Raw genomic sequence first — 100,278 nt, forward strand, 5'->3', positions numbered from 1 at the left:
CGCCGTGCGCAGCTGGGCCTCGGGCTTCATCTTCACCACCAGCCTGCCGCCGGCCCTGACGGCGGGCGCCCTGGCCTCGGTGCGCTGGCTAAAGGCCCATCCCGAGGTGCGCGAGGCCCACCAGGAACGCGCCGCCGCCCTCAAGGCCCGCTTCCGCGCCGCCGGCATTCCGGTGATGGAGTCGGTCAGCCACATCGTCCCCGTGTTCGTGGGCGATCCGGTCCACGCCAAGATGATCTCGGACATGCTGCTGGAAGAGCACGGCGTCTACGTCCAGCCGATCAACTATCCGACCGTGCCCAAGGGCACCGAGCGGCTGCGCTTCACCCCCTCGCCCAACCACTCCGACGCCATGATGGACGACCTCGTCAAGGCGATGGACCGCCTCTGGACCCACTGCAACGTGGCGCGTCTNTTCACCCCCTCGCCCAACCACTCCGACGCCATGATGGACGACCTCGTCAAGGCGATGGACCGCCTCTGGACCCACTGCAACGTGGCGCGTCTGCCTGCGGTGGCGTGAGGACGTCCTGCGTCGGACAGCGGCCGACGCCATCGGCCATGTGGCGCCGTCAGCTCGCCGGGCCCGGCGCCCGCGACGACCAGTGAATGTGGTGGAGGCGCCAGCCGTCGTTGTGCCGCTTCAGCACCATGGTTTCGGTCGTGAGCCGGTTCACGGCGCGGCCGTTGAACTGACCCATGGTGCGGCCTTCGCTGGTGATCCAGGCGACGTCGCCCTCGGCCCAGCCCGATCTGCGCGTCACCGTCGCCTCCGAGGCTGCGGCGAAGGCGGCGTCCGAGCCCAAGTGGTGGGACGCATATTCGTCCCGCGATCGCTCCGCGCCGCCTTCCTCGAAGATCATCACCTCCGGCGCCATCAGGGCCAGCGCCGCGGCCGTGTCGCCGGCCTTGAGGGCCGCGTGGAAGGCGTCGACGACCATGGCCGCCTCCGCGGCTTCCGCGGCGACGGACCCGGCGGCGTGGTCGTGGCCGTGGGCGGGATCCTGGGCGAAGGCGGGCGGTGCGGCCAGAACGGCGATCGCCAGCGCCATGGCAAGAGAGGTGCGGGACATTGGAGGCTCCGGATTATCGTTGGCGCGAGCAGATCGAACCGTCTGCTTCAGGCCGGTTGGTTGTGGCGAGCGAACACGCGGGAGGCGCCCGATCGGAGCACCAGAAGCGTGGCGTAGGGTTCCTTGCGCCCTTCGGGCGTCTCCATGCCGGGAGAGCCGAGCGGCATGGCGGGTACGGCGAGACCGACCGCGGTCGGTCTTTCTGCCAGCAGACGTATAACGTCTTCAGCCGGCACATGCCCCTCTATCAGATAGCCGTCTATCAGCCCGGTGTGACAGGAGGCGAGCGCGTCGGGCATTCCTCGGCTGCGTCGGACCGACTCGAGACTCTCCAGGACCGTGATGGCGGTGGTGAACCCCGCCGCGCGCATGTGCGAGATCCATCCGTCGCAACAGGCGCAGGACGGCGTCTTGAAGACCGTCAGATTTCTCGAGCGGGCGGTCTGGGCGCAGGCGGTTCCCGCCATGCTCATGATCAGGCCGACGCCGAGCAGCAGACGGCGGTTCGGGGTCGATTGCATCAATCTGCGCTCCATGGCGCCGAGTGGACCGGTCCGATGGCCACACGTCAACCACTCAGCCCGGATAATCCCGTCCCGTCCCGGCGTATCGCAGGCAGACGGGTGCGACGGACGGGGCGTGAGCCCCTTGCACAACGATGGATGACACGCGCCCTTTCTTGTACGGGGGGCCAAGGGCCGCGATCTCGATGGCTGTGGCGACCTGTCGCAAGGACTACGCCGCCGGGATGCGTATCTGAACAAGGGGCTGGACAGCCGGCCAAGGGACCCTCGCCTATGACCATGTCACGCCTCGATCGCCGAATGCTTCTCCGGGGCGCCGCCGCCGGAGGCGGTCTGCTGGGATTGCAGGGTCTGCTGCCCGCCTGGGCGCAGACCGGATCGGCCGGTTTGCGAGCGGACATGCCGACGCTGACGGGACCGAACGTTGATCTGACAGTCGGCCACTCGCCCTTCACCGTGGGGGGCCGAACGGGTCACGCGGTGACGATCAACGGGGTTCTGCCGGCCCCGTTGCTGCGCCTGCGCGAGGGCCAGAATGTTCGGCTGTCGGTGACCAACCATCTGGACGAGGAGACCTCCATCCACTGGCATGGATTGCTCGTGCCGTTCCAGATGGACGGCGTGCCGGGCGTCAGCTTCCCCGGCATCGGGGCGCACCAGACCTTCGTCTATGAGTTTCCGATCAAACAGGCGGGCACCTTCTGGTACCACAGCCACTCCAACCTCCAGGAGGCGATGGGCCACTACGGTCCGATCGTCATCGACCCGGCGGGCGCGGACCCGATCGGCTACGACCGCGAGCATGTGCTGGTCCTGTCGGACTGGAGTTTCATGCATCCGCACGAGATCCTGACGAAGCTCAAGAAGAGCCCGGGCTATTTCAACCGGCAGCGCACCACCCTCGCGGGCCTCATGGACGGCGGCGACCGCATGAGTCTGGAGGAGCGGCGCATGTGGGGCGCCATGCGCATGGACCCGCGTGACATCCTCGACGTCAACGGCTCGACCTACACCTATCTGATCAACGGCCACGGACCGCAGGAAAACTGGACGGGTCTGTTCCGACCCGGCGAACGGGTGCGGCTGCGCATCATCAACGCCTCGGCCATGTCGATCTTCAACGTCCGCATTCCCGGCCTGCCGATGACGGTGGTCCAGGCCGACGGCGAGAACGTGCGTCCGGTCGAGACCGACGAGTTCCAGATTTCGGTCGCCGAGACCTATGACGTCATCGTCCGGCCGACCGAGGACCGCGCCTACACCATCGTCTCCGAGGCGATCGACCGTTCGGGCATGGGGCGGGCCACCCTGGCCCCGCGCCCGGGCATGACCGCCGAAGTCCCGCCGCTGCGGGAGGTCCCCAACCTGAGCATGCGCGACATGGGCATGGGTGGAATGGACCACGGCTCAACGGGCGGCATGTCCGGGATGGATCACGGCGCAATGCCCGGCAGGGACCACGGAGCCCCGGCCGAGGGCGCGGCTCCGGCGGGCGAAATGGCGGGGATGTCCATGGCCGGCATGAACATGCGCGATCCGGAGAACGCTCCGCCGGACATGGCGGTGGGCGTCGGCGTCGACATGATCTCCATGGATCCGCAGAACCGTCTGGGCGAGCGGCCCACCGGCCTGACGGACGTCGATCACCGGGTGCTCGTCTACACCGACCTGGTGTCGCTACAGCCCAACAAGGACCAGCGCCCCCCCTCGCGGACCATGGAAATCCACCTGACCGGCAATATGGAACGGTTCATGTGGGGCTTTGACGGCCGAAAGTTCAGCGAATTGGTCGAGCCGATCCGCTTCGAGCGCAACGAGCGCGTGCGGGTGACCCTGGTCAACGACACCATGATGGCCCACCCGATCCACCTGCACGGCCACTTCTTCGAACTGGTGACCGGCGGACCGGCCGGCCATCAGCCGCTCAAGCACACCGTCAACGTCGCCCCGGGGTCGAAGGTGACCTTCGACCTGACCGCCGACGCGCCCGGCGACTGGGCCTTCCACTGCCATCTGCTGATGCACATGCACGCCGGCATGTTCAATGTCGTGACGGTGCGGCCCATCGACGGAGCCGCGTCATGAACCGCCTCGCCGTCGCCCTCGCGCCGCTGATCCTCGCCGCCGGCGCCCTCAGCGCCCAGGCCCAGGCACAGGCACAGGACCCGCACGCGGGCCACACCATGCCTCCGCCGGCGAGGACTCAGCCGGCCACGCCGGTTCCCGACCCCCACGACGGCCACCGCATGCCGGCCCCGGCCGCCGCCCCGGACCCGCACGCCGGGCACGTCAGGCCGCCTGCCTCGCCTCCCGCAGCCGATCCTCACGCCGGCCATCAGATGCCGGCTCGGCCCGCGCCCGTCGATCCGCACGCGGGTCATGACATGGCGACCCCGGCGCCCGCCCAACCTGATCCACACGCCGGCCATGACATGTCCGCCATGGCTCCTGCGCAGGTCGATCCCCACGCGGGCCATGACATGTCGACCATGAGCATGGGACCGCCGGACGTGCCGACCAGCGCCGACAATCCCGGCCGTCCTGCCGAAGACCCGATTCCGGCCGCCGCTCTGAGCGGTCCGACCCATGCCGCGGACCTCATCTTCGGGGCCGAGGCGATGGCCGCGTCACGCCGGATCCTGCTGCGCGAAAACGGCGACGTCCGCACCACGGCCGTCGTGATCGACCGGATCGAAGCCGGCTTCGGCGACGACGGCGAGACCTGGCTCTGGGACGCCCAGGGCTGGAGCGGAGGCGATATCCATCGCTTCTGGTGGAAGTCCGAGGGCGAGGGCGACCTCGGCGGCGATGTGGAGAAAGCCGAGCTCCAGGCTCTCTACAGCCGCGCTGTTGCGCCCTTCTGGGACGTGCAGGCCGGCCTGCGTCAGGACGTCAGGCCCGACGGCGAGGATACGACCCATCTGGTCCTCGGCTTCCAGGGCCTCGCGCCCCACTGGTGGGAAGTCGACGCCGCCGCCTTCCTGTCGACCGAGGGCGACCTGACCGCCCGCGTCGAGGCCGAATACGACCAGCGCATCACCCAGCGGCTGATCCTCCAGCCGCGCCTCGAAATCGACGCTTCGGCCAGCGACATCCCGGAGCTGGAGATCGGCCGGGGCCTGTCGTCCGTCGAGGCCGGCCTGAGACTGCGCTACGAGTTCCGCAAGGAGTTCGCGCCCTATGCCGGAGTCGAGTGGAGCCGCGCGCTCGGCGACACGGCCGACTATATCGAAGCGCGGGGCGGCGAGGCTGAAGACACCCGTTTCGTCATCGGCCTCAGGGCCTTTTTCTAGGCCCGGCGACCTCCCCGGGGGCCGCGCCCTCCCCGCACCTCGCCGGAAGGACGCCGGCTCCCGGCCGGGGCCATCAGGCCGCGACGGTCAGCACCGCCGCCATGCCCGGGTGGAAGCGGCAGACGTAGGGAATTCGCCCCGCCGTCCGCAGCACGGTCCGGCCGCTGGCTCCCGGGGCCAGATCGATGTTGAAAGCACGATTGCGCGCCGTGGCCGTGTGCCGGAACAGGTCGCGGTTGACCCAGACGAAGGGGTCTCCGGTACGGCAGGCAGGTCGGTTCTCCGGCGGCTTCGGCATCGGCGACGCTCGGGTTGATTGCCGGCGCCGCGGGTTCCCTCTCTGTGTCTGCCTCACCCCCCTTGATGCATCCGGGTCCACCTGGGGTCCCTGCAGCAGATATGGCGGCGTCCGGCGTCGCGTCCGGCCGGCCGGCCGGACGTTGACTCGCACTGCCGCCAACCCGACAACCAACCGCATGGAGATCCGGATTCTGTTTCTGGGCGAACTCGGCGCCCGTTTCGGTCGCGAGCATGTGCTGGAGTCCACGGAAGTCCTGACCGTCCAGGAGGTCCGTCGACGGCTCGGCGACCAGGTGGAGGGCTCCGCCGCCGTCCTGACGCGACCGGACGTTCGCCTGGCGGTCGATCAGACCGTGGTCCCAGACACCGCGCTGGTCCGTCCCGACCAGGAAGTCGCGGTCCTGCCGATCTACTCCGGCGGCTGACATGGCGATAACCGCGCTCCTGTCCCGTGATCCGCCCCGCGCAGAGGCCGAGCTTCAAGCCTTCCTCAACGGCCGCACCGGGGACGGAGCCGTGGTCGCCTTTGTCGGCCTGGCCCGCGACAGCGCCGGCGGCGGGCCCGTCACCGGCCTCCATCTGGACCACTACGCCGGCTTCACCGAACGGTCGCTGGAGACCATCGCCGCAGACGCCGGGGGGCGCTTCCCCGTTAGCGACATCCGCGTGATCCATCGTTGTGGCGACGTGGCGCCCGGCGAGGTGATCGTCTTCGTGGCGGTCGCCGCGCCACACCGCCGGGCGGCCTTCGAAGCTGCGGACTACCTCATGGATCGCTTGAAGACCGAGGCGGCGTTCTGGAAGCGGGAGGACGGCCCCGACGGCTCGCGCTGGATCGAGCCGACCGACCAGGACCGCGAAGACCTCAGGAGATGGAGCGACTGATGCCCGGGATCGACGAGAGCTTCGACTTCCACCCGCTGAACATCGCCGTGCTGACGGTCTCGGACACCCGGACGATGGAGACGGACACGTCCGGCGGTCTGCTCCTGGAGCGACTGAACGCCGCCGGGCACCGGCTGGCCGCCCGCGCCCTGGTCCGTGACGACGTGGAGGCGATCCGGGCTCAGGTCCAGGCCTGGGTCGATGAGCCGGACGTGGACGTGATCATCACCACGGGCGGCACCGGGTTCGCCCCCCGCGACGTCACCCCGGAGGCGGTTAGGCCGCTGTTCCAGCGCGAGATGGACGGCTTCGCCGTGGTCTTCCATCAGGCCAGCCTGGGCACGGTCGGGCTGTCCACCCTCCAGTCGCGCGCCTTCGCCGGCCAGGCCGGGGACAGCTTCGTCTTCTGCCTGCCGGGATCGACCGGGGCCTGCCGCGACGCCTGGGATCTGGTGCTGGGCCTGGAGCTGGACAGCCGTTATCGCCCCTGCTCGCTGGCGGGGCAGATTCCCCGCCTGCGAGAGGTCTGCGCATGAACGACCTGAGCCATCTCGACGCCGCCGGCCGCGCCCGCATGGTCGATGTGTCGGACAAACCCTTCAGCGACCGGACGGCGGTCGCCGAGGGAACCCTGACCTGCGCGGGCTCGACCGTCGAACGGGCCCTCGCCGGCGACACCCCCAAGGGGGCCGTGGTGTCCACGGCCGAACTCGCCGGGGTCATGGGCGCCAAGCGTACCGCGGACCTGATCCCGCTCTGCCACCCCCTGCCCCTCACCCACGTCGCGGTGACGGTGACGCCCGAGCCCGCCCTGCCCGGCTTCCACATTCGAGCCGAGGTGCGCACCCACGGCCCGACGGGCGTGGAGATGGAGGCCCTGACGGCCGTCGCTGTCGCCGGCCTGACGCTGTTCGACATGCTGAAGGCGATCGACCGCACCATGGTCATCGGCGCGGTTCGGGTGACGGCCAAGAGCGGCGGCCGCGGCGGCGATTGGGGCGAAGGCGCCGGGGAATGATCGGTTTCGACGAGGCGGCGGCGTTGATCGAGGCGGCGGCGACGCCGCTCGGTCGCGAGACCGTCGCCATGGCCGAGGCCTGTGGCCGGGTGCTGGCCGCGCCGGTCGTCGCCGGTCTCGACTCGCCGGCCTCGGACACCTCGGCCATGGACGGCTATGCGGTGCGCGCGGCCGAGGTCGCCGAACTGCCCGTGCGGTTGCGGGTCATCGGCGAATCCTTCGCCGGGCGCGGCTTTGACGGGCGGATGGGACCCGGCGAGTGCGTGCGCATCTTTACCGGCGCGCCCATGCCTGCGGGCGCGGACCGGGTAATCATCCAGGAGATCGTGCGCCGCGACGGCGACGAGGCCCTGTTCAGCCCCGCCCTGGGCGGGGGCCGTCATGTGCGGGCCATGGGCTCGGACTTCCGCGCCGGTGACACGCTGCTGCAGCCCGGACGCCGGCTCGACGCCCGGGCCATGGTCGCCGCCGCCGCCGCCGACCGGGCGACGGTCGAAGTCTGGCGCCGCCCCCGGGTGGTCGTGCTGGGCACCGGCGACGAACTCGCGGAGCCGGGATCGGCGGCCGGGACCCCGGGCTCGATTCCGGAGAGCGTCTCGTTCGGCGTCGCCGCCCTGATCGCGCAGTACGGCGGCGAAGTGATCGGGCGCCGGCGCCTGAAGGACGATCCCGCGAGCCTTGAGGCGGCCGCCGCCGCCGCGCTGGATGAGGCTGATCTGGTGGTCGTCACCGGCGGCGCCTCGGTGGGCGAGAAGGACTACGCCCGGGCGATGTTCGGGCCTGCAGGCCTGGCGCTGATCATCGACAAGGTGGCGATCAAGCCGGGCAAGCCGGTGTGGCTGGGCCGGGCCCGGGACCGGCTGGTGCTGGGGCTGCCCGGAAATCCGACCTCCGCCATGGTCACCGGGCGACTGTTCCTGGCCCCGCTGGTCGCCGGCCTCTCGGGCGCGAAGGCCGGCTCGGCGCTGGACTGGCGCCCCGCGCGGCTGGGCGGGGCCCTGGGCGCGTGCGGCGATCGCGAGACCTTCCATCGGGCGGCGTGGCGCGACGGCCGGGTCCATCCTCTCACCGACCAGGACTCCAGCGCCCAGAAGGCGCTGGCGGCGGCGGACCTGTTGATCCGCAGACGTCCGGGCGAGCCGGACGCAGCGGCGGGCGACGAGGTCGAGACTCTCGACTTCTGATCAACCCAGCCGGGCTTCGGCTTCCGCCAGTCCGCGGCTGTGTTGACGTTGAAGAAGGGGTCGACGGGCCCGATCGGCCAGTCGACGGCGGTGAACCCGACGGCTTGGGCGAAACCCCTCAGTGAACGCTGTCCCGAGGCGGCGTAGGCCGGGAGCTGCTCGAGCGCGGTGACCCGCCACAGCCCGCAGACCGGATGCAGCCGACCCCCGCTGGCGGCGATGGCGGCGGCGTGGCCGTCAAGCGCCGCGCCGAGCCTCATGGCCAGATCCAGCGGCGCGAACGGCATGTCGCACGGCAGGGTCAGCACCGCCGCCCGACCCTGCTCACGGCCGTACGCGAGCGCGGCGGCGAGACCGCCGAGCGGACCCTCGATCGGCATGTCGGAAATCACCGCCACCCCCTCCGGGGACCCGACCTGCCCCGGGTCGCGGACGGCGAGCGCCACCCGGTCGGAGAGGACCGCCGCCTGGGCGAGGGCGCGGGCGAGCAGGGTTTCGCCAGCGAGCACGCGCAGCGGCTTGCCCCCGCCGATGCGGCGCCCCTCCCCTCCGGCCAGCACCACGACGGCGATGTCGTCCATGATCGTCATGTGAAGATCAGCTTGGCGCCGGCCAGCAGCAGGACAACCCCGAGCACGACAAGCAGCCCGGGCCGGGGCAGGCGGTGCAGGCCCAGCCAGGTCCCGGCGACGGCGCCCACGGCCACGGCGGCGACGAACACGGGAAGCGCCGGCGGCAGGGTCGGCAGCACGCTGACATTGCCCGCAAGGCCGGCGGCGGAATTGACGACAATGAAGACCGCCGCGACCCCCGCTGTCCGCCGCGGCTCCTCCCATCCGAACAGCAGGATCAGGGGGCTGAGGAAGATGCCGCCGCCGGTGCCGGTCAGGCCCGCCAGCAAGCCGAGCCCCGCCCCGGCGGGCAGGGCGATCAAGGCCTTGGGAGGCCGCACGGTCCGGGCCGCGGTCCACGCGGGCCGCCACAGCATCCGCGCCGCCGCGAACCACAGCACCGCCCCCAGCAGGGGCCGGTATACCTCGGGCGACACCTCGATGCGTCCGCCCAGCCACGCCATGGGCACCGCCGTGATGGCGAAGATGAGGAAGAGGCGCGGGTTGAACTGGCCGGCGCGCAGGTACGACACCGCTGCGTATCCGGCGACCACGAGGTTCAGCGCCAGGGCGGTGGGGCGCATCACCTCCATGGGGACGGCGAAGAGGGCCATCAGGCCGAGGTAGGCGGACGCGCCGCCATGGCCGACCGAAGAATAGAGCGCCGCCGCGCCGCCCATCAGCAGGGCGAGCAGGATCACCGTCGAGAGGTCCACGCGCGCCCTCTTCGTCAGCCGCCGACGTCGGCCATGCGGCGCAGGTCGCCGGACTGCGCCAGCATCAGACTGTGGCCCCGGGCCTTGGTCGGCAGCGCTTCGAGAATCCGGGCCTCCAGCCGGCCCGGCGCGATCTCCTCACCCAGCAGGTCGCGCAGATCCACTCCGCCCTCGCCGAACAGGCACAGCCGCAGCTTGCCGCGCGCCGTGACCCGCAGGCGGTTGCAGCCGTCGCAGAAATGGTCGGCGTAGGGCGCGATCAGACCGAAACGGCCCAGATAGTCGGGGTGGCTGTATTCCACGGCGGGCCCGTCCTCGGGTCGGCGCGGCAGCGGGGTCCAGCCGCGTTCGCTCAGCCAGTGCTGGACCGCGGCGCCGCCCAGGTGCTGGCGTTCGAAGACGTCGACATTGTCGAGGGTCCGCATCAGCTCGATGAAGCGCACGGTCGCCGGCCGATCGCGCAGCCAGACGGCGAACCGCTCAACGGCCGTCTCGAAGGTGTCGCGCAGCAGGACCGCATTCAGCTTCACCCCGAGATCGAGATCGAACGCCCGGTCGATCCCCGAAAGGATATCGGGAAGCCGGTCGTGACCGGTCAACCGGGCGAAGGTGTCGCGATCCAGCGAGTCGACGCTGACGTTCAGGTGCGTCAGGCCGGCGTCGCGCCAGGCGTCGACGCGCTCGGTCAGCCTCCAGCCGTTGGTGGTCATCGCGACCCCGGCGATTCCCGGCGTGTTCGCCACGCTGGCGATGACGGCCGGCAGGTCCGTGCGCACCGAGGGTTCCCCCCCGGTCAGCCGCACCTTGGTCACCCCGAGGGCGGCGAAACCGGCGACAAGGCGGCGAACCTCGGCGACCGAAAGAAACCGCGCCTCCGGACCGCGGGCGTAGCCGTTCGGCAGGCAGTAGACGCAGCGGAAATTGCACACTTCCGTGATCGAAAGGCGAAGGTAGCGAAAGCGCCGGCCGAAACTGTCGGTCAGCGCCTCCCGGTCCCGCTCCGCCTCGTCCAGGCCCACCGTTCACGCCTCGTCACGCCCGGCCCCGCGCGACGCGACCGCCCTCTTGCCGGTCACCCTACCGCCGTCCCGGGCGTCGACACCAAGCATATTGTGCCAGCGCCGAATTTGTTCTCGGACAAAGACGGCGATCACCCTCTTCCTGGTGTTCGCCTGATCGCCCTACTCCAGTCGCAGGATGTCGATCACCACGCCCTGTTCCGAACGATGACGATAGGCGATCTCGAAGGTCTCGCCGTAGCGGTCGGTGATCTGTCGCAGGAGCGGCAGGGGGTCGTGGTCGTTGAGGAAGCGCATCGCCTCTCCCGGAGTCAGCGTCTCCAGGGCGCCGAAGATCGCGGCGTGCCGAAAGCGCCGCGCCACGCCCCTTGCATCGAACGGGTGGACGGCCTCGGGGGCCGGTTGAGCGGGCGCGATGCGATCGTCGGCGTCGGTCGAACTCATGACGAAATCTCCTTTGCCCTTCACCTTCGCGCATCGATCCGGCCGGAACCTTGTCGGGGCGCAAGACGGCGGCCGCTTCCTCGGGCAGGTTGAGATCGATGACCCACGATGCGCATTTCCGGCAGCTCGTCGCCGCCGCCCTCGACCAGCCCGAGCCCCACCGCCTGCTGTTCGTTTTCGCCGCGGCCGAGCTGTCCGGGGACGCCACGCCCGCGGAGCGTGAGCGGTTCCTCGCCGGCCAGGGCGGCGCCCTCGCCCCGGTGATGTGCGTGGACAAGGCTCCGGGGGACCTGTCCGACTTCGCCATGCTGGCGGACGAGTCCCGCCGCGCCGGTCCGCCGTGGAGCCTGATGTTCGCCGCCGGTCTCGCCGGCCGCAACGGACGTCCGCCCGAACAGGCCGAAATCGACCAGGCGTTGCAGATGATGGTCGAGACGGTCCGCGACGGCGGTTTCGGACGGTTCGCCGCCTATGACGCCGAGGGCGCGGCGGTCACTTTCGAATGACGGGAGGGACTCACTCCCACTCGATGGTGCCCGGCGGCTTGGACGTGACGTCATAGACGACGCGGTTCACGCCGCGGACCTCGTTGACGATGCGGGTCGCCGTCTTGCCGAGGACGTCCCACGGAAACTCGAAGAAGTCCGCGGTCATGCCGTCGGTCGAGGTGACGGCGCGCAGGGCCAGCACCTTCTCATAGGTGCGGGCGTCGCCCATGACGCCGACGGTCCTGACCGGCAGCAGGACGGCGAAGGCCTGCCATATCTGGTCGTAAAGCCCGGCCTTGCGGATTTCCTCGAGATAGATGGCGTCGGCCTGCTGCAGGGTCTCGACCGCCTCGGGCGTGATCTCGCCGGGGATGCGGATGGCCAGACCCGGCCCCGGGAAGGGGTGGCGTCCCACGAACGCGTCCGTAAGCCCCAGTTCGCGGCCCAGGGCGCGGACCTCGTCCTTGAACAGTTCGCGCAGCGGCTCGACGAGCTTCAGCTTCATGAAGTCCGGCAGGCCGCCGACATTGTGGTGGCTCTTGATCACGGCGGACGGACCGCCCGAGGCCGAGACGCTCTCGATCACGTCCGGATAGAGCGTGCCCTGGGCGAGGAATTCGGCGCCCTCGACCTTGTGGGCCTCGCGGTCGAAGATCTCGATGAACACCCGGCCAATGATCTTGCGCTTGGTCTCGGGGTCCGAGACGCCGGCCAGTTCGCCGAGGAATTCCTTCGACGCATCAACGTGCACCAGCGGGATATTATAGTGCTCCCGGAACAGGGTCGTAACCTGCTCGGCCTCGTCCTTGCGCAGCAGGCCGGTGTCGACGAAGACGCAGGTCAGCTGGTCGCCGATGGCCTCGTGGATCAGCACGGCGGCGACCGAGGAGTCGACTCCGCCCGACAGGCCGCAGATGACCCTGGCGTCGCCGACCTGTTCGCGGATCTGCGCGATCTTCTCGTCGCGATAGGCGGCCATGGTCCAGTCGCCCTTCAGCCCGGCGATGCCGAACAGGAAGTTGCGATAGATTTCGGTGCCGCGCGGCGTGTGGTGGACCTCGGGGTGGAATTGGACGGCGTAGATCTTCCGCGCCTCGTCCGCGATGGCGGCGAACGGCGCCCCGGCCGAGGTGGCGACGACCTTGAAGCCCTCGGGGATGGCGGCGACGCGGTCGCCGTGGCTCATCCACACCGGCTCGCGGTGGTCGACGGCGCCAATGCCCGCGAACAGCGGCGTCTCGTCGGCGATGACGATCTCGGCGCGGCCGAACTCACGGTGATGGCCGCCCTCGACCTTGCCGCCCAGCACGTCGCACAGCAGCTGCTGGCCGTAGCAGATGGCCAGCATCGGCAGGCCGAGGTCGAACAGCTTGCGGCCGATGCGGGGGCTGTCGGGCTCCAGCACGCTGGCCGGGCCGCCGGACAGGATGATGGCCTGGGGCTTCATCGCGTCGACCACCGCCTCGGCCTTGTCGAACGGATGGATCTCGCAATAGACGTTGGCCTCGCGCAGGCGCCGCGCGATCAGCTGCGTCACCTGGCTGCCGAAGTCGACGATCAGGACCTTCTGGTGATCAGCGGGGGCGGTCATGCGGGCTCCGTGGCGGCAGGCGTGAAATGGTCATGCAACAGGTCGAGCGCCTCGGCCAGCCGCTGGTCGATCTCGGCCAGGGCGTCCGTCCAGTGCTCGAGGCGGGACAGGTCCGAGCGGCCGTCCGAGACGCCGCGCAGGCCGATCACCGGCACGCCGAAGCGGGCGGCGGCGCGGACCACGGCGAACGTCTCCATGTCGACCATGTCGGCGTCAACGGCGTCATAGGCGGCGCCGGAGACGACGCTGGCCCCGGTGGCGAGCCGCGCCCCCGGCAGGCCGGCTGGCCCCTCGGCCAGCGGCAGGACGGCGGGCAGGCGCGGATAAGGCGTCTCCCCCTTGGGGAAGCCCAGCACGCTGGCGTCCATGTCGCGGTAGCTGACCTCGGTCACCCGGTAGACGCGGGCGTGGTCGAGCGTGCGCGACCCGGCCGAGCCGAGCGACACCACCACGTCCGGCAGGCCGGGTCCGGCCCTCAGACTCTCGAGCGCATGGGCCACGCCCACCGCGGCCTCGATCGGGCCGACGCCGGTGATCAGCGGGCGGATGTGGTCGCGCAGGGCCGGGCCGTATTCGGGCGCAGCGGCCATGACGCAGAGGGCGGTCTTCGGACCGAAGCTGGAAAGGATCCAGTCCCGGCTCACGCCCGCCGCTCGTAGAGGGCGACGAAGAAGCCGTCGGTGCCGGTCGAGGCCGGCGAAAGCCGCAGCCGCCCGCCGGTCGCCGCCTCGATCAGCCGCGTGCGCGCGGCGTCGGTCAGCGTCTCGGCGGCCAGCACATCGGCCACCGGCAGCGGGCGGAAGCCGCTGTTCGCGGCCTCGAAGGCGTCGGCCACGGCCTCGTTCTCGCGGCTCAGGATCGAACAGGTGACATAGGCCAGCCGCCCGCCGGGCTTCACCAGCGCCGCGGCCTGGGCGAGGATGCGCAACTGCAGGGCGTGGAGCCGCTCGATCTCGTCGGCCTTGAGCCGCCAGGCGTCCTCGGGCCGGCGACGCCAGGCGCCCGAGCCGCTGCAGGGCGCGTCGACGAACACCAGATCGGCCTTGCCGTTGAATTCCTCGACCCCGCCGCCGTTCTGGCCGATCAGCCGCAGGTCGGCCGCGACGCCGGCCCGGGCGAGGCGCGGGCGGATGTTGTCGAGCCGCTTCTGCACCACGTCGCAGGCGATCAGCCGCATCGGCGCGGCCGCCGGTGTCGCCTTGGCCGCCGCCAGCTCGTCGGCGCCGGTCGGCGACCAGCCGGCCCGGCTTGGGGCGGCGACCCGGGCCGGATCGGCGGCGGGCAGGCCCTGCACCGCCAGCGCCAGCGTCTTGCCGCCGCCGCCCGCGCAATAGTCGACCACGATGCTGTCCGGCGTGAACGACAGGCCGGCCCCGGCCACCCAGGCGGTCAGCTGGCTGCCCTCGTCCTGGATCTCGACGCGGCCGGCGTTGAAGGCGTCCAAGCCCTGGACGTTCGGCGCCGGCTCGGACGGCAGGCGCAGACCGACGGCCGACCACGGCGTCCGCTCCGGCGTCAGGCCCACGGCCTTCAGCTCGGCCCGGGCGGCCTCGACCGTGGTTTTGGCCGTATTGACCCGCAGATCGACCGGCGCCCGAGCCATGAGCCCGGCGGCCTCCTCGCTCCAGCGCTGGCCGAAGGTCGCCTTCAGATCCTCGACCACGAAGGCCGGCAGGTCGGTGGCGGTCTCGGGCAGGTCGCCCTCCCCCGCCGCGATCCGGGCGCGCTCCTGTTTCGACAGCGGCCGCGGGCCGTAACCCTCGCCCGAATGCAGCGCCTCGATCTCTTCCAGAGACAGCTTGTCAAGGAAGGCCAGGGCGCCGACCACCAGCGCCCGTCCGTCCTCGCGGCCGCCCATGGCCGCGACCAGCCGGCCGCGCGCGCGCAGCACCTGATAGACCCGCTCGGCCACGGCGCGGCGATCGCCGGAGCCCGCATAGCGGTTGGCGGCGCCCCAGGCCTTGATCACCACCTCGGCGGGGGCGCGGCCCTGGGCGATGCTGTCCAGGACGGAGGCGGCGGCGGCGAGGCGGGCGGCTGGGGTCAATGCGGGCTTTCAGACGAAAAGGGCGACCAGCACCATGACCAGACCGACGAAGGCGACGAGCCAGGCGAGGGTGCGGACATAGGGCGTGCCGAAGGCGTAGAGCGGCAGATAGATCAGCCGCCCGAACAGATAGAGGTGGGCGCCGACCAGGGTCAGCGTCTGGCCGTCCTTACCGGCGATATGCGCCATGATCACGGCGGCGGCGAAGATCGGCAGGGTTTCGAACAGATTGGCCTGGGCGCGGATCAAACGGCCCGCCAGCCTGCCCGGCGCCGGGACCTCGCCGTCGCGCGGCCCGGCGTTCCACTTCAGCCCCAGCTCGGCCGTGCGCGCCGAGGCTGCCCAGCCGATCTGGACGATCGCCAGCACCAGGGTGAAGGCCAGCGCGATGAATTCCGGCGTCATATCCATGACGTGAGCCTCCCCGCTCATCCCTGACGATAGTTCGGCGCTTCCCGCGTGATCATCACGTCATGGACGTGACTCTCGCGCAGGCCGGCGCCGGTGATGCGCACGAACCGCGCGCGGTCCTGAAGTTCGGCGATATTGGCGGCGCCGACATAGCCCATGGCGGCGCGCAGGCCGCCGACCATCTGGTGCAGCACCGGGGCGATCGGCCCCTTGTAGGGCGTCTGGCCCTCGATGCCCTCGGGCACCAGCTTCTGGGTGTCTTCCACTTCCTTCTGGAAATAGCGGTCGGCCGAGCCGGCGCCCATGGCCCCGACCGAGCCCATGCCGCGGTACGACTTGTAGGACCGGCCCTGGTACAGGAAGACCTCGCCGGGACTTTCGTCCGTGCCGGCGAACATCGAACCCATCATGGCGCAGGACGCCCCGGCGGCGATAGCCTTGGCCAGGTCGCCCGAATATTTGATGCCGCCGTCGGCGATGACCGGCGCGCCGGACTCCTTCGCCGCCCGGACGGCCTCCATGATGGCGGTCAGCTGCGGCACGCCGACGCCCGCGACGATGCGGGTGGTGCAGATGCTGCCCGGACCGATGCCGACCTTCACCGCGTCGGCGCCCGCGTCGATCAGGGCCCGCGCCGCGTCATAGGTGGCGACATTGCCGGCGATGATCTGGATGCGGTTGGATTCGCGCTTGATGCGCTCGACCACGCGGCTGACCTGGATCGAGTGGCCGTGGGCGGTGTCGATAACGACCACGTCCACGCCCGCTTCCGCCAGCGCCATGGCCCGTTCGTAGCCGGCGTCGCCGACGGTCGAGGCGGCCCCGACCAGCAGCCGGCCCTGGTCGTCCTTGGCCGCGTGCGGGTGGGCCTGGGCCTTCTCGATGTCCTTCATCGTGATCAGGCCGGTGGCGCGATAGTCCTCGTCGACGACGATGACGCGCTCGATCTTGCGGTCGCGCAGCAGCGCCCTCGCCTCGTCGCGTCCGGCGCCCTCGCGCACCGTAACCAGGTCGCCCGTGGTCATCAGCTCGATGGCCTTGCGGTTCGGATCGGTGTCGAAGCGCATGTCGCGGTTGGTCAGGATGCCGACCAGCTTGCCGCTGACGGGATCGACCACCGGGAAGCCGGATATCTTCTTCTTGGCCACGATGGCGCGGATCTCGCCCAGCGTGGTCTGCGGCGTGATGGTCACCGGATTGATGACCATGCCGCTTTCGTAGCGCTTCACCTCGCGCACCTGATCAGCCTGTTCCTCGACCGTCATGTTGCGGTGGAGCACGCCCAGACCGCCGGCCTGGGCCATGGCGATCGCCAGCCGGCTTTCGGTGACCGTGTCCATCGCCGACGAGGTCAGCGGGATGTTCAGCCTGATGTCGCGGGTGAGCTTCGTCGAGACGTCCGCATCCGCGGGCATGATCTCTGACGGGCCGGGTTCCAGCAAAACATCGTCGAAGGTGAGCCCTTCGCGTATCTCCATGAGGAGTCTCCGTTTTGCGGGCCGCGTATAGCGGTGACGGGCGGGGAACCGCAAGGGCTGGCCGCTCNACCAGCACGCCGACGGCGACCATGGCGGCCTTCTCGACCATCGGATGGATGCGGGCCAGCACGCATGATCTCTGACGGGCCGGGTTCCAGCAAAACATCGTCGAAGGTGAGCCCTTCGCGTATCTCCATGAGGAGTCTCCGTTTTGCGGGCCGCGTATAGCGGTGAGCGGCAGGGAACCGCAAGGCCTGCCCGCCCTTATCGTCGCGATAAGAACAATTGGCTTGCCGGATGCGGCGCCCACCCCACATCTGGGAAACCCATGGTCCGCACGCTCATCAGCACCGCCCGCCGCCTCGCACTCAAGATCGCGAGCTATGGCGTGATGCACCTGGTGGTCGCCGTCCTGGTGGCCTTCGCCATCACGCGCGACTGGCGGCTGGCGCTGGCCGTCGGGGTKGTSGAGCCCTTCTTCCAGACCATCGCCTATTCGATCCACGACCGCGTCTGGCACCGGATCGAGCGGCGGCGGATGCTCTCGGGCCTTGAGGAGGCGTCGGAGGCCTTCACCGCCCGCCTGCAGATCATGGCCCCCGAGGAGCAGACCCGCGCCCACGGCCACCACGGCCACAGCCACGCCCTGCCCCGCTCGCTCAAGCAGATCGCGCTGAAGTCGGTCACCTACGGGGTGATGCATTTCGTCGTGGCGGTGACGGTGGCCTTCGCCCTGACCCGCGACTGGCGGGTGTCGCTCGCCATCGGCATCATCGAGCCGCTGGTGCAGACCGTGTTCTTCACGGTCCACGACCGCGTCTGGACGCGGATCGAGGCGCGGAAGGCCAGGCGGGCGGCGGAGATGGCGGCCGTCTAGGGGCTGAAATACCCGGTGTTGGAACAGCCCGGACGCACCGCTCCGGCCGTGCCGCGATCATCAACGCACAGCGCCGAAGTCAGACCCAGTCCGGCCGCGGCTCCTCCATCCGCCGTCCAGACGATCCTGTCGGCCAGAACCCCGATCAGGGCGGCGCCGTTCATTCGCGCGAGGTTATTGTTGGCCTCGGCGCCCAGATTGATGACCAGCACGGAATAGGCCGGGTCTTCTTCGTCGTCATATCTGCGAACCCCGGGATGAGCCGACAGGAAGGCGTTCAACCCGCCCGGAAGCGAATCGCCCGGCCGTAAAGTGGCGAACAGGGCCGCGCCCTCAAGGCGATTGGCCTCCCGTTCAGCGTTCAGGCCCCGCAGCCGCCAGGCGAACGGCAGCAGGGACAGACCCTGAAGCAAGCCGGCGTCATCGCGGGCGGCCGGGGCGGGAAACTGGACGATGAGAGCGGGCTCGCACAGGTGGGCCAGAATTGCGCCGTCCGGAGCTTTCAGATCGACGCGCCGGTCCAGGAAGGCGTCGCCGTCCGACAGAGGCAGCCGACCGGGCGCCGCCGACAGCCACGGGTCCCGGTTCTCCTGCATGACCCGCCTGAGGCGGTCGCGACCGGTTTCGTCCGGCCGCGCCGGCGCGGCCTCGATCACCGGCGGGTTGAGGACTGAGACGACGACGCCGTCGCGCGCCACGACATAGACGGCGGCGACACGGCGATAGCGCGCCGCGCTACGGCTGCTGGCGAACAGCGGGACGCGGCTGTTCCCCAGTTCGGTCAGCAGCTCAGGCGGCACGAGGCTGACGTCGCATCTCAGCGGATGAGGCGCGGGCGGGGTCAGTTCGTCGGCCGGATAGATATCCAGCCGGCTTCCGCCCCGCATGATCGTGATTGCGGGTGCGGGGTCACGGGTCGCGCCCAGCCGGGACGCCACCTGCGCCACGGGCCGACCGATCAGCTCGGCGACCGGCGCGGCGGCCGCCACGCCCGGGCTCTGGACGGCCGATAACCCGAGCAGGAGCGCCGCCAGACTCATCGCCGGTTCATCGCCACCAGGAAGACCTCGGCGCTGTCCTTCCGGCTCGACTCGGGCTTGACGTATTTGACCGTCTCGAACTCCGCCCGCAGCCGGGCCAGCACCCCGCCGGCGTCGCCGCCCTGGAAATTCTTCGACACGAAATGCCCGCCGGGCTTCAGCGTGCGGATGGCGAAGTCGGCGGCGATCTCGATCAGGGCGATGATCTTCAGGTGGTCGGTCTGGCGATGGCCGACGGTGTTGTGGGCCATGTCGGACAGGACCAGATCGGGCGGCCCGCCCAGCAGATCGATCATCTGCTGATCGACGCCCGGATGGGTGAAGTCGGCCTGGATCATGATGGCGCCGGGCACCGGCTCGACCGGCAGCAGGTCGACGCCGACCACCGCGACCGCGCCGCGCTTGACCGCCACCTGGGCCCAGCCGCCCGGCGCGGCGCCCAGGTCGATGACCCGGCTGCCGTGTTTGATCAGGTGGAAGCGGTCGTCGATCTCCAGCAGCTTGAAGGCCGCGCGGCTGCGCCAGCCCTCGGCGCGGGCGCGCTCGGACCATTTGTCGGACAGCTGACGCTTGATCCACTGCTGGCTGGACATCGACTTGGTGTCCGCCGTCTTCATCTTGGTGCCCATGCCGCGCCCGGCGGCGGTCCCGCCCGAGGGCGGACGCACCATCCGTCTGCGTTCTGCGGGCTTTTCTTCGTCAGTCATCGCATCCACATAGCCCCCGACGGGTTTGCGGGCTATGCACCCGCGATAATTCACAAGGAGCGCGCCGATGGCCGACGAAACCCTCACCTTCACCCTCGACACCGGCGACGGCGTCGACCGCGACGTGGTCATCAAGCTGCGCCCCGACCTGGCCCCCGGCCACGTGGCCCGCATCACCGAACTGGCAAAGGAAGGCTTCTACGACGGCGTCGTCTTCCACCGCGTCATCGCCGGCTTCATGGCCCAGGGCGGCGATCCGACCGGCACCGGCACCTCGGGCTCGAAGAAGCCGAACCTGAAGGCCGAATTCTCGAAACAGCGCCACGCCCGTGGTGTCTGCTCGATGGCCCGCACCTCGGACCCCAACAGCGCCAACAGCCAGTTCTTCATCTGCCTCGACGACGCCTCCTTCCTCGACGGCCAGTACACCGTCTGGGGCGAGGTCATCGAAGGCATGGAGCACGTCGACGCCCTGCCCAAGGGCGAACCGCCGCGTTCGCCGGGCAAGATCGTCAAGGCGACGGTGGGCTGAACAAAAGGGCCGCTCCGGATAGGGGCGGCCCTTTTTGCATTATCACCCGTCCGTCACCCTCGGGCTTGACCCGAGGGCCAGACCGTCCGGTGCTCCGTAGAGGGTGGGAGGGATACGGCCGGCGTGCGATCCCGAACGCACAGCCTGCCTCAACCTCTGATCCTCGGGTCAAGCCCGAGGATGACGGTTGGGGGTGTCGCTACTCGATCTCCACCACCTCGACCCGCGCCCCGTTCAGCACCAGCGCGATCTCGCCGCGCTTGAGCTTCAGCGCGTCCTCGCCGAACAGCTGGCGCCGCCAGCCCTTGAGGGCGTCGACGTCGGCCTCGTCGTCGAGGGCGATCTTCTCGAGGTCGGCGACATTGGCCAGCAGCTTGGTCGCCACSCCGGCGTTGTCGCTCTTGGCCTTCAGCAGCACCTTCAGCAGTTCGACCACCGACGGCGGGGCCGGCTGGTTGTGGGCCGGGCGCTCCAGCTTGGGCGCATGGGCCTCCGGATCGGCCAGCACGCGCTTCAGTTCGGCCGACAGCTCCACGCCCAGACGCGAGGCGCCGAAACCCTTGGGCACGGACCGCAGGCGGTTGAACGCGTCGGGATCGGTCGGGCCCTGGGCCGCGATCTCGTCGATGGCCTCGTCCTTCAGGATGCGCCCGCGGGGCTGGTCGCGCTCCTGCGCCGTGCGCTCGCGCCAGACGGCGGTGGCGACGAAGGCCGACAGGTATTTGGCCGAGAATTTCTTGGGCTTCAGRCGCTTCCACGCCTTTTCCGGRTCGGTGTCGTAGACAGGGCCGGATCGGTCAGATCCTCCATCTCGGCCATGACCCAKTCCAGACGACCTTCCTTCTGCAGCCGGTCGCGCAGCTTGGGATACAGGGCCGCGAGGTGGGTCACGTCGCCGAGGGCATAGATCAGCTGGGCGTCCGACAGCGGGCGGCGGGCCCAGTCGGTGAAGCGGCTGCCCTTGTCGACTTCCTGACGCAGCATCTGGCGCACCAGCGCCTCGTACGACACCTGGTCGCCGAAGCCTGCGGCCATGGCGGCCACCTGGGTGTCGAACATCGGCTTGGGCATGGCGCCRAGCTTGACGAAGATTTCCGTRTCCTGACGCGCGGCGTGGAAGACCTTGATGATCTTCGGATCGCGCAGCAGGTCCAGGAACGGCTCCAGGTCCAGCCCGTCGGCCATCGGGTCGATGATGGCGGCGTCCGTGGCCGACGCCGCCTGGATCAGGCACAGGCGCGGCCAATAGGTCGTCTCCCGCATGAACTCGGTGTCGACGGTGATGAAGGGCTGGTCGGCCAGGAGCTTGCAGAAATCGCGAAGCGCCTCGGTGGTGGTGATCGGCGTCATTCGGATGCTATAGCCCCGCGCGACAGGGTTGTGGCAAGAGCCGCCGCAGAAAACCTCCCACTGATTCAGGCCCGTGACCGATGAGCGACACCTCCGATTCCCGGAACGACGGCCTCAGGAACGGTCTGACCTACGCCGACGCGGGCGTGGACATCGACGCCGGCGAGATGCTGGTGGACGCCATCAAGCCGCTGGCGAAGTCGACACGCCGTCCGGGCGCCGAGGCGTCGCTGGGGGGATTCGGGGCCCTGTTCGACCTCAAGGCGGCCGGGTTCGAGGATCCGCTGATCGTCGCCACCACCGATGGCGTCGGCACCAAGCTGAAGATCGCCATCGAGACGGGCCGCCATGACGGCGTCGGCATCGACCTGGTCGCCATGTGCGTCAACGACCTGCTGGCCCAGGGCGCCGAGCCGCTGCTGTTCCTCGACTACTACGCCACCGGCAAGCTCGAGATCGACGCCGCCCGGCGCGTCGTCGCCGGAATCGCGGAGGGCTGCCGCCAGGCCGGCTGCGCCCTCGTCGGCGGCGAAACGGCCGAGATGCCCGGCATGTACCAGGGCGGCGACTACGACCTGGCCGGCTTCTCGCTCGGCGCGGTCGAGCGCGGCCACGCCCTGCCGTATCTGGACCGGCAGGCGGCCGGCGACGTCATCATCGGCCTCGCCTCCTCGGGCCCGCACTCGAACGGCTATTCCCTGATCCGAAAGGTGGTCGAGAAGTCCGGCCTGGCCTGGGGCGACGACGCTCCGTTCGCCCGGGACCGCACCCTGGCCCAGGCCCTGATGGAGCCGACCCGCATCTATGTGAAGCCGGTGCTGCCGCTGATGAAGGCCGGCCTGATCAAGGGCGCGGCCCACATCACCGGCGGCGGCCTGATCGAGAACCCGCCGCGCTGCATCGCCGAGGGTCTGCAGGCCAGCTTCGACTGGGACGCCTGGCCGATGCCGCACGTGTTCCAGTGGCTGGGCGAGGCCGGCGGGATTTCGGATCATGAGCTGCACCGCACCTTCAACTGCGGCGTCGGCTTCATCCTCGTGGTCGCCCCCGAGAACGTCGAGCCGGTGCTGGCGGGGCTGCTCACCGCCGGCGAAGTCGCCTTCGTCTGCGGCCAGCTGGAAGCCGCCTAGGTCCCCCCGGCGTCGAGGCTGCTGAAGGTCACCCGCACGACGGCCGCCGCGCCGGGGTTCTGCCGCAGCGACACGGTCACCCCGCCCCTGGTCCAGATCGGCCGCTCGGCCGGCAGGCCCGCCTCGGCGGTGAAGCCCTGTTCGCGCATGACCGGCGTGACCGACGCCCGCGCGCCGTCCAGGCCGCCGCGTCGCGCCTGAATGACGCAGACCCGGTTCAGATTGCCGTCCTGGCGGCTGCCTTCGGTCGTCAGCCGCAGCAGATGGGCCTCGTCGCCGCTGCGGAAGGTGCGCGTGTCGTCATCCGGCGCGGGGGTCTCGACGAAGCCGAGGAACTCCAGCCCCGCCGTGTCGCTGGTCTCGCCGGTGACATAGGGCAGGCAGACGTCGACCAGAACGCTGCGGGTCAGGTCGGTCGGCGGAGCGGGCGCGGCGACAAGGGCGGCGGCGAGGACGAGGGCAAGCATGGATCGAGACTCCGGAGCGGTCCGTCCACTGTTTCCGAGGCCATGACCAAGCGCAAGCGTCGCGGCCGCGGCCGTTGACCGGGGCCGGCGCGACCGGCAAGGTCCGCGCCTTCCCCGTTTTCGTGAGGTCGCCGATGCGTGCGCTGTCTATCGCCCTGGCCGGGCTGATGCTCGTCTCCGCATCCGGCGCCTCGGCGCAGACCGCGGCCGGGCAGGAGCAGGCCCTGCTGCATCAGCTGGCCGGCGAAATCCGGCCCGAACGGATGCGCGCCGACATCGAGGCCTTGGTCGGATTCGGCACCCGCCACACCATGTCGGAGACCCGGTCCGATACGCGCGGCATCGGCGCGGCGCGGCGCTGGGCGCAGGGGCAGTTCGAGGCGATCAGCCGCGACTGCGGCGGCTGCCTGACCGTGGTCACGCCCTCCGACACCGTCACCGGCCCCCGCGTGCCCACCCCGACCGAGGTGGTGAACATCGTCGCCATCCAGCGCGGCGCCGGCGACCCCAACCGGGTCATCATCATCTCGGGCCACATCGACTCGCGCGTCACCGACGTGATGAATTTCACCGCCGACGCCCCCGGAGCCAATGACGACGCCTCGGGCGTGGCCGCCGTTCTGGAGGCGGCGCGGGTGCTGTCGAAGCACCGCTTCGACGCGACCCTGGTGTTCGCCGCCCTGTCCGGTGAGGAACAGGGCCTGCTGGGCGGCAAGATCCTGGCCGACTACGCCCAGGCCCAGGGCTGGCGCGTAGAGGCCAATCTGAACAACGACATCGTCGGCAATTCCGAGGGCCAGTCGGGCGTGCGCGACACCACCCGCGTCCGGGTCTTCTCGGAAGGGACGAAGACTGTTGAAACCGAGGCCCAGGAGGAGCGCCGGCGCTACAACGGCGGCGAGGTCGATTCCTCCTCGCGCAACCTGGCGCGGTTCGTGGACGGCATGGCCGACCGCTACCTCGCCAATTTCGACGTCGATCTCATCTACCGGACGGACCGCTACGGCCGCGGCGGCGACCAGGTCGAGATGCTGCGCCACGGCTTCCCGGCGGTGCGCATTTCCGAGGGCGCAGAAAACTACGACCGCCAGCACCAGGATCTGCGGGTCGAGGACGGCGTCCACTACGGCGACACCCTCGACGGCGTGGACTTCGCCTATCTGGGCCAGGTCGCGCGGCTGAACATCGTCGCCATGGCCGCCCTGGCCAACGCCCCGGCCAGCCCGCTGGGCGTGACCATCGAGGGCGCGGTCAAGCCGGACACCACGATCAAGTGGCAGGCCGTGCCCGGCGCGGCCGGCTACCGCGTCTGGTGGCGCTCGACCACCGCGCCGCAGTGGACCCACAGCCGCTGGGCCGGATCGGCGACCGAGCTGGTCCTGCGCAACATCGTCATCGACGACTGGTTCTTCGGCGTCTCGGCCGTGTCCGAGGACGGCTACGAAAGCCCTGTCGTCTTCCCCGGCCCCGCAGGTTCGTTCGTCTCGGTCGGCGACCCCGCCCCCCGCCCGGCCAACTGATGCCCGCCGGCAGTCCCGGCCGCGTACGCGTGGCCGTCCTGATCTCGGGCGCCGGCTCGAACATGGCGGCCCTGATCGACGCCGGCCGCGAGGCCGCCGCGCCCTTCGAGGTGGTCCTGGTCCTGTCCAACCGGGCGGACGCGGGCGGCCTTGCGGTCGCCTCGGCCAAGGGCGTGGCGGTCGCCGTGGTCGACCACGCCCCCTTCGGCAAGGACCGCGCGGCGCACGAACAGGCGATCCAGACCGCGCTGGAGACCCACGCCGTCGAGGTCGTGGCCCTGGCTGGCTACATGCGCCTGCTGACGCCCTGGCTGGTCGGACGCTGGACCGGACGGATGCTCAACATCCACCCCAGCCTGCTGCCGAAATACCCGGGACTGGACACCCATGCCCGCGCCATCGCCGCGGGCGACGCCGAGGCCGGCTGCTCGGTGCATCTGGTCACCGAGGGCGTGGACGAAGGCCCGGTCCTGGCCCGGGCAGCGGTTCCTGTGCTGGCCGACGACACGTCGGCCTCGCTGGCGCAGCGGGTCCTGGCGGCCGAACACGCCCTCTATCCGCGGGCGCTGGGCGATTTCTGCCGGCGCGGTTGACCTCAGGCCCGTTCGGCCCGGACCTCGGCCCGGCGCACCGCCAGCGTCAGCCCCGCCACCACGGCGAAGGCCGGCCACAGCGCCAACACGTCAAGGCGCAGGAAACTGATCGCCCCGATGGCCCCGCCCACGGCCAGGCCCACCCACAGCATCAGGAACGGAGTCCACTCCCAGCAGGCGCCGCCGTGCAGGGCGCTGGCGATCCGCTGGCCCATCCGCACCAGGGTCCCGGTCATATAGGTCAGGCCGACTCCGACGTCGCCTTGGCGCTGGAACACCGCATTCTCGACCCCCATGGCCATCACCACGGCCACCATGCCCGCCTCCCGCCAGCCCATGGCGCAAAGCCCCGCACCGGCCAGCAGCAGGACCGACTCGACGGCCAGAACCGCCGATCGCCGCCCCTCGCCGAAACGCCGGGCCACGGTGGCGCCGATCACCACCCCGACCACGAACAGGGCGATGAGGCCGAAGGCGACCCCGGCCTGCTCCCATTGGCCCATGGCGAGGCCGACGCCCAGCCGGGTCGAATTGCCGCTCATGAAGGAGACGAAGAACCCGCCCAGGGTCATGAAGCCGACGGCGTCGACATAGCCGGCCAGGGCCGACAGGGTCGCGGCGAGCATCACCCCCCTGCGGCTGTAGTCCTTCATGACGAATCCCCCGGCGCGCCGGCAGGCTGACACGAAAACGGCCGGATCGTCACCGATCCGGCCGCTGGCGGTCTGTGTGGCGTGACCCGGATCAGCCGACGATCTGGTCGTCGGTGAAGAACTGGGCGATCTCGATCCCGGCGTTCTCGATCGAGTCCGAACCGTGGACCGAGTTCTCGCCGATCGACAGGGCGAACTGCTTGCGAATTGTGCCGTCGGCGGCGTCCTTCGGATTGGTGGCGCCCATGACTTCGCGGTACTTGGCCACGGCGTTGTCGCCTTCCAGCACCTGCACCACGACCGGCTCGGCGGTCATCTGGCCGACCAGCTCGCCGTAGAACGGGCGCTCGGCGTGGACTTCGTAGAATTTCTTGGCCTGGGCCTCGGTCAGCTTRACGCGGCGCTGGGCCACGATGCGCAGGCCSGCGSCCTCGATCACGGCGTTGATGGCGCCCGTCAGGTTGCGGCGCGTGGCGTCGGGCTTGAKGATCGAGAAGGTGCGTTCGGTCATGGAGGTGACTTCTTGTTGGGAGANTCACGGCGTTGATGGCGCCCGTCAGGTTGCGGCGCGTGGCGTCGGGCTTGAKGATCGAGAAGGTGCGTTCGGTCATGGAGGTGACTTCTTGTTGGGAGATTGAGGGTCGCGGGCTTATAGCGGCGCCCTCCCCGGTTTCCAACCGCCACACAATTTTGCCCTTTTCGCGCGCCGCAAGGCCGTTCGATGCGTCAGGGGTCGCCCGAGATCACGACCGACCATGCTCCAGATCACCGACCTGACCTTCAACGCCTGGGGCCGCAAATTCCTCGAGGATGCCTCCGTCTCCCTGCCGCCCGGCTCCAAGGTCGGGCTGGTGGGCCGCAACGGCATCGGCAAATCGACCCTGTTCAAGCTGATCCTCGGCGAACTGGCCGCCGGCGGCGACGAGATCAGCCTGCCCAAGACCGCCCGCATCGGCTCGGTCGACCAGGAGCACCCCGCCACGCCCGTCAGCGTGCTCGAGACCATCCTCGAGGCCGATGTGGAACGCCACAGCCTGCTCGGCCGCCTCGAAACCGCCGAGCCGGAGGAGATGGGCGAGATCTGGACCCGGCTGATCGAGATCGACGCCGACGCCGCCCCGGCCCGCGCCGCCGAAATCCTCGTCGGCCTCGGCTTCGACCAGGAGAACCAGCAGCGGCCGATGTCCGAGTTCTCCGGCGGCTGGCGCATGCGCGTCGCCCTGGCCGCCGCCCTGTTCGCCGAGCCGGACATGCTGCTGCTCGACGAACCGACCAACTATCTCGATCTGGAAGGCGCCCTGTGGCTCGAGGCGCGGCTGAAGAAATACCCGCACACGGCCCTGATCATCTCCCACGACCGCGAGATGCTGAACGAGGTCTGCACCCACATCCTGCACCTCGCGAACCGGACGCTGGAGCTCTACACGGGCAACTACGACCAGTCGGCTGCAGATGTCGGCCAAGGCCAAGCAGGACGCCGARCGCGCCCACCTCCAGGCCTTCGTCGACCGCTTCAAGGCCAAGGCCTCCAAGGCCGCCCARGCCCAGTCGCGSATGAAGCGTCTGGCCAAGATGCAGCCGGTGGCCACCACCATCGAGGAACGCGTCGCCCCCTTCATCCTGCCCTCGCCGCCGCGCCCCCTGGCCCCGCCGCTGATCCGGCTGGAGCGCGCCAATGTCGGCTACGAGCCCGGCAAGCCGATCCTGCGCAATCTCAACCTGCGCATGGATCTGGACGACCGCATCGGCCTGCTGGGCGTCAACGGGGCCGGCAAGTCGACCTTCGCCAAGATGATCGCCGGGGCCCTGAACGTCTCCGAGGGCGAACTGCACCGCGACCGCAAGATGCGCGTGGGCTGGTTCCACCAGCACCAGATCGAGGCCATGGACCCGACGGACACGCCGCTGGAGATCATCCGCCGCGCCATGCCCGNAGGCGGCCCGACTGGTCATGCCCGGCGGGCGGCTGTTGATCGTGGACTTCGCCCCCCACGCGCTTGAGCGCCCGCCGCTCCAAGCTCGCGCAATGGGGCCTGGGCTATGAGAAGCAGGAAACCACCGTCGCCAGCCTGTCGGGCGGCGAGCGCGCCCGCCTGCTGCTCAACCAGGTGGCCATGGACGCGCCGCACATCCTGATCCTCGACGAACCGACCAACCACCTCGACATCGACAGCCGCCGCGCCCTGCTCGACGCCCTCAACGACTACTCCGGCGCCGTCATCCTGATCACCCACGACCGTTCGCTGATGGAGATGGTCGCCGACCGCCTGTGGCTGGCCGCCGACGGCACGGTCAAGCCGTGGGACGGCGACATGGACGACTACGCCAAATTCGTCCTCGACCGCGCCAAACAGGCGGCGGTGAAGCCGACTCAGATCAAGGACGAGACGGCCGCCGTCGCCGCGCCGGCTTCCAGCAACAAGGGCAAGAAGAACGACAAGAAATCAGGCCCTTCACCCTCGACCCTGCGTCACGCGGTGAAGAAGGCCGAGGAGCGGATGAGCCAGCTCACCGCCGAGATCGCCCGCATCGACGACGACATGGCCAACGCCTCGGTCAGCAACCCCAAGGCCCTCGAAGGCCTGACCCGCGCCCGGGCGAAGACGCAGACCGATCTGGACAGCGCCGAACAGGCCTGGGTCGCGGCGGAAGAGGCGTTGGCCGAGGTAAGCTGAATCCCACCTCCTCTCCCGATGGGAGAGGGCTTGAGCATACGGCGGCGTAGCCGTCGTCCTGGCGCGAAAGGGTCAGGGTCGCCTGTCGCCGCGGCTTCGCCGCTTCCATCACCGGCCCCTCATCCGGCCCTACGGGCCACCTTCTCCCATTGGGAGAAGGATCGGGGACTGTGCGAGCAATCCGTCGCCAGCCAGACGACTTCCCGCAGCTAGCCCTTTGATCTCACTGCGCCACTTCAAAGGGGCAGCGTCATTTCCCCGCCATAGGACCACCTCGCACTAAACTCCTTCCCGTCCATCGCAGGGCACGCCCAGAGTCCGCCAAGTCCGAATTGTCCGCCTGTTTTCGAGCGGACTCCCGGCGAAACCACCCGAGTCCGCTGTGTCCGAAGAGTCCGCCGTTTCTCTACTTCCGGATGACGGAAAGCGGCATACTTCCGAATCCATGCTCATCCGCCGCCTCCCCCCTGAAACGGTCAACCGCATCGCCGCCGGCGAGGTGGTCGAACGCCCGGCCAGCGCCATCAAGGAGCTGGTCGAGAACGCGCTCGACGCCGGCGCCACGCGCATCGAGGTCCAGGCCGACGGCGGCGGCCTGACCCGCATCCTGATCGCCGACGACGGGCACGGCATGGCGGCCGACCAGCTGGCCCTGGCGGTCGAACGCCACGCCACCTCAAAGCTCGAGCCCGACGACGCCGGCGACGTCGACCTGCTGCGCATCCACACCCTCGGCTTCCGCGGCGAGGCCCTGCCCTCGATCGGTTCGGTGGCGCGGCTGACTATCACCAGCCGCCCGCGAGAGGGCGGCGACGCCCATCAGATCACCGTCGAGGGCGGCGACCAGCGACCCGTCGCCCCCGCCGGCTTTCCCGGCCCCCACGGCGCCCGCGTCGAGGTCCGCGACCTGTTCTACGCCACCCCCGCCCGCCTCAAATTCATGAAGTCCGAGCGGTCCGAGGCGATGGCCATCTCGGAAGAGATCAAGCGTCAGGCCATGGCCCATGAAGGCGTCGCCTTCACCCTCGACCTCGATGGCAGGACGACCCTGCGCCTGCCCGCCGAACACCCCGGCGACGCCGGCCGGCTGAAGCGCCTCGCCGCCCTGCTCGGTCGCGACTTCGAGGCCAACGCCCTGCTGATCGACCAGTCTCGGGACAACGTCCGCCTCACCGGCTACGCGGGCCTGCCGACCTACAGCCGCGGCAACGCCGGCCACCAGTATCTGTTCGTCAACGGCCGCCCCGTGAAGGACCGCCTGCTGCAAGGCGCCCTGCGCGGCGCCTACGCCGACTTCCTCGCCCGCGACCGCCATCCGGCGGCGGTGCTGTTCCTCGAGATCGACCCGCTCTACGTCGACGTCAACGTCCACCCGGCCAAGGCCGAGGTGCGCTTCCGCGATCCGGCGCTGGTGCGGGGCCTGATCGTCGGCGCCCTGCGCCACGCCTTGGCCGCCGCCGGCCACCGCGCCTCGACCACGGTCGCCGCCGACGCCCTGGCCGGCTTCCGGCCCCATGCCGGGGTCGGCTCCGGCCCCGCCTGGAGCCCCTCCGCCCCCTCCGCCCAAGGCTGGAGCGGCTGGCAGGGCTGGGCCGCCCCGGCCGGCGCGAACGCCCAGATCATCCCCGGCCTGAACGAGCGTTCGGCGCGCGTTGAAGCGGCGCCGGGCGATCATGGTCAATCATTGATTCACCATGAATCCCGCGGTGCCGTCGACCCGCTCGACTTCCCGCTGGGGGCCGCCAGAGCCCAGCTGCACGGCACCTATATCGTCGCCCAGACCCGCGACGGCCTCGTCGTCGTCGACCAGCACGCGGCCCACGAACGCCTCGTCTATGAGCGGATGAAGGTGCAGATGGCGCGCGGCTCGGTGACGCGTCAGGCCCTGCTGACCCCCGAAGTGGTCGAGCTCGATCCCGCCGAGGCCGAACGCGTCTCGGCCCGCGTCGACGAGCTCGCCGAACTCGGCCTGATCGTCGAGCCGTTCGGCGTCGGGGCGGTGCTGGTGCGCGAGACCCCCGCCCTGCTGGGCGACACGGACGTCCAGGGCCTGATCCGCGACATCGCCGACGACCTCGCTGAACACGGCGCCGCCCTGGCGCTCAGCGAGCGGCTGGGCGCGGTCTGCGGCACCATGGCCTGCCACGGCTCGGTCCGCGCCGGCCGCGTCCTCTCGGCCCCCGAGATGAACGCCCTGCTGCGCGAGATGGAGGCCACGCCCCACTCCGGCCAGTGCAACCATGGCCGCCCGACCTATGTCGAACTCAAGCTGGCCGACCTCGAAAAGCTGTTCGGGCGGCGCTGATGTCGGTCCTGTTCGTCTGCCTCGGCAACATCTGTCGCTCGCCCCTCGCCGAGGGCGCGCTGCGGGCGGAGGCGGCCCGGCTCGGGCTCGAGCTGATCGTGGACTCGGCGGGCACCGGCGACTGGCATGCGGGCGAGCCGCCCGATGAACGCGCGCAGAGGACAGCCCTCCGCCACGGCGTCGACATCTCCGGCCTGCGCGCCCGTCAGGTCCGCGCCTCCGACTTCCGGCGTTTCCGGCATGTCATCGCCCTCGACCACGACAACCTGTCCCATCTCCGGAAACTGGCGCCGCCCGACGCGACCGCCGAGCTCAGCCTGCTGCTTGACCATGTCGAGGGCCGCGAGGGCCAGCCGGTGGCCGATCCCTGGTTCGGAGACGAAGCCGGCTTTGAAATCACCTGGGCCGAGGTGACCGCCGCCGCCCGCGCCCTGGCGGCCCGGCTTCACCCCGCCTGAGGCGTGGCCCTGAGAAACAGCACGGAGGCGGCGCCGTAGTCGCGCTTGTCCAGCCGCTCATAGCCGGGCGTGGCGATCTCGGCCTCGTCCGAGCCGCGCTCGAACACCACGACCGCGCCGGGCTTGAGCCAGTTGCCGTTCAGCAGCCGGGCCAGCGTCTGCTCCCCCAGCCCCTTGCGATAGGGCGGGTCGAGGAAGGCCAGGTCGAAAGCCTCGCCGTCCGAGCCGGGGCGGACGCCCAGGTCCGTCGCGCTGCGCCGGTGCACCCGGGTGCGGCCCATCAGGCGCAAGGCGTCGGCGTTCTCGCGGATAGCCCCCCGGGCGTCCTCATCGGTCTCGACGAACAGGGCGAAGGCCGCGCCCCGGCTGATGGCTTCAAAGCCCAGGGCGCCCGAGCCGGCGTAGAGGTCCATGACCCGCATGCCCTCGAGCGGCTCGGCCCAAGCGGCGTGTTCCAGCACATTGAAGATGGCCTGACGCGCGCGATCCGAGGTCGGGCGCGTGCCCTCCCCCTCCGGCGCGACGATGGATCGGCCCTTCAGCGTTCCCGCGACGATCCGCACGGATCAGCCCTTCGAGCGGGGACCGCGCGGGCTGCCGCGCCCGCCGGCGGGGCCGGCGCCGGGGCGGGGACTGCCTGGCTTCGAAAAGCCGCCCGGACGCGATCCGCCGGGCTTGCCCGCGAACGGCGGCTTGCCGTCGGGCTTGCGGTCGAAGGGGCGCTTGTCGCCGGGGCGGTCGTCGGAGCGGGCCGCCGGACGGGCGCCGGTGCGGGCGTCGCCGCGCGGCCGGTCGATGAACTGGTCCTCACGCGGCTTGAAGACCCGCTTGGGCCGCTCGCCCGCCGCCTCAGCGCCCTCGGGCCGGGCCCGCGGCGTGAACGACTTCTTCGGATGCTCGAACTTCGGCCCCGCCTTGGCCCAGCCGGCCTTTTTCGGCGGACGGGCGGCGCGTTCGGCGGCGGCGTCAGCGGCGGCTCCGGCGGCGCGGGTGCGGCTGGGCTTGCGCGACGGATCCGACATGGCCGAGCCCGAGGCGCCCTTGACGATCGGGGCCGAGGTGCGGCGGCCCGGGATCGGCGCCGGCGTGGCGACCGTATTGCCCTGGGGCAGGTTCTCGGGCCGGATATGCTGGGCCAGCATCTCGCGGATCACACGGGGGCCGACCTCCTCGACCGACCCCGTCGGCAGGGTGCCGAGCTGGAACGGGCCATAGGCCAGGCGGATCAGCCGGTTCACCGTCAGGCCGAGGTGTTCGAGAACCTTGCGGACCTCGCGATTCTTGCCCTCGGTGATGGAGACGCTGATCCACAGGTTGGCGGGAGCATTGCCCTCGCTCTCCTTGGCCTTGTCCAGGGTGGCCTCGATCGGACCGTAGCGGATGCCGTCGACGGTGACGCCGTCCTTGAGCGAGTCGAGTTGCAACTGGCTGACGCGCCCCCGGGCCCGGGCCCGGTACTGGCGCACCAGCTCGGTCGTCGGCAGCTCCAGGGCGCGGCTCAACTCGCCGTCATTGGTCAACAGCAGCAGGCCCTCGGTGTTCAGATCGAGACGACCGACCGAGATCACGCGCGGCAGGCCGCTGGGCAGGGCGTCGAACACCGTCGGCCGCCCCTGCGGGTCGTTGTGCGAGGTCATCAGGCCGGCGGGCTTGTTGTAGCGCCAGACGCGGGTGGCCTGGGCCGAGCCGATCGGCTTGCCGTCGACGGTGATGACATCGTCGCGCGTGACCAGCACGGCGGGCGTGTCGAGGATCTTGCCGTTCACGGCCACCTTGCCGAGGCCGATCAGCCGTTCGACCTCGCGGCGCGAGGCGATGCCCGCGCGGGCCATGGCCTTGGCGATCCGCTCGCTGCGCTTGGGCGCCTCATCCGCCTTCGGACCCGGCTTTCCGTCCTTCGAGAATGGCTTGCCGCCCGGCTTGCCGAAGGATTTGCCGCCCTTGGGCGGTCCGCGATCGTCGCCGCCCTCGGCGCGCTTGACGTAAGGTTTGCGGGGACCGTCGCGGCTGTCGTCTTGACGCGGGCGCGGCTTCTTGTCGTTGTCTCGGGGATGGCTGGCCATGATGAGCGGTTCATGCACATGGCCTTGGCGTGTNCCGAAGGATTTCCCGCCCTTGGGCGGACCGCGGTCGTCGCCGCTCTCGACGCGCTTGACGTAGGGTTTGCGGGGGCCGTCGCGGCTGTCGTCTTGACGCGGGCGCGGCTTCTTGTCGTTGTCTCGGGGATGGCTGGCCATGATGAGCGGTTCATGCACATGGCCTTGGCGTGTGCGCAAGCGGCGGCGGACGCGGGAGAGACTCCCGTGGGCTGCGTGATCGTCGATGAATCCACCGGCGAAGTGGTCTCCGAGGGTCGAAACGGCCCCATCGGCGCGCATGATCCGACCGCCCACGCAGAGATCGTCGCGATGCGTGCGGCCGCCGCGAAGCTGGGAAATTATCGCCTGACGGACCTGACTCTCTACGTGACGCTGGAGCCCTGCGCCATGTGCGCCGGGGCCATCAGCCACGCCCGCATCGGCCGGGTGGTCTGGGGCGCCGACGATCCCAAGGGGGGCGCCGTGGCGCATGGACCGCGCTTCTTCGAACAGCCGACCTGCCACTGGAAACCCGCCGTCGAGGGCGGGGTGCTGGCCGCGGAGGGCGGCGACCTGTTACGGAGTTTCTTCCGCGCCCGGCGCAAAGGAACGGCGGCGCCCGACGCACGTTAGTCCGCCGGGCCCTACGGCTCCGCTTGTTCGAGAGTCCGCATGAAGCCCCTGGCCGTCCTCGCCGTCGCCTGTCTCGCCCTGACCGCCTGCGGCCAGAAACCGAAGGACGCGCCGACCGACGGGGACGCCGTCCGCGAACGGGCCCAGCAGGCCCAGACCGCACGCCGTCGCACGGGAGCCGAGGCCCAGGACCGGGCCCTTAATCGCGTCATCCGCACCGTCTATCTGTGCAACAACAGCGAGCGCCTGTCGGTCGACTTCGACAATCCGCGCCAGATGGCGACGGTCCGCAACTCCAGCGGCGAGGCGGTCGACCTGTTCCAGGAGCGGGCCGAGGACGGCATCTGGTATCGTGCCTCGGGCTATGAGCTGCGCGGCAGGGGCGTCATGGCGACCTGGACATCCGACGGCCGCGAGCCCACCGACTGCCGGGCGGTCGACTAGCCAAACGAAGCCAGCCGTGTGTCGAGGCGCGCCCTGATCCCCGGCCAGTCGTCATCGAGAATGGCGAACTGGGCCGTGTCGCGGATACGGCCCTTCCAGGTGATCTTGTGCTTGCGCAGCACGCCCTCGTCGCGCGCCCCCAGTTTGCGGATGGCGGCCTGGCTGGTGGGGTTTATGGCGTCGGTGATGATTTCCACACGCACCGCGCCGGCGTCGAAGGCGTGACCGAGCAGGAGGCGCTTGCACGACGGGTTGACCGGTCCGCCCCGGACCTCCGGCCGATAGAAGGTCGAGCCGATCTCGCAGCGACGATAGTCCGGTTTGATCTCATAGAGGCTGGTTGTGCCCACGATCGCGCCGTCAGAGGCGCGGCGGACGGCCCAGGCGATGCGCGTCCCCTGCTCCATCGCGGTCAGGGCGCCCAGCCACCAGCCGTCGAAATGCGCGCCATAGGCGGCGCCCACCATGATGTCCCAGGATGCGGCGTCGCAATCCAGCGCCGCGCGAACCTCGACCTCCAGGCCCGGGCTGAAGGGTTCGAGCCGGACGAACCGGTTCTCCAGCGAAACGACCGCCAGCGTCATGCGAGGGGGCTTCAAGCGGCGCCCTCGGCCTTCAGAAAGGCCATCACGGCGGCGCGGTCCACCGCCTTGTCGACGAAGGCGTCGCCGATGGCCCGGGCCAGGATCAGGGTGAGCCCTCCGCCCTCGGCCTTCTTGTCGCCGGCCATGCGCGCGAGGAGCCGGTCGGCGCGGAAGACGCCCGCATGCTCCAGCCGCGTGGGCAGTCCGGCGGCGTCGATAACGGCTTCGACCCGTCGGGCATCGGCGTCGGAGGCCCGGCCAAGGGCGGCGGACAGGCGGAAGGCCATGGCGCAACCCAGGGCCACCGCTTCTCCGTGGGTCAGCACGTACTCGTCAAAGCCCAGCTCGGCCTCGATCGCATGGCCGAAGGTATGGCCGAGGTTCAGCAGGGCGCGGCGGCCCGCCTCTTTTTCGTCCTCGCCGACGATGGCGCTCTTGATCTCGACCGAACGGACGACGGCCCTGGTCAGGGCGGCAGGATCGCCCTTGGCACCGACGGCCCCCTCGCCCGCCAGCCAGTCGAAAAAGTCTGCATCGCAGATCAGGCCGTGTTTCAGCACCTCGGCCCAGCCCGAGCGCAACTGACGGTCCGGCAGGGTGGCCAGCAGGTCGATGTCGGCCACCACCATGCGCGGCTGGTGGAAGGCCCCGACCAGATTCTTGCCGCGAGGCGTGTCGATGGCCGTCTTGCCGCCCACGGAGGAGTCGACCTGGGCCAGCAGTGTGGTCGGCGCCTGGACGACGTCGATGCCGCGCATGTACAGGGCCGCAGCCAGACCCGCGAGGTCGCCCACGACGCCGCCGCCCAGGGCGATGATCAGGTCGCGCCGGTCCAGGCCAAACGCCAGCAGGCGATCGATGACCCGCTCCAGCTCGGCGAACGACTTGGAATTCTCGCCTGGCGGAATGGTCAGCAGCCGGCCGCGGATGCCCGCCGCCCGCAGCGAGGCCAAGGCGGCGGGACCGTGCAGACCGGCCACGGTCTCGTCCGTGATGATCACCGTCCGGCCCCGGACCAAAGGCGCGACGCGGGTCCCCAGTTCGGCCAGCAGACCCCGGCCGACGACCACGTCATAGGGTTCGAACCGGCCGCCGCTGACGGGAACGATGACGGTCATGCCGCCCGCTCCGCCGCGAAGGCGTCCAGCGCTTGGACGATGGCTTCCACCGCCTCGGCGTGGGCGCCGGTGGCGACGTCAACGGTCAGGTCGGCCAGGCCGTAGTAGGGATAGCGGACCTCGGCCATGGCCGTCAGCGTCTCGAGGGGATCGCGGCCGCGGAGCAGGGGGCGGGTGTCGCGGCGCTGGACGCGTTCGGCCACGGTCTCCAGGTCGGCCCGCATCCAGACGGTGACGGCGCGGGCGTGCAGGGCCTCGCGGGTTTCCGCGTTCAGGATGGCGCCGCCGCCGGTCGCCAGCACCATGCGCGGGCCGTGCAGCAGCCGCTTCATCACCCGCGCCTCCCCCGCCCGGAACTCGGCCTCGCCCAGCCGGGCGAAGATGTCGGAAACAGTCATGCCCGCCGCGGCCTCGATCTCCACATCGCCGTCGGCGAACGGCAGACCCAGTCGTTTGGCCAGGCGCCGACCCACCGTCGATTTACCCACGCCCATCAGCCCGACCAGAGCTATGGTGCGTTCATGGACGGGAATCGCCACGTCATGGCTCACGCGCGGCCTCGCGGGAGGTGGCGGCTCGGCGACGGAAGGGGCGTGGGGAGGCACGGCATGACAGGCTCATCCTCTACACCAAGCGCCGCGATCAGGAAGCGCCGCGACGCATGAGCACGCCCCAGATCGAAGCCTTTCTGGAGATGATGGCCGTCGAACGCGACGCCTCGCCCCATACCCTTTCCGCCTACGGCCGCGATCTGGCCGACGCCGAGGCGAGCGTTGAGGGCGGGCTGATGAAGGGCGACGAGGCGGGGGTCGAAGGCTGGTACGCCGGGCTGGCGCGCCAAGGCCTGTCGCCGGCCACCCAGGCCCGGCGGCGGTCGGCGGTGCGCCAATTCTACCGGTTCGCATTGGGCGAAGGCTGGCGCAGCGACGATCCTTCGCGGCGACTGGATGCTCCGAAACAGGGCCGCAGCCTGCCCCGGACCCTGTCGGGCGAGGAGATCCAGCGATTGCTCGCCGCGTCGGCGCACGAGGGCGCCGCCGGCTTGCGGCTCGTGGCCTTGGTCGAGCTGGCCTATGCGTCGGGTCTTCGGGTGTCCGAACTGCTGGGCCTGAGGCTGGAGGCGGTGCGCCGCGATCCGGCCTGGCTGATCGTCCGCGGCAAGGGCGGCAAGGAGCGCCTGGCCCCTCTGAACACGTCGGCGCGCGAGGCCGTGAAAGCCTGGCTGATCGCCCGCGACGCCGCACGGCCGGACAAGGCCCCCGACAGCCCGTGGCTGTTCCCGTCCTCCTCGGCGAAGGGCCATCTGACCCCGCGCAGGTTCGCCCAGCTGCTGGACCAGGCCGCCATTGATGCCGGGATCGACCCGGCCCGTGTCAGCCCGCACGTCCTGCGCCACGCCTTCGCCACCCACCTGCTGGACGGCGGGGCCGACCTGCGCGTGGTCCAGACGCTGCTGGGCCATGCGGACATCGCCACCACCCAGATCTACACTCATGTCGCCACCGACCGGCTGGCGCAGGTGGTGCGCTCCAAGCACCCCTTGGCGCGTGAGGACTAGCAGCGCATATTCCCGACCATGAGCCAGTCATTCTACGTCAAGGCGATCTGGGACCCGGAGGCTGAGGTCTGGTGCAGCGAGTCCGATATCCCGGGCCTGGTGCTGGAGACCACGACCTTGGCCGAGTTTGAGTCGCTGGCACGTCATTTCGCGCCGGAACTGCTGGCCGAGAACCTGGGCATTCATGGCCCGGTGCCGATCCGATTTGAAGCTGCCGGCGGCTTCGATGTCGTTGCCGCCTGAGGCTCCCTTGTCGAAATGACCCTCAGGATACCGGGTGCATTGTTGAACTCCGGTCGTGACGTGACGCTCGTCCATCGATTTTGAACGAGCTGGATATGCCAAAGGACTTCTATTCCGAACTCACTGCCCTCCTGCTCGCTGCCGGTTGGCGGCGGGTGGCCAACGCCAAGGGCAGTCACGAAAAGTGGCGGCATCCGGATCAAGCTCATGCCGTCATTGTCGCTCGCTCGAAAAGCCGCCACACCGCCAATGAAACGCTCAAACAAGCCGGCCTGCCCAAGGCCTTCTGAACCGTCGCTTGCTCCCCGGCGTTGACCTGACTAGGTTCCGCCGCCTTCCGATGCGCCGCATGGCGCGCCTGTTCCGGACGCCTTATGGCCGTGCACTACCTCGAGTTCGAAAAGCCGATCGCCGATCTGGAGGCCAAGATCGAGGAGCTGAATCTGCTCTCCTCGACCTCCGGGTCCTTCGACGCCGAGGTGGACGGCCTGCGCCAGAAGGCCGAGCAGCTGCGCCGGAAGACCTACGCCGGCCTCGACCCATGGATGAAGACCCAGGTCGCGCGCCATCCGCAGCGTCCGCATTTTGTCGACTATGTCGAGGGCCTGTTCACCGACTTTGTCGAACTGAAGGGCGACCGCCAATTCGGCGACGACCAGGCCATCCTGGGCGGCCTGGCTCGCTTCCGCGGCGAGCCGGTCGTGCTGATGGGCCACGAGAAGGGCTATGACACCCAGACGCGGGTGGTGCACAATTTCGGCATGGCGCGGCCGGAAGGCTATCGCAAGGCCGTTCGCCTGATGGACCTGGCGGAACAGTACGGCCTGCCGGTGCTGACCTTTGTCGACACCGCCGGCGCCTATCCGGGCCTGGGCGCCGAGGAGCGCGGCCAGGCCGAGGCGATCGCGCGGTCGACCGAGCGTTGCCTGACCCTGGGCGTTCCCTCGATCGCGACCATCACCGGCGAAGGCGGCTCGGGCGGGGCGATCGCCATCGCCGCGGCCGGCCGCGTGCTGATGCTGGAGCATTCGATCTATTCGGTGATTTCGCCCGAAGGCGCGGCGGGCATCCTGTGGCGCGACGGGGCAAGGGCCCGCGACGCGGCCATGGCCATGAAGATCACGGCGCCCGATCTGCTGGAACTCAGGATCATCGACCGGATCATCCCGGAACCGGTTGGCGGAGCCCATGCCAACCGCGAGGCGGCGATCGCCACCGTCGGCGAGGTGTTGGCCGAGGAACTGAAAGCCCTGTCCGGCATGACCCCGGATCAGCTGCGCAAGGCGCGCGCCGACCGCTTCTACGCCATTGGCCGCGCAAGCTGAGCGTTAACCAGTCGTTCTACTCTGGCGTGCCATTCGTCACAGCCTGGTAAGCGATTGGTTCGCGTGCTGTTTGCGGGGTCCGTATGGGTGGCGTCGGAGAGTCCCTTCGTGAAAGCGCGGTCATTAACCTGACCTCGGCGACGACGATGGTCGTCGACGATTCGGCCTTCGGACTCGATCTGACGTGCCAGGCCCTGAGGGGGTTCGGCATCCGGACCAGCTACACCTGCCAGAGCGCCGCGGAGGCCATGGAAATCCTGGTCGATCACCCCATCGACCTGCTGGTGGTCGACTGCGAGATGCCCAGCGTCGACGGTTACGAACTGGTGCGCTGGCTGCGGCGTTCGACCAAGACCAACGCCCTCGCGCCCGTCATCATGACCGCCGCCCACATGCGCCGCTCCAAGATCACGGAGGCTCGCGATTGCGGAGCGAATTTCGTGGTCACCAAACCGTTCAGCGCCTCGACCCTGCTTGAACGAATCGTCTGGGTGGCCCGCGATACACGCCCGTTCCTCGAGGTCGGGGACTATTTCGGCCCGGACCGCCGCATTCGCGACGAGAGCCCGCCCTCGGACGAACGGCGCGCCGCGGTGATCCGCAAGGCGGCGTTTGAGGCAGACCAGGCCGCGCGGGCGGCCGCAACAACCGACGCGCAATGACAGTCATCACCCACGCCCGGCTCCGGTCCAACCTCTCGAAGATGATCGACTCGCCCGGCGGCGTCAGCGTCGGCGCGGCGCTGTCCCAGGCGCGCGCCAACATCGAGGCCAGGCGCGCCGAGGCGATGGCCATGGTCGAGGTCCAGATCGCGGCCCTTGAGGCCGTGGCTCCCCCGGCCAGCCTCGAGGACCAGGTCTTCCGCCTGAACGAGGCCTATCGCGCGGCCAACGCCGTCATCGACGCGGCCAGTCCGTTCGAGCTGCTGGACCTGTGCAGCGCGGCCAGCGGCCTGTGCGACCTGATCGACGGCGCGCCGACCGACCGGACCTTCGACTGGCGCATCGTCACCGTCCATGCCCGCTCTTTGCGCCTGCTGCAGACCCTGCCGCTGGAAGAGACTGCGGCGCGGGCCACGGTGCTGGACAGCCTGAAGATGGTCTCTGACCGCAAGCTGCCGCCCAAGGCCACCTAGGCCGGCGTACGCTCGGTCCTGGCGCCGCGCGTCTGCTTGCGCCACAGCGCCGCATATTCCCCGCCCTGACGCGCCACCAGTTCGTGATGCGCGCCCCGCTCGACGATCCGGCCTGCCTTGAGCACCAGGATCTGGTCGGCGTCGGCGATGGTCGACAGCCGGTGCGCCACGACCAGGGTGGTTCGGCCGGTGCGGGCCCGGCGCAGGGTCTTCTGGATCGCGGCCTCGGTTCGGCTGTCCAGCGCGCTGGTCGCCTCGTCGAGAATGAGGACGCAGGGGTCGGCCAGCAGGGCGCGGGCGATGCCGACGCGCTGGCGCTCGCCGCCCGACAGTTTCAGGCCGCGCTCGCCCACCCTTGTGTCCATGCCGTCGGGCAGCTCGCGGATGAAGTTGGACAGCTCGGCCGCCTCGGCCGCGGCCCAGATCGCCGCCTCGTCGGCGTCGGGCCGGGCGAAGCCGATGTTGGCGCGGATGGTGTCGTTGAACAGGGCCACGTCCTGCGGCACCAGGGCCACGGCCGCCCGCAGGGATTCCTGGGTCACCTGACGGGCGTCCAGCCCCTCGATCAGCACCCTGCCCTCCTGGGGATCCAGCAGCCGCAACGCCAGTTTGACGATGGTCGATTTTCCCGAGCCCGAGGGGCCGACAAGAGCCGTCGTCGTGCCCGGCGGTGCGAGGAAGCTGACATCCTCCAGACCATTGGCCCGGGCGTCGTGGCGGAAACCGACCCGTTCGAAGGCCAGCGACGCGCCCCTGGCGTCCAGCGGACGCGGCAGGGGGACGGCGGCGGGGGCGTCGGCGACCTGCGGCGTCTGTCGCGTCACCTTCAGCATCTCCTCCATGTCGATGAAGGACTGGCGGACTTCCCGATAGGCGAAACCGAGGATGTTCAGCGGCGCATAGAGGGAGATCATGATGAGCACGGCGGCGGTGACATCGCCGGGACCCATGCGACCGGCGGCGGCTTCGAAGCCCGCCATGACGGCCATGACGCCGAGGCCGACGTTCATGATCACCGCCTGCATGACGTTGAGCAGGGCCAGCGAACTGTTGGCCTTCAGGGCGGCGCGCGTGTAGTCGCCCAGGGCGTTGTCATAGGTCCGGGCCGCGCGCGCCTCGGCCCCGAACGACTTGACGGTCTCGTAGTTCAGCAGGGCGTCGACCGAGACCCCGGCGGCCTCGGTGTCGGCCGCGTTCATCTCGCGCCGATGCTCCAGTCGCCAGTTGGACAGGGCGAAGGTCGAGGCGGCGTAGACGGCGACCACGCCCACGGCCACCGCGCCGAAGCGCCAGTCGTATTTGCCGGCCAGGACGCCGGCGGCCAGCACCAGCTCGACGCCGGTCGGCACGAGGTTGAAGGCGAGGATGCGCATCAGGAAGTCGACCGAGCGCGCGCCCCGGTCCATGGTCCGCGACAGCGAGCCCGAGCGCTTGGTCTGGTGGAAGTCCAGCGACAGGCTGAGGGCATGGGCGAAGGTCTCGGTCGCGGCCGTGCGCTGGGCCGCCGAGCGGACCGGGGCGAAGACGACGTCGGCGGCGTTCGGCGCGATGGCGGACAGCAGGCGCACGAAGGCCCAGCCCAGGGCGAAGGCGGCGAAGCCCAGACCCACGGCGACGCCCGCCCCCTGACCCGCCGCCAGATGATTGACCGCCGCGCCCAGCACCAGCGGCGCCAGCACGCCCAGGGCCTTGCCGCCCAGCGTCATGGCGATGGCCGCGACCAGACGCAGATGAAGCTGCGGGGCGTTGGAGCGGCCGACGAGTCTTATCAGGTCGCCGAGCGCCCGCCATGTCGGGGGGCCGTCCGCAGGAGGAACGACCCCGACCTGCCCCGCCTTCGCTACTGAATCACCCCGTCGTCCCGACCGTTCACCGTGCATCGCCATGGCGGACATATGGACCGCGAGAGCCGCTGCGCAAAGAGCGCCATGACCGCAGCAGGGCCGGCTGCATGAACCGCAAAGGGCGAACGGCGGAACACGCCGTCACGGCTATCCCCGCCGACCCCCGTGTTTCGCATACTCCAGCCGGGCCACGGTGCGATTGTGGACCTCGTCGGGGCCGTCGGCGATGCGCAGGGTGCGGACCATGGCGTACATCTCGGCCAGGGGAGTGTCGGCCGAGACGCCGGCGCCGCCGAAGGCCTGGATGGCGTCGTCGATGACCTGCAGCGCCATGCGCGGGGCCGCGACCTTGATCTGGGCGATCTCGGACTTGGCGTTTTTCGCCCCCGCCTCGTCCATCATCCACGCCGCCTTGAGCACCAGCAGGCGGCACATCTCGATATTGGTGCGGGCCTCGCCGACGCGCTGTTCCCAGACCGAATGCTCGGCCAGGGTCTTGCGGAAGGCGGTGCGCGACAGCAGGCGCTGGACCATCAGCTCCAGCGACCGTTCGGCGATGCCGATGACGCGCATGCAGTGGTGGATGCGGCCGGGCCCGAGACGGCCCTGGGCGATCTCGAAGCCCCTGCCCTCGCCCGCGATCAGGTTCTCGACCGGGACGCGGACGTTCTCCAGCACCACCTCGGCGTGGCCGATCGGAGCCTCGTCATAGCCGAACACCGACAGCATCCGCTCGACGCGGAAGCCGGGCGTGTCGACGGGGACGATGATCTGGGACTGCTGGGTGTGGACCGAGGCGTCGGGGTCGGTCTTGCCCATGACGATGGTCACCGCGACGTTCGGGTGGGCCATGTTGGTCGACCACCATTTGCGGCCGTTGATGACATAGTGGTCGCCGTCGCGCTCGATCCGGGTCTGGATGTTGGTGGCGTCCGAAGAGGCGACCTCGGGCTCTGTCATCAGGAAGGCCGAGCGGATTTCGCCGGCCATCAGGGGCTTGAGCCATTTGGCCTGCTGCTCCTCATTCCCGTACATATGGAGCACTTCCATATTGCCGGTGTCGGGGGCGTTGCAGTTGAACGCCTCGGCCGACCACAGATGGCGACCCATCAGCTCGGCCAGCGGCGCGTATTCGAGGTTGGTCAGGCCGGCCCCGTGATCGCCCGGCAGGAACATGTTCCACAGACCGGCCTCGCGCGCCTTCGCCTTCATCTCCTCCATGGCCGGCGGCTGGCGCCGGGGATCCGCTCGGACCTGGGCGCGGTACTCTTCCTCGCGCGGCAGGACGTGGTCGTCGAGGAAACGCTTCACCCGCTCCTGCCAGTGCAGGGCCCTGTCGCTGTGCCGGAAGTCCATGGGGAGGTCTCCTTCTCCCTCTCCTTCATGGGGAGGGACGATTGGCCAAGCCAATCGGGGTGGGGCTGTGTGAAGCATCCGCCGATGGAGACCGGGCTGAAGTTCCCCACCCTGTCGTCGCTTCGCGCCGACATCCCTCCCCATGAAGGGGAGGGAGAGGTCGTTGAAATCAGCGCTTCAGCAGCGGGGCCAGCTTCTGGGCGATCATCATGTCGCCGGCGATCTTCAGCTTGCCCTGCATGAAGGCCATCATCGGGTCCAGCTGGCCGCTGGACAGGGCCATGAAGTCGTCCCAGCCGATCGAGACGGTGGCGTCCGCGGGCTTGTCCTCATTGGTCACGGTGTTCGGAGACGAGGCCCCGTCGATGTAGATCTTGCCGACATCGCCCAGATCGATCTTCACGGTCTTGCCCAGACCGGAGTTGTCGCCCACGGCGCCGCGGATGTGTTCGGTGACTTGAGCCAGATCGGCCATGGGGCATCTCCCTGAAGGACGTTGAGCCATGGACCTAGACCGCGCGGGAGGCGGCGCCAAGATCACCCGAGGTCAAGTTGGCGCGACGGCGGGCCCTCAGCCGACCTCGGGCCCCCACGGGCCGTCCGACGGCGCCTCTGCCGGCCGTTCGTCGCGCGGCGGATCGTAGGAAGGCCGGTCGTCGCGGCGCTCTTCGTAACGCGGCGGTTCGGAGGAATAGCGTCGCCGTACGGCGCGATCCTCGAATTCCGCCCGGCGCTGGTCTTCAAGAGCATCCAGACGCGCCTGACGCGCACGGCGTTCGGCGCTGAAGTCCGGCAGGGGATTGTCGAAGCCGAACCAGCGCCTTTCCCGCTCGCGCCGGGGCGGCTCCGGCTCGGAGGGCCGGACGTCGGCGTCGGACGATGCGTAGCGCCGCACGCTCGCGGGCCGTGACGGCGGCGTATAGGGCGCGACATCCTCGACCTCCACCCAGGCCACGTCATAAAGGGGCGGGCGCTCCGCGGAGCGGGGCGGCACATAGCGGAAACCGTCGACCAGTTCGCCGACCTCCATCACCGATCCGGGAACCGGCTTGGGCTCCACGGGCGTCACGACCTCGATCTTCAGGGCGTCGCCCGGCTCCACGGGGGCCGCATCCGGCAGGTTGACGAATTTGAGGCCCATCAAGCCCAGGGCCGCGACGCTCACGGCGGCGATCGCCGCCAGATGCGCGGGGCGGACCCGGCGCGGCGGGCGCGGCGCGGATTCCAACGGAGAGTGCGGAGTACGGGGATCGGGATACATGAAAGCACCAGGACTGAGCGGCGCTCCTGCAACCCGTCAGAACGGGTCCGGTTCAAATAAAGCAGGACGGATATCCCGCCGGCCTGCGATCGCGGCGCGGGAAGGTCTGGCGGAGACGCAGGGATTCGAACCCTGGGTACCCCTTACAGGGTACGACGATTTAGCAAACCGTTGCCTTCAGCCACTCGGCCACGTCTCCGGCAGGCCGACGGCACGGTCTATATCGCTGGCCGGGCCAAATCGGCGATCNGCCCCGAAAGGGGTTTGCGTGATTTGCTGTGGATGGCTGCGGACCCGTACGGACGGGTATCTGGCGGAGACGCAGGGATTCGAACCCTGGGTACCCCTTACAGGGTACGACGATTTAGCAAACCGTTGCCTTCAGCCACTCGGCCACGTCTCCGGCAGGCGGCGTGATTAGCCGAGCACGCGGGCGGACGCAACGGGTTGCGCAAGCACCTGTGCGTTAACGGGACAGTGAGGGCGGGCGTGCATGGTGGCCGGGAACTCCCCGCGCGAGCCCCATGACCGACGTCGCCAGCCGCCACCCGTCGTTCGACGCCGACCTGTCCGGTCCGGAAGGCCGCGACGCGTCCGGCCTGCAGGCGCTGGCCGCCGCCTCGCTGGCGGGCGAGGCCGGGATCGACGGAGCCGCCCGTCGCGGACCCTTCCGGCCGGATGTGTGGCGCAACGCCCGCCAGCGCCACGCCTCGCGGCTGGCCGCCCACTATTTCCGCGGGATCGACGTCCTGGCGGTGGCCGGCGTCACCCTGCTGTGCGCCCGGGCGGCGGCGCCCGGCCCTCTGCTGCACGCCGAACTGTCCCGGATCCTGCCTTTCGCGCTCGGGGCGCTGACCATTCTCGGCCTGCTGCGGTCCCTCGGACGCTACCGGTTCGCCCGAGGCCAGAAGACAGCGCTGCATCTGGCCTCTGTGGTGGCGATCGTCGCGGTGGGCTCGCTGGTCGCCATGGCCTCCGGCTGGGCCTTGCGGGGCGCCGCCGCCCCGTGGACCGCGTATCTGGTGTGGACAGGACTGGTGCTGGTCACGCTGAACGCCCTGCATATGGGCTGGAGCGACATCGTCGGCCGCTGGCGAGCCTCCGGCGCCCTGACGCCCAACGTCGTTCTTGTCGGAGCGACCCGGCACGCCGAGGCACTGATCCGCGAGGCCCTGAAGCGGCGCGACCTGAACGTGCTGGGCATTTTCGACGACCGGCTGGCGCGCAGCCCGCGGGCCATCGAGGGCGTGCCCGTGCTGGGGACGGCGGACGATCTGCTGACCCACAGGATGACGCCCTATGTCGACCGCATCGTGGTGGCGATCGACCCCAGGGCCGAGGCGCGGGTGCGCGACCTGACCGCCCGGCTCGGGATCCTGCCCAACGAAGTGACCCTGCTGGTCGAGCCCAAGGATGCGGCCGAGACGCGCTCGGCGCTGAACCGGCTGGCGGCTGCGCCGCTGGCGGATGTGCAGGGGCCCGTCGACGACGACCGCCGCGCCTTCAACAAGCGGATGCAGGACATGATCTTCGGCCTGACCGCCCTGGTCCTGCTGACTCCGGTGATGGCCGGGGTCGCTCTCGCCATCCGTCTGGACAGTCCGGGTCCGATCTTCTTCCGCCAGCGCCGTCACGGCTTCAACCACGAGGAAATCGTGGTGTGGAAATTCCGCTCGATGAAGCAGGAGGCCGCCGACGCGACCGCCAGCCGCCAGGTCACCCACGATGACGATCGCGTCACCGCCGTCGGCCGGTTCATCCGCAAGACCAGCCTCGACGAACTGCCCCAGCTGCTGAATGTGATCACGGGCGAGATGTCGCTGGTCGGTCCCCGTCCGCACGCCATCGGCATGAAAACCGGCCACATCGAATCCGCGCGGCTGGTCGCGGAATACGCCCATCGCCACCGCATCAAGCCGGGGATGACCGGCTGGGCCGCCGTCAACGGCTCGCGCGGCCCGCTCAACACCGCCCAGGACGTGCGCCGTCGGGTGCAGCTGGACATCGACTATGTCGAGCGCCAGTCGTTCTGGCTCGACCTGTGGATCATGGTGGTGACCCTGCCGGTGCTGCTGGGCGACCGCGCGGCGGTACGCTGATGTTCTGGCGCGGCGTCTGGGGCTATCTGCCGGCCAATATCGTGCAGGGCGTGGTCGGGTTTCTGGCCATCGTCCTGTTCACCCGCATGCTCAGCGCCGAGGAGTTCGGCCGCTACGCCCTCGCCTTCTCGGTCATGACCCTCGCCCATGTGGCGGTGTTCAGCTGGCTGGAAGCCGCCATGGCCCGCTTCTGGGCGGCCCAGTCTCCGGGCGCCGAGACCTGGGGCCATTTCGCCAGCCTGTACCGCACGGCCTTCGCGCTCAGCGCCGGATTCCTGGTCGTGGCCGGAGTGGCGGTGTGGCTGTTTCCGGTGGACCCCCTGTTCAGGCTGGCGCTGGCGGCGGGCCTCGCGGGCGCGCCGGCGCGCTGTCTGGTCAAGCTGGGGCAGGAGCGGTTCCGCGCCGCCGGCGAGGTGGGCAAGGCGGCGTGGCTGGACATGGCGGTGGCGGTCGGCGGCCTGGCTATCGGCGTGGGCTTCGCCATGATCGGCGCGGGCGGCGCGGCGCCCCTGCTGGGCCTCGGCCTTGCGCCGCTGGCCGCCCTGCCCTTCGTCCTGCCGGGCGAACTGAGACAGGCGCGCGGCGGGGCGTTCGAGCCGGCGCGGGTGCGCGACTACGCCCTCTACGGCTATCCGATCGCGGCCTCGCTGGCCCTGACGGTGGTGCTGTCCTCGACCGACCGCTTCCTGCTGGCCCTGTTCATGGACGAGGCGGCGGTCGGCGCCTATCACGCCAGCTATTCGATCGCGAACCGCACGCTGGACGTGCTGTTCCTGTGGCTGGGCTCGGCGGGCCAGCCGGCGCTGGTCATGGCGCTGGAGCGCGGCGGGCTGGAGCGGCTGAGGGAGGCCGCGCGCGAGCAGCTGTCGACCTTCCTGCTGATCGGCCTGCCGGCGGCGGCGGGGGTGGCGCTGGTGGCCCGGCCGCTGGCCGAGCTGCTGATCGGCGAGGATCTGCGCGCAGCGGCGGCGGGCGTCACGCCGTGGATCGCCCTGTCGGCCCTGCTGTTCGGGCTGACGGCCTATTATTTCGGCCAGGCCTTCACCCTGGGCAAGAAAACGAAGCGGCTGCTGATCGCCATGGCCATACCGGCGGGGGCCAACGTCGTTCTGAACCTGATCCTCGTGCCCCGTTTCGGCCTCATGGGCGCGGCCTGGGCGACAGCGGCCAGTTTCGGCCTCGGGCTGATCGCGACGATGCTGATCGGCCGCCGCGTCGTGGCCCTGCCGATCCCGTGGGAAAGCCTTGTCCGGTGCGGCGTCGCCACCGGCGTGATGGCCCTGGTCGTTTCGCGGCTGCCCGCCCTCGGCGGCTTCCCCGAACTGATGCTGGACGCTTCGGTCGGCGGCCTGGTCTATGCGGCGGCGGCCCTGACGCTGAACGCGGCCGGCGTCCGCGACGTCGCCGCGCGCCTGCTCGCCCAGGCCCGGGCGCGGAGGGCGACGGCATGACCGCCCGCGCGCTCGTCCACGACAACGCCGCATGGATCCCCGCCCGGCCCGCCCTGTCCGTGTTGGTCCCCTTCCTGCGCGACGATCCGACCGACCTGCTGGACCGGCTCGACGCCGAAGCCGCCGCGCTGACCGGCGCGGTCGAGGTCATCGTGCTGGACGACGGCACCGCCGACGCGGCCCTGACGCGCCGGCTGACGGCGCAGATCGACGCCATGGCCCTGCCCGTGCGCCTGATCACCCTGCCCGCCAACGAGGGGCGGGCCATCGGCCGCAACCGGCTGGCGGCGGCGGCGCGCGGCGGCAGCCTGCTGTTCCTCGACAGCGACATGCGGCCCGACCATGCGCACTTCCTGCGCGACTGGGCGGCGCTGGTCGCGGCCGGCGATCCCGCCGTGGCCTTCGGCGGCTTCTCCCTGCTGCAGGCCCCGACCGACGCCCGCTTCGCGGTCCACCGGGCCATGGCGGCGAAGTCGGAGTGCGTGCCCTGCGCCGAGCGGGCGAAACAGCCCGAGAAATACGTCTACACCTCCAACCTGCTGGTCCGCCGCGACGTGTTCGAGACCGAGGCCTTCGACCCCGGCTTCACCGGCTGGGGCTGGGAAGATGTGGAGTGGGCCATGCGGGTGGCGCGCCGCTTCGAGGTCGTCCACATCGACAATCCAGCGACCCACATGGGGCTGGACACCGTGACGGCCCTGGCCGGCAAGTATGAGCAGTCGGCCCCCAATTTCGGGCGCATGGTCCAGCGCCACCCCGGGGTTGTCGCGGCCTACCCCAGCTACAGGGCGGCGAAGCTGCTGAAACGTCTGCCCGGCCTGCCGCTGCTGCGCCGCGCGATGCGACGCGGGGCCGAGGCGGACTGGCTGCCCGTGGCCACGCGGGCCTTCTCCCTGCGCCTGTACCGGGCGGCCCTCTATGCGGAGGCGGTGTGATGGCTGACGTCGCCGTGATCGTTCCGACCCTGCGCCGGCCCGAAAGCCTGGAACGGGCCCTCCGATCCCTGTTCGGTCAGACCGGCGTGGCCGACCGGGTCGCGGAAATCGTGGTCGTCGACAACGATCCGCTCGGCTCGGCGGCGGCGCTGACCGAAAGCCTGCGCGCCATCTCGCCCTGGGCCCTCGTCTATCGCCATGCGCCGGCGCCGGGCGTGGCCACAGCGCGCAATGCGGGCCTGTCCGCGACCGCCGCCCCGCTGATCGCCTTCCTCGACGACGACGAGGCGGCGGAGCCGGGGTGGCTGGCCGCCCTGCTCAAGGCGCAGCAGGAGACCGGGGCGGACGCCGTCTTCGGTCCGATCACCGGACGGGCGCCGGGGGCCGAGCCGTGGCTGGAGGCCTATCTGGAGCGCTTCTTCGGCCGCGCCGGGCCCGAACGGACGGGGTTGATCGCCGAGCCCCATGGCTGCGGCAACTCCCTGATGCTGCGGGCCACCGCCCTGCCCGGCCCGGAGCCGTTCGATGTGGCCGCGGATCAGGCCGGCGGCGAGGACGACGCCCTGTTCGCGGCCCTGGCGGCGCGCGGGGGCCGCTTCGGCTGGGCGGCGGACGCCCGGGTCGAGGAGTTCGCGCCGGCGCATCGGGCCACGCTGAAATATGCGCTCGCCCGCGCCTTCGCCTATGGCCAGGGCCCCAGCCAGACGGCGGCGGCGGCGAAGAACTGGCCGGGGGTGGCGCGATGGATGCTGATCGGCGCGGCCCAGGCGGCGGTCTGGGGCGTCGGCGCGGCAGCCCTGACACTGATCGCCAGCCCCCGGCGCGCCGAGCTGTATGACCGGACGGCGCGCGGCGTGGGCAAGATGTTCTGGATGAAGGGGCTGGAGCCGCACTTCTACGGCAGCCGCGAACTGGACCGGCTGAACCGCGCGGCCGGCTAGGTCGTGGGGCGACGCCCGACAAGCGTGCGGTCGATCGCGCGGTTCGTCGTGGACCGGACCTGTCCGTTGCCGAAGACCCGCACCCGAACACCCGTGCACCTGTGGTCGCGCCGGGCCTCGCCCGTTTGCCGGCCGGTCGGGTTCAAATGCCCCCCGCGGGACTCGCAGCGTTCGGTCAGTTCGGCGAGGGTGAGGTTGCTGGGCTGTCCCAGGGTGCTGCAGGCGCCGAGGGCCAGCAGGCTCCCGGCCAGAAGCACCGAAACGATCGAAACGCGCATGGGCCGTCTCCGACAGGAGGCCGCCGGGCGCGACGGCCGATCGAGACAAGACACCCGCTAACTCCGCTCGTCAAGGTTGACGGCTGCACCTTTTGGTTGCGCTTCCGCCCTAGCCGGTCAGACGCTTCAGGAAGGCCGGCGGCCTGTAGGTCGAGCGATTGACCACGACGCCGGCGATCTTGCCGCCCACCGCCTCGATCTCGTCGCGAAGCATCAGCGGTTCGTTGGCGGCCGTGCTCTCGGCGGCGACGACCAGCACGGTGGAATCGACGAAGGGCGCCAGGGTGATGGCCATCTCGTTGCGGTCCGCGGCCGGTGCGTCGATGACCACCGTGTCGGCGTGTTTTCTCAGGGCGTCCCAGTACCGCGCATCGCCGACGGCTTCGGCCCGCTGGCCGGACCGCAGGTGTTCGGCGGCGAACCGCGTGACCCACAGCCGGCCGCCGAGGCAGGGACGCGCCGTCATCAGCCGGGCCGGGTGCACCGGCTTTCCCGCACGGTCCATCAGGCGCGGCGTGACGGCGAAGAAGATCGATCCGTCGGGCGTGGCGATGGCGGCCTTGCCGAGGGCGCCGAACCGGTCGGGCTCGGCGGCGACGGCCTCCATCTGCCCCTGCTGCGACAGGTCGGCGTCGATCAGCCAGACCGGGCGGCGCGCGCGGACGGCGGCGAGGCGGGCGTATTCGCGAGCGACGGTCGAGACGCCCTCGCCCGAGTTGGCGGCGGCGATCTGCACCACGCGGCCACGGTGGCCGGGCGCCGGGCCCAGCGCGGCCCAGAGAGCCGCCATTTCGGTTGTCAGATCGACCATCGAATCGCTACGCGCCCGGCTACAGGCCCCTACGCTACCACGGGTTGGAACTTCAGCGGGCGGCCTTCATCGGCGCGACGGCCAGCACCGGCATTTCCAGCGTCCGGCCGGTCGAGGCCGGGGTGACATAGCCCTTGCGGGTGAAGATCCGCAGCAGGCCCACGCACAGGGCGGTGAAGGCGGCGAACAGGAAGACGAGGGCCAGCAGCGGCGCCTTCAGGCTGGTCCCCCGGGTCGGGGCCTCGGCGCGTTCGATGACCGTGACGTTGTCGGCCCCGGCGGCGACCAGGGCGCTGTCGGCGCGGGCGGCGCTCTCGCGCTGCTGGAAGTCGCGGATGTTGGCGGTCAGGACCTCGCGGTTTCCGGCCAGATTGGCGTTGGTCGATTCCAGCCGGGTCAGTTCGGCCTGGCGCGAGCGGATCTGGGCCAGTTGACTGTTCGCCACCGCCAGCCGCGCGGCCAGGCCGTCGCGGTCGGCGGCGGCGGTGATCCGCGCCGTTTCGATCTCGGTGAAGATGACGCTGGGGCCCGTGCGGACCTCCTTGGCCCCCACCGTCGTCCCGGTGGCGACATAGGCCTGAAGGTCGGCGATCTGCTGTTCGACGTCCTTCACCGGCTGGGCGTCGGGCGTATAGCGCGACAGCAGGGCCTCGCGCTGGGTGCGCAGCTGCAGGATCTGGTCCTGGGCCGAGACGTTCAGGTCCTGCTGCAGAACCACCTCGGCGGGCTGCTGCGCCAGCTGGGCCTCCAGCGTCGCCAGCCGCTGGCTGGCCTGGTTCAGCTGCGCCCGCAGCGACAGGGCCTCGGCGTAGGTGGTCTGATAGGTCGCCGCCAGGGTCGCCTTGGCTGTGGCGAAGTCGCCGATGTCGTTGGACCGGATGAAGGCGTTGTAGGCGTCGTCCGCCCGGCTAAGATCGGTCTCGAACGCCTCGCGTTGGCGGGCGAGGGCGGGCGTGGTCCGGTCGCGGAACACCACACGGCGCTGGACCAGATACTGGTCCACCACGGCGTTTAGAACCTGGGCCGCGCGCACCGGATCGTCCGACTTGTAGGACACCGAGATGATGGCGCTGCCGGCCGTGGTGCCGACGCCGAGGCTGGAGTCGATGACCTTCAGCGCCGCCGCTTCCTTCTCGGCCGCCGTGCCCGACGCGTCCGGCCCCAGAACCGTGCCGGCGCCGACCGCGCGGACGGCGCGGCGCTTGACTTCGAGACTGCCCAGGATCTGGGCCTCCGAGCCGGCGATCGCATCGGCCTCCAGCGGCTGGCTGCGCTCCGAGGCGCCCACGCGCGGCTGATAGACATATTCCGACCCGGCGCCGGCGTAGACGCTGGCGGTCGCGGTGTAGGACTTCTTCAGTGTCAGGATCAGCGCCGTGCCGATGGCGAACACGAGCAGGAAGATCACGACCATCAGCAGCAGTTCGCGGAACAGCAGACCGACGACGTCGAAGAAGCCGTAGCGCGGGCGGACTGTGGTGTAGGCCGTCGTACGCATGCGGGCGGACTGATTCCATGGAACAGGACTGACCTGACAAGCCTTGGGCTACCGGCGTTAACCCATGGTTACCCATAAGCGGCGACCCTGCCCTCAACGTCGCTTCCAGGAACGAGTCCGCCATGTCCATCGACCGCCGCCTGATGCTGCTGGGCCTTGCCGGGGTCGCGGCGACGGCGGGCGGCTGCGGCGGCGTCGCCAACGGGCTGACCGGGGGCGGCGACTACGCCTCGCGCATGCCCCTGCCGCGGGGTTCGGGCGGCGACCGCGTGCAGAACCTGGGCCGGACCTCCTTCCCCGAGATCGGTTTCGCCGACTGGACCGAGGCCGAGCCGGAATACGTCCTCTATCCGGGCGACGAGATCGAGATCGCGACCCCGACGGCGGTCGAGCTGACCCGGACGCAGAAGATCGGGCCGGACGGGCGGATATCCCTGCCTCTCGTGGGCCAGATCATGGCCGCGGACCGCACCATCGCCGAGGTGGAGGCAGACGCCTCCGCCGCCTACGCCAGCCAGTTGCGCCGGCCTGTGGTGGAGGTGACGCTGAAGACCGCGGGACCGATCCGCGTCTGGGTGGACGGCGAGGTCCGCACGCCGGGCGTCTATGAAATGACTGGCGACCTCGACGCCTATCAGGCCGTCATCCAGGCCGGCGGCTTCCTGCCCACGGCGCGCCAGGGCGAGGTGGCGCTGATCCGGCGCGGGCCGCGCGGGGTGCGAATGATGCGGGCGGTGGATTTGCGGCCCCGGCGGGGAGAGGTCGTGGCCCTGCGGCGGGGAGACATCATCTTCGTGCCGCGCTCGACGCTGGGAGAGGTGGCGAATTTCGTCACCCTGTTCCGCAACGCCCTGCCCGTCGGCTTCAGCTACGCCATCGGCGGGCAGTATCAGAATTTCTGAGTGGCTGGTGGCTAGTGGCTGGTGGCCACCTTCTCACGCCGCCAGCGACACCACGCCCGCGTCGATCCAGCGGCGGGCCGCCTTCTGGGCCTCGGCGATCTCGTCCTGCTCCATCTCCTGGCTCATCTCGCGGCGATAGACGCGCGCTTCGATCGAGCCCTTCATGGCGGCGAGGTTGAAGATCATATGAGCAGAGACGCGGTCCATCGGACAACCGCCCTGGCCGCTCGAATACATCATGCCCAGCCGGAACAGATCATCGCCGTTCATTTCGGCGGTGGGCAGGGGAAGCCCCTGCTCCTGATCGACTTCCGGCGCCATTTCTTGCGCGTTCATCACCGTATCTCCCGGGTTGGTGGCCGTTCTGGCCCTGCCCTCTGACGGAGATCAAATACCCGCGGTTTGAAGTTAAAGTTAACAGCGAAACGGCCCGCCAGACTTTTCAGTAAAGCAGCAATGAATACTGGATCAGAGATTCAGATTTCTGAAATCTCTCGTAAATCTCCCGGTCACACCGGCTAACGAAGAGTCACCGGGCCCGTTGGCCGAACAGGACCCTGCGCGCCGCCTCGGCCGACCTGCCGGACGAGGCCAGATTGGCCCGCAGGGCCTCGCCCAGCGCCCGGCCGGCGATGACGCCGGGGCGTTCGCCGACGCGCTTCATCCAGGCCGCCAGATGCGGAAACTCGTCCAGGTTCTGACCCTGGAGCTCGGGAAGGATCCACGGCCAGCTGGCCATGTCGGCGATAGAATAATCACCGGCCAGAAAGTCACGGTCGGCCAGTCTTCGGTCCAGCACGCCGTAAAGACGGTGCGTTTCGTCGGTGTAGCGGCGGACGCCATAGGCGAGCTGGCGCTGATCCTTGATCAGGGCGGGGGCGTACTGGCGGAAATGATGCGTCTGGCCGGCCATGGGCCCCAGGCCCCCGACCTGCCAGAACAGCCACTGGTCGACCTCGGCCTTGCCGCGCGGGTCCTGCGGGTAGAAGCGGCCGGACTTGACGCCGAGATACTGAAGGATGGCCCCGGATTCGAAGATCGACAGCGGCCTACCATCCGGACCGTCCGGATCGACGATGGCCGGCATCCGGCCGTTGGGACTGATGGCCTGGAAGGCCGGCGCGAACTGGTCGCCCGCGCCGATGTTCACCGGCTTCATCTCGTACCGCAGGCCCATCTCCTCCAGGGCGATGGAGATCTTCCACCCATTGGGCGTGGGCCAGTACCAGAGTTCGATCGGACGGGTCACTCGGCGCTCCTGAAACGGCAGCACCTCAGGTGGGCGCCCCAGCCGTCTCGCACAACAGCGAACCTGACAGAGACGTTCAGGACGCGTTCATGCGCGCGGGATGAGCGTCAAACATGATTAACGGGCGGCAGGCAGTTCCGCCCAACCGGAGGGACGACCATGAACCGCTTCACCAGGGCCGCCGTGCTCGGGCTGGTGCTGGCCACCGCCGCCCCGCTCGCCGCCGAGGCCCAGAGCCTCAGCGACCGCCGCGAGTATCGCCAGGATCGCCGCGACGACCGGCAGGATTATCGCCGGGAACGCCGCGACGACCGTCGCGACTGGCGCAACGGCGAATACGACAGCCGCCGCGAATATCGCCGGGACCGGCGCGACGACCGACGCGACTTCCGGGCCGAGCGCCGTGATGACCGGCAGGACTTCCGCCGCGACCAGCGCTGGGACCGCAACGATCGCGACTGGTGGCGCGGCCGGGACGACTTCCGCGACTATCGCGGCGCGCGCAGCGGCTACTGGTACGCGCCCAGCTACGGCTACTACCGGGTCGAGCCGCGCTATTACGGTCAGCGCTGGCAGCGCGGCGGCTATCTGCCTCCGGCCTACCGCGGCTACTATGTGCGCGATCCGTACGCCTACGGCCTGGGCCCGGCGCCGCGCGGCTATCGCTACGTCCACGCCGGCAATGACATCGTCATGATCGCGATCGCCACCGGCCTGATCGCCAGCGTCCTGTCCGGCGCCTTCTAGACTTCGGCCATCGCATGAGGAGCGCCCCGTTGACGCTGGTCAGCGGGGCGTTTTTCTGTCCAATAGTTAACCTTACGACGCCGTTCGTTCAGTCACGGTTCATCGACCAGGCGCGACCTTTGGATCAAGCCGTCTGACAGGGACGTGCGGGGAAAGACCAAGACCATGAAACGTTCTCTGATGATGGCCGCGGCGGTGGCGGCCTTCGCCGTGCCCGCGGCCGCGCCGCTGGCTGTCCTGGCCCAGGACGGCGAACAGGACGGCGGCCGCCGCGGGGCTGCCCGCCAGAACGGCGACGACGAACGCGCCCTGGCGCGGGCGGACGCCCTGGCGCAAGCGCCGCAGCAAAACCGCGAACAGCGCCAGGAGAATCGCCAGGAACGCCGCGAAGAGCGGCAGGAGGCCCGTGCCCAGCCGCCCGAAAACCGTGAGCAGCGGCAGGAAAACCGGCAGGAGCGGCGGGAGAACCGCCAGGGGGCCCGGGCGCAGCAGCCCGAGACGCCCCGTGATCCGAACCAGCCGCTGTTCCGCAATCACCAGGACATCCGCGACGCGCTCGCCCGCGACATCCGGGAACGGAACCGTCAGGAGCGCCGGGAAGACCGCCCCAACGACCCGCCCCAGAACCGTGAGGAGCGTCGCGAGAACCGTCAGGATCGCCGCGAGGACCGTCGGGAGAACCGCCAGGACCGGCGCGAGGACCGCCGCGAATACCGTCAGGACCGGCGCGAATACCGGGAATTCCGCCAGCGCTTCAACAGCGATGCATGGCGGCGCGACTGGAACCGGAGCCACCGGTCCGACTGGTGGCGCAACGACCGGCGCTTCCGCGGCTACAACGGCCTGCGCATCGGTTTCTATTTCGCGCCGGGGTACGGCTACTACCAGGTGCCCCGCAACTACTGGGGCCAGCGCTACTACGAGGGCCAGTACCTGCCCTCGATCTTCTGGCGCTACCAGCTGAACGACTGGCGCACCTACGGCCTCGGCTATCCGCCCGAGGGCACGCGCTGGGTGCTGGTGGACAACCACATCTATCTGATCGACGCCTACGACGGCTATNCCACCGGTCCGACTGGTGGCGTAACGACCGGCGTTTCCGCGGCTACAATGGCCTTCGCATCGGCTTCTATTTCGCGCCGGGCTACGGCTACTACCAGGTGCCGCGCAACTACTGGGGCCAGCGGTACTATGAAGGCCAGTACCTGCCGTCGATCTTCTGGCGCTACCAGCTGAACGACTGGCGCACCTACGGCCTCGGCTATCCGCCCGAGGGCACGCGCTGGGTGCTGGTGGACAACCACATCTATCTGATCGACGCCTACGACGGCTACATCATCGACGTCGTCTACGACGCCTGGCGCTGGTAGTTCGTCAGTCCACGGAAGAAGCGCCGCCCGGTCTCGCGATCGGGCGGCGTTTCCGTATCCGGAACGGAGGTTGCGGCGGCGCGCTGGACACGCCAGAACCGGGGCATGACCGACGCGGCGATCAGCGACACGACCCGGGGCGAAGAGGTCCCGTCTTCGCGCGCGCCCCAACTGCATCTGTCCGAAGAGCTGATGGCCTCGCCCACGCGGTTCTTCAACCGCGAGATCTCCTGGCTGGCGTTCAACGGCCGGGTGCTGGAAGAGGCCGCCAATCCGGCCCATCCCCTGCTGGAGCGCCTGCGCTTCCTGTCCATCTCGGCCAATAACCTCGACGAGTTCTTCATGACCCGCGTGGCCGGGCTGAAGGGCCAGGTCCGCGAGCGGGTGCGGGTCCTGTCCTCCGACGGCCTGACGCCGGCGGAACAGCTGGACAAGGTCAATGTCGCCGCCGGCGCCCTGATGGCAGAGCAGCAGCGGCGCTGGCGCAAGCTGCGCAAGGAACTCAGGACCGTCGGCATCGACGTCGTCGACGCCGACCGGATCAGCAAGACAGAGCGGGACCGTCTGGAGCCCGAATTCCTGAACCAGCTGTTCGCCGTGCTGACGCCGATGGCGATCGACCCGGCCCACCCCTTCCCCTTCCTGCCCAACCTCGGCTTCTCGCTGGCGCTGAAGCTGAAGCGGCGGTCGGACAACCGCATGCTCTATGCGCTGGTGCCGGTGCCGACCCAGGTGAAGCGGTTCTGGCCGCTGGCCACCGACGGCCGCTCCACCCCGGGCAGGAAGCGCTACGTCAGCCTGGAAAGCCTGCTGACCCTGTTCATCGACCACCTGTTCCCGGGCTGCGACGTGCTGGAGCGCGGCGTCTTCCGCCTGATCCGCGACTCGGACATCGAGATCGAGGAAGAGGCCGAGGACCTGGTCATGGAGTTCGAGGAGGCGCTGAAGCAGCGCCGCCTGGGCTCGGTCGTGCGCATCAAGATCGAGGCGTCCATGCCCGACGACCTGCGCACCTTCATCACCAACGAGCTGGACGCCGCGCCGCAGGACATCGTCCTGGTCGCCGGCATGCTGGGTCTGGCCCAGGTCGCCGACCTGATCCCGTCCGGCCATCCCGACCTCAAGTTCAAGGGCTACGAGCCGCGCTATCCCGAGCGGGTGCGCGACAATGGCGGCGACATCTTCGCGGCGGTCCGCGAGAAGGACATGCTGATCCACCACCCGTTCGAGAGTTTCGACGTGGTGGTCCAGTTCCTGCGCCAGGCCGCGCGCGATCCCAACGTCATCGCCATCAAGCAGACGCTGTACCGGACGTCCAAGGACAGTCCCATCGTCGCCGCCCTGATCGAGGCGGCCGAGAACGGCAAGAACGTCACCGCCCTGGTCGAGATCAAGGCGCGCTTCGACGAGGAGGCCAACCTGCGCTGGGCCCGGGCCATGGAGCGGGCCGGCGTCCACGTCGTCTTCGGCTTCGTCGAATGGAAGACCCACGCCAAGCTCAGCGTCGTCGTGCGGCGCGAGGGCGAGGCCCTGCGGACCTATTGCCACTTCGGCACCGGCAACTATCACCCGGTGACGGCGCGGGTTTACACCGACCTGAGCCTGTTCAGCTGCGACCCCATGCTGGGGCGGGACGCATCGCGGGTGTTCAACTACATCACCGGCTACGCCCAGCCGGACGAGCTGGAGGCGCTGGTCGTCTCGCCGCTGAACATGAAGACCACCCTGATCGACCTGATCGGCAAGGAGATGACGGCGGCGGCCCAGGGCAAGCCGGCCGCCATCTGGGCCAAGATGAACTCCCTGGTCGATCCGGAGGTCATCGACGCCCTCTACCGCGCCAGCCAGTGGGGGGTGCGCATCGAACTGGTCATTCGCGGCATCTGCTGCCTGCGGCCCGGCGTGCCGGGGCTCAGCGACAACATCCGGGTCAAGTCGATCGTCGGCCGCTTCCTCGAGCACAGCCGCATCGTCGCCTTCGCCAACGGCCGCGACCTGCCGCACAACAAGGCCAAGGTGTTCATCTCCTCGGCCGACTGGATGAACCGGAACCTGGACCGGCGGGTCGAGCTTATGACCCCCGTGCTCAACGCCACCGTTCATGACCAGGTGCTGGACCAGATCATGGTCGCCAATCTGAAGGACGACGCCCAGAGCTGGGTGCTCGATCCGGACGGCGCCTATCGGCGGGTCGCGCCCGCCGACCCAGAGCGTCCGTTCTCCGCCCACAAATACTTCATGACCAATCCCAGCCTGTCGGGCCGCGGCCGCAAGGTGAAGACCCTGCCCGGGCAGCTCAGCTACGAGCCGTCACGGAAGAAGCGCTGATGCCCGAGGCCCTGCTGTCGGCCATCGGCGAGCCCCGCGACGTCGCGGCGATCGACATCGGCTCCAACTCCGTCCGTCTGGTCCTGTACCGGCTGGAAGGGCGGGCGATCTGGACCGTGTTCAACGAAAAGGTCCTGGCCGGCCTCGGTCGGGACCTGGCCGCCACGGGCCAGCTGTCGGTCGAGGGCGCGGCCCAGGCTCTGACGGCGCTGAAACGGTTCGCCGCCGTCATCGAGGGCGTGCGTCCGGCCCTGGTCTTCGTCGCGGCCACGGCCGCGGTGCGCGAGGCCGCCGATGGCCGGACCTTCTGCGAAAAGGTCGCCGCCGAGACCGGGCTGCAGATCCGCGTCCTGTCGGGCGAGGAGGAAGCCCGCTACGCCGCCCTCGGGGTTATGGCGGGCATTCCCGACGCCGAGGGCGTGGCGGGCGATCTGGGCGGTTCAAGTCTTGAACTGGTGCGTATCACCGGCGGCGAGGTCGGGCGCGGCGTGACCCTGCCGCTGGGGCCGTTCGCCTTCGCCGACGAGGGCTCCTTCGACGCCGACCGCCTGCGCGAGGCGATCGGCAAACGGCTGAAGCCGGCCGCCGACTTCAAGGCCGACACCCTCTACGCTGTCGGCGGGGCGTGGCGGACCCTGGCCCAGGTGCATATGGAGATGAACGGCTATCCGCTGCGCATCGTCCACCAGTATGCGATGAGCGCCGACGAAGTGCTGGCCACCGCCGGACTGGTCGCCCGGGCGTCGAAAGCCTCGCTGGAGAAATGGCCGGGCGTGTCGAAAAAGCGGTCCGAGACCCTGCCCCACGCCGCCCTGGTGATGGAGGGTCTGGTCCAGCGGCTCGGGCTGAAACGGGTGGTCGTCTGTGCATGGGGCGTCCGCGAGGGCCTGCTGTACGAGGCGCTGGAGCCCGACATCGCGGCCGCCGACCCCCTGCTGGCCGGTTCATCGGCTCTCGGCGCGCGTCAGGGCATTTCGCCGACGCTGCCCGGCGCCCTGAAGGGCTGGATCGCGCCCCTGCTGGCGGCCATGCCCGTGATCTTCGACAAGGGCCGCGACGACGCCCTGGCCGACGCCGCCTGCCGCCTGGCCGACCTCGGCGCCCGGCTGCACCCGGACCACCGCGTCGAGCTGGCCTTTGACCAGGTGCTGCGCGCCCCGGTGCCGGGCCAGACCCACGCCGAGCGGGCCTATCTGGCGACGGCGGTCAACGCCCGTTACGGCGGACCCGTGGCGACGCCCGAGCCGAACACGGTCTCGCGCCTGCTGACCGAGGAACAGCGTCAGGGCGCCCGGGCGCTGGGTCTGGCGATCCGGCTGGCCTGCGACCTGTCGGGTCGCGCCCCGCAGCTGCTGGCCAACGCCCGGGCGACCGTGAAGGACGGCGCCCTGGTGCTGACAGCCTCCGGCGGCTACGCCGACGTCCTGCTGGGCGAACAGACCCGGCGGCGCGGCAAGGCCCTGGCCGAGGCCATGGGGCTCAAGCTGGATATCCGCAACGGCGGCTGAACCGCTGTCAGTCGCCCATCCACCAGCGCAGGCGCACGTCGCGCACAGTCTGGCCGGCGGCGGTCAGGGCGCCGGTCACGACCACGCCCTCGTCGCCCAGATTGCGCCGCGACGTCGCGAGGGCGCCCTGGTCGATCCGCCCTTCGAACCGCACGACGCCGAGTTCGGCCGAGGTCCCCTCGAAGACGAGCCGGTCCTCGGCCACGGCATAGCGCGTCGGCAGGACCCGGGCGGTGACGCTGCGCGCCTCGCCGAGTTCGGTCTGGACCATGGGGCTGGTGGCGTCGTCGAACTGAAGCATCACGGGGGCGAAGGTCGTCCCGGACTCCACGCCCTTCCAGGCCTCGAACTCAAACGCCTGGCCGACGAAAATGTGATCGAAGACCCACTTGCCGATCCGCACCTCGCTGACGGGCATGTAGTAGCCCGACAGGTCGGACGTCGCGGTATGGCTGAAGGCGCCGGCGGTGGGAGCCGGGGCCGCGGGCGCGTCCCCGGGGGCGACGGAGCGGTCGCAACCCGTGAGGATCAGCAGACCCGCAGCCAGGCCGATCAGATGTCGCATGACGATCCTTCCCCGCACGTCCGACCGCGACCGGACCACGGCCGCGCGCGCCTGTCCACCGTCAGGGCAGGCGGGCGACAACATGCAGCCAGTGGGCTGCCTGTCCGGCGTCGATAAGTTCGAACACCGGGATGGCCGCCAGGAACATCAGCCCGTCGCGAATCGTCGTCACGAACAGGGCCGGACGGATGGTCAGCTGCTCCTCGTCCCGCCACAGCGAGAAACGGGGCCAGAAGCGCGGGGTGCGGGCCGTGTAGGCGGTGTAGACGGCCCCGAACTCCCGCTCCAGGAAGGCCTCTTCGCGCCGCACCGTCAGATAGAACACGGCCATCGCCGCCAGAACGAAGCCCAGGCCGATGGTGACGCTGCCGCTCTGGGCCCCGATTCCGAAGGCGCCGATGTAGCTGAAGACATAGAGCGGGTTGCGCGAGATCGAATAGGGACCGCGGTCGACGATCTCGGATTTCTTGCGCCCGCCGATGTAGAGCGAACACCAGGCCCGGCCCACGATCGCCAGGATGATGGCCGCGAATCCCGCGGCCTCGACATGCTCGTGCCATTCGCCGTCGACGCCGCCGATCGACTGGGTGACCAGCGCGAGGCCGACGAGGCTCAAAAGGGCCGTGAGCACGGCGGCCTTGCGGATTTTCTGGACCATGGAGAGGTCGAGGGTCGGCCGATGTGCTGCGGTCATGAGGTCGTCTCCGGTCGCCGGACCAAACGACCTCGGCGCGGTCATTTCAAGCCCGATCTTTGCGACCGAAACGCGCTCGCGACTAGCGATCCAGCGCCGCGTCCAGCGCCCGGAACGAGGCGATCGAGAGCTCGGTCGCGCTGATGAACACCGAAGGCGTGATGCGCTCGAAATCATCCGAGGGGCGGTGATAGTCGGGATGGTAGTTCACGCCCAGGTACAGGAAGGGCACCTGGGCCCTGTAGAAGGCGCCGTGGTCCGAGGCCTCGACCCAGTTGTCCTCGCCCGTGTCCTGCGGCGTGTCCTTGCCAAAGGCCAGGGCGACGGCGCCGTTGGCCGGCACCGCTTCCAGGATCGGGCGGAAATTCGGGTGCTGGTACGTGCCGGTGACCCACAGCTTGCCGTCCGTTTCGGCGCGGGCGGTCATGTCGAAATTCAGGTTCATGGCGATGGAAGCCAGCGGCACGGGCGGCGCCTCGACGAAATGTTTCGCCCCCAGCAGGCCGTGCTCCTCGCCGTCCAGGGCCACGATCAGCACGCTATGGTCAGGAGCCCGGCGCTTCAGGTCCGCCGCCAGGGCCAGCATGGTGGCGACGCCCGAGGCGTTGTCGTCCGCGCCGTTGAAGACCTGGCCCTCGGCGTTCGTTCCGACGTGGTCGTAGTGGGCGGTGACGACGATGTAGCGGTCGGTGACCCGCGTCCCCGGGATCAGGCCGATGACGTTGACGCCGTTGAAGGTCTTCGGACCCGCCCGGGTGCGCCCCTGCATCTCCCAGGGCTGCAACCGGCCCATCGGCGGCGGCGCCACGCCCAGGGCCTCCAGCCGCCCGACGATGTAGGCGCGCGCCCTCTCGCCGCCCGGAGCGCCCGTGTCGCGGCCCTGCATGTCGTCGGCGGACAGGATGCGCACGTCGTCCAGCAGCCGGACGTGCATGGCCGACGGAGCGGGGGGCGACACGACGACGGGCGTCGGAGCCGCGCTGGCGCAGGCCGACAGGAACAGGGCCGCCGCGATCGGCGACAGGGCGGGAAGGCGGGCGGGACGCATGACGACTCCTGATGGACGGGCGACGCTAGCGGTCGGCGGCGCGGGTGTCAGATTAACTCCCTGTCATACCCGTCGATGCACCGTCAGGGCCTCGAAAGCCGCGCCGGCGATGCTAGAACGACACAAGAATCCTTCTGGCGAGCCGCGTATGTCCGAAACTCCCGTCGATCAGCTGACCGAGTCCGCCGCCCGCGAGGAACTCGACCGGCTGGCCGCCGAACTGGCCCGCCACGACGCCCTCTATCACCGCCAGGACGCGCCCGAGATTTCAGACGCCGAGTACGACGCGCTCAAGCGCCGGGCGCTGGAGATCGAGGACCGGTTCCCCGACCTGACCGGGCCGGCCTCGCCCTCGCAGGTGGTCGGGGCGGCCGCCTCGAGCCAGTTCGCGCCGGTCCGCCACGGCGTGCCCATGCTGTCGCTGGACAATGCCTTCTCCCCGGAGGAGGTGACCGACTTCGTCGCCCGCATCCGCCGCTTCCTCAAACTGCCGGCGGACGAACCGGTGGCATTCGTCGCCGAGCCCAAGATCGACGGCCTCTCCGCCAACCTCCGCTACGAGAACGGCGTGCTGGTCACGGGGGCCACGCGCGGCGACGGGCGCACGGGCGAGGACGTCACCGCCAATCTGCGCACCATCGCCGACATCCCGCAGACCCTGGCCGGCGAGGGCTGGCCCGAGATCATCGAGGTCCGGGGCGAGGTCTATGCCTCCAACGACGGGTTCGACGCCTTCAACGCCGCCGCAGAGGCGGAGGGCGCGCGCACCTACGCCAACCCGCGCAATTTCGCCGCCGGTTCGCTGCGCCAGAAGGATCCGGCGATCACCGCCAAACGGCCGCTGCGCTTCTTCGCCTACGCCTGGGGCGAGGTCTCGGCGCCGTTGGCGGCGACCCAGGCGGGCGCCCTGGAGGCGCTGACGGGCTGGGGATTCCAGGTCAACGACCGCTCGCGCCGGGTCGAGGACGAGACGGGCCTGCTGGCGCTGTACGACGGGCTGCAACGCGATCGGGCGACCCTCGGCTATGACATCGACGGCGTGGTCTACAAGGTCGACCGGCTGGACTGGCAGGCCCGGCTCGGCTTCGTGGCCCGCACCCCGCGCTGGGCCATCGCCCACAAATTCCCGGCCCAGCAGGCGACCACCGTGCTGGAAGGCATCGACATCCAGGTCGGCAGGACCGGCTCGCACACCCCGGTGGCGCGGCTGCATCCGGTCACCGTCGGCGGCGTGGTCGTCCGCAACGCCACCCTGCACAACGCCGACGAGATCGCCCGGCTGGACGTCCGCCTCGGCGACACCGTCACCCTGCAGCGGGCGGGCGACGTCATTCCCCAGATCCTCGGCGTGGTCGATCCCGACCGGCCGGGCCGGGGCGAGCCGTGGGTCTTTCCCCACATCTGCATCTGCCCGCTGAAGACGGCGCTGGTGAAGGAGACCAACGCCTCGGGCGTCGAGAGCGTCGTCCGCCGCTGCACCGGCGAACTGGCCTGCCCCTTCCAGCGCATCGAACACCTCAAGCATTTCTGCAGCCGCCGCGCCTTCGACATTGAAGGTCTTGGAGAAAAGCAGATCATCGCCTTCCACGAGCGCGGCTGGATCAACCAGCCCGCCGACATCTTCCGCCTCGCCCGCGACGCCGAAAAGCTGGACGCCCTGCGCGCCGAGGACGGCTATGGCGAGACCAGCGTGCGCAACCTCGTCGCCGGCATCGACGCGCGCCGCACCATCGCCCTGGACCGCTTCATCTATGGCCTCGGCGTGCGCGACATCGGCGAACAGACCTCCATCGTCCTGGCCCGCGCCTTCGAGACCTGGCCCGCCTTCGAGGCCGCCTGCCTCGCCGCCGCCGAGGGCATCCCCAGCGAGGACTGGGTCCGTCTGAACGAGGCCCACGCCGTCTCGCCGCGCGTCGTCGCTGCGCTGGCCGAGGCCGCGCCGCCCGCCGCCGATCCCTGGCCCGAGGCGCCGATCGACCAGAAGATCGCCCTCGCCTTCCCCGGCCTCGCCGCCCCCGCCCGGCGCGGCCTCGCGACCCTCGCCGACGATTGGGCCGATCTGGTGCGGCTGGCCGCCGTGGCCCGCGACGAAGGCCCGTCTGAAGGCCTCGGCCAGATCGCGGGCGTTTCGGGCGTCGGTCCGGTCGCGGCCCGCGCCCTGGCCCTGTTCTTCCGCGAGCCCCACAACCGCGCCATGGTCGACGCCCTCGTGGCCGAGATGACGCGGATCGAGGATGCGGAGAAGCCGAAATCCGACACCCCCGTCGCCGGCAAGACCGTGGTCTTCACCGGCGCCCTCGAACGTTTCACCCGCGACGAGGCCAAGGCCCGCGCCGAATCCCTCGGGGCCAAGGTCTCGGGCTCGGTGTCGAAGAAGACCGACTACCTCGTCGCCGGCCCCGGCGCCGGCTCCAAGATGGCCGACGCGCTGAAGCACGGCGTCACGGTGCTGACCGAGGACGAATGGCTGGCCCTGATCGGCTGACGGACGGGCTACGGGAATGCAACAAAAACGTGTTCCGGCGCGACGGCCGGATCGATAGTCAACCCAAAGGCGTTCACCGGAGTCATGGCAAACGCTCCTCTCGACCCTGCTCCGGACGTCCGTCCGCCGGTCGAGCGCTTTTCGAGCGAGGACCTCGGGTCCCTGCTCGAACGCTTCCATGCGTCGGGCATGCTCGACGAGGGCCGGATCAATCTGATCGGGTTGGACGCGATCGCCGACCGCCTCGGCGACCGTTGGGAGGGTCGGCGCGAGCAGATCTATCAGCACGTCGAACGGTCCCTGGCCAAGCACCTCGAAAGCGGAGGCTTCTTCCAGCGCGTCTCGCCGACCGACTATCTCGTGGTCCAGCCGGAGCTGGGCAAGTTCGGCGGCCAGGCCTCGTGCATGCTCTATCTGCGCGACCTGCTGGCGCATTTTCTGGGCGGCGCCGCCCCCGAGGCTCTGGACGTGCTGGAGGTGACCAGCCTCAGCGGCGGCCGGATTTTCGCGGTCGAGATCGACGCCGCCTACGCCCTCGAGGCGGCCCGCACCGAACCCCGTGTCGCCCCGCTCGAGCCCGCGGCCCCGCCGGACGCCTGGAACCCCTTTGTCGCCGCGGACGGGCGGACCCTGCGGGTCTCGTGCACGCTGGAACCCGTCTTCGAACTGAAGGGCGTCACCCAGATCGGCTTCCGCATCGCGCGGCGCGTCCTGTCCGTTCCCGACGGGGCAGAACTGGGCGTCCAGGAGCTTCGAAACCTGACCACGGCCGATGTCGAACGGGTCGATCTCGCCACCATCGCCCGGGGCGTCAGCCGCCTGCGCTCGGAGCAAGGCAACGCCAAACAACCCACCCTCTTTCTGCCCGTCTCCTACACGACCCTGGCCAGCCAGCGCGGGCGGGCCCCCCTGATCGCCCGCTTCCAGGAAGCCACAGCGGGCGTCGAGAAGGGCCTCGTCTGCGAAATCTGCGACATCGAGGGCGTGCCGGGAAGCGCCCTCGCCGCCGCCGCGGTGCTGATCAAGCCGTTCTGCCTGATCGTTGTCGGCAAGCTGCGCGCCGCCCCGGGGCGCACGCCGGAAGATCTGCGCGGCGTGCGCCTCCAGGGGGTCGCCTTCGAGAGCGGCGCCCACCCGCTGGACCAGCAGGAATTCCTGACCTGGGCCGGCCGGGCCGTGGCCAATGCCAAAAGCGTCACGCGGTCGGTGATCATCCACGGCCTGGCGGGACCCGAATATCTGGCGTTGGCCGGTCTGGCGGGCGCGTCCCACGCCAGTCTCGGCGCGGGTCGCGCCGGGACCGGGTGAGCCTCGATCAGCGGTTCAGCGCCGCCCGCGCCGCCTCGGCGTAACGGTGGCCCGAGGCCGCGCCCTTGGGGAAGACCGCCTCGATCCGGGCCAGATCGTCCGCGGTCAGCACAAGGTCGCCCGCCGCCGCATTCTCTTCCAGAGTCCGGATGCGCCGGGTGCCGGGGATCGGGACCAGATGCTCCCCCTGCGCCAGCACCCAGGCCAGGGCCAGCTGCGCCGCCGTCACGCCCCTGTCCGCCGCGATCGCCGCCACGGCCTTCACCAGGTCGATGTTCTTCTGGAAATTCTCGCCCTGGAAGCGGGGGTTCGAGCGGCGGAAATCGTCCTCGGCCAGGTCATCGACCGAYTTGATCTCACCCGACAGGAAGCCCCGGCCCAGCGGACTGTAGGGCACGAAGCCGATGCCCAGTTCCTCGCAGGTCGCCAGCAGTTCGTCCTCGGGCTCGCGGCTCCACAGCGAATATTCGGTCTGCAGGGCGGTGATCGGGTGTTCCGCATGCCCCTTGCGCAGGGTCGCGGGCGAGGCTTCGGACAGGCCGAGGAAGCGGACCTTCCCCTCCTTCACCAGCTCGCCCATCGCCCCGACCGTCTCCTCGATCGNGGCACGAAGCCGATGCCCAGTTCCTCGCAGGTCGCCAGCAGTTCGTCCTCGGGCTCGCGGCTCCACAGCGAATATTCGGTCTGCAGGGCGGTGATCGGATGCTCCGCATGCCCCCGCCGCAGCGTCTCGGGCGAGGCCTCCGACAGGCCGAGGAAACGCACCTTCCCTTCGGTCACCAGTTCGCCCATCGCCCCGACCGTCTCCTCGATCGGTACGGTCGGGTCGACGCGGTGCAGATAGTAGAGGTCGACATGGTCCATCCCCAGCCGCTTGAGGCTGCCCTCGATGGCACGCCGCACGTTCCGGGGCGATCCGTCGACCGTCAGGGCCGTGCGTTCGGCGTTGTAGCCGATGCCGAATTTGGTGGCGACGAAGGCGCGGTCGCGCCGGTCCGCCAGCGCCTTGCCGACCTGGATCTCGTTGGTGTGCGGGCCGTACATCTCGGCCGTGTCGAGGAAGGTCACGCCGAGCTCGAGCGCGCGGTGGATCACCGCCGTCGCCTGCCCCTCGTCGGACGGCTGGCCGTAGAAGGCGGCCATGCCCATGCAGCCCAGGCCGATGGCCGAAACTTCGGGACCGGCCTTGCCGAGGCGACGGGTTTTCATGGGGCGCTCCTTCGATGTGCAGCGCCTCAGGTCGGCGCCCCGCCGTCGTTTCGCAAGGTCAGAGCGGCGCGGCCTGCGCCTTCAGCCAGTCCAGCGCCGCCCCGTCGAGCAACGGCCCGACCTTCGTCAGCACCTCCGCGTGATAGGCGTCGACATAGGCGCGCTCGTCCGGCGTCAGCAGGGCGACGTCGATCAGCTTGCGGTCCAGCGGCGCGAGGGTGAGCTGTTCGAACCCGTGCATCGGCCGTTCGCCGCCGGCGATCGGTTCCGGCGGCGTGACCACCTGCAGCGTCTCGATGCGGATGCCCCAGTGACCCTCGCGGTAATAGCCGGGCTCGTTGGACAGGATCATGCCGGTCAGCAGCGGCTGGGTGTTGACCGCCTTGGCGATCCGCTGCGGCCCCTCGTGGACGCCCAGATACGAGCCGACCCCGTGGCCGGTGCCGTGGTCGTAGTCAAAGCCCTGCATCCACATCGGAAGGCGCGCCAGGGCGTCCAGCTGGTGCCCCGTCGTCCCGGCGGGGAAGCGCACCACGGCCATGGCGATATGGCCCTTGAGCACCAGGGTGAACATCCGCCGCTGGTCGTCGGTCGGCTCGCCCACGGCCACCGTGCGCGTCACGTCCGTGGTGCCGTCCAGATACTGGCCGCCGCCGTCCACCAGCAGCAGACTGCCCTTCTCCATCCGGCGCAGGGTGCGGGTCACGGGCTTGTAGTGCGGCAGGGCGCCGTTGGGCCCGGCCCCGGCGATGGTGTCGAACGACAGGTCCTTCAGGGCGCCCGTCGCCTCGCGGAATCCCTCCAGCGCCTCGGCCACCTGGCGCTCGTCGGGCAGGGTCTCCTGCCCCACCGTATCGATCCAGTGCAGGAAGCGGGTCAGGGCCGCGCCGTCGCGGATATGGGCCTGGCGCGTCCCCTCGATCTCCACCGGATTCTTGGTCGCGCGCGGCAGGGTGCAGGGGTCCATGCCGCGCACCACGGTGGCGCCCGCCGCCGCCAGCCGGTCGAAATACCAGGCCGGCGACTGGCCCGGATCGACCAGCACCTTGCGGCCCGACAAGGCGTCCAGCGCACCCTCCAGCGCCTCGGGCGCCTCCAGCATGACCGCGTCGCCCAGCCAGCCGGGCAGTTCATTGGTCACCTTGCGCGGATCGAGAAACAGCGACGCCGTCCCGTCAGCCCTCACCACCGCCTGTCCCAGCGGCAGGGGCGTGCGGATCACGTCGCCGCCGCGGATGTTGAACAGCCAGGCCAGAGACGCCGGCGCCGTCAGCACGGCGGCGTCGGCTCCGGCCTTCGCCACCGCCTCGCCGATGCGGGCGCGCTTGGAGGCGCTGCTCTCGCCGGAATAGCGATCCTCGTGCGGCACGACGGGCGCGCTCGGCTGGCCCGGACGCTCGTCGGCCCAGGCCAGATCCAGCGGATTGGGGTCGACGGGTTTCAGTTCGGCCCCGGCCTTCGCCGCCGCCCGCTTCAGCCGCGCCAGCGCGTCCGGACTGTGCAGCCGCGGATCGTAGCCGATCACAGAGCCCTTCGGCGCGCGTTCGAGGTAGCTGGCCACGCCGCCGCCATCGAGATCGAGGATTTCGAACTGGGCCGCATCCACCTGGGCCCGCACCTGAACCGTATAGCGCCCGTCGGCGAAGACGGCGGCCCGGTCCTTCATGACCACGCCCGCGCCGGCCGAGCCGGTGAAGCCGGTCAGCCAGGCCAGGCGGTCGTTGGCGGCCGGCAGATATTCGTTCTGGTGCTCGTCCTCATGCGGGACCAGCAGGCCGTCGAGGCCCTGTTCGGCCATCTTGGCGCGGACGCGGGGAAGATGCTTCGCCCCGAAGGACGGATCGGTGGTTTCATCGAAGGACTGGCGCATGGGATGCGCATAGCATTCTCCCTCCCCTTCTGGGGAGGGTGGCGGTCGCTGAAAGCGACGGACGGGTGGGGAACGGCCGCACGGTCGTGCGCTGTTGTGACGTACCCCACCCTGTCGGCGCTACGCTCCGACGTCCCTCCCCACAAGGGGAGGGAGAAGCGGAAGGCTAGTTCTGCGGCGCGGTCGGCGTGACCACGGCGACGCCGCCGTTGGCCGGCGCCGGAGCCGGAACCTGACGCTCGATGATCACCGGCGAGGACGAGCGCGCCTCGGCGGCGCGGGCTTCACTGGCGGCGCGGATGGCTTCGGCCTGCGAGCGGGCGGCGTCGGCGCGGGCGATGTCGACGCTGGCCTGGGCGCCGGCGACCTGGCCCTGGATCAGGGCCGAGTCGGCCTGGGCCTGGGCGGCGGCGGCATCGGCCTGGGCCTGCAGCAGGGCCTCGTCGGTCTGCGGCTGCGCGCCCCGCGAGAACAGAATCCACAGCACGGCGAGGATGACGAGGCCGCCGAGGATGCCGGCGATCCACCAGCCGGTGTTGTTGGACTCACGGACCACCGTGGTCTCGACGGTTTCGGTGTGCAGCGGGGCGGCCGTGGTCACCGTCTCGGTGTAGACCGTTTCGACGGGCGGTACGCGGTTCGGATCGTTCGGGTCGTAGTGAGTCACGGGCAGTCCTCCAATGAACTGCCGGAACGGCTGCGCTTCGCCTCCGTTCCGCCGTTAACCCACTCGTCTCAGAACCAGGGCGCTCCAGGCGTCGCGATGGATGCGTCGTTCGAGGATGAAACCACGCGACAGATAGGCCGCCGACACCCGCCGCTCCTGCGTCCGCAGCAGGCCCGACAGGATGGCCACCCCGCCGAGGCTCAGCGCCTCCTTGATCTCCTGCGACAGCGAAACCAGCGGCGGGGCCAGGATGTTTGCGAAGACCAGGTCATAGGGCCCCTGCCCGCGCACCTTGCGGTCGTTCAGGCCGAAGGCGTGGACGAAGCGGGCGTTGGCCTGATTCAATTTCGCATTCTCATTGGCGATGCGCACCGAGGGCTGGTCGATGTCGGTGCCGACCGCGACCTTCGACCCGGTCTTCGCCGCCGCGATGGCCAGCACGCCCGTGCCGCAGCCGACGTCCAGCACCCGGTCGAACCGCTCCTTCTTCAGCAGTTCGTCGAAGGCCATCAGACAGCCGACCGTGGTGCCATGATGCCCGGTGCCGAAGGCGGCGCCGGCGTCGATCTTCAGGTTCACCGTGTTCTTCGGAACGATGCCCTGATCGTGGGCGCCGTAGACGAAGAAACGTCCGGCCCGCACCGGCGGCAGGCCCGACAGCGACATGGCCAGCCAGTCGGCGTCGGCCAGTTTCTCGACCACGACGGTCAGGCCGTCCTGCGCCTTCAGCCGCGCCTCGATGCCCCGCGCGTCGTCGGCGTCATTGGGAAAGGCGTCGATGCGCCAGATGCCCTTGTCCTCGTCTTCCTCGAGAATCGAATAGGTCGCGCCTTCCAGCAGCGGATCGGAATCCAGCGATGCGGCGGCGGCTTCGGCGATNCTCGCCGCCTCCCTGGCGCTGCTGGGCGCCGCACACGCGTGTTGTGTTCCGCGTCCGAGCTGGAACTGGCCGACGAGAGCGACGGCATTCTGGAACTGGCGGACGACCTCGTCGATCCGCCAGATGCCCTTGTCCTCGTCTTCCTCGAGAATCGAATAGGTCGCGCCTTCCAGCAGCGGATCGGAATCCAGCGAYGCGGCGGCGGCTTCGGCGATCGCGCGRGGACCGCGTGCGATTATTTGAACTGCGGACTCGGACATTTCTCAAACACCGCTATCATATCGAMTCGAGRCGCRCGCTGGCGTGCGCTCCGCCGCCAGCATCAACCAACTGAACCGAGGGGTCGGGGAATTCATGGCTAAAGCACCATCCAAGTCGAGCACGGCCGCCAAACCGAAGGCAGCTGCTGCCGCTTCCAAGCCGAAACCGGCGACAAAGTCGAGCGCYGCGCCGAAAGCCGCCGCGAAACCCGCCGCCAAGGCCGCCGTCAAACCGGCCGTGAAGAAGACCGCGCCGAAAGCCGCCGCCAAACCGGCGACCAAAACCGTCGCTCCGGCCAAGGCCGCCGCGCCCAAACCCGCTGCCGTGAAGAAGCCTGCCGCCGCGAAGAAGCCTGCGGTGAAGAAGGCCGCCGCCCGGCCGGCCGTGAAGCCCGCGCCCAAGCCCGCCGCCAAATCGGCTGCTGCGCCGAAGCCCGTCGCCGCGAAACCGGCGGTCGCCCCGGCTGCGGCTCCGAAACCCGCTGCTGCTGCGCCTGCTCCGAAGCCTGCCGCCGCCGCTCCGGCCGCCGCTCCGAAGCCGGCCGCCAGGCCCCCCGAGAGCAAGGGCTTCCTGTCCGGCCTGCTCGACGCGATCTTCGGCAAGAAGTAGCCGCCGTCGCCTGAACGACGAAGCGCCGGTGGAGCGATCCACCGGCGCTTTTTCGTGCGCGTCGCGCGTCGGAAAAACTCAGTCCTGCGGCAGGTCTTCCGCCAGGATCGCCATCTCGAACATGAAGCTGCCGGCCTCGTCCTCGTCCTCGAAGACGACGCCGATGAACTCGTCGCCGACATAGACCTCGCAGGAGTCATTGGGCTTGCCGCGGGGCTTCAGGATGATCCCGCCCGTGTTGAAGGTGCGCTTCAGGTGCGTCTCGACGCGCTTCATGTCGGCGGTGTTCATGGTCGGCCTCGGGGATCACTCTTGAAGCCGCGGACCCTAGAGAAACCCGCCCCGCAGGGAAACCCTCAGATGACGAAGTCGTAGACGATGTCGGCCAGGGTATGGTCCATGGTCCGCGCCGGCGTCGCCCCGGTGGGGCAGTTGACCAGCCGCGCCGGCACGCCCGCCACCGTGCATCCGGCCGGCACGTCCTTCAGCACCACCGAGCCCGAGGCGACCTTGGCGTAGTCGCCGACGGTGATGTTGCCCAGCACCTTGGCGCCCGCTCCCAGCAGCACGCCCTTGCCGATTTTCGGATGGCGGTCGCCGCGCTCGGCGCCGGTGCCGCCCAGGGTCACGGCGTGCAGCATCGACACCTCGTCGCCGACCACGGCCGTCTCGCCGATGACGATGCCGGTGCCGTGGTCGAGGAACAGGCCCGAGCCCATCCGCGCCGCCGGGTGGATGTCGACCTGGAACAGTTCGGAAATCCGGCTCTGGAAGTGGAAGGCCAGCGCCTCGCGGCCCTGCCCCCACAGCCAGTGCGCCACCCGGTGCGCCTGCAGCGCCTGGAAGCCCTTGAAGTAGAGGAACGGCTGCAACAGCGTCTTGATCGCCGGATCGCGCTCGGCCACCGCCTGCAGATCGGCTTCCGCCGAAGCCACGATCCCGGCGTCCGCCTCGAAGGCGTCGCGGCAGATTTCTCGCACCGACATGGGCCCCAGTTCGCTGTCGCCCAGCTTGCGCGCGATCTGGAAGCTCAAGGCCGAGGCGAGGTCGCTGTGCGACAGGATCACGGCGTTCAGCTGCGACGCCAGATGCGGCTCGGCGCGCACCGTTTCCTCGGCCGCGGCGCGCAGAAGCGCCCAGGGTTCGCTGCGTGCGGCCACGACTTCCAGCTTGGGCATCGGAGTCTCCATGGCGGACATCATACGCTCGCCAGCATGGCCTTCGCCAGTTCGGGCGGCAGTTCGCCTTCCCGCGCCATATGGTAGGCCCTGAGCGCCGTCGCCAGGGTGAACATGTCCCGGATCGCGCCTGTGCCGATCTCGCGCAACAGGTCGCCGAACGGCACGCGGACGACGCGGATGATCTCGGTCGGATCGGGCGCGACCGGCACCGGCGTCAGCTGCCAGGCGATCCACGCCATGGCGCGTTCGTCGGTGACCGAATTGCTCATCTCGGCCTTGTAGGCGGGAATCCAGCGCGCCGCCTCCAGCCCGGCCTCCTCCATCAGTTCGCGCCGGGCCCCCTCGATCGGGTCCTCGTCGAACGGGGCGCCGCCCTCCGGCATTTCCCACGACCAGTTCATCAGGGCGAAGCGCTGCTGCCCGACCAGGGTCACCGTGCCGTCGTCGTGCACCGGCAACACCCCGACCGACAGATTGCGCGGCCGCATGACGGCATAGTCCGCCTTCAGCCCGGTCGGCGCGGTCGCGTCGTGCTGCATCAATCGCAACCACGGGCTTTCGAACAGGGCCCTGGAGCCATGGTCGATCCACGGCGGCGGCCGGTCGCTTCCGTCGTCCCAGGCGGGCAGCGGGCGGTCGTCGTCGAAGGCGGTGCGGGAATCGGTCATGGCGTGCGTATGGCGAGGGTGCGCCGATCCCGCAACGGCGCCCGGCCGTTTGACGTCGCGCGCGGCCGACGCCATGTGATCCGCATGACCCGCCCTGACCTGCCGCGTTTCGCCCTCGGCGATCCCCTCCCCCCCGCCAAGGCCTCGGACGAGATGCGCCTCAGGTTGGCGACGCGGCGATCCGCCCCGGCCCAGGCCCTGACCGAGCCCGGCCCGTCCGCCGACGAAATCAGGGAAATCCTGACCCTCGGCGCCCGCACCCCGGATCACGGCAAGCTGTTTCCGTGGCGGTTCGTCGTCCTCGGCCGCCAGACCCGCGCGTCCCTCGCCGAGGCGCTCACGCCCCTGGCCGCCTTCCAGCCCCAGCCCGATCAGGCCCGCGCCGCCCTGGCCAAGCTGACCGCGGCGCCGGTCACCCTCATGGTCGTGTCCGCCCCGATCCCGAACGTCAAGGTTCCGGAGTGGGAACAGCAGATGTCGGCCGGCGCCGTCTGCATGAACCTGGAACACGCCGCCAACGCTCTCGGCTACGCCGCGAGCTGGATCACCGACTGGTACAGCTACGATCCCCAGGCCCTGGACGTCCTCGACGTCGGCGGCGGCGAAAGGGTGGCGGGCTTCATTCACATGGGGACGCTGGCGCAGGCGCCGCTGGAGCGGCCGCGGCCCGATCTGGCCGACAAGGCGATCTGGCGGCCCTGAGCGGCGGGTTCAGCCCGGCAGGGTCGTGGTCAGCAGGATCGTGGCCAGGCCGAGCAGCGCCGTCGTCGCGACCAGGGCGCCGATCAGCAGGCATTCAATGGCGTCCGGGCGTCGGCTCATGTCGCTCTCCTGCCCGGAGGATAGAGGGATTCGGCGCTACCGCCGCGCCCCCGCGACATAGGTCCGGTGCAGCAGCGGCTTGCCCAGCCAATAGGCCAGCTCGGCCGGCCGGCCGATGTCCCACACCGCCAGATCGGCCGCCTTGCCCGCCTCCAGCGTCCCGATCTCCTCGCCCAGCCCCAGGGCCCGCGCCGCCTGCCGCGTCGCCCCCGCCAGCGCCTCCTCGGGCGTCAGCCGGAATTGGACGCACGCCAGGGTGATCGCCGCCGTCATCGAGGCCACCGGCGAGGTGCCCGGATTGCAGTCCGTCGCCACCGCCATCCGCACCCCGTGCGCCCGGAACAGATCGATCGGCGGCGGCGTCGTCTCGCGCAGCATCAGATAGGCCCCCGGCAACAGCACCGCTACCACGCCGCCCTCGGCCATGGCCCGCACCCCCGCCTCGGTCGTGTGCTCCACATGATCCGCCGACAGCGCCCCGTACCGCCCCGCCAGAGCCGCCCCGCCGCCGTCCGACAGCTGGTCGGCATGCAGCTTGACCGGCAGCCCCAGCGCCCGCGCCCGGTCGAACAGCCGCGCCGTCTCCTCCACCGTGAAGGCGATAGGCTCGCAATAGGCGTCGACCGCATCCACCAGCCCCTCGGCGTCGGCCGCCGGCAGGATGTCGTCGATGGCCAGGTCGACATAGGCGGCCCGGTCCGCCCGGTGTTCCGGCGGCACGGCGTGCAGGCCCAGATAGCTGGTCCGCACCCTGACCCCGGCCTCGCGCCCGATCCGCCGCGCCACGCGCAGCATCTTCAGCTCGGTCTCGCGATCCAGCCCGTAGCCCGACTTGATCTCGACCGTGGTGACGCCCGTCGCCGTCAGCCCCGCCAACCGCCCCACGGCGCTGGCGTAGAGCTCATCCTCCGACGCCGCCCGCGTCGCCGCCATGGTCGAGACGATGCCGCCTCCGGCCCGCGCGATCTCCTCATAGGTCGCGCCTTTGAGCCGCTGTTCGAACTCGCCCGAGCGGTCGCCGCCGAACACCAGATGGGTATGGCAGTCGATCAGCCCCGGCGTGACCCAGCGCCCGCCCAGCCGGTCCGTCTCCTCCGCCGTATGTTCCGGCAGATCCGCCAGCGCCCCGACCCAGGCGATGCGCCCGTCGCGGATCAGGATCGCCCCGTCCTCGATCGCCCCATAGGCCGCGCCGCCCTCGACCAGGGTGGCGAGGCGGCAGTCGGTGATGAGCCTGTCCGCGCGGATCATCGCGTCTCGAACCCCGCCAGCAGTTCGCAGAACCACCGCCCCGCCGTCAGCGAGCCGAGGTCGCCGATCTCCAGCGACGGATCGTATTCCGTCAGATCGACCGCCCGGACGTTCGGATGGGCCCCGATGACCCGCGTCGCGTCGAGGAAGTCCTGCGCCGACACCCCGCCCGGCCGCGCGCCCGGCGACGCCGGCCACTGGCTGCGATCGATCACATCGATGTCGAAATCGACGTAGATGACCTCGCACAGCTGCGACAGCCGCCACAGTTCCTGCCCCACGACGGTCGCCAGACCCTCGTCCCGGCAGTCCCGCGCCGTCCGCACCGATATCCCGGCCCGTTTCGCCTTCTCATGCGCCCGCCTGGTGTTGGCGAAGGGCGCCAGCCCGACCTGGCTGATGCGCTCCCCCGCCAGCCCGTCCTCCAGCAGCGCCTGGATCGGATTGCCGTTGGTCAGCCCCTGATCCGTGTCCCTCAGGTCGAAATGGGCGTCCAGCGTCAGCACCCCGACCCGGTCGAGCCCCAACGCGTGCACGCCCGGCCGCGTGATGGCGTTGTTGCCCCCGACCAGAACCGTCAGCGCCCGCGCCGCCTGCGCCGCCGCCGCATCCCGCACCGGGGCGAAGGCGTCGGCCGGCGACACGCCCTTCAGCGCCACGTCGCCGGCGTCATGAACCCGCGTCGTCAGCTCCGCGCCGGTCTCGACGTCATAGGTCGAGAACCGCGGCAGCACGGCCCGAAACGCCTTCGGCCCGAGGTCGCACCGCCCCGGCGTCAGCGAGCGCTCGTTCAGCCCGGCGCCGATCAGGGCGACGGGGGCGTCGGGGTGATCGCCGATCAGGTCGGCGACGCTGCGCCAGCCCAGCGCGTCTGAGTCTTCCAAGGTCATGGGGTGGCAGCGTAGAGAGGCCGCCATGACGACTCAACAGACGAACACCCGCGTCATCCGCAGCCCCCGCGGCCTGGAGATGACCGCCAGGACCTGGGCCGCAGAGGCCGCCCTGCGCATGCTGATGAACAACCTCGATCCCGAGGTGGCCGAGCGCCCCGAGGACCTCGTCGTCTACGGCGGCATCGGCAAGGCCGCGCGCGACTGGCCGTCGTTCGACCGCATCGTCACCGAGCTGCGCAATCTCGAGCCCGACCAGACCCTGCTGGTCCAGTCGGGCAAGCCCGTCGGCGTCTTCCGCACCCACGCCGACGCCCCGCGTGTGCTGATCGCCAACTCCAACCTCGTCCCGAAGTGGGCGACCTGGGAGCATTTCAACGAGCTCGATCGCAAGGGCCTGATGATGTACGGCCAGATGACGGCCGGCTCGTGGATCTACATCGGGACCCAGGGCATCGTTCAGGGCACATACGAGACCTTCATGGAGGCCGGACGCCAGCACTACGGCGGCGACTGGTCGGGGAAATGGATCCTGACCGCCGGCCTCGGCGGCATGGGCGGCGCCCAGCCGCTGGCCGCGACCATGGCGGGGGCGTCGTGCCTCGCCGTCGAATGCCAGCGCAGCCGCATCGAGATGCGGCTCAGGACCCGCTACCTCGACGTCATGGCCGAGACCCTGGACGAGGCCCTGGCCCTGCTGGACGCGGCCAGGGCGGATGGAAAAGCCATATCTGTCGGCCTGTTGGGCAACGCTGCGGATGTTCTGCCTGAACTGGTCCGACGCGGCGTTCGGCCTGATCTGGTCACCGACCAGACCAGCGCCCACGACCTCGTCAACGGCTACCTGCCGCAGGGCTGGACCGTGGCCGAATGGGAGGACAAACGCGTCTCCGACCCCGCCGCCGTCGAGGCCGCGGCGCGCCAGTCCTGCGCCGTCCACGTCCAGGCCATGCTCGACTTCCAGGCCGCCGGCATCCCGGTCACCGACTACGGCAACAACATCCGTCAGGTCGCCTTCGACGCGGGCGTGACCAACGCCTTCGACTTCCCCGGCTTCGTCCCCGCCTACATCCGCCCCCTGTTCTGCCGCGGCGTCGGCCCCTTCCGCTGGGCCGCCCTGACCGGCGATCCGGACGATATCCGCAAGACCGACGCGGCGATGAAAAAACTGTTCCCCGACAACGCCGGCCTGCACCGCTGGCTCGACATGGCGGGCGAGCGCATCGCCTTCCAGGGTTTGCCGGCCCGCATCTGCTGGATCGGCCTGGGCGACCGCCACCGCGCGGGGCTGATGTTCAACGATATGGTCGCCTCGGGCGAGCTCAGCGGCCCGATCGTCATCGGCCGCGACCACCTCGACTCCGGCTCGGTCGCCAGTCCGAACCGCGAGACGGAATCAATGATTGACGGATCGGACGCCGTGTCCGACTGGCCCCTGCTGAACGCCCTGCTCAACACGGCCTCGGGCGCCAGCTGGGTTTCGCTGCACCACGGCGGCGGCGTGGGCATGGGCTACTCCCAGCATTCGGGCGTGGTCATCGTCGCCGACGGCACCCCCGAGGCCGCGAAACGCCTCGAACGCGTCCTCTGGAACGACCCCGCCACCGGCGTCATGCGCCATGCGGACGCCGGATATGAGATCGCCCGCGACGCCGCCCGCGAACACGGCCTGAACCTGCCGAGCCTGAAGGCCTGATCATGACCACCCTGACCATCGGCTCCGCGCCGCTCACCCTCGCCCAGCTGCGCGCTGTCCTCGACGCCCCCTGCACCGTCGAACTCGCCCCCGCCGCCTGGACCGCCGTCGAGCGCGGCGCCGCCGTCGTCGCCGCCATCCTCGCCGAGGGCCGCACGGTCTACGGCATCAACACCGGTTTCGGCCTGCTGGCCAACACCTCCATCGCCACGGAAGATCTGGAGACGCTGCAGAAGAACCTCGTCCTCAGCCACGCCTGCGGCGTCGGCGCCCTGCTGCCGGACAACGTCGTCCGCCTGCTGATGGTGCTGAAGATCGCCAGCCTGTCGAAGGGCGCCTCGGGCATCCGCCGCGAGACGCTCGAGGCCCTGATCGCCCTGGTCAACGCCGACGTCCTGCCCTGCATTCCCTCCAAGGGCTCGGTCGGCGCCTCGGGCGACCTCGCGCCCCTGGCCCATATGTCCTGCGTCCTGATCGGCGTCGGCGAGGCCCGCCATGACGGCGAAACCCTCGACGCCGAAGCCGCCCTCGCCCGCGTCGGCCTCAAGCCGCTGGTGCTCGGTCCCAAGGAAGGCCTCGCCCTGCTCAACGGCACCCAGTGCTCCACCGCCCTCGCCCTCGCCGGCCTGTTCGCGACCGAGGCCGCCTTCGCCGCGGGGATCGCCGCCGGGGCCCTGTCGGTCGACGCGCTCAAGGGCTCGGACGCCCCGTTCGACGCCCGCATCCACGCCCTGCGCGGCCAACCCGGCCAGATCGCCGTCGCCGGCGCCTTGCGCGCCCTGATGGCCGGTTCGGCCATCCGCGACAGCCACCGCCACGACTGCGCCAAGGTGCAGGATCCCTATTCCCTGCGCTGCCAGCCCCAGGTCATGGGCGCCGTGCTCGACGTGCTGCGCAACGCCGCCGCCACGCTCGAGAGCGAGGCCAACGCCGTCACCGACAACCCGCTGGTCTTCATCGACGACGGCGACGTCATCTCGGGCGGCAATTTCCACGCCGAACCGGTCGCCTTCGCCGCCGACATGATCGCCATGGCCCTGTGCGAGATCGGCAACATCTCGGAACGCCGGACCTCGATCCTGGTCGATCCCAAGATGAGCGAACTGCCCGCCTTTCTCGTCAAGGAGAGCGGCCTGAACTCCGGCTTCATGATCGCCCAGGTCACCGCCGCCGCCCTCGTGGCCGAGAACCGGATGGTGGCCCATCCGTGCAGCATCGACACGGTCCCGACCTCGGCCAACCAGGAGGACCACGTCTCAATGGCGACCCACGGCGCCCGCCGCCTGCTCGACATGGCCGAGAACACCGCGGCCGTGGTCGGCATCGAACTGCTGGCCGCCGCCCAGGGTCTCGAATTCCACCGCCCGCTGACGTCGTCGCCCGATCTGGAAAAGGTCTGGGCGATCGTGCGCGAGGCGGCCGCCGCCTACGGCTCCGACCACTATTTCGCGCCGGACATCGCCCGGGCCACGGACGGCGTCCGGGCGGGCCGCTACCGGGTGTTCGCGGGCGATCTCCTGCCGTCGGCCTAGCCCACCCTTCCTTTCGTCATCCGCCGGCGAGCGTAGCGAGACCGGGGGATGACGAAAGCAGGCGCGTGCGATGAAGACTCTCGCCCCTCCCGACCCGCTACTCTCGCCCCTTGAGTCCGCTACTTCCGCCCCTTCGGAAACGGGACCGATCGTCCCGGGACGACCCTGCGACCAATTCTGGCGCAGCCGCATGCTCTATGGCTGTAACGCCCGCCGGGCGGGGTCTTTGATATCTCCAACACACGCCGCGCCGCCGCGTAAGGCCCGGTTTCCGTCCCGCCCGCAGGTTCAGCTGCGACTGCAGATTTTCGCAGAATTTTTTGCGGGGATTGCGGGACTCTCGCCCCCTGGTTCAGTCCTGCAGCGGCGCCTTGCGCAGGGCGGTCAGATTGGCCGAGCCGGTGCAAAAGCAGACGGTGCGCATCTGCCGGATCACGGTCTGGAAATGCTCGACCACCGCCTCGGTCGAGACCGTCGCGGCCGCCAGCACGCCCGCCGCCTGACCGACCATGTCGGCGCCCAGCCGGATGGCCTTGGCCGCCTCGACCCCGTCGCGGATCCCGCCCGAGCCGATGATCAGGGCCTTCGGGCAGGCCGCACGGACCTCGGCGATGGCACGCGCCGTGGGAACGCCCCAGTCGGCGAAGGCGGCGGCGTGGGCCTTGTCCGCCTCGCCCTCGGACCGCTCGCCCTCGACCGTGGCCCAGTTCGAGCCTCCGGCTCCGGCCACATCGACCGCCGCCACGCCCATGGCCAGCAGCCGCCGCGCCGTCGCCGCCGACAGGCCCGCCCCGGTCTCCTTGACCACCACCGGCGCGTCCAGCGCCTTGACCAGGGCCTCCAGCGCCGCCCCGACGCCCCACCAGTCGCGGTCGCCCTCGGGCTGGCAGGCTTCCTGCAGCGGGTTCAGATGCACGATCAGGGCGTCGGCGGCGATCATGTCCAGCACCCGCCGCGCCTCATCGACGCCGAAGCCGCGCGTCAGCTGGGCCGCGCCGATATTGGCAAGGATGGGCGTGTCGGGCGCCTTGAGCCTGAGGGCCATGTCCAGCCCGGGCGCCCCGCCGCTCTCCAGCGCCGCGCGCTGCGAGCCGACGGCCAGGGCGATGCCCAGCTGCTGCGCCGCCTCGGCCAGCCGGGCGTTGATCGCCTCGGCCCGCGCCGGCCCGCCGGTCATCGAGCTGATCAGCAGCGGCGCCTTCAGCCGCCGGCCCAGAAAGTCGACGCCCAGATCGATCTTGCCGTGATCCAGGTCGGGCAAGGCTTCATGCACGAAGCGGATGTCGGCGAAGCCGCTGTCCAGCCCGTGCCGCGCCCGGCCCGACAGGATGACGTCCAGATGCTGGTCCTTGCGGGCGGTGATGTCGGTCAAACGGTCACTCCACTCTCCCTGCGACCCTAGCGGCGTCGCGTCCCGGTTGGAACGCCCCGCGGCGCGGCCTATCCTCCCGCCATGATCCCCGCCGCCTTCATCGCCGTCGCGCTCGGCGTCTTCGCCCTGATGGAGGGCGTCGCCTGGTGGTCGCACCGCTATGTGATGCACGGCTGGGGCTGGGTCTGGCATCGCAGCCATCACGAACCCCGAACGGGAACGTTCGAGGCCAACGACCTCTACGCCGTGGTCGGCTCCATCGCCGGAATCAGCCTGTTCAGCCTCGGCTGGTGGACCGGCTCGTGGCTGGTCTACGCCGTGGCCACGGGCGTGACCCTGTACGGCGCGGCCTACGCCCTGTTCCACGACGGCCTGGTGCACCAGCGCTGGCCCTTCCGCTGGGTGCCGCGCCACGGCTATCTGCGCCGCCTGATCCAGGCCCATCGGCTGCACCACGCGGTGATGAGCCGGGGCGGGGCGGTCTCCTTCGGTTTCCTGCTGGCGCCGGATCCCCAAGCCCTGCATTCCGAGCTGAAGCGGCTGCGCGCCGATCGCCGGGGCTAGACCCGGGTCCACAGGGCCGGGCGGGCCGGCGGGACGCGGCCCTTGTCCAACACCTGGGTCCAGATGGCGATCAGAAAGCCTCGCCCGAACAGCCACAGCTTCATCGGCTTGCGCACCACCACCCGCTGGCCCCAGACGCCCGGCCCGCGCCGGCGCACCTTGCGACCGATCTCGCGATAAACCCCCCGCGCCGCCGCGATCGCCATCGACGACCGAAACGGCAGCCCCCGCAGACCGTCGCGGGCGCTGTCGTAGTAGGGTTCGGCCAGCTTCAGCAGCCGGGTCGTGACGGCATGGACCCTGGCCCGGTTGGCCGGATCGGCCACGGCCTCCGCGGTCGGCTCCAGCCCCGCCTCGACCAGCCAGTCGGCCGGCAGATAGACCCGCCCGTTCTCCGCGTCCTCGACCACGTCCCGGGCGATGTTGGTCAGCTGGAAGGCCAGCCCCAGATCCTGGGCCCGGCGCAGCACCTCGGGATCCGACGCGCCCATGACGCGGGCCATCATCACCCCGACGACCCCCGCCACATGCCAGCAATAGCCCATGACGTCGTCGACGGTCCGGTACTGGCGATGGTCCACATCCATGGCGAAGCCGTCGATCAGATCCAGCGGCCAGCGTTCGGGCAGATGGTGGCGGCGGGCCACGCGCTGGAAGGCGGCGAAGGTCGGATCCGCCATCGGTTCTCCCGCCAGGGCCCGGCGGGTCTGGTCGTAAAGGCCTTCCAGCCGGCGCCGCTGCTCCTCCGGCGTGATGTCCTCGTGCCCGTGTCCGTGATCCTGCCCGTCGATGGCGTCGTCGCAGGCCCGGCACCAGGCGTACAGCAGCCAGGCGTCCTCCCGCACCTCCGGATCGAACAGCCGCGACGCCGAGCGGAAGCTCTTCGAGCCCTTGACGATCGACGCCCGCGAAGCTTCCAGAATGGCGTCGGCCGTGGCCATCAGCTTTCCTGCTCCAGCATCAGCCCCGCCGTCGCCTTGGCCGAGCCGACGACGCCGGGGATGCCCGCGCCGGGATGGGTCCCGGCCCCGACGACATACAGGTTCGGAATGCGGTCGTCGCGGTTGTGGGTCCGGAACCAGGCGCTCTGGGTCAGGATCGGCTCCAGCGAGAAGGCGCTGCCCAGATGGGCGTTCAGCTCGCCCTTGAAGTCCGCCGGCGTGAAGATGCGGCTGGTGACCAGATCGCGCCTGAGGTTCGGGATGTACCGGGCCTCGAGATAGTCGAGGATCCTGTCGCCATATCGCGGCCCCTCGACCGCCCAGTCGATATCGGCGGCCCCAAGATGCGGCACGGGCGACAGCACGTAGTGGGTCGAACATCCGGCCGGCGCCATGCCGGGGTCCGTGGCGCACGGACTGTGCAGATAGAGCGAGAAATCATCGGGCAGCTTCGGCCCCTTGAAGATTTCACCGATCAGGTCGCGGTAACGCGGGCCGAAACAGATCGAATGGTGCGCCAATTGAGGCTGCGGCGTCTTCAGTCCGAAATGGCAGACGAACAGCGACATGGAGAACCGTTTGGCCTTCAGTGATTTCGCCTTGGCCTTGCCGCGCGCCGTATGGCCCAGCAGCCGCTCGTAGGTATGGACCACGTCCGCGTTGGAGCCGACCATGTCCGCCGGGATGACTTCTCCGCCTTCCAGCGTCACGCCCGTCGTCCGTCCGTCGGCCATGTTGATCGCGTCCACCGGCGCGTTCAGTCTCAGGTCGCCGCCCAGATCCGTGAAGAACCGCGCCAGCCCGGCGATCAGGGCCCCCGTGCCGCTCCTGGCGAACCACACCCCGCCGCGCCGCTCGAGCGCGTGGATCAGGGCGTAGACCGAGCTCGTCTTGAACGGATCGCCGCCAACCAGCAGGGTGTGGAAGCTGAACGCCTGTCGCAGTTGCGGGTCCTTGATGTACCGCGCCACCATCGCGTGGACGCTGTTCCAGCTTTCCAGCCGGGCCAGTTCGGGGGCCGCCCTGATCATCGACCAGAAGCTCTGGAACGGCACCGCGCCCAGCTTGACGTAGCCCTCCTGGTACAGCTCTTCCGAATAGGCGTGGAAGCGCCGGTAGCCCTCGACATCGGCCGGATGGAATTTCGCGATCTCGGCGTCCAGCACGGCCTGATCGTTGGCGTAGTCGAAGCTGCGTCCGTCCTCCCACAGCAGGCGGTAGAAGGGATCGACCGGCAGAAGCTCGACATAGTCGGACAGCTTGCTGCCCGTGCCCTCGAACAGCTCTTCCAGGCAGCCGGGATCCGTGATCACCGTCGGCCCGGCGTCGAAGACGAAGCCCTGATCGTTCCAGACGTAGGCGCGGCCACCCGGCTTGTCGCGCTTCTCGACCAGCGTCGTCTTCACGCCGGCCCGCTGCAACCGGATGGCCAGGGCAAGACCGCCGAATCCCGCGCCGATAACCGCCGCCCGTTTCGCCGCCCGATCTCTCACGCTGATGATCCCTGTCCGGTTTCACGCCACTGCCGCAGGGCCGCCGCGACCGGCACGGGCGGTTTTCCCGCGAGAATGCGAGCCCTGTCGAGCGGGGTGCTGCCGCCTGCGTAGAAGCGCCGCACCACGCCTTCCGGGAGACCGTAAAAGCGCTGGAACACCCGCCAGCGCTGACGCGGTTCGGCCGCCCGGAACAGCATGCGGTTCAGCAGGCGGTAGAAGCCCCGCTCACGCCACAGCCGCTTCGAGCGCGCCTCGGTCAGCGCCCGCAGCGAATCCGACCCCAAATCGGCTGCTCCGGCGATCTCGCGGGCCAGGCCCACCGCGTCGGGCAAGGAATAACCCGTCACCGGATGGAACAGGGCGGCCCTCAGGCCGGCGCGGGCGACGGGCGGGCCCTCGGCCCAGAAGGCGTCGATGTCGCCGTCCAGGGCGATGGGAAGCACGCCCTCTTCCTCTCCGGCCACCGCCTCGACGACCCAGCCGCGGGAGCGGACATAGGCGCTGATGCGCGCGCCGAGAGATGCCCGGTCCAGCGTCGGATCATCGGCATAACTGGTGTCTTCGACCATGACCGTCCGCGCATCGAACGGCAGGAGATAGACGAAACGATAGCCGCCGGTCTGGGTGACCGTGGCGTCCATGATGGTGGGCCGGATCAGGCCGTGCGGTTGCGTCAGCCGTAGGGTGCGGCCGAGGAAGACCTGCCAGCCCAGGTCGAGATGGGCCGTCGGCCGCGGACCTCGCGCATCGATCACACCATGTCCCGACAGCCGGCGACCGTCCGCCAGGATAACGCCTTCCCGATCCACTGAAGCCGCCTCGCCAACGATGAGCCGGTCGCCCAGACGCGGGGCGACTACCGCATCCAGGGCTTCCGACGTCAGGCTGTTGTAGGGCGTGGACAGGGTGCGACTGCGGCCGGGGAAGTAGACCTCGTGCCCCGCGGGCCAGCGATGGGCGACGGCCGGAGCCAGCCATGCGCGATCCGCCTCGGGCAGGTCGCTGTCGAAGAAGGACCAGGTGTGCCGCCCGCCCAGCCGCGCGTCGCGCTCGACGACGGCGACCCGGACGTCCGGCCGGTCCAGCGCCAGCCGCCAGGCGATCAGGCTCGCGGCCAGACCGCCGCCGACGAGGATCAGGTCGAAATCGTCAGCCGGCCGCGCCATGCCTCGGGTCTAGCACGTCCCGCCGCCGGGCCAACCGCTATGGCTGCTTCTCGACGTTCAGCGCATAGGCGCCCGTCTGACCCTGCTGGAAGGTCCCCGCCCGGACCTCATAGACCCCGTCGGCCGGCGCGGTCCATTCGAGCTTGGCGTGGGTGTCCGACAGGCTGTCATCGTCCGACCCCAGGCTCTCGAACGTCCCGTCTTCCTTTTCGCGGCCGACCACCACGAAGCTGTCGACCTCGTTGGAAACCATGGTGATCAGCAGCTTCTCGTCCTCCTTCAGGGTGACGCGATAGGCATCGTAATAGCTGTTGTCCTCGGCTGTCGCGTCCGCCTCGGTCAGTGTTCCGCGCGCCGTCGCGCCGACCAGCAGGCTGCCCGGCTGCGGCTGGGGTCCGCGGTCGATCAGCTGCAGCGAATACAGGCCCTTGCCATCTGATCCCAACGGCAGGGCGCGCAGCACATAGTCGCCGGCTTCCGGCAGACTGTAGTTCAGTCGCGAGTCCGTCCCTTCCCCCAGGCCGTCATCGTCCGACGCCAGCGCCTCGAACTCCGCCCCGGCCCGGCCGATCTGCAGGAAGGTGTCGAAATCGCCTGAACGCATGATGGCCTGAATCCGCTGTCCGGCCTGACCGGTCAGGGAATAGGCGTCGAAACCACGGTCCTCGCTGTCCGTCGAATCGGTTTCAGCGATTTCGCCCTGCAGGGTCGAGCCGAATGTCAGGGCCTCCGGCGGGCGTTCGGGCTCGATCTCGGCGATCGTCAACACATAGCCGCCGGTGTCTTCCGAAAAGGCGCGGGCCTCGACGATGTAGGCGCCGGTGCGCGGCAGGGTGAAGGTGAGGCGCGAATCCGTCCCTTCGGCGGCGCCGTCATCATCCTCAGCCAGACTGACCCGGCTGTCGTCGAACAGCTGAAGATAAGTGTCGAAATCCGACGAGCTCATGTCGATGCGAACCCGCTGGCCTTCGCGGCCCGAGAACCGGTAGGCGTCGGCGAACCGGCCGGACTCGCTCTTGCCATCGCCAGCCGCCAGCTCGCCCTGAACAGTGGCCCCGATCTCGATGGCCTGGGCGGGTGCGGGCTCGGGTCCCTGGGCCACGGCGAGGGTGTAGGCGCCCTCGCCCGCGCCGTTCAGCGCCGTCGCCCTGATGACGTATTCGCCGGCCCGGGGCGCCGTGAAGACGAGCCTTGAGTTCAGTCCGGTGTCCGGGCCATCATCGTTCATGGCGAGTTCGGTGAAGACGGCTCCCTCCATCCGGCCGACGCGCAATACCGGGTCGAAGTCCTCGGCCGTCAGGTCGATCGCGAATCGTTCGCCAGAACGGGCGCGGACGACGAAGGCGTCATAGTTTCCGCCGTCATCACTTTCGGGATCGGCGGCCGCCAGACGGCCCTGCAGGCTCTGCCCGACGCGGATGCGGGCAGGGCGCGGCGCCGGCCGCGCCTGCGGCCGTTCGGTCAGGGCGAGGGTGTAGGCCCCGCCTTCGAGCCCCGACAGCGTCCTGGCCCTAAGCACATAAACGCCGTCGCGATCCGCGGTGAAACGGAGCCGCGAATCGGTGCCTTCGCCCAGCCCGTCGTCGTCGGAGAAGAGCGGTTCCGCGGCTTCGCCCGGGCCATAGACCTCCAGGTAGGCGTCGAACGCGGCGGAGCGCATCACCGCCTCCAGCCGCTGGCCCGCGCGGGCGCTGAGGGCATAGCTGTCGTAGCGGAAGGCGTCGTCCGGACCGGTCGCGTCGCCTTCGGCGATCTGCCCGTCGATGGTGCGGCCCACCGGGAGCTGGACCGCCGTCTGCGCCAGAGCCGGCGCCGCGATCAACAGGGTAAGCACGCTGACGGCGGTCAGGATGGTGTAACGGCGCATGAAAGTCCCCCGGTTGCAGCCCGCGATCATAGACGCCGAACCGCGCCATCTGTAAATCGCGGCGGGCGCGCCTTCCCCATAACCGGAACCGAAAGCCATGACGGTCGATCCCGCCCCCGCGACCCTGATCGACGGCAAGGCTTTCGCCGCCGGCCTGGTCGACCGCGTCGCCGCCGCCTCCGCCCGGCTTCAACAGGCGCATGGCGTCACGCCGGGATTGGCCGTCGTCATCGTCGGCGAGGACCCCGCCAGCCAGATTTACGTCCGCAACAAGGGCGAGACGACGCTGCGCGCCGGCCTCCGATCGGACACCCACCGCCTGTCCGAGGCGACGACCCAGGCGGACCTGCTGGCCCTTATCGCCGACCTGAACGGTGACGCCGGCATCCACGGCATCCTGGTGCAGCTGCCCCTGCCCGGTCACATCGATACGGCCGCGGTGCTGGGCGCCATCGACCCGGACAAGGACGTGGACGGCTTCCATGTCGTCAATGCGGGCCGGCTGGCGGTCGGCTTGCCGGGGCTGGTTCCCTGCACGCCGCTGGGATGCCTGATGCTGCTGAAGGCCGAGCTGGGCGACCTGTCGGGCCTGAACGCCGTCATCGTCGGCCGCTCCAACATCGTCGGCAAGCCGATGGCGCAGTTGCTTCTGGGCGAGAGCTGCACGGTGACGGTCGCCCATTCGCGCACCCGCGATCTGCCCGCGCTGTGCCGGACCGCCGACATCCTGGTCGCGGCCGTGGGCCGGGCCGAGATGGTGCGGGGGGACTGGATCAGGCTTGGCGCCACGGTCATCGACGTCGGCATCAATCGCGTGCCGTCGCGGGATCCGGTGAAGGCGGCCGAGGGCAAGACCCGTGTGGTCGGCGACGTCGCCTTCGAGGAGGCCCGGATGGTCGCGGGTCGGATCACGCCGGTTCCCGGCGGCGTCGGCCCCATGACCATCGCCTGCCTGCTGGCCAACACCTATACGGCGGCGTGCCGGGCGGCGGGTGTCGCGCCGGAACCGCTGGACGCTTGAACCGCCGCCGCTCAACCCCGATAGTCGGAATCTGATCTGTCAGGAGATGTCGATGATCCGGTTTTCGCCTCGTGTTTCGGCCCTCGCCGCCGTCGTGGTCCTGGCCCCCGCGGCCGCGGGCTGCGGCATCAACGCCATTCCGACCAAGGAAGAAGCCGCCAAGGCGCGCTGGGCCGACGTCCAGTCGCAGTACCAGCGCCGCGCCGACCTGGTTCCCAATCTGGTGGCCACGGTCCAGGGCGCCGCGATCGCCGAACGCACCACCCTGACCCAGGTGATCGAGGCCCGCGCCGCGGCCACCGGCGTGACGGTCACGCCCGAAACGCTCAGCGACCCCGCCGCCTTCCAGCGCTATCAGGCGGCGCAGGGCCAGCTTTCGCAGGCGTTGTCCCGGTTGCTGCTGGTCGTGGAGCGCTATCCGGAGATCAAGTCGAACCAGAATTTCATCGCCCTCCAGTCGCAGCTTGAAGGCACGGAAAATCGCATCGCGGTGTCGCGGCGTGACTACAACGAGGCCGTTCGCGACTACAACACAAGCCTGCGGACCTTCCCGACGGTGATCTGGGCCAAGACCATCCATGGGGGGTCCGAGCCGATGCAGCTGTTCACGGCCACCGAGACCGCCCAGACCGCGCCCAACGTCAATTTCGACGCCCTGAACCCGTCCGCTCGGCCGGGCGGCGCGGCGCCCGCCGTCGCTCCCGGCGCCGCGCCGCCCGCAGCGCCGACGGCCCAGTGAGCCGCATACTTCCGGCGATGTCGATCAGCCGGGCCGCCGCCTTCCTGACGGTCCTGCTGGCCGCCGTCTGGCTGGTCGCGGCTCCGGCGCTGGCCCAGACCGGCCCGACGTTTCCGCCCCTCAGCGGCCGGGTCGTCGACAACGGCGACCTGATCTCGGATGCGAAGGAGCAGGCGCTGGCCGAAAAGCTGGCCGCGCTGGAGCGCGACACCACCGATCAGCTGGTCGTTGTCACCGTGCCGGATCTTCAGGGCTATGAGATCGAGGACTACGGATACCAACTGGGCCGGGCCTGGCGCATCGGGCAGGCGGACAAGAACAACGGCGTCCTGCTGATCGTCGCGCCCCGGGAGCGCAAGGTGCGAATCGAGGTCGGCTACGGCCTCGAAGGGGTTCTGACCGACGCCGTGTCTGCCCTCATCATCCAGAACGAGATCCTGCCCTCGTTCAAGGAAGGCTTTTACGAGCGCGGCATCGAACAGGGCGTGGACGCGATCGACCAGCAGCTGCGGCTCGACCCGGCGGAGGCCCAAGCCCGCGCCGCGGCGGCCGAACGCCCGAAATCAAAGCCTCCGATCGGCATCGCCGTCATCATCACCCTGATCTTCGTGATGCTGCTGCTGCGGATGATGGGCGGCGCCGGCCGGGGACGCCCGCGACGCGGAAGCGGCGTCGGCCCCGTGCTGATCTGGGCCGCGTCGGAAGCCTTGCGCAACAGCGGTCGCGGCGGAGGCGGCGGCTTCGGCGGCGGTGGCGGCGGCGGGGGATTTGGCGGCGGCGGCGGCAGTTTCGGCGGCGGGGGCGCTTCAGGCGGATGGTGATCAAACTGACCCCGGACGTGCACGACCGCATCGCCGAGGCCATCCGCCTTGCCGAAGCCCGCACCTCCGGCGAGATCTTCTGTGTCATGGCGCGGAGAGTGTCGTCCTACCGCGACATCTCCCTGGGATGGGCGGCGGCGGCGGCCCTGATCCTGCCGCTGGGCCTGATTCCGTTCGGCTTCGAACCCGCCTGGGTGCCCGGCCTGGGCAGCGGCTGGGAGGCGGCGCACCTGGCCTCCAGCGACGTGACCGTGGGCCTGGCCCTGGGGGCCTACGCCCTCATCCAGGCTGTCGTCTTCCTTGTGGTCTTCCTGCTCACCTCCATCCCCGCCGTAGCGCGGAGCGTCACGCCCCGAAGCATACGGCAGGCGCGCGTGCGCAAGGCGGCGCTGCAGCAGTTCCTCGCTCACGGTCTTCATGTAACCGAGGCCCGGACCGGGGTGCTGATCTTCGCCGCCCTTGGCGATCATCAGGTCGAGGTCGTCGCCGACGAGGGAATCCACGGCAAGGTTGACCAGGCGGTCTGGGCGGATGCGGTCGAGAGTCTGGTCAGGGGGCTGCGACGCGGCGACCCTGCCGGCGGGTTCGTCGACGCCATCGCCCTGTGCGGCGCCGTGCTGGCCGAACACTTCCCGCCGAAACCGCGTGATCCGAACGAGGTCGAGGACAAGCTGGTCGTGATCTGACTCCGACACACCGCCGCTGTGGTGTCGCATTCCCCCCGTGGTATTGGCTGGCCGCCATCACCCCCGCTGGACCGTTCCGATTCAATGCCCCGCCTGCTGACCTACAATGTGCACCGTTGCGTCGGCGTTGACCGACGGCTGGACGTCGGGCGGGTCGCGGGCGTCATAGCCGAGCATGAGCCCGACATCGTCTGCCTGCAGGAACTGGACGTCGGGCGGGCGCGAACCGGTTTCGTCGATCAGGCCCAGTCGATCGCCGACCAGCTGGCCATGACTTTCCACTTCCACGCCGCCATGCGCGTGGAAGCCGAGCAGTACGGCGACGCCATCCTCACCGCCCGACCCGAGCGGCTGATGAAGTCAGGTCCGCTGCCGACCATCCGCGGCGTTCCCGGCCTGGAGCCCCGCGGCGCGCTGTGGGCGGCGATCGATATCGACGGCGCCACCCTGAACGTCATCAACACCCATCTGGGGCTGGTTCCCCGTGAGCAAAGGCTCCAGGCCGCCGCCCTGATCGGTGGAGACTGGCTGGGCCATCCGGACTGCACCGGCCCCACCCTGCTGACCGGCGATTTCAACGCCACCTCGGTGACCCGCCCCTATCAGGCGCTGGCCTCGAAACTCGCGGACTGCCAGCGCAGCCTCGGGCTGCGGCCTTCGGTCAAGACCTTCCCGTCCAGCTTCCCGGCCATCCGCATCGACCACTGCTTCACCAGCCCCGAAGTCGTGGTCACCGGCGTCAAGGCGCCGTTCTCGCCTCTGGCGCGGATGGCGTCCGACCACCTGCCGCTGATCATCGACTTCGAGATCAGGACTGCCCGGGCGCCGGCAGGGTCCGGTGCGACCGCGTCCGGCGCTTCCAGGGCCTGAAGGCGTCGCGGGTCGAGGTCGGATCGCCGAGCTGGAACTCGGCGATGATCCGTTCCGCGCGAGACGGCGGCTCGGCGCCCAGGGTGTGCATCCGCCCCGTGTCGAACCGTTGAATGGCCTGGCCCACCGTTCCGGCTGTCGCCTCGGCCGCCGCGAACTCGGCCGCCTTGATGCCGATCCAGTGACCGATCGTACGGTGGCGGAAGGCGCGGATGGCGTCGCGTCCGGCCTGGTCCACGGGCTCGGCCGCGACGTCGCATTCAGTGTCGAAGCCAAAGGAGCGGTTGTTCAGATTCGTCGAGCCGACGCGCAGGACCGCATCGTCATAGATCGACACCTTGGCGTGAACGATGATCCGCTCGCCGCCCTTGGTGTAGGGCGTGAAGGCGAAGAAGCGGTTGTGCCGGTCCGCCTGCTCCAGCCGGAAAAGAATTTCCGACCGCGCGGTGTCCATGGTGATGCGGTCGAACCAGCTGGGGCTGCTGCCTGTCGACACCAGCACGATTTCCGGCCCGTCCTCCTCCGCCAGGCGTTCGGCCAGGGCCGTCGCGATGACGGGCGAGGTGAAATACTGGTTCTCAAGATAGATCAGCTTCCTCGCGCCGCGGATGGCGTCGAGGTGCAGCGCCTCGTTCTCGCGCACCTCGGCGCGCCCGCCCGTGGCCGGCTCGGTGCGCGCGATGGCCACCGGCACGTTCCGCATGTCCGGCTCGACGCCGTCGGGCCAGGGGTCGGTGTCGACCTTGTCGGACACTGTCCGCTCCCAGGTCGAGCGGAACCATCGCTCGCGCGCGAGATCCCCGAGGGCCCGCGCCGCGGCGCCGTCCATAACCGCCATGACCTCGTGGCGCGGCGACGGGATTTCCCCCGACGGCTGGCAGCGTCGCGGATCCCCGTCCAGATGCTCTTCCGAGTCCCAGCGATCGGTCGATATGTCTCCCCCACCGCAGAAGGCCACGGCGTCGTCGATGATGACGGCCTTCTGATGATGACAGGCGCCGATGGGACCCGGCTGGTCGAGCCGGAATTCGACCATCCGCTTGCGGAACCAGCCCTGCGCCCTGTGCGGATAGAATCCCTGGGACGCCGCGATCAGGAGGGGCGACTTCCAGATCAGCAGTCGGACATCGAGGTCCGGATTCGATTTCACCAGCATGCGCAGCTGATGGCCGATCTGGGCCTGGTGATCGTTGTGGGGACTCTCGGGGTCCAGCCGGGTGCGCGGGTCGAACTGCCAGCCAAGGATGACGATGGACCGCCGCGCCTTGGCCAAGGCCGAGCGCAGGGCTTCGAAATAGGCGGCGTTCTCCATCAGCACGGCGAAACGGTCCGCCGTCTCCGCCCGCCAGCAGTTGTGGCCGGGTTTCAGCAAACTGCGGCTGTCGTCCTTGAAGTCGGTCATGGCGCGGTCTGGCCCATTCACGTGGCGGGCGCTGGTCGCCTCAAGCTTTACAGGACGCGCACCGGCCCTTTCCGTTCCATGGCTTGATGCGGATGGTCAATGGTGACGCTTTGTTCATGTCGCCCCCGATTGTCCGAACGCGGTTTTGGGTGCATAAGATTTGCCGCAGTCGGGACAGGGAGATCGGCGATGCAGGCGCTGATCGAGTTTATCGCGGGATTCGTCGCCATTCTGGCCGCCGCTGCCCTGTCGCAGTTCGGTCTCGACCTCGACACGCCGCAAAAATCCCAGCGTGAAATCCATCGTGTCCGCGACTGTGACGACGCGGCCTCGGCCGCGATCTTCTCCGCTTCCTCCGATCGCAAGCGGGACTGCTGATCCGCGACGTGGACTTCGCCGGATTCGTTGGTCGTCGCCTTTGCGCGCCGCGATTGACTCGTTAGGGTCGTTGCGTCCTATCGCGCGTCGGTCGCCGACGCCGCTCCGTGACGAGATCGCCGCACCATGAAGCCACCCCGCCAACGGCCCCCGCTGAACCTGACCGAACCGGATCCGGAGGCCGGGATCGCCGACTCCGCGCCCGCGGCGGATCAGCCGCCGGCCGAGCCCGTCGCCGACCGTCCGATGTCCGAGCGCCGCAAACGCCGGCTGGCCGAGGAGCAGCGCCGTGCCGAGGAGCGAGCGGCCGTCGAGGCGGCTCGCGCGGACCCCTGGCCGGCCGGTGCGCTCGAGCTGGCGGTGTCCGCCGACGCGCCGCCGGTCGCCCGCGACCCCGCCCCTGTGCCGACATCGGTGCGCCGGCGCGAAACCGCCGCGCCGTCGGGCCGGCACGCCTATCTGGTCGCCGGCGTCGCCTCGGCCCTGTGGATCGGCGGCGTCGCGGCCTGGTTCATGTACGAGTTCGGTTCGGGCGCCGTGGAGCTGGAGCCGTTGCGGTTGGCGGTCTATGCGCTGATCGCCCTGGCCCCGGCCGGTATGGCGATCATGCTGGCCCACGCCGTCCGCCAGGGCGCCGGCCTGGCCGTCGAAACCCGCCGCGCCCGCGAATTGTCCGAGGCCCTCGTCGCTCCGACCGCCCTGGCGGCGCAGCAGACCGGCGAGGTCCTTCAGTCCCTGCGCAACGACATTGATCAGGCGTCGCTCGCGGCCGAGCGGGCCCGCAACGATATGGCCCTGTTGCGCGAAGCCCTGTCGCAGGAAACCACTCGTCTCAACGAGGCCGCCGAGGTCGCCGGCCGCACCGCACGCAGGCTGACGGAACAGCTGGGCGGCGAACGCACCCAGATGGCGGCGCTGGGCGTCCAGCTGGACTCCCAGGCTGCCGGCGTGATCGACGCCGTCGAGCGCCAGTCGCGCATGGTGGTCGACGCCTCGGACCTGGCCCAGACCCAGCTCCGCGAAGCCGAGGCCGCTCTGGCGGCCCGGGCCGCGGATTTGGCCGCCGCCGCGGGCGAGGCCCAGGACGCCGCGCGCGTGGCCGCCGACGATCTGGCCCGGCAGACCCTGCGCCTCGAGAACGCCGGTTCCGGCGTCGCTGAACAGATCCAGTCCGTCGAGGAAGGCCTGGGCCAGCAACGTGCGGCGCTGGTCACCGCCGCCTATGCCCTGCGCACCGATCAGGAGGACTTCTCCGCACAGGTCGAAAGCCAGCGGGCCCAGCTGACCGAACAGCTTTCGGCCAGCCGCACGGCCGCCGGCGAACTGGGCGAGACCTCGACCCGCACGGCCGAAACGATCAGGGATCTGGTCGAGGCCGCGACCGATCAATTCCGCGCCCTGGTCGAGATGTCCCAGCGCGAGGCCGATGGGTTCGACGCGGCCACCAAGCTGGCGCTGGACCGGTTCGAGGCCTTGGCCGCCGAGGCGCGCGACGCGCTCGTCGAGGAAACCCGCCTGGCGCTGTCGGCGCTGCAGGCCACAGCCGAGGAATCCCGCGCCGCCGCCGCCGAGGCGGCTGAACAGGCCAGCATGCGGGCGGACCGGCTCGGCGAAGCCCTGTTCGAAGCGGCGCAAAAGGCCGATCAGGCGGCCGACGCCCGCGTCGACAGCGCGCGCAAGATCGTGGTGGAGACCGGCGGACTGGTCGACGAGGCCGGCGAACGGGCGCTGGAGCAGCTGGAATCCACGCTCGAACGCATGAATGCGGCCCTCGCCCGGATCGGCGAGACCATAGGCGATCTGGACGAACGCGCCGCCCGCCTGCCGGAAGAGGCGCAGAAGCGGATCGACGCCGTGCGAACGTCGGTGGAAGACGGCCTGGCGGCCCTTTCCGCGGCCTCCCAGAAGGCCGCCGCCGACACCGAGGCGCTGGACTCCGGCTTCCAGGAGCGGGTGCGCCGCAACTACGACATGCTGACCGAGGCCGTCCGGCTTATGGGGGTGGTGTCGGGCGACACGCCGGCCATCCGCCGCCGTGAACCCGCGCCGGTTTCGCCCCCGGTCGAACCGGAAGCCCCGCGCGAGCGCCCCGCCAAGGGGGAGGAATCGCGCGGTTTCGGCCTGCGCGGGCGGCTGAAACTGGAGCCGATGCCGGGTTCGGCGCCGCCGGCGACATCGACGGAAGACCGTCTGGGCTGGAGCGACCTCGTCGACGACGGCCCCGGCGAGGCGCCGCTGGACCTCGATACGCCGGTCATGCCGGTCGCCGACATCGCCGGACTGGAGGACCGCGTCATCGCCGCCATCCGGCGCATGGGCGTCGATCCCAACGCCCTCCTGCCCCGGTCCCGCATCGAGGAGGCCGCGCAGGCTGTGGCCCAGCGGGATCCGGACCGCGCGCGCCAGATCGTCCGCCGCGTGGCGCCCGCCGCGGTGCGCAGCGTCTCCCGCCGGGTCCTGACCGATCCGGATCTGCGCGGAGACGCGGAGGCCTACGTCCGGGCCTTCGCCCGCGATCTGACGGCGAGAGCCGACGCGGGCGACGCGGCCGGCATCCAGGCCCGCCTGACCTCCGACGGCGGCCGGGCCTATATGTTGCTGGACGCCGCCATCGGCGATCTCGCCTGACACGGGAACGGGCATGCGAGACCGGTCCCGAAGGCGATTTCGTCTTGACGGGGGCCACGGGATGGCGACACCGTTCGCGCTGTCACGCATCTGTCACGCGTAAGCAGGGTCCATGCCCGACATAGCCGACGAGACGCCGCCCGATCATCGCCCCGCGATCGTGATCTGCGCATATGACGCCGATGACACCGGCTGGGACCCCGTCGAGGACCTGTCCGGCCGACCCTGGAGCCCCTCCGGGGTTCGAACGGTCGCTGTCCCGGGCGGAGAGCCCGACGTCCTGGCCGAAACCCTGGCCACGCATCTTGACGACCGGCACTGCCGGGCCGTGTTGCTGGTGGGGCGCACGCGCCGCAGCGCCGCCTTCAGATTGCAGATCCGGGCCGAGAACCGTTCACTGGACGGCGTGCGGCGCCTCACGAGCGTCGGTCCCGCCGTCGCAAGGGCGACGGCGCCGGCGGCGGACATCGTCGGCGCGCTCAACGAGGCGGGGCTGCGGGTCGAGACCAGCTCGGACGCCGAGGACGATGCGGGCAGCTATCTGCTGTACCGGGTGCTCTCGGCCCTGCCGGAAGGGCTGGACACGCCGGCCGTAGGGCTGCTTCGAGCGCCCGAAAACGCCTCCGACGCCGAGGTTCAGCGTGCGGTGAAGGCCGCGGCCGAGGCGATGGCGCGTCACCTGTCGCCCCTGCCCCGCTCGCGCGCCAGCTGACCTCGCAGCGGGAGCGCGGCCAGCAGGCCGGCGGCCGCCATCGCCGCCATCGCCCAGTAGCCGCCTGCCCCGTACCGGTCGTAGAGGGCGCCTGACGCGGCCGTGGCCAGACCGATCAGGACCCCGGCCGACAGCACCGAACTGAGCATCTGCCCCGCGGTCTGGCTGTCGCGCGGGGCCAGCTGCTCGACGATCTGGATTCCCGCGAGAAAGGTGGCCGCGAAGGTCAGGGCGTGCAGCCCCTGCAGGGGCCACAGCAGCCACAGCGGCGGGGCGAAGGCCATGGCGCTCCAGCGGACCACGGCGGCGGCCGCGCCGACGACGAGCATGATCCAGGGATCGACGCCCGCGCGGCGGCGCCAGGGTTCGAACAGCCACATCAGGGCGATCTCGGCCACGACGCCGAAGGCCCAGAGCTGGCCGGTGACGGCCTCGCTGATCCCCTCGGCCTTCCACAGGATGGCGGAGAAGCCGTACTGGTAGGCGTGCGCCGCCTGGACCGCGCCGATGGCGAAGATGGCGGTCATGAAGGTCGGGTCCTTCACCAGCCGGCCGAGGCCGCGGAACCGTTCGCGGCCGCGCAAGGGCGCCCCATCGGCCGCCGGCTCGGGCGGCAGGGCCAGGACCGCGACCACGGCCAGGCCGAGGGAGGCGACGACCAGCCAGACGATGATCGCGTCGGCCGGCAGGGTCAGCAGCATCGCGCCCATGACCATGTTGGCGGCGACGAAGGCCGCGGAGCCGAAGGCCCGGGGCAAGGCGAAGGTGTAGCCCAGCCGGCCGGCCAGACGCAGGTTCAGCACGTCGGTCAGGGGCACCAGAATCCCCATGGCGGTGGCGCCGACGAACCAGCAGGCCGCCCAGGCGAGATAGCCGTCCACGAGGCCGGCGGCGCCGTAGCCGAGCGTCATGACCACGCCCAGCAGGGCGATGGGGGTGCGCCGGAGTCGGAAGCCGTCGGCCCAGACCGCCAGCAACGGGCCGGTGATGATTCTGGCCAGCATGGGGACGGCCAGCAGGGTCCCGATCTGCGCGCCGCTCAACCCCCGCGAGCTTAACCATAAGCCTGCAAACGGAAGGCTGACCCCGGTGGCGCCGAAGAGCAACACATACTGCAAAGCCAGGCGCTGGGCGGCGGTCATGGAGCGCGCAATAGCAGACTCGCAGGATTCTGTCGGCTAGCGTTCCGTCATGAAAGTGATGCGCAGCCTGGCGGTCTTCGCCGCCGTGAACGGAGCGATGGCCGTGGCCATCGGCGCGTTCGCCGCCCATGGCGCCGGGCCGCAGATCAAGACCCTGCTGACGACCGGCGGCCACTATCAGCTGGTCCACGCCGTGCTGGCCCTGGTCTGCGCCATCTGGCCGTCCGGTTCGCGTCTCGTGGCCGCGGCCGGCTGGCTGGCGGCGGCGGGCGGACTGGTGTTCTGCCTCGCCCTGTCGGCCGTCGCCCTTCTGAGCCTGCCTGTCATGGGAGCGGTCGCCCCGATCGGCGGCGTTCTGATGATCGCGGCTTGGCTTTTACTCGCCGTTACCGCATTGCGGTCACAAACCGTCACCGCCTGAACGGCGCGAACAGAGATCCGATTATCGTATGGCTTTCCCTGCGCCCGAAACGTCCCGCCGTGAACTGTTCCCCGAGATCGAGCCCTACGCCACCGGCTACATGCCGACCGGCGGCGTGCACGAGATCTATTATGAGGAATGCGGCAATCCCCAGGGCCTGCCGGTCGTCGTCCTGCACGGCGGCCCGGGCGGCGCGGTCAATCCGGGGATGCGGCGCTATTTCGATCCCGCGAAATACCGCATCGTCCTGTTCGACCAGCGCGGCTGCGGCCGGAGCCGGCCCAACGCCTCGCTGGAAGAGAATACGACCTGGACGCTGATCGAGGACATCGAGCGCCTGCGCGAGCTGCTGGGCGTCGACAAATGGGTGGTGTTCGGCGGCAGCTGGGGATCGACGCTGTCGATGGCCTACGCCATCACCCATCCCGAGCGCGCCGAGGCGCTGCTGCTGCGCGGCATCTTCCTGCTGACCAGGCCGGAACTGCACTGGTTCTACCAGGACGGGGCCTCCAACATCTTCCCCGACGCCTGGGAGCGATTCCTGGCCCCCATCCCCGAGGACGAGCGCCACGATCTGATGGGCGCCTACTACAAGCGGCTGACCGGCGACGACAAGGCGGAGCGCGAGCGCTGCGCCATCGCCTGGTCCAGCTGGGAAGGCGAGACCGTCAGCGTCGAGGGCCCGGACGCGCGTCCGGACAAGTTCGCCGAGCCCGAGTTCGCGGTCGCCTTCGCCCGCATCGAATGCTGGTACTTCATGAACGGCGGCTTCTTCCCCGAGGAAGGCTGGCTGCTGAAGAACATCGGCCGGATCAGGCACATCCCCTGCTGGATCGCCCAGGGACGGTTCGACGTGGTGACGCCGATCGCCAGCGCCTGGGCCCTGCACCGGGCCTGGCCGGAAGCGAAGCTGGACATCGTCAAGGACGCCGGCCACGCCTCGACCGAGCCCGGCATCGTCGACAGCCTCGTCCGGGCCACGGACTGGGCGGCGGGGCTCTAGGTTTCAAAGACCGGAGCGAGGTTCTCCCTCCCGCTTGAGGGAGGGTGCGGCCTTCCCATCCGCTCATCCCCGCCAAAGCCGGGACCCAGTGCTTTGGGTGATCCGGCGGCTCCGGTGATCTTCGTCCGCCCGTCCCATGCAGCGTGCGCCGCGAAAGAACGGGGTCCCGGCTTTCGCCGGGATGCACGGAATCCATTGCCATTTTCAAAGACCGGGCAGGCTGAAGCGCTCGCCGGCGTTTCCGCCGGAAAGGGACGGGGAGGTCGCGGAGCGCGGGCGGCTAGCCCGGAACCGATATGTGGCCCCCTGCTTTCGCGTTACGGGGACC

General features: G+C 70.0%; 100 protein-coding genes, 2 tRNA genes and 6 pseudogenes. 53 read left to right on the forward strand and 55 right to left on the reverse strand.

Annotation, left to right across the window (positions count from 1 at the left end; all coding sequences use genetic code 11):
• The coding region (locus tag ASD25_RS11670; protein ID WP_369816582.1) for an aminotransferase class I/II-fold pyridoxal phosphate-dependent enzyme at window positions 1–414 on the forward strand (414 nt) is incomplete at both ends.
• A 158-nt stretch (window positions 415–572) separates the two neighbouring features.
• Here ASD25_RS11670 and ASD25_RS11675 read toward each other — a convergent pair.
• Window positions 573–1,073, reverse strand: a complete 501-nt coding sequence (locus ASD25_RS11675) for a nuclear transport factor 2 family protein (protein WP_055832339.1) — start codon at window positions 1,071–1,073, stop codon at window positions 573–575.
• Between the two features lie 47 nt (window positions 1,074–1,120).
• Window positions 1,121–1,594, reverse strand: coding sequence for a DUF411 domain-containing protein (locus tag ASD25_RS11680; protein ID WP_055832341.1), 474 nt, complete (start codon window positions 1,592–1,594; stop codon window positions 1,121–1,123).
• 276 nt (window positions 1,595–1,870) lie between these two features.
• Between ASD25_RS11680 and ASD25_RS11685 the strand changes: the two genes are divergently transcribed.
• Together ASD25_RS11685 and ASD25_RS11690 are read left to right on the forward strand one after the other, a co-directional pair.
• Window positions 1,871–3,682, forward strand: a complete 1,812-nt coding sequence (locus ASD25_RS11685; RefSeq protein ID WP_055832343.1) for a copper resistance system multicopper oxidase — start codon at window positions 1,871–1,873, stop codon at window positions 3,680–3,682.
• Window positions 3,679–4,890 carry a copper resistance protein B gene (locus ASD25_RS11690; protein ID WP_055832345.1) on the forward strand — a complete coding sequence of 404 codons (1,212 nt, stop codon included), beginning with the start codon at window positions 3,679–3,681 and terminating at the stop codon, window positions 4,888–4,890. Before ASD25_RS11685 ends, ASD25_RS11690 begins: the two co-directional genes overlap by 4 nt.
• 73 nt (window positions 4,891–4,963) lie before the next feature.
• Here ASD25_RS11690 and ASD25_RS31000 read toward each other — a convergent pair whose 3' ends face one another.
• Complete coding sequence (locus tag ASD25_RS31000) at window positions 4,964–5,188, reverse strand: hypothetical protein (protein ID WP_055832347.1); 225 nt, start codon at window positions 5,186–5,188, stop codon at window positions 4,964–4,966.
• Window positions 5,189–5,366: 178 nt separating this feature from the next.
• Between ASD25_RS31000 and ASD25_RS31005 the strand changes: the two genes are divergently transcribed.
• The 5 genes from ASD25_RS31005 to ASD25_RS11720 are packed head-to-tail and all read left to right on the forward strand — an operon-like array spanning window position 5,367 to window position 8,277.
• Window positions 5,367–5,615, forward strand: coding sequence for a MoaD/ThiS family protein (locus ASD25_RS31005; protein ID WP_055832351.1), 249 nt, complete (start codon window positions 5,367–5,369; stop codon window positions 5,613–5,615).
• A 1-nt stretch (window position 5,616) separates the two neighbouring features.
• The gene (locus ASD25_RS11705) at window positions 5,617–6,075 is read left to right on the forward strand and encodes a molybdenum cofactor biosynthesis protein MoaE (RefSeq protein ID WP_055832353.1); all 459 of its coding nucleotides are present in this window, start codon (window positions 5,617–5,619) and stop codon (window positions 6,073–6,075) included.
• Entirely contained in the window at window positions 6,075–6,611 is a 537-nt protein-coding gene (gene moaB, locus ASD25_RS11710) for a molybdenum cofactor biosynthesis protein B (protein ID WP_055832355.1), read from the forward strand. The genes ASD25_RS11705 and moaB overlap by 1 nt, the downstream gene beginning before the upstream one ends.
• The gene (moaC, locus tag ASD25_RS11715) at window positions 6,608–7,093 is read left to right on the forward strand and encodes a cyclic pyranopterin monophosphate synthase MoaC (RefSeq protein ID WP_055832357.1); all 486 of its coding nucleotides are present in this window, start codon (window positions 6,608–6,610) and stop codon (window positions 7,091–7,093) included. Before moaB ends, moaC begins: the two co-directional genes overlap by 4 nt.
• Complete coding sequence (locus tag ASD25_RS11720) at window positions 7,090–8,277, forward strand: molybdopterin molybdotransferase MoeA (RefSeq protein WP_055832359.1); 1,188 nt, start codon at window positions 7,090–7,092, stop codon at window positions 8,275–8,277. Before moaC ends, ASD25_RS11720 begins: the two co-directional genes overlap by 4 nt.
• 125 nt (window positions 8,278–8,402) lie before the next feature.
• Here the strand turns inward: ASD25_RS11720 and ASD25_RS33160 are convergent.
• From ASD25_RS33160 to ASD25_RS11740, 4 genes and pseudogenes are all read right to left on the reverse strand, one after another.
• Window positions 8,403–8,867, reverse strand: a pseudogene (locus tag ASD25_RS33160) (molybdenum cofactor guanylyltransferase); the annotation flags it as partial.
• Window positions 8,864–9,604 (reverse strand): sulfite exporter TauE/SafE family protein, encoded by a 741-nt coding sequence (locus ASD25_RS11730; protein ID WP_082560203.1) that lies wholly within the window; start codon window positions 9,602–9,604, stop codon window positions 8,864–8,866. The gene ASD25_RS11730 and the pseudogene ASD25_RS33160, both read right to left, overlap by 4 nt.
• Window positions 9,605–9,618: 14 nt before the next feature.
• Window positions 9,619–10,623 (reverse strand): GTP 3',8-cyclase MoaA, encoded by a 1,005-nt coding sequence (moaA, locus tag ASD25_RS11735; protein ID WP_235561826.1) that lies wholly within the window; start codon window positions 10,621–10,623, stop codon window positions 9,619–9,621.
• Between the two features lie 162 nt (window positions 10,624–10,785).
• On the reverse strand, window positions 10,786–11,067 hold the full coding sequence (locus ASD25_RS11740; RefSeq protein ID WP_055832364.1) for a DUF2249 domain-containing protein: 282 nt from the start codon (window positions 11,065–11,067) through the stop codon (window positions 10,786–10,788).
• 98 nt (window positions 11,068–11,165) lie between these two features.
• Here ASD25_RS11740 and ASD25_RS11745 point away from each other — a divergent pair, with 98 nt between their 5' ends.
• Window positions 11,166–11,573, forward strand: coding sequence for a hypothetical protein (locus ASD25_RS11745; protein ID WP_055832367.1), 408 nt, complete (start codon window positions 11,166–11,168; stop codon window positions 11,571–11,573).
• A 10-nt stretch (window positions 11,574–11,583) separates the two neighbouring features.
• Here the strand turns inward: ASD25_RS11745 and guaA are convergent, their stop codons facing one another.
• Genes guaA through guaB form a run of 5 tightly spaced genes read right to left on the reverse strand, consistent with a single transcriptional unit; the run spans window position 11,584 to window position 17,082 of the window.
• Window positions 11,584–13,146: a glutamine-hydrolyzing GMP synthase gene (gene guaA / locus ASD25_RS11750; protein ID WP_055832369.1), complete on the reverse strand. Its 1,563-nt coding sequence runs from the start codon at window positions 13,144–13,146 to the stop codon at window positions 11,584–11,586.
• The gene (locus ASD25_RS11755; protein ID WP_082560204.1) at window positions 13,143–13,790 is read right to left on the reverse strand and encodes a 5'-methylthioadenosine/S-adenosylhomocysteine nucleosidase; all 648 of its coding nucleotides are present in this window, start codon (window positions 13,788–13,790) and stop codon (window positions 13,143–13,145) included. Before ASD25_RS11755 ends, guaA begins: the two co-directional genes overlap by 4 nt.
• On the reverse strand, window positions 13,787–15,193 hold the full coding sequence (locus ASD25_RS11760; protein ID WP_055832371.1) for an RsmB/NOP family class I SAM-dependent RNA methyltransferase: 1,407 nt from the start codon (window positions 15,191–15,193) through the stop codon (window positions 13,787–13,789). The genes ASD25_RS11755 and ASD25_RS11760 overlap by 4 nt, the downstream gene beginning before the upstream one ends.
• A gap of 9 nt (window positions 15,194–15,202) precedes the next feature.
• A complete protein-coding gene (locus ASD25_RS11765) occupies window positions 15,203–15,604 on the reverse strand; it encodes an MAPEG family protein (protein ID WP_327019547.1) in 402 nt (133 codons plus the stop codon).
• Between the two features lie 17 nt (window positions 15,605–15,621).
• A complete protein-coding gene (gene guaB / locus ASD25_RS11770) occupies window positions 15,622–17,082 on the reverse strand; it encodes an IMP dehydrogenase (protein WP_055832373.1) in 1,461 nt (486 codons plus the stop codon).
• A gap of 328 nt (window positions 17,083–17,410) precedes the next feature.
• Between guaB and ASD25_RS29365 the strand changes: the two genes are divergently transcribed.
• A complete protein-coding gene (locus ASD25_RS29365; RefSeq protein WP_082560205.1) occupies window positions 17,411–17,959 on the forward strand; it encodes a DUF2061 domain-containing protein in 549 nt (182 codons plus the stop codon).
• Here ASD25_RS29365 and ASD25_RS11780 read toward each other — a convergent pair.
• Both ASD25_RS11780 and ASD25_RS11785 read right to left on the reverse strand, forming a co-directional pair.
• A complete protein-coding gene (locus ASD25_RS11780; RefSeq protein ID WP_156389289.1) occupies window positions 17,956–18,948 on the reverse strand; it encodes a hypothetical protein in 993 nt (330 codons plus the stop codon). The genes ASD25_RS29365 and ASD25_RS11780 overlap by 4 nt on opposite strands.
• A gap of 47 nt (window positions 18,949–18,995) precedes the next feature.
• A complete protein-coding gene (locus tag ASD25_RS11785; protein WP_055832378.1) occupies window positions 18,996–19,706 on the reverse strand; it encodes an RlmE family RNA methyltransferase in 711 nt (236 codons plus the stop codon).
• 67 nt (window positions 19,707–19,773) lie between these two features.
• Between ASD25_RS11785 and ASD25_RS11790 the strand changes: the two genes are divergently transcribed.
• Window positions 19,774–20,238, forward strand: a complete 465-nt coding sequence (locus ASD25_RS11790) for a peptidylprolyl isomerase (protein WP_055832380.1) — start codon at window positions 19,774–19,776, stop codon at window positions 20,236–20,238.
• Window positions 20,239–20,437: 199 nt separating this feature from the next.
• Here ASD25_RS11790 and rnd read toward each other — a convergent pair.
• Window positions 20,438–21,588 (reverse strand): annotated as a pseudogene (gene rnd / locus ASD25_RS11795) (ribonuclease D).
• Window positions 21,589–21,668: 80 nt separating this feature from the next.
• On the opposite strand from rnd, the gene purM reads away from it, so the two are divergent.
• On the forward strand, window positions 21,669–22,718 hold the full coding sequence (gene purM / locus ASD25_RS11800; RefSeq protein WP_055832384.1) for a phosphoribosylformylglycinamidine cyclo-ligase: 1,050 nt from the start codon (window positions 21,669–21,671) through the stop codon (window positions 22,716–22,718).
• On the opposite strand, the gene ASD25_RS11805 is transcribed toward purM, so the two are convergent.
• The gene (locus ASD25_RS11805; RefSeq protein ID WP_055832385.1) at window positions 22,715–23,185 is read right to left on the reverse strand and encodes a hypothetical protein; all 471 of its coding nucleotides are present in this window, start codon (window positions 23,183–23,185) and stop codon (window positions 22,715–22,717) included. The two genes, purM and ASD25_RS11805, sit on opposite strands and share 4 nt — an antisense overlap.
• Before the next feature lie 134 nt (window positions 23,186–23,319).
• Here ASD25_RS11805 and ASD25_RS11810 point away from each other — a divergent pair, with 134 nt between their 5' ends.
• Window positions 23,320–24,705: a M20/M25/M40 family metallo-hydrolase gene (locus ASD25_RS11810; RefSeq protein WP_055832531.1), complete on the forward strand. Its 1,386-nt coding sequence runs from the start codon at window positions 23,320–23,322 to the stop codon at window positions 24,703–24,705.
• Window positions 24,705–25,298, forward strand: a complete 594-nt coding sequence (purN, locus tag ASD25_RS11815) for a phosphoribosylglycinamide formyltransferase (protein WP_055832387.1) — start codon at window positions 24,705–24,707, stop codon at window positions 25,296–25,298. Before ASD25_RS11810 ends, purN begins: the two co-directional genes overlap by 1 nt.
• A 2-nt stretch (window positions 25,299–25,300) precedes the next feature.
• On the opposite strand, the gene ASD25_RS11820 is transcribed toward purN, so the two are convergent.
• Window positions 25,301–25,951: a YoaK family protein gene (locus ASD25_RS11820; protein WP_055832389.1), complete on the reverse strand. Its 651-nt coding sequence runs from the start codon at window positions 25,949–25,951 to the stop codon at window positions 25,301–25,303.
• Window positions 25,952–26,042: 91 nt separating this feature from the next.
• Window positions 26,043–26,462 (reverse strand): nucleoside-diphosphate kinase, encoded by a 420-nt coding sequence (gene ndk, locus ASD25_RS11825; RefSeq protein WP_056617282.1) that lies wholly within the window; start codon window positions 26,460–26,462, stop codon window positions 26,043–26,045.
• 244 nt (window positions 26,463–26,706) lie between these two features.
• Here ndk and ASD25_RS31945 point away from each other — a divergent pair.
• The 4 genes and pseudogenes from ASD25_RS31945 to ASD25_RS11840 all read left to right on the forward strand — a co-directional run.
• Window positions 26,707–27,884: pseudogene (locus ASD25_RS31945) on the forward strand (ABC-F family ATP-binding cassette domain-containing protein); the annotation flags it as partial.
• Window position 27,885: 1 nt separating this feature from the next.
• Window positions 27,886–28,626: pseudogene (locus ASD25_RS31950) on the forward strand (ATP-binding cassette domain-containing protein); the annotation flags it as partial.
• Between the two features lie 445 nt (window positions 28,627–29,071).
• A complete protein-coding gene (gene mutL / locus ASD25_RS11835; protein WP_055832395.1) occupies window positions 29,072–30,931 on the forward strand; it encodes a DNA mismatch repair endonuclease MutL in 1,860 nt (619 codons plus the stop codon).
• Window positions 30,931–31,389: a low molecular weight protein-tyrosine-phosphatase gene (locus ASD25_RS11840; RefSeq protein WP_055832398.1), complete on the forward strand. Its 459-nt coding sequence runs from the start codon at window positions 30,931–30,933 to the stop codon at window positions 31,387–31,389. Before mutL ends, ASD25_RS11840 begins: the two co-directional genes overlap by 1 nt.
• Here the strand turns inward: ASD25_RS11840 and rsmD are convergent.
• Both rsmD and ASD25_RS11850 read right to left on the reverse strand, forming a co-directional pair.
• Complete coding sequence (gene rsmD / locus ASD25_RS11845) at window positions 31,377–31,952, reverse strand: 16S rRNA (guanine(966)-N(2))-methyltransferase RsmD (protein WP_055832402.1); 576 nt, start codon at window positions 31,950–31,952, stop codon at window positions 31,377–31,379. The genes ASD25_RS11840 and rsmD overlap by 13 nt on opposite strands.
• 3 nt (window positions 31,953–31,955) lie before the next feature.
• Window positions 31,956–33,485: pseudouridine synthase (locus ASD25_RS11850; protein ID WP_235562711.1), on the reverse strand; the 1,530-nt coding region annotated here is incomplete at its 5' end.
• Window positions 33,486–33,614: 129 nt separating this feature from the next.
• Between ASD25_RS11850 and tadA the strand changes: the two genes are divergently transcribed.
• The gene (gene tadA, locus ASD25_RS11855; RefSeq protein ID WP_156377038.1) at window positions 33,615–34,100 is read left to right on the forward strand and encodes a tRNA adenosine(34) deaminase TadA; all 486 of its coding nucleotides are present in this window, start codon (window positions 33,615–33,617) and stop codon (window positions 34,098–34,100) included.
• Between the two features lie 39 nt (window positions 34,101–34,139).
• Entirely contained in the window at window positions 34,140–34,544 is a 405-nt protein-coding gene (locus ASD25_RS11860) for an MliC family protein (RefSeq protein WP_055832407.1), read from the forward strand.
• Here the strand turns inward: ASD25_RS11860 and ASD25_RS11865 are convergent.
• The 3 genes from ASD25_RS11865 to ASD25_RS11875 are packed head-to-tail and all read right to left on the reverse strand — an operon-like array spanning window position 34,541 to window position 36,851.
• Entirely contained in the window at window positions 34,541–35,128 is a 588-nt protein-coding gene (locus ASD25_RS11865; RefSeq protein ID WP_055832410.1) for a GNAT family N-acetyltransferase, read from the reverse strand. The two genes, ASD25_RS11860 and ASD25_RS11865, sit on opposite strands and share 4 nt — an antisense overlap.
• An 11-nt stretch (window positions 35,129–35,139) precedes the next feature.
• Window positions 35,140–36,246 carry a 3-dehydroquinate synthase gene (gene aroB / locus ASD25_RS11870; protein WP_055832412.1) on the reverse strand — a complete coding sequence of 369 codons (1,107 nt, stop codon included), beginning with the start codon at window positions 36,244–36,246 and terminating at the stop codon, window positions 35,140–35,142.
• Window positions 36,243–36,851 carry a shikimate kinase gene (locus tag ASD25_RS11875; protein ID WP_055832414.1) on the reverse strand — a complete coding sequence of 203 codons (609 nt, stop codon included), beginning with the start codon at window positions 36,849–36,851 and terminating at the stop codon, window positions 36,243–36,245. The genes aroB and ASD25_RS11875 overlap by 4 nt, the downstream gene beginning before the upstream one ends.
• 56 nt (window positions 36,852–36,907) lie before the next feature.
• Here ASD25_RS11875 and ASD25_RS11880 point away from each other — a divergent pair, with 56 nt between their 5' ends.
• From ASD25_RS11880 to ASD25_RS11905, 6 genes are all read left to right on the forward strand, one after another.
• Window positions 36,908–37,804 carry a site-specific tyrosine recombinase XerD gene (locus tag ASD25_RS11880; RefSeq protein ID WP_055832416.1) on the forward strand — a complete coding sequence of 299 codons (897 nt, stop codon included), beginning with the start codon at window positions 36,908–36,910 and terminating at the stop codon, window positions 37,802–37,804.
• 18 nt (window positions 37,805–37,822) lie between these two features.
• The gene (locus tag ASD25_RS11885; RefSeq protein WP_055832418.1) at window positions 37,823–38,047 is read left to right on the forward strand and encodes a DUF1902 domain-containing protein; all 225 of its coding nucleotides are present in this window, start codon (window positions 37,823–37,825) and stop codon (window positions 38,045–38,047) included.
• A gap of 80 nt (window positions 38,048–38,127) precedes the next feature.
• Window positions 38,128–38,337, forward strand: a complete 210-nt coding sequence (locus ASD25_RS11890) for a type II toxin-antitoxin system HicA family toxin (protein WP_200943611.1) — start codon at window positions 38,128–38,130, stop codon at window positions 38,335–38,337.
• A gap of 84 nt (window positions 38,338–38,421) precedes the next feature.
• A complete protein-coding gene (locus ASD25_RS11895) occupies window positions 38,422–39,372 on the forward strand; it encodes an acetyl-CoA carboxylase carboxyltransferase subunit alpha (RefSeq protein ID WP_055832423.1) in 951 nt (316 codons plus the stop codon).
• Between the two features lie 146 nt (window positions 39,373–39,518).
• Window positions 39,519–40,034, forward strand: coding sequence for a response regulator (locus ASD25_RS11900; RefSeq protein WP_235561827.1), 516 nt, complete (start codon window positions 39,519–39,521; stop codon window positions 40,032–40,034).
• A complete protein-coding gene (locus tag ASD25_RS11905) occupies window positions 40,031–40,507 on the forward strand; it encodes a hypothetical protein (RefSeq protein ID WP_055832428.1) in 477 nt (158 codons plus the stop codon). Before ASD25_RS11900 ends, ASD25_RS11905 begins: the two co-directional genes overlap by 4 nt.
• Here the strand turns inward: ASD25_RS11905 and ASD25_RS11910 are convergent.
• From ASD25_RS11910 to ASD25_RS11935, 6 genes are all read right to left on the reverse strand, one after another.
• The gene (locus ASD25_RS11910; RefSeq protein ID WP_055832536.1) at window positions 40,504–42,387 is read right to left on the reverse strand and encodes an ABC transporter ATP-binding protein/permease; all 1,884 of its coding nucleotides are present in this window, start codon (window positions 42,385–42,387) and stop codon (window positions 40,504–40,506) included. The two genes, ASD25_RS11905 and ASD25_RS11910, sit on opposite strands and share 4 nt — an antisense overlap.
• Window positions 42,388–42,498: 111 nt before the next feature.
• Window positions 42,499–43,707, reverse strand: coding sequence for an acyl-CoA dehydrogenase family protein (locus ASD25_RS11915; RefSeq protein ID WP_055832429.1), 1,209 nt, complete (start codon window positions 43,705–43,707; stop codon window positions 42,499–42,501).
• Between the two features lie 169 nt (window positions 43,708–43,876).
• Complete coding sequence (locus ASD25_RS11920; RefSeq protein WP_055832431.1) at window positions 43,877–44,182, reverse strand: SCP2 sterol-binding domain-containing protein; 306 nt, start codon at window positions 44,180–44,182, stop codon at window positions 43,877–43,879.
• A 96-nt stretch (window positions 44,183–44,278) separates the two neighbouring features.
• A complete protein-coding gene (locus ASD25_RS11925; protein ID WP_156377040.1) occupies window positions 44,279–44,872 on the reverse strand; it encodes a hypothetical protein in 594 nt (197 codons plus the stop codon).
• A gap of 203 nt (window positions 44,873–45,075) precedes the next feature.
• A tRNA-Ser gene (locus tag ASD25_RS11930) sits at window positions 45,076–45,167 on the reverse strand.
• A gap of 112 nt (window positions 45,168–45,279) precedes the next feature.
• Window positions 45,280–45,371, reverse strand: a tRNA-Ser gene (locus ASD25_RS11935).
• A gap of 121 nt (window positions 45,372–45,492) precedes the next feature.
• On the opposite strand from ASD25_RS11935, the gene ASD25_RS11940 reads away from it, so the two are divergent.
• Genes ASD25_RS11940 through ASD25_RS11955 form a run of 4 tightly spaced genes read left to right on the forward strand, consistent with a single transcriptional unit; the run spans window position 45,493 to window position 50,394 of the window.
• Window positions 45,493–47,067 carry an exopolysaccharide biosynthesis polyprenyl glycosylphosphotransferase gene (locus ASD25_RS11940; RefSeq protein WP_055832434.1) on the forward strand — a complete coding sequence of 525 codons (1,575 nt, stop codon included), beginning with the start codon at window positions 45,493–45,495 and terminating at the stop codon, window positions 47,065–47,067.
• Entirely contained in the window at window positions 47,067–48,518 is a 1,452-nt protein-coding gene (locus ASD25_RS11945; RefSeq protein WP_055832436.1) for a lipopolysaccharide biosynthesis protein, read from the forward strand. The genes ASD25_RS11940 and ASD25_RS11945 overlap by 1 nt, the downstream gene beginning before the upstream one ends.
• A complete protein-coding gene (locus tag ASD25_RS11950; RefSeq protein WP_055832438.1) occupies window positions 48,515–49,453 on the forward strand; it encodes a glycosyltransferase family 2 protein in 939 nt (312 codons plus the stop codon). The genes ASD25_RS11945 and ASD25_RS11950 overlap by 4 nt, the downstream gene beginning before the upstream one ends.
• Window positions 49,453–50,394, forward strand: a complete 942-nt coding sequence (locus ASD25_RS11955; RefSeq protein WP_055832441.1) for a glycosyltransferase family 2 protein — start codon at window positions 49,453–49,455, stop codon at window positions 50,392–50,394. Before ASD25_RS11950 ends, ASD25_RS11955 begins: the two co-directional genes overlap by 1 nt.
• Here the strand turns inward: ASD25_RS11955 and ASD25_RS11960 are convergent.
• The 3 genes from ASD25_RS11960 to ASD25_RS11970 form a co-directional block, all read right to left on the reverse strand.
• Window positions 50,391–50,672: a hypothetical protein gene (locus ASD25_RS11960; RefSeq protein ID WP_055832443.1), complete on the reverse strand. Its 282-nt coding sequence runs from the start codon at window positions 50,670–50,672 to the stop codon at window positions 50,391–50,393. The two genes, ASD25_RS11955 and ASD25_RS11960, sit on opposite strands and share 4 nt — an antisense overlap.
• A gap of 109 nt (window positions 50,673–50,781) precedes the next feature.
• Window positions 50,782–51,483: a hypothetical protein gene (locus tag ASD25_RS11965; RefSeq protein ID WP_055832445.1), complete on the reverse strand. Its 702-nt coding sequence runs from the start codon at window positions 51,481–51,483 to the stop codon at window positions 50,782–50,784.
• Between the two features lie 52 nt (window positions 51,484–51,535).
• On the reverse strand, window positions 51,536–52,981 hold the full coding sequence (locus ASD25_RS11970) for a chain-length determining protein (protein WP_055832447.1): 1,446 nt from the start codon (window positions 52,979–52,981) through the stop codon (window positions 51,536–51,538).
• A gap of 122 nt (window positions 52,982–53,103) precedes the next feature.
• Here ASD25_RS11970 and ASD25_RS11975 point away from each other — a divergent pair, with 122 nt between their 5' ends.
• A complete protein-coding gene (locus ASD25_RS11975) occupies window positions 53,104–53,883 on the forward strand; it encodes a polysaccharide biosynthesis/export family protein (protein WP_055832449.1) in 780 nt (259 codons plus the stop codon).
• Between the two features lie 33 nt (window positions 53,884–53,916).
• On the opposite strand, the gene ASD25_RS11980 is transcribed toward ASD25_RS11975, so the two are convergent.
• Together ASD25_RS11980 and ASD25_RS11985 are read right to left on the reverse strand one after the other, a co-directional pair.
• Window positions 53,917–54,219, reverse strand: coding sequence for a sel1 repeat family protein (locus ASD25_RS11980; protein WP_156377041.1), 303 nt, complete (start codon window positions 54,217–54,219; stop codon window positions 53,917–53,919).
• 193 nt (window positions 54,220–54,412) lie between these two features.
• Window positions 54,413–55,132 carry a glutathione S-transferase N-terminal domain-containing protein gene (locus ASD25_RS11985; protein WP_055832453.1) on the reverse strand — a complete coding sequence of 240 codons (720 nt, stop codon included), beginning with the start codon at window positions 55,130–55,132 and terminating at the stop codon, window positions 54,413–54,415.
• 159 nt (window positions 55,133–55,291) lie between these two features.
• On the opposite strand from ASD25_RS11985, the gene ASD25_RS11990 reads away from it, so the two are divergent.
• The 5 genes from ASD25_RS11990 to ASD25_RS12010 all read left to right on the forward strand — a co-directional run bounded on the left by ASD25_RS11990 (window position 55,292) and on the right by ASD25_RS12010 (window position 61,085).
• Window positions 55,292–55,879, forward strand: coding sequence for an RcnB family protein (locus tag ASD25_RS11990; RefSeq protein ID WP_055832455.1), 588 nt, complete (start codon window positions 55,292–55,294; stop codon window positions 55,877–55,879).
• A gap of 165 nt (window positions 55,880–56,044) precedes the next feature.
• Window positions 56,045–56,941: RcnB family protein (locus ASD25_RS31955; protein WP_235562712.1), on the forward strand; the 897-nt coding region annotated here is incomplete at its 3' end.
• A gap of 98 nt (window positions 56,942–57,039) precedes the next feature.
• Window positions 57,040–57,249, forward strand: coding sequence for an RcnB family protein (locus tag ASD25_RS12000; RefSeq protein WP_235562713.1), 210 nt, complete (start codon window positions 57,040–57,042; stop codon window positions 57,247–57,249).
• Window positions 57,250–57,354: 105 nt separating this feature from the next.
• Window positions 57,355–59,577, forward strand: a complete 2,223-nt coding sequence (locus ASD25_RS12005) for an RNA degradosome polyphosphate kinase (RefSeq protein WP_055832457.1) — start codon at window positions 57,355–57,357, stop codon at window positions 59,575–59,577.
• Window positions 59,577–61,085: a Ppx/GppA family phosphatase gene (locus ASD25_RS12010; protein WP_055832458.1), complete on the forward strand. Its 1,509-nt coding sequence runs from the start codon at window positions 59,577–59,579 to the stop codon at window positions 61,083–61,085. Before ASD25_RS12005 ends, ASD25_RS12010 begins: the two co-directional genes overlap by 1 nt.
• Before the next feature lie 7 nt (window positions 61,086–61,092).
• Here ASD25_RS12010 and ASD25_RS12015 read toward each other — a convergent pair whose 3' ends face one another.
• The 3 genes from ASD25_RS12015 to ASD25_RS12025 all read right to left on the reverse strand — a co-directional run bounded on the left by ASD25_RS12015 (window position 61,093) and on the right by ASD25_RS12025 (window position 63,392).
• The gene (locus ASD25_RS12015; protein ID WP_055832460.1) at window positions 61,093–61,650 is read right to left on the reverse strand and encodes a hypothetical protein; all 558 of its coding nucleotides are present in this window, start codon (window positions 61,648–61,650) and stop codon (window positions 61,093–61,095) included.
• A gap of 61 nt (window positions 61,651–61,711) precedes the next feature.
• Window positions 61,712–62,344 carry an isoprenylcysteine carboxylmethyltransferase family protein gene (locus ASD25_RS12020; RefSeq protein WP_055832462.1) on the reverse strand — a complete coding sequence of 211 codons (633 nt, stop codon included), beginning with the start codon at window positions 62,342–62,344 and terminating at the stop codon, window positions 61,712–61,714.
• 82 nt (window positions 62,345–62,426) lie between these two features.
• Window positions 62,427–63,392: a M28 family peptidase gene (locus tag ASD25_RS12025; RefSeq protein ID WP_055832464.1), complete on the reverse strand. Its 966-nt coding sequence runs from the start codon at window positions 63,390–63,392 to the stop codon at window positions 62,427–62,429.
• A gap of 148 nt (window positions 63,393–63,540) precedes the next feature.
• On the opposite strand from ASD25_RS12025, the gene ligA reads away from it, so the two are divergent.
• Window positions 63,541–65,877 carry an NAD-dependent DNA ligase LigA gene (gene ligA, locus ASD25_RS12030; RefSeq protein WP_055832466.1) on the forward strand — a complete coding sequence of 779 codons (2,337 nt, stop codon included), beginning with the start codon at window positions 63,541–63,543 and terminating at the stop codon, window positions 65,875–65,877.
• 84 nt (window positions 65,878–65,961) lie between these two features.
• Window positions 65,962–67,185 (forward strand): hypothetical protein, encoded by a 1,224-nt coding sequence (locus tag ASD25_RS12035; protein WP_055832468.1) that lies wholly within the window; start codon window positions 65,962–65,964, stop codon window positions 67,183–67,185.
• 7 nt (window positions 67,186–67,192) lie between these two features.
• Here ASD25_RS12035 and ASD25_RS12040 read toward each other — a convergent pair whose 3' ends face one another.
• From ASD25_RS12040 to ASD25_RS30415, 6 genes and pseudogenes are all read right to left on the reverse strand, one after another.
• The gene (locus ASD25_RS12040; protein WP_162252074.1) at window positions 67,193–67,765 is read right to left on the reverse strand and encodes an aldo/keto reductase; all 573 of its coding nucleotides are present in this window, start codon (window positions 67,763–67,765) and stop codon (window positions 67,193–67,195) included.
• A gap of 24 nt (window positions 67,766–67,789) precedes the next feature.
• Window positions 67,790–68,394: pseudogene (locus ASD25_RS12045) on the reverse strand (aldo/keto reductase); the annotation flags it as partial.
• Window positions 68,395–68,452: 58 nt separating this feature from the next.
• Window positions 68,453–70,264: an aminopeptidase P family protein gene (locus tag ASD25_RS12050; RefSeq protein ID WP_055832472.1), complete on the reverse strand. Its 1,812-nt coding sequence runs from the start codon at window positions 70,262–70,264 to the stop codon at window positions 68,453–68,455.
• A gap of 166 nt (window positions 70,265–70,430) precedes the next feature.
• Window positions 70,431–70,931, reverse strand: a complete 501-nt coding sequence (locus ASD25_RS12055; protein WP_055832475.1) for a hypothetical protein — start codon at window positions 70,929–70,931, stop codon at window positions 70,431–70,433.
• 54 nt (window positions 70,932–70,985) lie between these two features.
• Window positions 70,986–71,810, reverse strand: an 825-nt coding sequence (locus ASD25_RS12060) for a 50S ribosomal protein L11 methyltransferase (RefSeq protein ID WP_369816579.1), incomplete at its 5' end; no start/stop codon positions are given.
• Window positions 71,811–71,936: 126 nt separating this feature from the next.
• Window positions 71,937–72,071: pseudogene (locus ASD25_RS30415) on the reverse strand (50S ribosomal protein L11 methyltransferase); the annotation flags it as partial.
• 43 nt (window positions 72,072–72,114) lie between these two features.
• On the opposite strand from ASD25_RS30415, the gene ASD25_RS29370 reads away from it, so the two are divergent.
• Entirely contained in the window at window positions 72,115–72,681 is a 567-nt protein-coding gene (locus ASD25_RS29370; RefSeq protein WP_200943612.1) for a hypothetical protein, read from the forward strand.
• Between the two features lie 78 nt (window positions 72,682–72,759).
• Here ASD25_RS29370 and ASD25_RS12075 read toward each other — a convergent pair whose 3' ends face one another.
• From ASD25_RS12075 to ASD25_RS12085, 3 genes are all read right to left on the reverse strand, one after another.
• Window positions 72,760–72,972, reverse strand: a complete 213-nt coding sequence (locus ASD25_RS12075; RefSeq protein ID WP_055832479.1) for a DUF3126 family protein — start codon at window positions 72,970–72,972, stop codon at window positions 72,760–72,762.
• Between the two features lie 65 nt (window positions 72,973–73,037).
• On the reverse strand, window positions 73,038–73,859 hold the full coding sequence (gene cysE, locus ASD25_RS12080; protein WP_055832540.1) for a serine O-acetyltransferase: 822 nt from the start codon (window positions 73,857–73,859) through the stop codon (window positions 73,038–73,040).
• Window positions 73,860–73,879: 20 nt separating this feature from the next.
• Window positions 73,880–74,530, reverse strand: coding sequence for an NUDIX hydrolase (locus ASD25_RS12085; protein WP_055832481.1), 651 nt, complete (start codon window positions 74,528–74,530; stop codon window positions 73,880–73,882).
• 84 nt (window positions 74,531–74,614) lie between these two features.
• On the opposite strand from ASD25_RS12085, the gene ASD25_RS12090 reads away from it, so the two are divergent.
• Window positions 74,615–75,232, forward strand: coding sequence for a nitroreductase (locus tag ASD25_RS12090; RefSeq protein ID WP_082560206.1), 618 nt, complete (start codon window positions 74,615–74,617; stop codon window positions 75,230–75,232).
• Between the two features lie 156 nt (window positions 75,233–75,388).
• Here the strand turns inward: ASD25_RS12090 and hutI are convergent, their stop codons facing one another.
• Both hutI and ASD25_RS12100 read right to left on the reverse strand, forming a co-directional pair.
• Entirely contained in the window at window positions 75,389–76,600 is a 1,212-nt protein-coding gene (hutI, locus tag ASD25_RS12095) for an imidazolonepropionase (RefSeq protein ID WP_235561830.1), read from the reverse strand.
• Window positions 76,600–77,487, reverse strand: coding sequence for an agmatinase family protein (locus tag ASD25_RS12100; protein ID WP_369816580.1), 888 nt, complete (start codon window positions 77,485–77,487; stop codon window positions 76,600–76,602). Before ASD25_RS12100 ends, hutI begins: the two co-directional genes overlap by 1 nt.
• Before the next feature lie 31 nt (window positions 77,488–77,518).
• Between ASD25_RS12100 and hutU the strand changes: the two genes are divergently transcribed.
• Together hutU and hutH are read left to right on the forward strand one after the other, a co-directional pair.
• Window positions 77,519–79,189 carry a urocanate hydratase gene (gene hutU / locus ASD25_RS12105; protein ID WP_055832487.1) on the forward strand — a complete coding sequence of 557 codons (1,671 nt, stop codon included), beginning with the start codon at window positions 77,519–77,521 and terminating at the stop codon, window positions 79,187–79,189.
• A 2-nt stretch (window positions 79,190–79,191) separates the two neighbouring features.
• Window positions 79,192–80,721, forward strand: coding sequence for a histidine ammonia-lyase (gene hutH, locus ASD25_RS12110; protein ID WP_055832489.1), 1,530 nt, complete (start codon window positions 79,192–79,194; stop codon window positions 80,719–80,721).
• Between the two features lie 352 nt (window positions 80,722–81,073).
• Here the strand turns inward: hutH and fni are convergent, their stop codons facing one another.
• On the reverse strand, window positions 81,074–82,093 hold the full coding sequence (gene fni / locus ASD25_RS12115; protein WP_055832491.1) for a type 2 isopentenyl-diphosphate Delta-isomerase: 1,020 nt from the start codon (window positions 82,091–82,093) through the stop codon (window positions 81,074–81,076).
• 81 nt (window positions 82,094–82,174) lie between these two features.
• Here fni and ASD25_RS12120 point away from each other — a divergent pair, with 81 nt between their 5' ends.
• Complete coding sequence (locus ASD25_RS12120; protein ID WP_055832493.1) at window positions 82,175–82,657, forward strand: sterol desaturase family protein; 483 nt, start codon at window positions 82,175–82,177, stop codon at window positions 82,655–82,657.
• Here the strand turns inward: ASD25_RS12120 and ASD25_RS12125 are convergent.
• The 4 genes from ASD25_RS12125 to ASD25_RS12140 are packed head-to-tail and all read right to left on the reverse strand — an operon-like array spanning window position 82,654 to window position 88,127.
• Complete coding sequence (locus tag ASD25_RS12125) at window positions 82,654–83,598, reverse strand: phytoene/squalene synthase family protein (protein WP_055832495.1); 945 nt, start codon at window positions 83,596–83,598, stop codon at window positions 82,654–82,656. The two genes, ASD25_RS12120 and ASD25_RS12125, sit on opposite strands and share 4 nt — an antisense overlap.
• Window positions 83,598–85,091, reverse strand: a complete 1,494-nt coding sequence (locus ASD25_RS12130; RefSeq protein WP_055832497.1) for a phytoene desaturase — start codon at window positions 85,089–85,091, stop codon at window positions 83,598–83,600. Before ASD25_RS12130 ends, ASD25_RS12125 begins: the two co-directional genes overlap by 1 nt.
• The gene (gene crtY, locus ASD25_RS12135; protein WP_055832499.1) at window positions 85,088–86,260 is read right to left on the reverse strand and encodes a lycopene beta-cyclase CrtY; all 1,173 of its coding nucleotides are present in this window, start codon (window positions 86,258–86,260) and stop codon (window positions 85,088–85,090) included. The genes ASD25_RS12130 and crtY overlap by 4 nt, the downstream gene beginning before the upstream one ends.
• Before the next feature lie 37 nt (window positions 86,261–86,297).
• Window positions 86,298–88,127 (reverse strand): PPC domain-containing protein, encoded by a 1,830-nt coding sequence (locus tag ASD25_RS12140; protein ID WP_055832501.1) that lies wholly within the window; start codon window positions 88,125–88,127, stop codon window positions 86,298–86,300.
• A 97-nt stretch (window positions 88,128–88,224) separates the two neighbouring features.
• Between ASD25_RS12140 and ASD25_RS12145 the strand changes: the two genes are divergently transcribed.
• From ASD25_RS12145 to ASD25_RS12165, 5 genes are all read left to right on the forward strand, one after another.
• On the forward strand, window positions 88,225–89,148 hold the full coding sequence (locus ASD25_RS12145; protein ID WP_055832502.1) for a bifunctional methylenetetrahydrofolate dehydrogenase/methenyltetrahydrofolate cyclohydrolase: 924 nt from the start codon (window positions 88,225–88,227) through the stop codon (window positions 89,146–89,148).
• A gap of 52 nt (window positions 89,149–89,200) precedes the next feature.
• Window positions 89,201–89,887, forward strand: coding sequence for a LemA family protein (locus ASD25_RS12150; protein ID WP_055832544.1), 687 nt, complete (start codon window positions 89,201–89,203; stop codon window positions 89,885–89,887).
• 17 nt (window positions 89,888–89,904) lie between these two features.
• Window positions 89,905–90,708, forward strand: coding sequence for a YgcG family protein (locus tag ASD25_RS12155; RefSeq protein ID WP_055832504.1), 804 nt, complete (start codon window positions 89,905–89,907; stop codon window positions 90,706–90,708).
• Window positions 90,702–91,394, forward strand: a complete 693-nt coding sequence (locus ASD25_RS12160) for a TPM domain-containing protein (RefSeq protein WP_055832506.1) — start codon at window positions 90,702–90,704, stop codon at window positions 91,392–91,394. Before ASD25_RS12155 ends, ASD25_RS12160 begins: the two co-directional genes overlap by 7 nt.
• 84 nt (window positions 91,395–91,478) lie before the next feature.
• On the forward strand, window positions 91,479–92,264 hold the full coding sequence (locus ASD25_RS12165) for an endonuclease/exonuclease/phosphatase family protein (RefSeq protein WP_055832507.1): 786 nt from the start codon (window positions 91,479–91,481) through the stop codon (window positions 92,262–92,264).
• Here ASD25_RS12165 and ASD25_RS12170 read toward each other — a convergent pair.
• The gene (locus ASD25_RS12170; protein ID WP_055832509.1) at window positions 92,203–93,666 is read right to left on the reverse strand and encodes a phospholipase D-like domain-containing protein; all 1,464 of its coding nucleotides are present in this window, start codon (window positions 93,664–93,666) and stop codon (window positions 92,203–92,205) included. The genes ASD25_RS12165 and ASD25_RS12170 overlap by 62 nt on opposite strands.
• Window positions 93,667–93,855: 189 nt before the next feature.
• On the opposite strand from ASD25_RS12170, the gene ASD25_RS12175 reads away from it, so the two are divergent.
• The 3 genes from ASD25_RS12175 (at window position 93,856) to ASD25_RS12185 (ending at window position 97,384) form a co-directional block, all read left to right on the forward strand.
• On the forward strand, window positions 93,856–94,044 hold the full coding sequence (locus ASD25_RS12175; protein ID WP_055832511.1) for a hypothetical protein: 189 nt from the start codon (window positions 93,856–93,858) through the stop codon (window positions 94,042–94,044).
• 126 nt (window positions 94,045–94,170) lie between these two features.
• The gene (locus ASD25_RS12180; RefSeq protein WP_055832513.1) at window positions 94,171–96,672 is read left to right on the forward strand and encodes a hypothetical protein; all 2,502 of its coding nucleotides are present in this window, start codon (window positions 94,171–94,173) and stop codon (window positions 96,670–96,672) included.
• 112 nt (window positions 96,673–96,784) lie between these two features.
• On the forward strand, window positions 96,785–97,384 hold the full coding sequence (locus tag ASD25_RS12185; protein ID WP_055832515.1) for a hypothetical protein: 600 nt from the start codon (window positions 96,785–96,787) through the stop codon (window positions 97,382–97,384).
• On the opposite strand, the gene ASD25_RS12190 is transcribed toward ASD25_RS12185, so the two are convergent.
• Entirely contained in the window at window positions 97,348–98,526 is a 1,179-nt protein-coding gene (locus ASD25_RS12190; RefSeq protein WP_055832517.1) for an MFS transporter, read from the reverse strand. The two genes, ASD25_RS12185 and ASD25_RS12190, sit on opposite strands and share 37 nt — an antisense overlap.
• A 49-nt stretch (window positions 98,527–98,575) precedes the next feature.
• On the opposite strand from ASD25_RS12190, the gene ASD25_RS12195 reads away from it, so the two are divergent.
• The gene (locus tag ASD25_RS12195) at window positions 98,576–98,947 is read left to right on the forward strand and encodes a DUF423 domain-containing protein (protein WP_055832519.1); all 372 of its coding nucleotides are present in this window, start codon (window positions 98,576–98,578) and stop codon (window positions 98,945–98,947) included.
• A gap of 28 nt (window positions 98,948–98,975) precedes the next feature.
• The gene (gene pip, locus ASD25_RS12200) at window positions 98,976–99,950 is read left to right on the forward strand and encodes a prolyl aminopeptidase (RefSeq protein WP_055832521.1); all 975 of its coding nucleotides are present in this window, start codon (window positions 98,976–98,978) and stop codon (window positions 99,948–99,950) included.
• Window positions 99,951–100,278 lie beyond the last annotated feature (328 nt).

This window comes from Brevundimonas sp. Root1423, assembly GCF_001426805.1.

Excerpts from the sequence above, each read along its gene's own strand:
- ASD25_RS11675 (WP_055832339.1), bottom strand. The coding sequence starts at position 1,073 with ATGTCCCGCACCTCTCTTGCCATGGCGCTGGCGATCGCCGTTCTGGCC.
- ASD25_RS11680 (WP_055832341.1), bottom strand. The coding sequence starts at position 1,594 with ATGCAATCGACCCCGAACCGCCGTCTGCTGCTCGGCGTCGGCCTGATC.
- ASD25_RS11685 (WP_055832343.1), top strand. The coding sequence starts at position 1,871 with ATGACCATGTCACGCCTCGATCGCCGAATGCTTCTCCGGGGCGCCGCC.
- ASD25_RS11690 (WP_055832345.1), top strand. The coding sequence starts at position 3,679 with ATGAACCGCCTCGCCGTCGCCCTCGCGCCGCTGATCCTCGCCGCCGGC.
- ASD25_RS31000 (WP_055832347.1), bottom strand. The coding sequence starts at position 5,188 with ATGCCGAAGCCGCCGGAGAACCGACCTGCCTGCCGTACCGGAGACCCC.
- ASD25_RS31005 (WP_055832351.1), top strand. The coding sequence starts at position 5,367 with ATGGAGATCCGGATTCTGTTTCTGGGCGAACTCGGCGCCCGTTTCGGT.
- ASD25_RS11705 (WP_055832353.1), top strand. The coding sequence starts at position 5,617 with ATGGCGATAACCGCGCTCCTGTCCCGTGATCCGCCCCGCGCAGAGGCC.
- moaB (WP_055832355.1), top strand. The coding sequence starts at position 6,075 with ATGCCCGGGATCGACGAGAGCTTCGACTTCCACCCGCTGAACATCGCC.
- moaC (WP_055832357.1), top strand. The coding sequence starts at position 6,608 with ATGAACGACCTGAGCCATCTCGACGCCGCCGGCCGCGCCCGCATGGTC.
- ASD25_RS11720 (WP_055832359.1), top strand. The coding sequence starts at position 7,090 with ATGATCGGTTTCGACGAGGCGGCGGCGTTGATCGAGGCGGCGGCGACG.
- ASD25_RS11740 (WP_055832364.1), bottom strand. The coding sequence starts at position 11,067 with ATGAGTTCGACCGACGCCGACGATCGCATCGCGCCCGCTCAACCGGCC.
- ASD25_RS11745 (WP_055832367.1), top strand. The coding sequence starts at position 11,166 with ATGACCCACGATGCGCATTTCCGGCAGCTCGTCGCCGCCGCCCTCGAC.
- guaA (WP_055832369.1), bottom strand. The coding sequence starts at position 13,146 with ATGACCGCCCCCGCTGATCACCAGAAGGTCCTGATCGTCGACTTCGGC.
- ASD25_RS11765 (WP_327019547.1), bottom strand. The coding sequence starts at position 15,604 with ATGGATATGACGCCGGAATTCATCGCGCTGGCCTTCACCCTGGTGCTG.
- guaB (WP_055832373.1), bottom strand. The coding sequence starts at position 17,082 with ATGGAGATACGCGAAGGGCTCACCTTCGACGATGTTTTGCTGGAACCC.
- ASD25_RS11785 (WP_055832378.1), bottom strand. The coding sequence starts at position 19,706 with ATGACTGACGAAGAAAAGCCCGCAGAACGCAGACGGATGGTGCGTCCG.
- ASD25_RS11790 (WP_055832380.1), top strand. The coding sequence starts at position 19,774 with ATGGCCGACGAAACCCTCACCTTCACCCTCGACACCGGCGACGGCGTC.
- purM (WP_055832384.1), top strand. The coding sequence starts at position 21,669 with ATGAGCGACACCTCCGATTCCCGGAACGACGGCCTCAGGAACGGTCTG.
- ASD25_RS11805 (WP_055832385.1), bottom strand. The coding sequence starts at position 23,185 with ATGCTTGCCCTCGTCCTCGCCGCCGCCCTTGTCGCCGCGCCCGCTCCG.
- ASD25_RS11810 (WP_055832531.1), top strand. The coding sequence starts at position 23,320 with ATGCGTGCGCTGTCTATCGCCCTGGCCGGGCTGATGCTCGTCTCCGCA.
- purN (WP_055832387.1), top strand. The coding sequence starts at position 24,705 with ATGCCCGCCGGCAGTCCCGGCCGCGTACGCGTGGCCGTCCTGATCTCG.
- ASD25_RS11820 (WP_055832389.1), bottom strand. The coding sequence starts at position 25,951 with ATGAAGGACTACAGCCGCAGGGGGGTGATGCTCGCCGCGACCCTGTCG.
- mutL (WP_055832395.1), top strand. The coding sequence starts at position 29,072 with ATGCTCATCCGCCGCCTCCCCCCTGAAACGGTCAACCGCATCGCCGCC.
- ASD25_RS11840 (WP_055832398.1), top strand. The coding sequence starts at position 30,931 with ATGTCGGTCCTGTTCGTCTGCCTCGGCAACATCTGTCGCTCGCCCCTC.
- tadA (WP_156377038.1), top strand. The coding sequence starts at position 33,615 with ATGGCTGGCCATGATGAGCGGTTCATGCACATGGCCTTGGCGTGTGCG.
- ASD25_RS11860 (WP_055832407.1), top strand. The coding sequence starts at position 34,140 with ATGAAGCCCCTGGCCGTCCTCGCCGTCGCCTGTCTCGCCCTGACCGCC.
- ASD25_RS11865 (WP_055832410.1), bottom strand. The coding sequence starts at position 35,128 with ATGACGCTGGCGGTCGTTTCGCTGGAGAACCGGTTCGTCCGGCTCGAA.
- aroB (WP_055832412.1), bottom strand. The coding sequence starts at position 36,246 with ATGACCGTCATCGTTCCCGTCAGCGGCGGCCGGTTCGAACCCTATGAC.
- ASD25_RS11880 (WP_055832416.1), top strand. The coding sequence starts at position 36,908 with ATGAGCACGCCCCAGATCGAAGCCTTTCTGGAGATGATGGCCGTCGAA.
- ASD25_RS11885 (WP_055832418.1), top strand. The coding sequence starts at position 37,823 with ATGAGCCAGTCATTCTACGTCAAGGCGATCTGGGACCCGGAGGCTGAG.
- ASD25_RS11895 (WP_055832423.1), top strand. The coding sequence starts at position 38,422 with ATGGCCGTGCACTACCTCGAGTTCGAAAAGCCGATCGCCGATCTGGAG.
- ASD25_RS11900 (WP_235561827.1), top strand. The coding sequence starts at position 39,519 with ATGGTCGTCGACGATTCGGCCTTCGGACTCGATCTGACGTGCCAGGCC.
- ASD25_RS11905 (WP_055832428.1), top strand. The coding sequence starts at position 40,031 with ATGACAGTCATCACCCACGCCCGGCTCCGGTCCAACCTCTCGAAGATG.
- ASD25_RS11910 (WP_055832536.1), bottom strand. The coding sequence starts at position 42,387 with ATGCACGGTGAACGGTCGGGACGACGGGGTGATTCAGTAGCGAAGGCG.
- ASD25_RS11915 (WP_055832429.1), bottom strand. The coding sequence starts at position 43,707 with ATGGACTTCCGGCACAGCGACAGGGCCCTGCACTGGCAGGAGCGGGTG.
- ASD25_RS11920 (WP_055832431.1), bottom strand. The coding sequence starts at position 44,182 with ATGGCCGATCTGGCTCAAGTCACCGAACACATCCGCGGCGCCGTGGGC.
- ASD25_RS11940 (WP_055832434.1), top strand. The coding sequence starts at position 45,493 with ATGACCGACGTCGCCAGCCGCCACCCGTCGTTCGACGCCGACCTGTCC.
- ASD25_RS11945 (WP_055832436.1), top strand. The coding sequence starts at position 47,067 with ATGTTCTGGCGCGGCGTCTGGGGCTATCTGCCGGCCAATATCGTGCAG.
- ASD25_RS11950 (WP_055832438.1), top strand. The coding sequence starts at position 48,515 with ATGACCGCCCGCGCGCTCGTCCACGACAACGCCGCATGGATCCCCGCC.
- ASD25_RS11955 (WP_055832441.1), top strand. The coding sequence starts at position 49,453 with ATGGCTGACGTCGCCGTGATCGTTCCGACCCTGCGCCGGCCCGAAAGC.
- ASD25_RS11960 (WP_055832443.1), bottom strand. The coding sequence starts at position 50,672 with ATGCGCGTTTCGATCGTTTCGGTGCTTCTGGCCGGGAGCCTGCTGGCC.
- ASD25_RS11965 (WP_055832445.1), bottom strand. The coding sequence starts at position 51,483 with ATGGTCGATCTGACAACCGAAATGGCGGCTCTCTGGGCCGCGCTGGGC.
- ASD25_RS11970 (WP_055832447.1), bottom strand. The coding sequence starts at position 52,981 with ATGCGTACGACGGCCTACACCACAGTCCGCCCGCGCTACGGCTTCTTC.
- ASD25_RS11975 (WP_055832449.1), top strand. The coding sequence starts at position 53,104 with ATGTCCATCGACCGCCGCCTGATGCTGCTGGGCCTTGCCGGGGTCGCG.
- ASD25_RS11980 (WP_156377041.1), bottom strand. The coding sequence starts at position 54,219 with ATGAACGCGCAAGAAATGGCGCCGGAAGTCGATCAGGAGCAGGGGCTT.
- ASD25_RS11990 (WP_055832455.1), top strand. The coding sequence starts at position 55,292 with ATGAACCGCTTCACCAGGGCCGCCGTGCTCGGGCTGGTGCTGGCCACC.
- ASD25_RS12005 (WP_055832457.1), top strand. The coding sequence starts at position 57,355 with ATGACCGACGCGGCGATCAGCGACACGACCCGGGGCGAAGAGGTCCCG.
- ASD25_RS12010 (WP_055832458.1), top strand. The coding sequence starts at position 59,577 with ATGCCCGAGGCCCTGCTGTCGGCCATCGGCGAGCCCCGCGACGTCGCG.
- ASD25_RS12015 (WP_055832460.1), bottom strand. The coding sequence starts at position 61,650 with ATGCGACATCTGATCGGCCTGGCTGCGGGTCTGCTGATCCTCACGGGT.
- ASD25_RS12020 (WP_055832462.1), bottom strand. The coding sequence starts at position 62,344 with ATGACCGCAGCACATCGGCCGACCCTCGACCTCTCCATGGTCCAGAAA.
- ASD25_RS12025 (WP_055832464.1), bottom strand. The coding sequence starts at position 63,392 with ATGCGTCCCGCCCGCCTTCCCGCCCTGTCGCCGATCGCGGCGGCCCTG.
- ligA (WP_055832466.1), top strand. The coding sequence starts at position 63,541 with ATGTCCGAAACTCCCGTCGATCAGCTGACCGAGTCCGCCGCCCGCGAG.
- ASD25_RS12035 (WP_055832468.1), top strand. The coding sequence starts at position 65,962 with ATGGCAAACGCTCCTCTCGACCCTGCTCCGGACGTCCGTCCGCCGGTC.
- ASD25_RS12050 (WP_055832472.1), bottom strand. The coding sequence starts at position 70,264 with ATGCGCCAGTCCTTCGATGAAACCACCGATCCGTCCTTCGGGGCGAAG.
- ASD25_RS12075 (WP_055832479.1), bottom strand. The coding sequence starts at position 72,972 with ATGAACACCGCCGACATGAAGCGCGTCGAGACGCACCTGAAGCGCACC.
- cysE (WP_055832540.1), bottom strand. The coding sequence starts at position 73,859 with ATGCCCAAGCTGGAAGTCGTGGCCGCACGCAGCGAACCCTGGGCGCTT.
- ASD25_RS12085 (WP_055832481.1), bottom strand. The coding sequence starts at position 74,530 with ATGACCGATTCCCGCACCGCCTTCGACGACGACCGCCCGCTGCCCGCC.
- ASD25_RS12090 (WP_082560206.1), top strand. The coding sequence starts at position 74,615 with ATGACCCGCCCTGACCTGCCGCGTTTCGCCCTCGGCGATCCCCTCCCC.
- hutU (WP_055832487.1), top strand. The coding sequence starts at position 77,519 with ATGACGACTCAACAGACGAACACCCGCGTCATCCGCAGCCCCCGCGGC.
- hutH (WP_055832489.1), top strand. The coding sequence starts at position 79,192 with ATGACCACCCTGACCATCGGCTCCGCGCCGCTCACCCTCGCCCAGCTG.
- ASD25_RS12120 (WP_055832493.1), top strand. The coding sequence starts at position 82,175 with ATGATCCCCGCCGCCTTCATCGCCGTCGCGCTCGGCGTCTTCGCCCTG.
- ASD25_RS12125 (WP_055832495.1), bottom strand. The coding sequence starts at position 83,598 with ATGGCCACGGCCGACGCCATTCTGGAAGCTTCGCGGGCGTCGATCGTC.
- crtY (WP_055832499.1), bottom strand. The coding sequence starts at position 86,260 with ATGGCGCGGCCGGCTGACGATTTCGACCTGATCCTCGTCGGCGGCGGT.
- ASD25_RS12140 (WP_055832501.1), bottom strand. The coding sequence starts at position 88,127 with ATGCGCCGTTACACCATCCTGACCGCCGTCAGCGTGCTTACCCTGTTG.
- ASD25_RS12145 (WP_055832502.1), top strand. The coding sequence starts at position 88,225 with ATGACGGTCGATCCCGCCCCCGCGACCCTGATCGACGGCAAGGCTTTC.
- ASD25_RS12150 (WP_055832544.1), top strand. The coding sequence starts at position 89,201 with ATGATCCGGTTTTCGCCTCGTGTTTCGGCCCTCGCCGCCGTCGTGGTC.
- ASD25_RS12155 (WP_055832504.1), top strand. The coding sequence starts at position 89,905 with ATGTCGATCAGCCGGGCCGCCGCCTTCCTGACGGTCCTGCTGGCCGCC.
- ASD25_RS12160 (WP_055832506.1), top strand. The coding sequence starts at position 90,702 with ATGGTGATCAAACTGACCCCGGACGTGCACGACCGCATCGCCGAGGCC.
- ASD25_RS12165 (WP_055832507.1), top strand. The coding sequence starts at position 91,479 with ATGCCCCGCCTGCTGACCTACAATGTGCACCGTTGCGTCGGCGTTGAC.
- ASD25_RS12170 (WP_055832509.1), bottom strand. The coding sequence starts at position 93,666 with ATGACCGACTTCAAGGACGACAGCCGCAGTTTGCTGAAACCCGGCCAC.
- ASD25_RS12175 (WP_055832511.1), top strand. The coding sequence starts at position 93,856 with ATGCAGGCGCTGATCGAGTTTATCGCGGGATTCGTCGCCATTCTGGCC.
- ASD25_RS12180 (WP_055832513.1), top strand. The coding sequence starts at position 94,171 with ATGAAGCCACCCCGCCAACGGCCCCCGCTGAACCTGACCGAACCGGAT.
- ASD25_RS12185 (WP_055832515.1), top strand. The coding sequence starts at position 96,785 with ATGCCCGACATAGCCGACGAGACGCCGCCCGATCATCGCCCCGCGATC.
- ASD25_RS12190 (WP_055832517.1), bottom strand. The coding sequence starts at position 98,526 with ATGACCGCCGCCCAGCGCCTGGCTTTGCAGTATGTGTTGCTCTTCGGC.
- ASD25_RS12195 (WP_055832519.1), top strand. The coding sequence starts at position 98,576 with ATGAAAGTGATGCGCAGCCTGGCGGTCTTCGCCGCCGTGAACGGAGCG.
- pip (WP_055832521.1), top strand. The coding sequence starts at position 98,976 with ATGGCTTTCCCTGCGCCCGAAACGTCCCGCCGTGAACTGTTCCCCGAG.